Annotated in this window: 95 protein-coding genes and 1 riboswitch (2 of these 96 running past the window's edge); of the genes, 60 read left to right on the top strand and 35 right to left on the bottom strand. The window is 67.3% G+C overall.

What is annotated here, in order from left to right:
- Positions 1-494: the 3' end of an MFS transporter gene (locus LG299_RS09335; RefSeq protein ID WP_404429504.1), read on the top strand. The gene continues 1,018 nt to the left of window position 1, outside the view; only the last 494 of its 1,512 coding nucleotides appear in the window; the start codon falls outside the window, past its left edge; it ends in the stop codon at positions 492-494.
- 45 nt (positions 495-539) lie between these two features.
- Positions 540-2,135: a GMC oxidoreductase gene (locus tag LG299_RS09330; protein ID WP_404429502.1), complete on the top strand. Its 1,596-nt coding sequence runs from the start codon at positions 540-542 to the stop codon at positions 2,133-2,135.
- Between the two features lie 3 nt (positions 2,136-2,138).
- Here the strand turns inward: LG299_RS09330 and LG299_RS09325 are convergent, their stop codons facing one another.
- From LG299_RS09325 to LG299_RS09305, 5 genes are all read right to left on the bottom strand, one after another.
- Complete coding sequence (locus tag LG299_RS09325) at positions 2,139-2,906, bottom strand: SDR family NAD(P)-dependent oxidoreductase (RefSeq protein WP_404429500.1); 768 nt, start codon at positions 2,904-2,906, stop codon at positions 2,139-2,141.
- A 147-nt stretch (positions 2,907-3,053) separates the two neighbouring features.
- Complete coding sequence (locus LG299_RS09320) at positions 3,054-3,515, bottom strand: HNH endonuclease (protein ID WP_404429498.1); 462 nt, start codon at positions 3,513-3,515, stop codon at positions 3,054-3,056.
- Positions 3,516-3,539: 24 nt separating this feature from the next.
- Positions 3,540-3,896 carry a DUF202 domain-containing protein gene (locus tag LG299_RS09315; RefSeq protein WP_404429496.1) on the bottom strand — a complete coding sequence of 119 codons (357 nt, stop codon included), beginning with the start codon at positions 3,894-3,896 and terminating at the stop codon, positions 3,540-3,542.
- Positions 3,893-4,249 (bottom strand): YidH family protein, encoded by a 357-nt coding sequence (locus LG299_RS09310; RefSeq protein ID WP_404429494.1) that lies wholly within the window; start codon positions 4,247-4,249, stop codon positions 3,893-3,895. The genes LG299_RS09315 and LG299_RS09310 overlap by 4 nt, the downstream gene beginning before the upstream one ends.
- Positions 4,250-4,271: 22 nt before the next feature.
- On the bottom strand, positions 4,272-5,513 hold the full coding sequence (locus tag LG299_RS09305) for a glycoside hydrolase family 1 protein (RefSeq protein ID WP_404429492.1): 1,242 nt from the start codon (positions 5,511-5,513) through the stop codon (positions 4,272-4,274).
- Between the two features lie 235 nt (positions 5,514-5,748).
- On the opposite strand from LG299_RS09305, the gene LG299_RS09300 reads away from it, so the two are divergent.
- From LG299_RS09300 to LG299_RS09285, 4 genes are read left to right on the top strand one after another with little or no spacing between them, the layout of a single operon-like run.
- A complete protein-coding gene (locus LG299_RS09300) occupies positions 5,749-7,323 on the top strand; it encodes an ABC transporter substrate-binding protein (protein ID WP_404429490.1) in 1,575 nt (524 codons plus the stop codon).
- A gap of 57 nt (positions 7,324-7,380) precedes the next feature.
- Positions 7,381-8,322, top strand: coding sequence for an ABC transporter permease (locus LG299_RS09295; RefSeq protein WP_404429488.1), 942 nt, complete (start codon positions 7,381-7,383; stop codon positions 8,320-8,322).
- On the top strand, positions 8,319-10,340 hold the full coding sequence (locus tag LG299_RS09290) for a dipeptide/oligopeptide/nickel ABC transporter permease/ATP-binding protein (protein WP_404429486.1): 2,022 nt from the start codon (positions 8,319-8,321) through the stop codon (positions 10,338-10,340). The genes LG299_RS09295 and LG299_RS09290 overlap by 4 nt, the downstream gene beginning before the upstream one ends.
- Positions 10,337-11,203, top strand: a complete 867-nt coding sequence (locus LG299_RS09285) for an ATP-binding cassette domain-containing protein (RefSeq protein ID WP_404429484.1) — start codon at positions 10,337-10,339, stop codon at positions 11,201-11,203. Before LG299_RS09290 ends, LG299_RS09285 begins: the two co-directional genes overlap by 4 nt.
- Before the next feature lie 12 nt (positions 11,204-11,215).
- Here the strand turns inward: LG299_RS09285 and LG299_RS09280 are convergent, their stop codons facing one another.
- The gene (locus LG299_RS09280) at positions 11,216-12,127 is read right to left on the bottom strand and encodes a LysR family transcriptional regulator (RefSeq protein ID WP_404429482.1); all 912 of its coding nucleotides are present in this window, start codon (positions 12,125-12,127) and stop codon (positions 11,216-11,218) included.
- Positions 12,128-12,281: 154 nt separating this feature from the next.
- On the opposite strand from LG299_RS09280, the gene LG299_RS09275 reads away from it, so the two are divergent.
- From LG299_RS09275 to LG299_RS09260, 4 genes are read left to right on the top strand one after another with little or no spacing between them, the layout of a single operon-like run.
- Positions 12,282-12,827: a quercetin 2,3-dioxygenase gene (locus tag LG299_RS09275; RefSeq protein ID WP_404429480.1), complete on the top strand. Its 546-nt coding sequence runs from the start codon at positions 12,282-12,284 to the stop codon at positions 12,825-12,827.
- Position 12,828: 1 nt separating this feature from the next.
- Complete coding sequence (locus LG299_RS09270) at positions 12,829-13,620, top strand: alpha/beta hydrolase fold domain-containing protein (protein WP_404429478.1); 792 nt, start codon at positions 12,829-12,831, stop codon at positions 13,618-13,620.
- Positions 13,617-15,887: a family 78 glycoside hydrolase catalytic domain gene (locus tag LG299_RS09265; RefSeq protein WP_404429476.1), complete on the top strand. Its 2,271-nt coding sequence runs from the start codon at positions 13,617-13,619 to the stop codon at positions 15,885-15,887. The genes LG299_RS09270 and LG299_RS09265 overlap by 4 nt, the downstream gene beginning before the upstream one ends.
- A complete protein-coding gene (locus LG299_RS09260; RefSeq protein WP_404429474.1) occupies positions 15,880-16,767 on the top strand; it encodes an alpha/beta hydrolase in 888 nt (295 codons plus the stop codon). Before LG299_RS09265 ends, LG299_RS09260 begins: the two co-directional genes overlap by 8 nt.
- Positions 16,768-16,847: 80 nt before the next feature.
- On the opposite strand, the gene LG299_RS09255 is transcribed toward LG299_RS09260, so the two are convergent.
- Positions 16,848-17,675: an IclR family transcriptional regulator gene (locus tag LG299_RS09255; protein WP_404429472.1), complete on the bottom strand. Its 828-nt coding sequence runs from the start codon at positions 17,673-17,675 to the stop codon at positions 16,848-16,850.
- A gap of 17 nt (positions 17,676-17,692) precedes the next feature.
- Entirely contained in the window at positions 17,693-18,247 is a 555-nt protein-coding gene (locus tag LG299_RS09250) for a carboxymuconolactone decarboxylase family protein (protein ID WP_404429470.1), read from the bottom strand.
- Positions 18,248-18,359: 112 nt separating this feature from the next.
- Between LG299_RS09250 and LG299_RS09245 the strand changes: the two genes are divergently transcribed.
- The 8 genes from LG299_RS09245 to LG299_RS09210 all read left to right on the top strand — a co-directional run bounded on the left by LG299_RS09245 (position 18,360) and on the right by LG299_RS09210 (position 27,735).
- Positions 18,360-19,139 carry an SDR family NAD(P)-dependent oxidoreductase gene (locus tag LG299_RS09245; protein WP_404429468.1) on the top strand — a complete coding sequence of 260 codons (780 nt, stop codon included), beginning with the start codon at positions 18,360-18,362 and terminating at the stop codon, positions 19,137-19,139.
- Positions 19,140-19,167: 28 nt separating this feature from the next.
- Positions 19,168-19,959, top strand: a complete 792-nt coding sequence (locus LG299_RS09240; RefSeq protein ID WP_404429466.1) for an SDR family NAD(P)-dependent oxidoreductase — start codon at positions 19,168-19,170, stop codon at positions 19,957-19,959.
- Positions 19,960-20,002: 43 nt separating this feature from the next.
- Complete coding sequence (locus tag LG299_RS09235; protein ID WP_404429464.1) at positions 20,003-20,878, top strand: fumarylacetoacetate hydrolase family protein; 876 nt, start codon at positions 20,003-20,005, stop codon at positions 20,876-20,878.
- A gap of 9 nt (positions 20,879-20,887) precedes the next feature.
- On the top strand, positions 20,888-21,733 hold the full coding sequence (locus LG299_RS09230) for a fumarylacetoacetate hydrolase family protein (protein ID WP_404429462.1): 846 nt from the start codon (positions 20,888-20,890) through the stop codon (positions 21,731-21,733).
- Between the two features lie 33 nt (positions 21,734-21,766).
- A complete protein-coding gene (locus LG299_RS09225; protein ID WP_404429460.1) occupies positions 21,767-24,454 on the top strand; it encodes a family 78 glycoside hydrolase catalytic domain in 2,688 nt (895 codons plus the stop codon).
- A gap of 127 nt (positions 24,455-24,581) precedes the next feature.
- On the top strand, positions 24,582-25,490 hold the full coding sequence (locus tag LG299_RS09220; protein ID WP_404429458.1) for a cupin domain-containing protein: 909 nt from the start codon (positions 24,582-24,584) through the stop codon (positions 25,488-25,490).
- Positions 25,487-26,191: an SDR family NAD(P)-dependent oxidoreductase gene (locus LG299_RS09215; RefSeq protein ID WP_404429456.1), complete on the top strand. Its 705-nt coding sequence runs from the start codon at positions 25,487-25,489 to the stop codon at positions 26,189-26,191. Before LG299_RS09220 ends, LG299_RS09215 begins: the two co-directional genes overlap by 4 nt.
- A gap of 101 nt (positions 26,192-26,292) precedes the next feature.
- Complete coding sequence (locus LG299_RS09210) at positions 26,293-27,735, top strand: amidohydrolase family protein (protein ID WP_404429454.1); 1,443 nt, start codon at positions 26,293-26,295, stop codon at positions 27,733-27,735.
- Between the two features lie 32 nt (positions 27,736-27,767).
- On the opposite strand, the gene LG299_RS09205 is transcribed toward LG299_RS09210, so the two are convergent.
- The gene (locus tag LG299_RS09205) at positions 27,768-28,445 is read right to left on the bottom strand and encodes a helix-turn-helix domain-containing protein (protein ID WP_404429452.1); all 678 of its coding nucleotides are present in this window, start codon (positions 28,443-28,445) and stop codon (positions 27,768-27,770) included.
- A 147-nt stretch (positions 28,446-28,592) separates the two neighbouring features.
- On the opposite strand from LG299_RS09205, the gene LG299_RS09200 reads away from it, so the two are divergent.
- Entirely contained in the window at positions 28,593-29,972 is a 1,380-nt protein-coding gene (locus LG299_RS09200; RefSeq protein ID WP_404429450.1) for a M24 family metallopeptidase, read from the top strand.
- A gap of 7 nt (positions 29,973-29,979) precedes the next feature.
- On the opposite strand, the gene LG299_RS09195 is transcribed toward LG299_RS09200, so the two are convergent.
- The 3 genes from LG299_RS09195 to LG299_RS09185 are packed head-to-tail and all read right to left on the bottom strand — an operon-like array spanning position 29,980 to position 32,092.
- Complete coding sequence (locus LG299_RS09195; protein ID WP_404429448.1) at positions 29,980-30,858, bottom strand: NAD(P)-dependent oxidoreductase; 879 nt, start codon at positions 30,856-30,858, stop codon at positions 29,980-29,982.
- Complete coding sequence (locus LG299_RS09190; RefSeq protein WP_404429446.1) at positions 30,855-31,571, bottom strand: GntR family transcriptional regulator; 717 nt, start codon at positions 31,569-31,571, stop codon at positions 30,855-30,857. The genes LG299_RS09195 and LG299_RS09190 overlap by 4 nt, the downstream gene beginning before the upstream one ends.
- Positions 31,568-32,092, bottom strand: a complete 525-nt coding sequence (locus tag LG299_RS09185) for a VOC family protein (protein ID WP_404429444.1) — start codon at positions 32,090-32,092, stop codon at positions 31,568-31,570. The genes LG299_RS09190 and LG299_RS09185 overlap by 4 nt, the downstream gene beginning before the upstream one ends.
- Positions 32,093-32,281: 189 nt before the next feature.
- Between LG299_RS09185 and LG299_RS09180 the strand changes: the two genes are divergently transcribed.
- Together LG299_RS09180 and LG299_RS09175 are read left to right on the top strand one after the other, a co-directional pair.
- Positions 32,282-34,468 carry a thiamine pyrophosphate-dependent enzyme gene (locus LG299_RS09180; protein ID WP_404429442.1) on the top strand — a complete coding sequence of 729 codons (2,187 nt, stop codon included), beginning with the start codon at positions 32,282-32,284 and terminating at the stop codon, positions 34,466-34,468.
- Entirely contained in the window at positions 34,468-35,775 is a 1,308-nt protein-coding gene (locus LG299_RS09175) for a dihydrolipoamide acetyltransferase family protein (protein WP_404429440.1), read from the top strand. Before LG299_RS09180 ends, LG299_RS09175 begins: the two co-directional genes overlap by 1 nt.
- 35 nt (positions 35,776-35,810) lie before the next feature.
- Here LG299_RS09175 and LG299_RS09170 read toward each other — a convergent pair whose 3' ends face one another.
- Positions 35,811-36,134: a hypothetical protein gene (locus LG299_RS09170; protein WP_404429438.1), complete on the bottom strand. Its 324-nt coding sequence runs from the start codon at positions 36,132-36,134 to the stop codon at positions 35,811-35,813.
- A gap of 513 nt (positions 36,135-36,647) precedes the next feature.
- On the opposite strand from LG299_RS09170, the gene LG299_RS09165 reads away from it, so the two are divergent.
- The gene (locus LG299_RS09165; RefSeq protein WP_404434851.1) at positions 36,648-37,715 is read left to right on the top strand and encodes a DUF222 domain-containing protein; all 1,068 of its coding nucleotides are present in this window, start codon (positions 36,648-36,650) and stop codon (positions 37,713-37,715) included.
- Between the two features lie 264 nt (positions 37,716-37,979).
- Here the strand turns inward: LG299_RS09165 and LG299_RS09160 are convergent, their stop codons facing one another.
- Together LG299_RS09160 and LG299_RS09155 are read right to left on the bottom strand one after the other, a co-directional pair.
- Positions 37,980-39,458 (bottom strand): peptide MFS transporter, encoded by a 1,479-nt coding sequence (locus LG299_RS09160; RefSeq protein ID WP_404429436.1) that lies wholly within the window; start codon positions 39,456-39,458, stop codon positions 37,980-37,982.
- Between the two features lie 19 nt (positions 39,459-39,477).
- Positions 39,478-40,878 (bottom strand): MFS transporter, encoded by a 1,401-nt coding sequence (locus LG299_RS09155; RefSeq protein ID WP_404434850.1) that lies wholly within the window; start codon positions 40,876-40,878, stop codon positions 39,478-39,480.
- Positions 40,879-41,000: 122 nt separating this feature from the next.
- On the opposite strand from LG299_RS09155, the gene LG299_RS09150 reads away from it, so the two are divergent.
- The 6 genes from LG299_RS09150 to LG299_RS09125 all read left to right on the top strand — a co-directional run bounded on the left by LG299_RS09150 (position 41,001) and on the right by LG299_RS09125 (position 45,385).
- Complete coding sequence (locus LG299_RS09150) at positions 41,001-41,768, top strand: GNAT family N-acetyltransferase (protein ID WP_404429434.1); 768 nt, start codon at positions 41,001-41,003, stop codon at positions 41,766-41,768.
- 122 nt (positions 41,769-41,890) lie between these two features.
- On the top strand, positions 41,891-42,562 hold the full coding sequence (locus tag LG299_RS09145; protein WP_404429432.1) for a cyclase family protein: 672 nt from the start codon (positions 41,891-41,893) through the stop codon (positions 42,560-42,562).
- Positions 42,563-42,603: 41 nt separating this feature from the next.
- Positions 42,604-42,999: a hypothetical protein gene (locus LG299_RS09140; RefSeq protein ID WP_404429430.1), complete on the top strand. Its 396-nt coding sequence runs from the start codon at positions 42,604-42,606 to the stop codon at positions 42,997-42,999.
- A gap of 126 nt (positions 43,000-43,125) precedes the next feature.
- Entirely contained in the window at positions 43,126-43,296 is a 171-nt protein-coding gene (locus tag LG299_RS09135) for a hypothetical protein (protein WP_404429428.1), read from the top strand.
- A gap of 35 nt (positions 43,297-43,331) precedes the next feature.
- Positions 43,332-44,465: an o-succinylbenzoate synthase gene (menC, locus tag LG299_RS09130; RefSeq protein ID WP_404429426.1), complete on the top strand. Its 1,134-nt coding sequence runs from the start codon at positions 43,332-43,334 to the stop codon at positions 44,463-44,465.
- Between the two features lie 110 nt (positions 44,466-44,575).
- The gene (locus LG299_RS09125) at positions 44,576-45,385 is read left to right on the top strand and encodes a hypothetical protein (RefSeq protein ID WP_404429424.1); all 810 of its coding nucleotides are present in this window, start codon (positions 44,576-44,578) and stop codon (positions 45,383-45,385) included.
- 31 nt (positions 45,386-45,416) lie between these two features.
- Here LG299_RS09125 and LG299_RS09120 read toward each other — a convergent pair whose 3' ends face one another.
- Entirely contained in the window at positions 45,417-46,487 is a 1,071-nt protein-coding gene (locus LG299_RS09120; RefSeq protein WP_404429422.1) for a class I SAM-dependent methyltransferase, read from the bottom strand.
- 98 nt (positions 46,488-46,585) lie between these two features.
- Positions 46,586-52,915, bottom strand: a complete 6,330-nt coding sequence (locus LG299_RS09115) for a fibronectin type III domain-containing protein (protein WP_404429420.1) — start codon at positions 52,913-52,915, stop codon at positions 46,586-46,588.
- Positions 52,916-53,314: 399 nt separating this feature from the next.
- Between LG299_RS09115 and LG299_RS09110 the strand changes: the two genes are divergently transcribed.
- From LG299_RS09110 to LG299_RS09080, 7 genes are all read left to right on the top strand, one after another.
- Positions 53,315-54,664: an alpha-hydroxy-acid oxidizing protein gene (locus LG299_RS09110; protein WP_404429418.1), complete on the top strand. Its 1,350-nt coding sequence runs from the start codon at positions 53,315-53,317 to the stop codon at positions 54,662-54,664.
- A 55-nt stretch (positions 54,665-54,719) separates the two neighbouring features.
- Positions 54,720-55,220, top strand: a complete 501-nt coding sequence (locus LG299_RS09105) for a DUF4870 domain-containing protein (RefSeq protein ID WP_404429416.1) — start codon at positions 54,720-54,722, stop codon at positions 55,218-55,220.
- A gap of 397 nt (positions 55,221-55,617) precedes the next feature.
- On the top strand, positions 55,618-57,006 hold the full coding sequence (locus LG299_RS09100; protein ID WP_404429414.1) for a glycine--tRNA ligase: 1,389 nt from the start codon (positions 55,618-55,620) through the stop codon (positions 57,004-57,006).
- A gap of 77 nt (positions 57,007-57,083) precedes the next feature.
- The gene (locus LG299_RS09095) at positions 57,084-59,714 is read left to right on the top strand and encodes a hypothetical protein (RefSeq protein WP_404429412.1); all 2,631 of its coding nucleotides are present in this window, start codon (positions 57,084-57,086) and stop codon (positions 59,712-59,714) included.
- 26 nt (positions 59,715-59,740) lie between these two features.
- Entirely contained in the window at positions 59,741-62,473 is a 2,733-nt protein-coding gene (locus tag LG299_RS09090; protein ID WP_404429410.1) for an FtsX-like permease family protein, read from the top strand.
- 4 nt (positions 62,474-62,477) lie between these two features.
- Positions 62,478-63,455: an ABC transporter ATP-binding protein gene (locus LG299_RS09085; protein WP_404429408.1), complete on the top strand. Its 978-nt coding sequence runs from the start codon at positions 62,478-62,480 to the stop codon at positions 63,453-63,455.
- Positions 63,452-64,204 carry an ABC transporter ATP-binding protein gene (locus tag LG299_RS09080; RefSeq protein WP_404429406.1) on the top strand — a complete coding sequence of 251 codons (753 nt, stop codon included), beginning with the start codon at positions 63,452-63,454 and terminating at the stop codon, positions 64,202-64,204. Before LG299_RS09085 ends, LG299_RS09080 begins: the two co-directional genes overlap by 4 nt.
- Before the next feature lie 4 nt (positions 64,205-64,208).
- Here LG299_RS09080 and LG299_RS09075 read toward each other — a convergent pair whose 3' ends face one another.
- On the bottom strand, positions 64,209-64,790 hold the full coding sequence (locus LG299_RS09075) for an HhH-GPD-type base excision DNA repair protein (RefSeq protein WP_404429404.1): 582 nt from the start codon (positions 64,788-64,790) through the stop codon (positions 64,209-64,211).
- 76 nt (positions 64,791-64,866) lie between these two features.
- On the opposite strand from LG299_RS09075, the gene LG299_RS09070 reads away from it, so the two are divergent.
- The 6 genes from LG299_RS09070 to cofD all read left to right on the top strand — a co-directional run bounded on the left by LG299_RS09070 (position 64,867) and on the right by cofD (position 69,551).
- Positions 64,867-66,375, top strand: coding sequence for a protoporphyrinogen/coproporphyrinogen oxidase (locus LG299_RS09070; protein ID WP_404429402.1), 1,509 nt, complete (start codon positions 64,867-64,869; stop codon positions 66,373-66,375).
- 122 nt (positions 66,376-66,497) lie between these two features.
- Positions 66,498-66,887: a hypothetical protein gene (locus tag LG299_RS09065; protein ID WP_404429400.1), complete on the top strand. Its 390-nt coding sequence runs from the start codon at positions 66,498-66,500 to the stop codon at positions 66,885-66,887.
- 1 nt (position 66,888) lies between these two features.
- Positions 66,889-67,290, top strand: coding sequence for a phage holin family protein (locus tag LG299_RS09060; protein ID WP_404429398.1), 402 nt, complete (start codon positions 66,889-66,891; stop codon positions 67,288-67,290).
- The gene (locus tag LG299_RS09055) at positions 67,280-67,558 is read left to right on the top strand and encodes a hypothetical protein (protein ID WP_404429396.1); all 279 of its coding nucleotides are present in this window, start codon (positions 67,280-67,282) and stop codon (positions 67,556-67,558) included. The genes LG299_RS09060 and LG299_RS09055 overlap by 11 nt, the downstream gene beginning before the upstream one ends.
- 179 nt (positions 67,559-67,737) lie before the next feature.
- Positions 67,738-68,568 (top strand): uroporphyrinogen-III synthase, encoded by an 831-nt coding sequence (locus LG299_RS09050; RefSeq protein WP_404429394.1) that lies wholly within the window; start codon positions 67,738-67,740, stop codon positions 68,566-68,568.
- Between the two features lie 8 nt (positions 68,569-68,576).
- Positions 68,577-69,551, top strand: coding sequence for a 2-phospho-L-lactate transferase (cofD, locus tag LG299_RS09045; protein WP_404429392.1), 975 nt, complete (start codon positions 68,577-68,579; stop codon positions 69,549-69,551).
- A 20-nt stretch (positions 69,552-69,571) separates the two neighbouring features.
- Here cofD and cofC read toward each other — a convergent pair whose 3' ends face one another.
- The 3 genes from cofC to cofG are packed head-to-tail and all read right to left on the bottom strand — an operon-like array spanning position 69,572 to position 74,087.
- The gene (cofC, locus tag LG299_RS09040; protein WP_404429390.1) at positions 69,572-70,192 is read right to left on the bottom strand and encodes a 2-phospho-L-lactate guanylyltransferase; all 621 of its coding nucleotides are present in this window, start codon (positions 70,190-70,192) and stop codon (positions 69,572-69,574) included.
- Positions 70,189-71,649 carry a flavin-containing monooxygenase gene (locus tag LG299_RS09035; RefSeq protein WP_404429388.1) on the bottom strand — a complete coding sequence of 487 codons (1,461 nt, stop codon included), beginning with the start codon at positions 71,647-71,649 and terminating at the stop codon, positions 70,189-70,191. The genes cofC and LG299_RS09035 overlap by 4 nt, the downstream gene beginning before the upstream one ends.
- Positions 71,646-74,087 carry a 7,8-didemethyl-8-hydroxy-5-deazariboflavin synthase CofG gene (cofG, locus tag LG299_RS09030; protein ID WP_404429386.1) on the bottom strand — a complete coding sequence of 814 codons (2,442 nt, stop codon included), beginning with the start codon at positions 74,085-74,087 and terminating at the stop codon, positions 71,646-71,648. Before cofG ends, LG299_RS09035 begins: the two co-directional genes overlap by 4 nt.
- Positions 74,088-74,191: 104 nt before the next feature.
- Here cofG and LG299_RS09025 point away from each other — a divergent pair, with 104 nt between their 5' ends.
- A complete protein-coding gene (locus LG299_RS09025; protein WP_404429384.1) occupies positions 74,192-74,668 on the top strand; it encodes a hypothetical protein in 477 nt (158 codons plus the stop codon).
- Between the two features lie 37 nt (positions 74,669-74,705).
- On the opposite strand, the gene LG299_RS09020 is transcribed toward LG299_RS09025, so the two are convergent.
- A complete protein-coding gene (locus tag LG299_RS09020; protein ID WP_404429382.1) occupies positions 74,706-75,533 on the bottom strand; it encodes an ABC transporter permease in 828 nt (275 codons plus the stop codon).
- A complete protein-coding gene (locus LG299_RS09015; RefSeq protein WP_404429380.1) occupies positions 75,530-77,131 on the bottom strand; it encodes an ABC transporter ATP-binding protein in 1,602 nt (533 codons plus the stop codon). Before LG299_RS09015 ends, LG299_RS09020 begins: the two co-directional genes overlap by 4 nt.
- Positions 77,132-77,232: 101 nt before the next feature.
- Between LG299_RS09015 and LG299_RS09010 the strand changes: the two genes are divergently transcribed.
- From LG299_RS09010 to LG299_RS08995, 4 genes are read left to right on the top strand one after another with little or no spacing between them, the layout of a single operon-like run.
- Positions 77,233-78,309 carry an enoyl-CoA hydratase/isomerase family protein gene (locus tag LG299_RS09010; protein WP_404429378.1) on the top strand — a complete coding sequence of 359 codons (1,077 nt, stop codon included), beginning with the start codon at positions 77,233-77,235 and terminating at the stop codon, positions 78,307-78,309.
- Entirely contained in the window at positions 78,306-79,169 is an 864-nt protein-coding gene (locus tag LG299_RS09005; protein WP_404429376.1) for an LssY C-terminal domain-containing protein, read from the top strand. Before LG299_RS09010 ends, LG299_RS09005 begins: the two co-directional genes overlap by 4 nt.
- Positions 79,166-79,672 carry a hypothetical protein gene (locus LG299_RS09000; RefSeq protein WP_404429374.1) on the top strand — a complete coding sequence of 169 codons (507 nt, stop codon included), beginning with the start codon at positions 79,166-79,168 and terminating at the stop codon, positions 79,670-79,672. The genes LG299_RS09005 and LG299_RS09000 overlap by 4 nt, the downstream gene beginning before the upstream one ends.
- A 6-nt stretch (positions 79,673-79,678) precedes the next feature.
- The gene (locus LG299_RS08995) at positions 79,679-80,626 is read left to right on the top strand and encodes a DnaJ domain-containing protein (RefSeq protein ID WP_404429372.1); all 948 of its coding nucleotides are present in this window, start codon (positions 79,679-79,681) and stop codon (positions 80,624-80,626) included.
- Positions 80,627-80,658: 32 nt separating this feature from the next.
- On the opposite strand, the gene LG299_RS08990 is transcribed toward LG299_RS08995, so the two are convergent.
- The gene (locus LG299_RS08990) at positions 80,659-82,188 is read right to left on the bottom strand and encodes a D-alanyl-D-alanine carboxypeptidase family protein (protein WP_404429370.1); all 1,530 of its coding nucleotides are present in this window, start codon (positions 82,186-82,188) and stop codon (positions 80,659-80,661) included.
- A 38-nt stretch (positions 82,189-82,226) separates the two neighbouring features.
- Positions 82,227-82,336, top strand: a riboswitch (TPP riboswitch).
- Between LG299_RS08990 and LG299_RS08985 the strand changes: the two genes are divergently transcribed.
- The 3 genes from LG299_RS08985 to LG299_RS08975 all read left to right on the top strand — a co-directional run bounded on the left by LG299_RS08985 (position 82,330) and on the right by LG299_RS08975 (position 85,216).
- Positions 82,330-82,980 carry an ECF transporter S component gene (locus LG299_RS08985; RefSeq protein ID WP_404429368.1) on the top strand — a complete coding sequence of 217 codons (651 nt, stop codon included), beginning with the start codon at positions 82,330-82,332 and terminating at the stop codon, positions 82,978-82,980. Its footprint overlaps the riboswitch before it by 7 nt.
- Positions 82,977-84,434, top strand: coding sequence for an ABC transporter ATP-binding protein (locus tag LG299_RS08980; RefSeq protein ID WP_404429366.1), 1,458 nt, complete (start codon positions 82,977-82,979; stop codon positions 84,432-84,434). The genes LG299_RS08985 and LG299_RS08980 overlap by 4 nt, the downstream gene beginning before the upstream one ends.
- Positions 84,431-85,216, top strand: coding sequence for an energy-coupling factor transporter transmembrane component T family protein (locus tag LG299_RS08975; RefSeq protein WP_404429364.1), 786 nt, complete (start codon positions 84,431-84,433; stop codon positions 85,214-85,216). The genes LG299_RS08980 and LG299_RS08975 overlap by 4 nt, the downstream gene beginning before the upstream one ends.
- Before the next feature lie 95 nt (positions 85,217-85,311).
- Here LG299_RS08975 and LG299_RS08970 read toward each other — a convergent pair whose 3' ends face one another.
- Both LG299_RS08970 and LG299_RS08965 read right to left on the bottom strand, forming a co-directional pair.
- Entirely contained in the window at positions 85,312-85,707 is a 396-nt protein-coding gene (locus LG299_RS08970; RefSeq protein WP_404429362.1) for an MmcQ/YjbR family DNA-binding protein, read from the bottom strand.
- The gene (locus LG299_RS08965) at positions 85,704-86,429 is read right to left on the bottom strand and encodes a phosphotransferase (protein ID WP_404434848.1); all 726 of its coding nucleotides are present in this window, start codon (positions 86,427-86,429) and stop codon (positions 85,704-85,706) included. Before LG299_RS08965 ends, LG299_RS08970 begins: the two co-directional genes overlap by 4 nt.
- 297 nt (positions 86,430-86,726) lie before the next feature.
- On the opposite strand from LG299_RS08965, the gene LG299_RS08960 reads away from it, so the two are divergent.
- The 3 genes from LG299_RS08960 (at position 86,727) to LG299_RS08950 (ending at position 89,244) form a co-directional block, all read left to right on the top strand.
- Complete coding sequence (locus tag LG299_RS08960) at positions 86,727-87,488, top strand: SDR family NAD(P)-dependent oxidoreductase (protein WP_404429360.1); 762 nt, start codon at positions 86,727-86,729, stop codon at positions 87,486-87,488.
- A 129-nt stretch (positions 87,489-87,617) separates the two neighbouring features.
- Positions 87,618-88,406 carry an enoyl-CoA hydratase/isomerase family protein gene (locus LG299_RS08955; protein ID WP_404429358.1) on the top strand — a complete coding sequence of 263 codons (789 nt, stop codon included), beginning with the start codon at positions 87,618-87,620 and terminating at the stop codon, positions 88,404-88,406.
- A 10-nt stretch (positions 88,407-88,416) separates the two neighbouring features.
- Positions 88,417-89,244, top strand: a complete 828-nt coding sequence (locus LG299_RS08950; protein WP_404429356.1) for an SDR family oxidoreductase — start codon at positions 88,417-88,419, stop codon at positions 89,242-89,244.
- A 13-nt stretch (positions 89,245-89,257) separates the two neighbouring features.
- Here LG299_RS08950 and LG299_RS08945 read toward each other — a convergent pair whose 3' ends face one another.
- From LG299_RS08945 to LG299_RS08920, 6 genes are all read right to left on the bottom strand, one after another.
- Entirely contained in the window at positions 89,258-89,899 is a 642-nt protein-coding gene (locus tag LG299_RS08945; RefSeq protein WP_404429354.1) for a LysE family translocator, read from the bottom strand.
- Positions 89,900-89,925: 26 nt separating this feature from the next.
- Positions 89,926-90,789 carry a hypothetical protein gene (locus LG299_RS08940; RefSeq protein WP_404429352.1) on the bottom strand — a complete coding sequence of 288 codons (864 nt, stop codon included), beginning with the start codon at positions 90,787-90,789 and terminating at the stop codon, positions 89,926-89,928.
- Positions 90,790-90,862: 73 nt separating this feature from the next.
- The gene (locus LG299_RS08935; protein ID WP_404429350.1) at positions 90,863-91,681 is read right to left on the bottom strand and encodes a hypothetical protein; all 819 of its coding nucleotides are present in this window, start codon (positions 91,679-91,681) and stop codon (positions 90,863-90,865) included.
- 109 nt (positions 91,682-91,790) lie between these two features.
- On the bottom strand, positions 91,791-92,309 hold the full coding sequence (locus LG299_RS08930) for a Pycsar system effector family protein (RefSeq protein ID WP_404429348.1): 519 nt from the start codon (positions 92,307-92,309) through the stop codon (positions 91,791-91,793).
- Positions 92,309-99,784 carry a hypothetical protein gene (locus tag LG299_RS08925; RefSeq protein ID WP_404429346.1) on the bottom strand — a complete coding sequence of 2,492 codons (7,476 nt, stop codon included), beginning with the start codon at positions 99,782-99,784 and terminating at the stop codon, positions 92,309-92,311. The genes LG299_RS08930 and LG299_RS08925 overlap by 1 nt, the downstream gene beginning before the upstream one ends.
- The gene (locus LG299_RS08920) at positions 99,781-103,536 is read right to left on the bottom strand and encodes an AAA family ATPase (RefSeq protein WP_404429344.1); all 3,756 of its coding nucleotides are present in this window, start codon (positions 103,534-103,536) and stop codon (positions 99,781-99,783) included. The genes LG299_RS08925 and LG299_RS08920 overlap by 4 nt, the downstream gene beginning before the upstream one ends.
- 176 nt (positions 103,537-103,712) lie before the next feature.
- On the opposite strand from LG299_RS08920, the gene rlmN reads away from it, so the two are divergent.
- From rlmN to LG299_RS08890, 6 genes are all read left to right on the top strand, one after another.
- Positions 103,713-104,951 carry a 23S rRNA (adenine(2503)-C(2))-methyltransferase RlmN gene (rlmN, locus tag LG299_RS08915; RefSeq protein WP_404429342.1) on the top strand — a complete coding sequence of 413 codons (1,239 nt, stop codon included), beginning with the start codon at positions 103,713-103,715 and terminating at the stop codon, positions 104,949-104,951.
- A 71-nt stretch (positions 104,952-105,022) separates the two neighbouring features.
- Positions 105,023-105,955: an ABC transporter ATP-binding protein gene (locus LG299_RS08910; protein WP_404429340.1), complete on the top strand. Its 933-nt coding sequence runs from the start codon at positions 105,023-105,025 to the stop codon at positions 105,953-105,955.
- Positions 105,952-106,725, top strand: coding sequence for an ABC transporter permease (locus tag LG299_RS08905; RefSeq protein ID WP_404429338.1), 774 nt, complete (start codon positions 105,952-105,954; stop codon positions 106,723-106,725). The genes LG299_RS08910 and LG299_RS08905 overlap by 4 nt, the downstream gene beginning before the upstream one ends.
- A gap of 101 nt (positions 106,726-106,826) precedes the next feature.
- Positions 106,827-109,106, top strand: coding sequence for a VWA domain-containing protein (locus LG299_RS08900; protein WP_404429336.1), 2,280 nt, complete (start codon positions 106,827-106,829; stop codon positions 109,104-109,106).
- A gap of 34 nt (positions 109,107-109,140) precedes the next feature.
- Positions 109,141-110,154, top strand: a complete 1,014-nt coding sequence (locus tag LG299_RS08895) for an aldo/keto reductase family protein (protein WP_404429334.1) — start codon at positions 109,141-109,143, stop codon at positions 110,152-110,154.
- Positions 110,155-110,160: 6 nt separating this feature from the next.
- The gene (locus tag LG299_RS08890) at positions 110,161-110,637 is read left to right on the top strand and encodes an NUDIX domain-containing protein (protein ID WP_404429332.1); all 477 of its coding nucleotides are present in this window, start codon (positions 110,161-110,163) and stop codon (positions 110,635-110,637) included.
- A 14-nt stretch (positions 110,638-110,651) separates the two neighbouring features.
- On the opposite strand, the gene LG299_RS08885 is transcribed toward LG299_RS08890, so the two are convergent.
- The 3 genes from LG299_RS08885 to LG299_RS08875 are packed head-to-tail and all read right to left on the bottom strand — an operon-like array spanning position 110,652 to position 113,683.
- Positions 110,652-111,113: a GbsR/MarR family transcriptional regulator gene (locus tag LG299_RS08885; protein WP_404429330.1), complete on the bottom strand. Its 462-nt coding sequence runs from the start codon at positions 111,111-111,113 to the stop codon at positions 110,652-110,654.
- An 18-nt stretch (positions 111,114-111,131) separates the two neighbouring features.
- The gene (locus tag LG299_RS08880; protein WP_404429328.1) at positions 111,132-112,775 is read right to left on the bottom strand and encodes an ABC transporter permease; all 1,644 of its coding nucleotides are present in this window, start codon (positions 112,773-112,775) and stop codon (positions 111,132-111,134) included.
- Positions 112,772-113,683 carry an ATP-binding cassette domain-containing protein gene (locus LG299_RS08875; protein ID WP_404429326.1) on the bottom strand — a complete coding sequence of 304 codons (912 nt, stop codon included), beginning with the start codon at positions 113,681-113,683 and terminating at the stop codon, positions 112,772-112,774. The genes LG299_RS08880 and LG299_RS08875 overlap by 4 nt, the downstream gene beginning before the upstream one ends.
- A gap of 154 nt (positions 113,684-113,837) precedes the next feature.
- Here LG299_RS08875 and LG299_RS08870 point away from each other — a divergent pair, with 154 nt between their 5' ends.
- Together LG299_RS08870 and LG299_RS08865 are read left to right on the top strand one after the other, a co-directional pair.
- Positions 113,838-114,473: a GntR family transcriptional regulator gene (locus LG299_RS08870; RefSeq protein WP_404434847.1), complete on the top strand. Its 636-nt coding sequence runs from the start codon at positions 113,838-113,840 to the stop codon at positions 114,471-114,473.
- Positions 114,470-115,343: the 5' portion of an MmgE/PrpD family protein gene (locus LG299_RS08865; RefSeq protein ID WP_404429324.1), read on the top strand. The gene runs 653 nt beyond the window's last position; 874 of the gene's 1,527 nt are visible here — the first part of the coding sequence; it begins with the start codon at positions 114,470-114,472; its stop codon lies beyond the right edge, outside the window. The genes LG299_RS08870 and LG299_RS08865 overlap by 4 nt, the downstream gene beginning before the upstream one ends.

The raw sequence follows: 115,343 nt of genomic DNA, 5'->3' as shown, positions 1-115,343 counted from the left end.
CGGTCGGACTTCTCGTGATGGCACTCTTGCCGCCCGGAATGCCGCTGTGGGTGCCGATGGTCGCGATGGGTCTGGTCGGGATCGGCACGGGCTCGTTCATGAACATCATCGTCGCCGTAGCCCAGAGCGCTGCGCCGGTGAGCGACACCGGCAGCATCACCGCGACCGTGAGCCTGGTCCGTCAAATCGGTTCGACCACTGCAACGGCGATCGTCGGCGGACTGATCGGTGCGGGAGTGACCGCGGGTCTTCCGGCGGCGCTGGATGCTGCGACCCTCACACCGGCGGCGGTCCACGCCGCATCCGCCTCGGTGCAGGCGCAGGTCGCTGAGCTGTACTCCGATGTGATGACCCCGATCTTCCTCGGCCTTGCTGTCACCTATGCGATCGGCTTCGTCATCGCGCTGCTCTTGCCGAACGCGAAGCTCGCGGATCACCTCGAGCCGGAGCCCGCAGCCGAGCCGTCCACTGTCAGCGATCCTGCCGTCGCCTGAACGCGCACCCGACAATTCCCACTCGTACTCGAAGAGGAGACGCTCATGCCTGAGACTTCCGCACACCCCCGCATCGTCATCGTGGGCAGTGGCCCGATCGGTGCCACCTACGCGCGCACCCTGCTCGAGGGTCTGCCCGACGCTCGCGTGACGATGTTCGAGGCCGGCCCGCAGCTCACCGAGCGCCCGGGCCAGAGCGTTCGGAACATCGATGACCCCGATGAAAAGGCCCGCGCGCGCGAGATGTCGCAGGGACCCCAGGCGGGCGCCATGCGCGAATCACTCGGCATCCCCGCCGGTGTGGTCGTCGAGGGCATGTTCACTGCGCGCCAGGGAACGCACCTGTTCGACTTCGGCGGGGAAGGTTCGGCGCACGCGCCGACCTTTGCCGCCGCGGCCGGCGCGACCAACGTCGGAGGTCAGGGTTCGCACTGGACGTGTGCCATCCCGCGCCCGTCGTTCAGTGAACGCATCGCCTTCATCGACGACACCGAGTGGGATGAACTGATCGATCGTGCCGAACAGCTTCTGCACGCTCAGCACTCGGCTTTCGCGGACTCCGCCGTCGGTGGCGCGATCCGCTCGCTCCTGAGCGAAGAGTTCGGCCCGGATCTCCCGGAGGGCTACGGAGTGAGCACGCTCCCCGTCTCGGGTGAACCGCAGCCCGATGGATCGATGCAGTGGGGCGGCACCGATTTCGTGCTCGGGCCGCTCATCGAGGACGGCAATCCTCTCGCCGAGCGGTTCGAGTTGCGCGACCTGTCGTTGGTTCGCCGTGTCGAGCGTGAGGCTTCTGAAGAACGGGGCGACCGTGTGACCGGTGTCACCGTCGAAGACCTGCGCACCCGCGAAACCTCGTTCGTGCCGGCAGACCTCGTCGTTGTAGCCGCGGATGCCTTCCGCTCTCCGCAGCTCCTTTGGGCCTCCGGCATCCGTCCCGCAGCTCTCGGCCGCTACCTCACCGAGCACCCCGTCGTCATCACCACGGTAGCCCTCGATGCCGAGAAGATGAGTCGCTTCGCCACCGAAGAGCAGCTCGATGAAGAGCTCGCGCAGCGAGCGAAGCACGCGGCGGATCCGGTTGCCGCGGTCAACCGCATTCCGTTCTCCGAGCCGGATCACCCGTTCTCGCTGCAGGTCATGTACTCCGAGAACACGCCGTTCCCGTTGCCCGACGACAGCCCCTTCCGCGGCAACCGCTGGGGCTTCGTCAACATGGGCAACGGCCTCCGCAAGCGCCCGCGCGTTGAAGACGGTCTCACGTTCACCGATGACGAACTCGACTATCGCGGCTTTCCGAACTTCACCGTTGACTATGAACTGACGGATGCTGAACTCAGCGAGATCGACGCGGCCACGGCCGACCTGCGGCGCATCGGCGAGACGCTCGGCGTCTTCGTCGCCGAGCCGCGCCTGATGCCGAACGGGTCGAGCCTGCACTACATGGGCACGATGCGGATGGGCGAGACCGACGACGGCACGTCCGTCGCAGACCCGTACTCACGGGTGTGGGGCGTCGACGGGCTTGTCGTCGGCGGCAACGCGCTCATCCCCACGGCGAACACGATGAACCCGACGCTCACGAGCGTCGCGATCGCCGTGCGCGGCGCGCGGAAGGCGATCGAGGCGCTCTCCGCCTGAGACTCAGCCGCGGGCGATGCGGTCCGACATGACCTTCACGCCGGCCGATGACGTCGAGCCTCCGTCGATCGGGATCTCGGCGCCGGTGACATAGGCGGCAGCATCCGACAACAAGAACACCACGACGCGAGCGACCTCGTCAGCGTTCCCGACGCGCTCGAGCGGGGTGAGAGCGAGTTGCGCATCGCGCATTGCTTCGGGGGCGTTCACCGTCATCGGCGTCTCGATGAACCCGGGGTGGACGATGTTCACACGGATGCCGCGGGGCCCGAGTTCGGTGGCGGCGACGTGCGTCAGCCCCCGCAGCCCCCACTTGCTCGACGTGTAGGCGACCGGATAGTGGGCGTTCAACGCCGCGGACGAGCCGACGTTGACGATCGAGGATCCATCTCCCATGAGCGGAGCGAGGGCTTGAATTCCGAGCATCGGTCCGGTCAGATTCACGGCGAGCACACGGTCCCAGTCGGCGCGTTCGGTCTGGCCGAGACGGGTGCGATGGGTGATGCCGGCGTTGTTGACGAGCCCGCGGAGAGGCTCACCGGCGAGCCCGGTTTCGAGTTCGACGGCGAGGGTGTGCCAGTCGTCTTCGCTCGACACGTCGAGCCGGCGGTAGGTGATCTCGGTGTCTTCGAAGGCGGGGGATGCCTCGGCGATGTCGGTCGCGATCACTCGAGCGCCGGCTTCCGCCAGCAAGAGCGCGGCCGCGAGGCCCTGACCTCCTGCGGCGCCAGTGACGACGATCGTGCGGCCGGCGAGTCCTACGTGGGTCATAGCGTTCTCTCCCCATCTCTGGGCCGCTGCCTCGCCGCCCGCAGTTTCGACGCTAGCCGCGGCATCCACCCGAGGGAATCGACCGATGCTGATACCGCGCATCAGCCCTCTGCCTTTGCAACGCCTTGACGGTCTTCTTGGACATGCCTACGAGTGACGGCCGTGCAGATCGTCGCGCTCGACGAGTAGAGCGTCGACCGCGGGCACGTCCATCGCTTCGGCCTCCAAAATTGCGGATGCCGTCTGAGATCGCGATTCGGCCGCGGCGGTGGTCAGGTCGACAACGATCTCGCGCCATCGCAGGAGAAAGACCGGTTCGTCGAGGCGGCGGCGGCGCATCCAGGACGTCACCTCATCGTTCGACTTGCTCGCGTTGCACGAGCGGCACGCGGGAACGACGTTGTCGAGCGTGTAGCGACCCCCTCGTGAAATCGGCAGCACGCAGTCGCGTTGCAGGGCGACGCCCTCGGCTCCGCAATAGGCGCAGACACTCCACGCATCGAGGATCGCGAACCACTCAGCATCCGTCAGATCACTTCCCGACGCCGCCACGCGCTTCACGCGCCGACGTTGCGCACGCGCGCGTCGAGACCCGCCCGTATTGGCCATAACGCGAGCGTACCGAGTGCGTGCTCAGCCGACCGCGAGGCGCTGCGCGCCGACGCCGACAACGTAGGAGATCGCGCCCACACAGATGAGCAGAAGCGTGAGGGTCACCAGCGCGAGTGCCAGACCGTCGGGGGCAAGCTCTTCATCGTGGGCGATCGACCGATGGGCGGTGCTGTATCGGCGAGCGGAGACGATGTATGCCGAGGCCGCCGTCGCGATTCCGACGATCCCGAGCACGGCAGCGAACGCTCCGATGCTCTCGCTCCCGAAGCGCACGATGACGGCACTTGCGACGGCCAGGGCAAGACACGTCCGGCGCCAGGCAAGCAGAGTCCGTTCGGGCTGAAGACCCGGATCGGCCGGGGCGCCGGAGGAGCTCACCAGAAGTAGCCGAGGGTCAGGAGGATCACGGCGAGCACGACCCCGATGACGATGACGAGTCCGACACTCGGTGCGGGCAAGGCCGCGTTCCGCCGCATCGACCGCTCAACCCGGTACCACCCCACCCACGCCTGGATGGCGGCGAGCACGCCGAGCACGATGAACACCAGCGCTGAGGCCAGTCGAAACCCCGGCGAGATCGGCACCTGCAGCGCCTCGAGCGCGACCCCCGACGCGAGCAGCGCCAACGACGTGCGCACCCACGCGAGGAAGGTGCGCTCGTTCGCCAGGCTGAACCGAGGGTCGGGCTCCGCCCCTTCTGAGTAGAGCGAGCGCGGAAATCGTGAGCTCATTGCGACAGGTTACTGCCGCGGCCTACAACCCACGTGCCTCGCGCACGAGCTGCGCATACACCCCGGCGCTGGGCTTCGCGATTCGCTCGAAGGTCTCGAGATCGACGGAGTGCAGGCCGAGCTTGGGGCCGTAGCCGAAGATCCACTCGAAGTTGTCCATGAGCGTCCAGTGGCAATAGCCGAGCACCGGCACGCCGTCGACGATCGCCTGCGCGAGGCCGACGAGCGATGGTGCGATGAAGTCGGCACGGATGCTGTCATTCGGCGTACTCACCCCGTGTTCGCTGACAAGCACAGGCACACCGCTGACGTCATGCGCGTAGACGACGGCTCCGCGGAGCGAATCAGGGTCCACCGCGGTGCCCATGCCATTGACAACTGCGCCCTCCGGAGCCGGAAGGAGGCCGTCCGGACCGTAGTGCAGGCGCTCATAGTTCTGGACGCCGACGAAGTCGTCATCCGCCGCGAGGCTCAGCCAGTAGTCGTAAACCTCTGCGCGCTTGCGTGCGACCAGATCTTCGCCGCCGGGGACAGCGACGTCGTCGCACATCGCGAGCGAGAGTCCGACGGGCAGATCGGCCCGACGCTCCTTGATCGCGGCTTTGCCCATGATGTGAGCGGCGGTCATACCGGCGCGCATGCCGGCGAAGTCTTCGTGCAGCATGACGTTGCCCGCGCGGTAGCGCTCGACACCGGCCTCGCGCTCCGCCGCCTCGAGGGTTGCCCGCTCGAGGTCGGCCACGAAGTCAGGGAGCCCCGACCAGGTCAGCATCTCGGGCAGGTCGGGCTCGTTGAAGGTGACGGCGAGACGGATGCGGTCGCCGAAGCGGTCCATGATGACACCGCAGTACCGAGCGAAGAGCGCCGGGGCCTCGGCATCCAGCCAGGCCCCGCGCGAGGCGAACCAGTGCGGCGAGGTGAAGTGGTTGAACGTCACGATCGGAGCGAGGCCGCGGGCGAGGCATCCGTCAATCAACGCTTCGTAGTGCGCGAGCGCCTCATCGGAGAACTCCCCCTCGACCGGTTCGACGCGCGCCCACTCGACCGAGAAGCGGTAGGAGTTGAGGTTCATCCCTGCGACCAGGTCGAGGTCGGATTCCCACAGTTCCCAGCCGTTCGTCGCCTTGCCCGAGCGAGCCTGAAAGACGGTCGGCGTCACGTTCTCGAGAAACCAGGTGTCGCTCGTGACGTTGTCACCCTCGTTCTGGTGGCCGGCGGTGGCGACTCCCCACAGGAAGTCGGCGGGGAAGGATGCTGAAGGCATGAGTGGTCCTCTCTGAACTCCTCACTATCCTCTCACACTTGTTCATTCAGTGAAAGCGTGTTTCACTAGGAGCAGGCACCAGTGCGGGTATGTTAGGCCCTCGCTAACGAACGACCGAGTGGATCCGAATGGCCAAACGGCCCGATGCCCCCCACTCTGTAAACGAAGGGTCGCACCCGATTGCGATTCACTGACACCGAAGTCCGCAGCAGCAAACCGATCACAGGAGATCAGGATGTCTCGAAAAACCACCGCCCGCGGAGCCGCCGTCGTCGCGGCTTTCGCAGTTTCAGCGCTCACGCTCGCCGCGTGCAGCGGATCCGGCACCGACGGAGGCGGAAGCGGCGAACCCGCTGACGCCTCGGTGCTCGTCATCGGACTCGACTCCGACCAGGCAGCCCTCGGCTACGACCCACTGCGTTACGGATCCGGTCAGCGCATGTTCTTCGAGGGGATCTACGACTCCCTCTTCCTCCTCGACGCAGACGGTCAGGTTGTTCCCGACCTCGTCACCAACTTCGAGTACAACGAAGACCAGACCCAGCTCACCCTCGACCTCGACACATCGGCGACCTTCGCCGATGGCTCGACCGTCACCGCCGACCTGGTCAAAGAGAACCTCGACTTCCGCGGAGACCCCGACCTGTCGGCCTACAGCGGCTTCGCCGAGGGTGGCGAGCAGGAAATCTCCGACGTCGCCGTCGTGGATGAAGACACCGTCACGCTGACCTTCGCCGCTCCCCAGCCGGGGTTCGAGGCGAACCTCGTGCTGCCCGCCGGTGCGATCGTCGGCCCGGCAGGCGTCGCCGACCGCAGCAGCCTGGATGCCGCCGCCGACGGCTCCGGCCCCCTCGAGGTCGATGGTGAGGCCACGATCAAGGGCAACTCTTACCTCCTCGTGAAGAAGGCCGACCACCCCGACGTGGACGGCTACCCCTTCGAGTCGTACGAGTTCCGCCCGATCCTTGACCCGGTTGCCCGTGTCAACGCGGCGATTTCCGGTGAGGTCGACACGGCCTTCATCACCTCCGCCACCCAGGCGCAGGCCGAGTCCGGCGGGGTCGGTGTGGTCGCCAACGGCGGGGTCATCCAGAACCTGCTGCCGTTCGACAAGAACGGATCGCTGGCGCCCCAGTGGGGCGACCCCCGCGTCTGGAACGCGCTGTCCATCGCCATCGACCGGGAGACGTATGTCGCCGCCATCCACCCGGGTGACATCCCGACCGCGAACGTGCTTCCCGCGGACAGCCCCGGCTACATCCCTGAACTCGAGGAAGAATTCGCATACGACCCCGAGGCCGCAAAAGAACTGCTGGCCGAGGCCGGCTACCCCGACGGGTTCTCCTTCGAGGTCGTGATCACAGCCGGGAGTCAGCGGGACTGGGAGGCGATCCAGCCGTACTTCGCCGAAATCGGCGTCGACGTCGCCCTGAAGAATGCGTCGTCCACAGAGGAAGCGTTCGCCTCCGTCCAGACCACACCCATGGGTGGCCCGATCGCTCTCACCTGGACCAACCCTCCGGGGAACGTGTTCGGGGTGCTGTTCGGCTTCGCGAACTTCCACGGTGCGGAAAACCCCGCGATCCAGGGCGCCGCAGGCGCTTACGGTGCCGCATCGGGTGCTGGTGATGAGGACGCGCAGGCGGCTGCCCTCACCGACCTCAACCGCGCGATCGCCGAGTCCGGCTGGCTGATCCCGCTGTTCGAGCAGCTCTCGCCGTGGGCCTACAACCAGTCGGTGATCGACGAGCCGACCTTCCCCGGTACGGATTCGTTCCCGATCCTCTCGACGTTCACACCGGCGTCCTGATCACAGTGGTCCCGGTGCCGACAGGGTAACGTCGGCACCGGGACACCGGGAGTAATGATGCTCACCTTCATCGTGAAGAGGGTCGCGTTCGCGATCCTCACCTTGTTCGTCGCCACCTTTCTTGCGTTCGTTCTCGTCCACTTGTCAGGCTCCACGCCCGGTGGTGTCGCACTTGGCCAAGCCGGTACACCCGAGCAGATCTACGAGTACAACGTGAGCGTGGGCTGGTTCGACCCCTGGGTCATCCAGTACGGCAACTGGGTCGCTCAGGTTCTGCAGGGCAACCTGGGCGTCTCCCTGATCGACGGCCGCGACATCGCCGACGACATCTCCAAGCGCCTTCCGGTGACGGCGGCACTCGCCGTCTTCGGAACCTTGCTCAGTGCAATCCTCGGCATCGTCATGGGCGTCACCGCCGCTGTCCGCGGCGGCGCGGTTGACCGCTTCATCACGGTGCTCTCCGGCATCCTTCTTTCGCTGCCCGCCTTCTGGGTGGGCGTGCTGCTCGTCTATGTCTTCGCGGTCCAGCTGCGGCTACTCCCCGCGACCGGCTTCGTTCCCTTCGACGTGAATCCCGAGGCGTGGGCGCGGTCGCTGGTTCTGCCGGTCATCACCATCGCGCTGACGTCGATGGCCGGTATCGCCCGGCAAACGAGAGCATCGATGGCAGAGACCCTCACTCAAGAGCACATGCGCACGTTGCGCGCCGTCGGAACTCCGACGCAGCGCATCATCTACGTTCACGCGTTGCGCGGAGCCAGCCTGCCGATCCTCGCGAGCGTCGCGATTCAGTTCATCATCCTGTTCGGCGGCTCGGTCATCATCGAGGTGCTCTTCGCGCTTCCCGGGATCGGCCAGGCAATGCAGGTGGCTACCGGATCGGCCGATCTGCCGTTCGTGCAGGCCCTCGTCCTCGTGGCGACGTTCGTCGTCGTCCTCGTGAATCTGGCGCTGGAGTTCCTCACCCGCACCCTCGACCCGAAACTGCGTGCGTCATGACCGTCTCGACCACCTCTATCCTTCAGCAGCGATCTCGTCCCCCACGGCGCATCCGCGGCCGCGTCTTCCGCTCACCCACCGCGATCATCGCGCTCGTGTGGCTGGTGGGACTGGTCATCGCTTCGCTCACGGGACCGCTCTGGCTGCGCTACGGCCCGCTTGAGCAAGACCTCTCGGCAGTGTTGCAAGGCCCATCCGCGGCCCACATTCTCGGCACCGACGAACTCGGCCGAGACATGCTCTCGCGCATCATCACCGCGGCCGCACCGACCCTGCTCATCGCGCTGATCACCCCGATCGTGGCGATCCTGATCACGGTGCCCATCACCCTCTGGGCCGCACGGCGCGAGCGTGCCGAGACCGTCGTCAACCGCATAAGCGAGATCGTGCTGTCGCTCCCCGGAACCGTCATCATCCTGGCGTTCATCGCGGCCGTGGGAACCAACATGCCACTCGTGATGGCCGCGTTCGGTGTTCTCGTCTTCGGCGCGATGTACAAGGTCTTCTTCGGTCAGGCCAAGTCTCTCCACAAGCAGCTCTACGTCGAGGCGGCGGCCGTCGACGGTGTCCGCCCGATGGTGGCCAGCATCCGTCACGTTTTGCCGAACATGTCCACAACCGTCATCGTGCAGTTCGTGCTGCTGTTCGGCGCGGCGATCGGGTTGCAGGCCGGCCTTGCCTTCATCGGCCTCGGTGCACAGCCGCCCGAGCCGACGTGGGGTGGCATGATCCAGACCGCGTCGAGCTTCATCTTCCAGCAGCCGTGGCTGATGATCCCGACCGGTGCGGTGCTGGCGCTGACGATCATCGCGGCCAACTCACTGGCGGACGTCCTCGCCGGCGGAACGGCCATGCCCCCACCGCTCGTGTCGATCCGCCGCAAGAAGAAGCCGACGGATGCCGAGGTCCCGGCGGCCTCGAATGTTTCGACGGGCGCGGCGGCAGCATCCGTTGCCCTCGCTTCTGATGCCCCTGCCTCTGATGCCGCACTGACGGCGCCCGGCGAGTTGGTCATCCGGGATCTCGTGATCGGCGTCGATGACGGACCGGCCCTCGTGACCGGCGTGTCGATGCGCGTGCGTCCGGGCACCGTGATGGGCCTGGTCGGTGAGTCCGGCTGTGGCAAGAGCGTCACCTCCTACTCCCTCCTCGGCCTGCTCTCACCGGGACTCTCGGTCCGCTCCGGAGTCATCAGCTGGGGCGGTGTCGACCTCGCCCGAGCCGACGAGAAGACGCTCGCGAAGGTCCGCGGCCACGAGATCGCCTACATCTCGCAAGAGCCCACGCGCGCCCTCGACCCGATGTTCACGATCAGCTGGCAGCTCGCTGCCGCGGTGAAGAGGTTGCGCGGTGTGCGCGGATCCGAGGCGAAGCGCATCGCGGGAGAGCTTCTCACCGACGTGGGCATCATCGACGTACCGCGTGTGCTGAAGAGCTACCCGCACCAGATCTCGGGCGGAATGGCACAGCGCGTCGCGATCGCTCTCGCGCTCGCAGGTACCCCGAAGCTGCTGATCGCCGACGAGCCCACGACGGCGCTGGATGTCACGGTGCAGGCCGAGATTCTCGGGCTGCTTCGCGGGCTCATCGCCGACCGGGGAATGTCGATCATCCTCGTCACTCACGACCTCGGCGTTGTGGCCGATCTCTGCGATGAGGTGTCGGTGATGTACGCCGGCCAGATCGTCGAGACCGGGTCGGTGCGCGATGTCCTTGTCCGACCCGAGCACCCGTACACGATGGCGCTGCTCGCGGCTGACCCGCACGCGATCCTCGACTTCGAGGGCACGACCCGGCTCGCATCGATCCCCGGTCAGGTTCCGCTCCCGGGTTCAATGACGAGCGGATGCCGCTTCGCAGACCGCTGCCGGTTCGCGCGCGACGAATGCCTGGGTGAAGTGCCGCTCATGCCCCGTATAGCCGGCGATGGCGGTGTTCGCTGTGTTCGACGTGACGAGGTACAGGGGCGTCAAGACGAATGGCGTCTGCCCGTGACCACGCTGGGGGAGGAACGATGACCGAGACATCGGCATCCGCGACAACGGAGGCGACTCCACTGCTCGAGGTCCGCAACCTCGTCGTTCGGTTCGCCAAGGCAGGCGCTCCGGCCGTCGACGACGTGTCATTCACCATCTCGCGCGGCGAAACGATGGGTCTGGTCGGCGAGTCAGGTTCAGGCAAGACCACCATCGGCCGTGCGATCCTGGGCTTGCAGCCCGTGACGAGCGGGCAGATCCTGTTCGAGGGTCGCGACATCACGCGCGCTGGCGCGAAAGAACGTCGGGGGCTTCAGGGCGATCTGAGGGCCGTGTTCCAAGACCCGTTCTCGTCGCTGAACCCGCGGAGGCCGATCGCTGACGCCCTCACCGAGCCGCTCCGGGTCGCGGGGGTGTCGAAGGCCGAGCGCGATCGCCGCGCGACGAAGGTGCTTCAGGCCGTGGGTCTTCCGTCGAACTCGGGGGAGCGGTATCCGCGTCAGTTCTCGGGCGGTCAGCGTCAGCGCATCGCGATTGCACGTGCGCTCGTGACCGATCCGCGGCTGGTGGTCTGTGACGAAGCGGTCAGCGCCCTTGACCTCTCAACCCAGGCGCAGGTGCTCAACCTGCTCGCCGACCTGCGGGCGGGGAGAGACCTCGGCTACCTTTTCATTGCGCACGACATGGCGGTCGTGGAGTTCCTCGCCCAGCGCGTGATCGTCCTCAATCGGGGTCGCATCATGGAGCAGGGGCTCACGACCGAGGTCATGAACAACCCCCAGCATCAGTACACGCGGGTGCTCATGGCGGCGTCCCCGGTGCCCGACCCCGATGAGCAGGCTCGACGCCGCGACATTTGGAAGGCACTGCGTGCCGAGGCGAAGGCTCAAGCCCCCGCAGCGTGAACTCCGCGCGGCTCAGTGGAAAGTCGCGTTCACGAGCGGCGACAGGTTCTGCGCCGTCTCGCGGAATCGCGTGACCATCGGATTCTGTGAGTCACTGAGGCTGCACAGCACGATCGTGGCTGGTTCGATGTCGGTGATCGGGACGTAGGCGAGCTCGTCGCGACGGTAGTGCTGGCTCGCCGACTGGCCCGCAATGTTAACTCCAGCCCCTGCAGCGACCAACTCGAGCAGGCCCTCTACGGAGTCGGCGGTCGGTCCGCGTTTGGGTCGTGAGCCGTCGGGACGAGGGTCGACGATCCACCAATTCACGACCTCGACGGGGCCGTTCGCCACCGACACGAACATCTGCTCGGCCGTCTCGAGGATCGAGATCTCGTCACGTGTCGCGAGCGGGTGGTCTGCGCGCACCACCAGCACGCGCGGCTCACGCCAGAGCGGTTCAGCGCGCACGCGCGGGGGCAGTTGCATCGGCCACGGCGCGAAGACCACGTCGACTCGCCCGGCCTCGAGCTCGTCGGCGACGTCGAAGAAGCCGAGCCGGCGCATCTCAATGCGTGCCTGGGGGATCGCCTGCATAGTGGCGGCGATGGCAGCAGTCGTCAGGCTTCCGGCCCCGGCCGCGACGACCCCCACTCGCAGCATCGGTGCGTCGCGCTCACGGCGGATCGATCTGCCCCAACTCAACAGCTGATCATGGTCGTCCTGCACGCGGCGGGCGAAGGGCAACAGGTCACGCCCGTACGCAGTGAGCTCAACCTTGCGCGGGCTTCGGTCGAAGAGCTTCACATCGAGCTGCTGCTCGAGCCGGCTGATCTGCTGGCTCAGCGACGGAGGCGTGATCGAGAGCCGTTCGGCGGCGCGACCGAAGTGCAGCTCTTCGGCGAGCACGCAGAAATACCGGATCACGTGGATAGGAACATCCATGCCCGAATCTTAGCTTGAGGCTAACGCCGGGTAGGTAGCTCGAACTGGTTTAGCCCGCCCGGCGCGCACAGACTTGACACATCAGGAGTGAAACCCGGAATGACCCGACACTCCTCGTGCCTCACGGCACCCGCACACTTACAAGGAGGTAAGCATGACTACTTTTCCCGCTTCTGACCCCGACAAGGTTCCGTTCGCCGGCATCCTTCCCGCCGCTCCCAAGCCGTTCCTGCTCGCTAACGGTGAGGGCGAGAAGTCCCTCGTCTTCGACCAGCTGTTCTCGATCCTGTTGTCGGCTGACGAGACCGACGACCAGTACGGTGCGTTCACGATGGTCGGCCCTAAGGGTGACCGCATCCCGGCGCACAAGCACTTCAAGACGCATGAGATCTTTTACGTCGTCGACGGTGAGATCAGCATCTGGATGGATGACGAGGCTGACTACCACACCAAGTCCACGTTGACCACGGGCGACTTCGCGTTCATCCCGGCCAACATCGTGCACGCGTTCCAGATCCACAACACGACGAAGGTGTTCGGCGTGGGCACGGCAGGTTTCGAGCGGTTCTTCCACGCGATGGGTCAGCAGACCGACATGACCTCACCGCAGGGCGTCTACGTTCCCGACTACCCGACGATGCGCGCCGCGGGTGAGAAGTACTGGACGCAGTTCATGCCCGAGTTCCAGTTCCGCGACTGAGGTGCCCTCGCTCCTCGAGATCGATGTCGTCCAGCCGGCCGGATTCCGGCCGCTCTCACTCGATCTGCGTACGCCCGAAGCTGCGGGTGCACCCCTCGTCGTGTTCCTCCACGGCGGGGGGTGGCTGCGCGGAAGCCGCAAGGTGTTCACCCCCGGCATCAGCGACGAGCAGTCGTTCGACCGCATCGTGGCCGCGGGGTTCGCGGTCGCCTCGTGCGAGTACCGACTGAGTGGTGAAGCGCACTTTCCGGCGCAGCTGGACGACGTGGATGCCGCGATCGACTGGCTGCAGCGGCACGGCGGTGAGCATGGGGTGGATGCTTCACGCCTCGTGCTCTGGGGTGTTTCCGCGGGTGCGACCCTCGCTGCATTGACCGGCCTTCGCCGCACGGATGTGCGCGGTGTCGTCGATTGGTTCGGTCCGGCCGACCTGTTCACCATGGCTGAGCACAACATGGGGGAGGTCCCCGCAGATACACGGGAGGCCCGTTGGCTGGGCGCCCCTGCGGCAGACCTGCAGGGTGCCGCGCGTCTGGCTTCGCCCGCACTTCAGGTCCACTCCGGAGCGCCGCCGTTCCACATCTCGCACGGCACCGCCGACGAGCATGTGCCGTTCGCCCAGAGCGAGGCGCTCGCCGCTGCGTTGAGCGCAGCCGGAGTCGACGTCGAGCTCCACCCCGTCGAGGGTGGCAAACACTTCTGGCAAGGCCTGGAGAACACCGACCCGGTCTTTGACCGCGCGATTGACTTCGTCTCGCGCGTGACCCGCGAACCCGCACACCTGATTGGATGACCATCATCGACGCAAGAATGATCGCCCCGCAGCATCCGACCGAATCGGCACCGCTCCTGCGGCGCGAGTTCGCCCTCGACGCCGGACACGGCTTCGTCGAACGCGCCACCTTGCGCACCAGTGCGCTGGGCCTGGTCGAGGCGTGGGTGAACGGCATCCCGTCGTCTGACGAGCTGCTCGCACCGGGCTGGACGAGCTACGAATGGCGCGTGCGCCTCGTCGAGCATGATGTGACGGATGCTGTCGCCGAACGCACCGTGATCGCGCTGCGTCTCGGCAATGGGTGGTACCGCGGCTGGCTCGGGTTCACCGGTGAGCGTGCGGTCTACGGTGACGAACGCGCGGGCTACGCCGAGCTCGAGATCACCTTCGCCGACGGCCATGTCCAGATCGTCGTCACGGACGATAGCTGGCGGGCGAGCACAGGTGAGGTGCTGGCCGACGATCTCTACAACGGGCAGACGATCGACGCGCGCCTGCGCGGCACCGGGTGGCAGCATCCTGACTTCGACGACTCGACATGGGATGCCGTGCGCGCCGTCGAACTCGACGCCGGGCGCCTGGCTCCCAATGTCGCTCCACCGGTGCGTCGCCTCGGCGAGTTCGCCGTGCAGAAGCACTGGACCTCTCCCTCGGGCAAGACCCTTGTCGACTTCGGGCAGAATCTCGTGGGGTTCGTCCGTGTGCACGTCGCGGGTCCCGCCGGCACCGAGGTCGTGCTCCGTCACGCCGAAGTGCTCGAGCATGATGAGCTCGGTACGCGGCCGCTGCGCCGGGCAGAGGCCACCGACCGTCTCATCCTCAGTGGAGGGGATGACGTCTTCGAGCCGACTCTGACGTTCCACGGCTTCCGCTACGCGGAGGTCACCGGCTGGCCGGGTGAGTTCGACCCGTCCGCATTGGCCGCGGTCGTCGTGGGTTCCGAGATTCGTACGATCGGGTCGTTCGAGTGTTCGAACCCCGAGCTCAATCAGCTGCACAGCAACGTTCTCTGGGGCATGCGCGGCAACTTTCTGAGCGTGCCGACGGACTGCCCGCAGCGCGACGAGCGCCTTGGCTGGACGGGTGATCTGGCGGTCTTTGCGCCGACGGCGGCTTTCCTCGGCGATGTCGAGTCGTTCCTCGCCGACTGGCTCGTCGATGTCGAGCTCGAACGACGGGCCTCTCCTACCGGCGCGGTCTCGGTTGTCGTCCCGGACGCACTGAAGTACCTCGACACCGGCTTCCCCACACCGGGGGCGACGGCCGTCTGGGGCGATGCCGCGGTGTGGGTGCCCTGGGCGCTGTGGACCGCGTACGGCAACGAGCAGACTCTCCGCGACGCGTACCCGCTCATGTCCGCGCACACCCGCTCGGTCGCCGGTGCGCTCTCACCGAGTGGCCTCTGGGACACCGGCTTCCAGTTCGGCGACTGGCTCGACCCGGATGCTCCGGCCGATGACCCCGGCAAATCCAAGGCGCCGTCCGGCGTTGTCGCAACAGCGTGCGCCTTCCGCACCGCATCGCTCATGGTGCAGACCGCAGAGCTTCTCGGCGAGCAGGCGGATGCGACGGAGTTTGCCGTGCTCCGTGACCGGGTGGGCGGGGCGTTCCGTGAGCACTATGTGCATGACGGCCTTGTCGAGAGCGACAGCGCCACCGCCTACGCGCTCGCAATCGTCTTCGGGTTGCTTGACGACGCCGATCGCCAGAAGGCCGGTGACCGGCTCGCCGAGCTCGTCCGCGCCGCGGGCCACCGCATCAGCACAGGCTTCGCCGGGACACCCTTCGTGAACGATGCGCTCGCCACCACCGGCCACCTCGACGATGCCTACGCGCTGCTCCTCCAGCGCGACGCCCCGTCGTGGTTGTACGCGGTGACCATGGGCGCCACGACGATCTGGGAGCGGTGGGACTCGATGCTTCCCGACGGCTCGATCAACCCCGGCGAGATGACCTCGTTCAACCACTACGCCTTCGGCGCTGTGGCCGACTGGATGCATCGCTCCGTCGCGGGTATCGCTCCACTCGAGGCTGGTTACCGCCGCATCCTGGTGGCGCCGCAGCCGGGCGGAGGCCTGACCTGGGCGCAGGCGAACCTCGACACTCCGCACGGTCTTGCTGCCGTGCGCTGGGACATCGAGGGTGCGGAACTGCGCGTCGAGGTCACCGTGCCCGAGGGCTCTGAGGCGGTGCTGCGGCTGCCCGGCCGCGACGACGAGACCGTGGCGCCCGGCATCCATGTACGCACCCTCGCGATCAACCCCGATGGAGAATCCCTTGTCTGACACCTATGACGTCACGCTTGAAGCGGGCGGCTTCGACTTCCGCGTGCGGGTGTACCCCGCCGACACTCCGAACGGCTCCGCTCTCGTCTGGCTGCACGGCGGTGCGTTCATGTTCGGGACCCTCGACATGCCCGAGGCCGATCAGGTCGGACGCCGACTCAGCGCGCTGGGCACCACCGTGATCTCGGTCGACTACACGCTCGCGCCGTTGGACGGGCTGTCCGCGCTCGGGCCGCCTCCGGAGGGCGCCGACGCGCCCTCGCCCGAGCAGATGCGCGCCGAGATCGAGGCGGCCGGTCCGCGCTCGCGCTTTCCCGTCGCCTCGCTGCAGACGGTCGCCGCGTTCGACTGGGCCGTCGAAAACGCCGCGCAGCTTGGCGCTCTCCCGACCCGCATCGCGCTCGGTGGCGCCAGTGCCGGAGGCAATCTCTCGACCGGGGCGACCATGCGGCTGCGCGATCGCGGTACGTCCATGCCGAGCGTGCTCGCGCTGGTGTACCCGTCGCTCCACGATGGAATCGTTCCGGCCAACGCCGAGCTGACCGAGCTGCTCAAGGGTGTTCCCGCCTTGCGGATCTTCACTCCCGACTCTCGCGACGGGATCAACCGCAACTACCTGCCCGACGGCGACGACCCTCACGGCTATGCGTTCCCCGGCGGTCATGACGTGGCGGGATTCCCGCCCGTGCTCATGGTCAACGCCGAGCTCGACAGCCTGCGAGCCTCGGGCGAGGCCTTCGCTTCGGAAATGGCCCTGGCCAGTGTCGACGTACACGTCGTTCGCCAGCGCGGAGCGATGCACGGCTACCTCAACGAGATCGGGCATCCGGCCTCGGAGCGCACACTGACGCTCATCGGCAACGCGGTTGCGGGACGTTGAGCGGCAGCATCCGTTCACGAAGTCCGCAGGTTCGTGCAGATCTGCGAATTCCGGAGGCTGCGACCCGGCGGAAAAGCGCGTCAGGTCGAGCGCAGCAACCGCGAGATGTCGTCGGCGGTCGCGCGCAGGCGCGTGAGCAGCGGCCCACGCAGGGCTTCGACATCATGGCGGGACGACGCGACGGCGATGTTGATCGCGGCCGCGGGTTTACGCGCATCACGTCCGAACACCGGCACAGAGACCGACCTCAGGCCGGCGGCGACCTCTTGATCCTGCAGCGAGTACCCCTGCTCGCGAATCACCGCAAGGCGTTCGCGCAGCTCGTCGAGCGAAGAGGCGGCGTTGGGTCCGGCATCCGCCCCGAAGTCATGGTTCGAGAGCGCCGTCGCCAGCTCCGAGTCGCTGAGGTACGCGAGCAGCAACTTGCCCATAGACGTATAGGCGGCGGGCAGCGTCGAGCCGACCTGGATGTTCGCGGTCACGAGGTCGGAGTTGCGCAGCCGCGCGAGGTAGAGCACTTGGTCGCCCACGAGCACGCCGAGGTTGACCGTCTCGCCCGACTCTTCGGCAAGGTGTCGCAGCGGCTGTTCGCTCAGCTGCACGATGCTCGAACCACGGAGCGCGGCAGACCCGAGCAGCAGCACCGAGACGCCGGGGCGGATGCTTCCGTCCGGAAGTCGTTCGAGATACCCGCCCTCTTCGAGGGTAGCCACGACGCGAAAGGCCGTCGGCATCGGGATGCCGGTGCGATCGCAGATCTCGCGAAGCTTCAGTGAGGTCGTCGACTCGTCGAAGAGCCGCAGGACGTCGAGCCCCTTCGCGAGGGCCTCGATGCGGTAGCGGCTCCCCGTCTTGGGCACGGCGGCATCGGTCTGGTCCTCACCGTCGGCAGTGGTATCGGCTTTCATCGTGTGAAACCTACCACTCACTCCACGCGGAACACACGCAGCTGCAGGGCGAGCGTCGCGTAGTATCCGACGAGGGTGGTCAGTTCGAAGATCACCTCGGTGCCGAGGGCGACGGATGCCTCCGCCCACACCGCATCGTCCAGATCGCCGTTCAGCAATTGGATCGTTACCGCGGCGACCACCGCCTCGTCGCCATCGAAAGCGGACGAGTCGCCGCCCCGGAGCGTTGCGAGTTCGCTCTCGGTGAGCCCAGCCGCGGCCCCCACTGCTTCGTGCGCTTCCCGCTCGAACGCGCTGTCCCAGTGCGCGGAGACGAGCAGGATCGCGATCTCGCGCGCACGATCGCTCAACGCTCCGCTGTACCTGATCGCGGAGCCGACACTCTGGAGCACTCCGCCCAGTTCGGGGGCGAGCAGGAAGGCATTGAATGGCCCACGCAAGGAGCCGTCAGCGCGAGTGAGCGCAAAGTGTTGCGGGCCTTGCGCGCGCCGTCCACCCGCAATCGCGTCATAAAGCTCGCGCTTCACGCCCGTGAGTTCGTCCGGCGGGAACGGACGCAGTCGATCGCTCATGAGGGTTCTTTCCGGTGAATCTGCGACGGGCATTTGACGTTTGGTTGGATTCAGCATACATTCAATAGACGAAACACGCTTTCATTCAATGAACAGATTCGGAAGAAGTGTCATGGCAGACACCCCTCGCACCACCGCCGACTGGCTGGGCCTCGATGGCGCTCGCGTCCTCATCGCCGGAGCTGGCGGAATCGGGGGTGCCTGTGCCCTCGCATATGCCCGGGCCGGAGCATCCGTCACCGTCGTCGACCGCGATCAGAGCGCCCTCGACGCGATCGCCGCAGAGTTCGACGCGATCGGCGCTCGCTACGAGCTGATCCAGGCTGACCTCACGGTGCACGGCGAGGGCGCACGCGTGGTTACTGAGGCGATCGAGAAGCTCGGCGGACTCGAAGTGCTGCTTCACGCGGTCGGCATCAACGACCGTCGTCCGATCCTCGAGTTCACCGAAGACGAGTGGGACCACATCCTGCAGGTCAACCTGTCGTCGGTCTTCGGGCTCGCGCAGGCCGCGGGCCGCCACATGGTCGCCCAGGGCCACGGTCGGGTACTCGCGCTCTCGAGCGTCTCGGGCCTGCTCGCTCATCACTCGCACGGGCCGTACGCGGCATCGAAGGGCGGCATCAACCAGCTGCTTCGCGTGATGGCGCGCGAGTGGGCGTCGTCGGGTGTGACGGTGAACGCTCTTGCTCCCGGTTACATCGAGACCCCGCTCACGGCGGGCGAACTCGCCAAGCCCGGCAAACGAGCCGACCTCGAGAGCCTGGTTCCGGCCGGGCGACTCGGTACCCCCGACGAGCTGACCGGACCCGCGCTGTTTCTGTCATCACGCCACGCCGGCTTCATCACCGGCCACGTGATGTACATCGACGGCGGACGCACGCTGGTCTAAAGACTGAACTGACGAAGGAGACGCCCGCATGAGCGACAACAACCCCCAGATCTTCCCCCGGTTCGCCGGCAAGACCGTGCTCGTCACCGGTGCCGGCACCGGCTTCGGTGCCGAGATCGCCGTCCGTGCCGCGCAGGAAGGCGCCAAGGTCGCCGTCCACTACCGGTCGTCGAAGGCGGGTGCGGAGGCAACCCTCGAGCGCATCCGCGAGGCCGGCAGCGACGGCATCCTCGTGCAGGCCGACATCGGCTCGTGGGATCAGATCAAGAACATGGCCGACGAGGTGTGGGCCGCGCTCGGCACGCTCGACGTGCTCGTCAACAACGTCGGCGATGTCTCGAGCGAGCAGATGAACTGGGACGAACTGACCCAGGAGGCCCTCGACGCGGTCATCGACATCGACGTCAAGGGCACGCTGCTCATGACCCACGAATTCGGCGAGCGCATGCTGCAGCAGGGCCATGGCAATATCGTCCAGGTCGGATCGACCGTGATCGTTCGCGGCTCGGCCCGCGCGCCCCAGTACGCCGCGGCGAAGTACGCGATCCTCGGCATCACGAAGTCCTACGCCAAGGCGTTCGCGCCGTCGGTGCGCGTCAACACCTTCGCACCGGGCTTCATGGAAACCGAGCGTCTGCTGAACCGTGAGGACTGGAAGGGTGGGCGCCGCGAAATGCTCATCTCGCAGACGCCGATGGGCGTCATCCCGCCGCCCGAGTTCGTCGCCGGAGCCTGCCTATGGCTCGCGACCGATGAAGCAGCACACCTCACGGGTGGGTACATGCTCGCCGATGGCGGATTCAACATGGTCGGCGCGTAAGCGCCCGGCCCCTCATAACGACACACACCAGGAGAGAAGAACAATGAAGCTCATCACTTTCGACGACGCTCGCGTCGGTCGCCTCGAACTCGAGGAGAACCTCGTCATCGAACTCGACGTGCCCTCGACCCGCGAATACTTCGAACTCGAGGGCAAGGTCGCCGAGACGGGCGAGCGCCTCGCGTACAGCGACGTTCGTCTGCGCGCCCCCATCGTGCCCAAGAAGTTCTTCCACACCGCCGGAAACTTCGCGGCTCACCACGAAGAGCTCGAAGCCGTCGACTGGTCGCACCCGGTGCACAAGGGCATCGTGTTCTTCCAGAACATCGACGCGATCATCGGCCCGGACGACGAGATCGTCTACCCCGACCAGCTCACCCGAGAGATGGACTACGAACTCGAGATGCTCGCCGTCATCGGCAAGCCCGGCAAGTTCTTCAGCCCCGAGGATGCGGTCGAGCACATCGCCGGCTTCACCATCTTCAACGACATCTCGGCACGCGACATCCAGCGCAAGGAGATGGAATCCGGGGTGTTCTCGTTCTCGAAGGCGATCGACACGTTCTGCCCGATCGGCCCCTACATCGTGACGATCGACGAAGTGCCCGACTACCAGAACCTCGCGATGGAGCTGCGCGTCAACGGGGATGTTCGTCAGAAGGGCAACACGAACGAGATGATCGTCACGCTGCCCCACCTCATCTCGTACCACTCGCCGCAGATCTTCAGCGCGGGTGACCTGATCAGCACCGGCACGATTCGCGGAGTCGCGGCGATCCAGCCGAACCCGTTCGACTTCTACCTCAAGCCGGGCGACGTCGTCGAGGCAGAGATCCAAGGCCTCGGAGTCCTTCGCAACAAGGTCATCAGCTGGGAAGAGCGCTACGGCGAGCCCGCTCCGCAGCGCGTGGACTGGTAGGCCTGACCTGTGAAGATCGCGAACCTTGCGGGGCGTGCGGTGCTGGTGACCGAGGCCGGTGCGCTCGATGTGGCCGAGGCGTCGGGTGGCCGGTTCGGGTTTGACCCGCAGGCGTTGTTCGAAGACTGGGCTGCGTTCGCGCAGTGGGCATCGAGTGAGGGGGCGGATGCTGCGGCTGAAGCATCCGTCGGCTTCGAAGCTTCTGCGCTCCGCGCACCCGTCCCGCGCCCGCGTCAGGTGTTCGCGATCGGCCTGAATTATGCCGAGCACGCGGCCGAGGCCGGCTACCCGCCGGATTCGATGCCTGTGACGTTCACGAAGTTTCCGTCGTCGATCGTCGGCCCCGATGTCGTCGTCAAACTGCCCGAGGGCAATGTCGACTGGGAGGTCGAGCTCGTCGTCGTCATCGGGCGCGAAGCTTTTCAGGTCGACCGAGGGGATGCCTGGGACTATGTCGCAGGCCTCACGATCGGGCAGGACCTGTCGGAGCGCATCACGCAGATGCAGGGGTCTGCCCCACAGTTCAGCCTCGGCAAGTCGTTTCCGGGTTTCGGTCCGACCGGTCCGTGGCTCGTCACGCCCGATGAATTTGGCGACAAGGACGACCTCGCGATCGCGTGTTCGCTCTCGGACGAGAGTATGCAGTCTTCCCGCACGTCGATGATGCTGTACGACGTGCCGGAACTGCTCATGCGACTCTCAGCTGTTTGCCCGCTTCTGCCGGGCGACATCGTCTTCTCAGGCACTCCGTCGGGCATCGGCAACCGCCGTACCCCCCAGCGGTTCATCGGTCCCGACGATGTGCTGGTCAGCGAGATCGAGGGCATCGGCGTGCTCACGACCCGGTTCCGCTAGACCGATGCGCCGTGAAAGATCCGAGAGATCGACATGACGCCCCGCGACCTGCGCGTTGAGTACCTGGAAGCCCCGATCGGGATCGGGACGCGGCATCCGCGATTCTCGTGGATCGTCGATCACGCGCAGGATGCGCACCAGCTCGAAGTGAAGAGTGCCGGTGTCCCAGGCTGGGACACCGGAGTCGTCGAGAGCGCCGAAACATCGCTGATCGAGTACGCGGGCGAGGCGCTCACCTCGAACACGGCGTACTCCTGGCGGGCGCGCAGTCGCTCTGGCGACGGGTGGACGGCCTGGGCTGAGTCGACGTTCGAGACGGCGCTGATGGATGCTTCCGACTGGGTCGCCGCGTGGGTCGAGCCGTCTCAGCAGGACGCCGTGATCGAGCGGTGGAGCATGCTCGATTGGATCCGCGGTCTCGGCCCCGACACCCCTCCCGAAGATCGACTGCGGCCACCGCAGCTCCTGCGACAGTCCTTCGAGGTGCGTGGCGGACTGACGCGAGCCCGCCTGTACGCGACTGCCCGAGGGGTGTACTCCGCGTTCGTGAACGGCGAGCGTGCGGACGACCAGGTGCTCGCGCCCGGATCTGACTCCTACGAGCACCGCATCTCGGTGCAGTCCTACGATCTGACCGCTGCGCTCGCCGAAGGCGAGAACGTGCTGGGCATCGCACTCGCCGATGGGTGGTGGGCAGGACGCCTCGGGCTCACCGGCTCGAGTGCCCAGTTCGGCACGCGGACCTCCGCGATCTGGCAGCTACACCTCGACTACGCCGACGGGTCGACCGAGGTGGTCGCCTCAGGCGCCGACGTCCGCAGCACAGTCGGCCCCTGGGTCTACGCTGACCTCTTCGTCGGCGAGAACTACGACGCGCGCACGGTGCAGAGCGGGTGGGACAGGCCCGGTTTCGACGACGGCGATTGGATGGCGGTCGCCGAAGTCAGCTATGACCACAGCGTGCTCCGGCCCTTCGCGGGTGAGCCGATTCGGCGCGTGCGGGAACTGCCTGCGCTCTCGGTGACCGAGACAGGCAACGGCGTGATCGTCGACTTCGGCCAGGTGATCGCGGGTCGCGTGCGTCTGCGCCTGCGCGACACGGTTCCCGGTCAGCGCGTGGTGATCGAGCACACCGAGACGCTCGCCGCGGACGGCACGTGGTTCGACAACATCGTCGGCATCAACAAGGAGCAGACCGACGTGTTCGTGAGCGCTGGGCAAGACTCCGAGTGGGAGCCCGAGTTCACGTTTCACGGCTTCCGCTACGCACGAGTCGCCGGGCTCTCGCGGTCGCTGACGGCCGACGACATCGTCGCCGTGGTGATCGCGAGCGATCTCGAGCAGACCGGGGGGTTCGAAGCATCCGACCCCCGCCTTGACCGCCTGCATCAGAACGTGGTCTGGAGCCAGCGCGGCAACTTCCTCTCGGTGCCGACCGACTGCCCGCAGCGCGAAAAGGTGGGCTGGACCGGCGACATCCAGGCGTTCGTCGGAGCCGCCGCGAACAACGCCCAGGTCGTGCCGTTCCTTTCGCGCTGGCTCGAGAACCTCCGCGCCGATCAGCTGCCCGACGGGCGCATTCCGATCTTCTCGCCGCGCTCGCCCTTCGATGCTGCGGCCGCCGCGAACGCGCACGGCATCGGATCGATCGTCGCCGCTGCGGGGTGGAGCGACGCGATCGCGACGGTGCCGTGGGTGCTCTACGAGCGCTCCGGCGATCGCCGCGTGCTGGAGGACAACTACGAAGCGATGATCCGCTGGATCGAGTACCAAGCGACGGCGGCCGCCGAATTGCCGTCGTCGCTCGTCGACGTCGAGCTGTCGGATGAGCGAAAAGCCGCGCAGGCGCTGCTCTACAACTCAGGTCTCCACTTCGGCGATTGGTTGACCCCGAGCACGATGGAGCAGGGACCCCTGCACGAGGCGATCATGATCGCGCCGGCCCTTACGGGCGAGCTCATTGCGCCGATGTTCCAGGCCCAAACACTGACGATCGCCGCGCGCATCGCTACGGCTCTGAAAAGAGAAGCGGATGCTGCGGCCCTCGCCGCTCGCGCCGCCCAGGTGCGCGAAGCATTCACCTCGGAGTATGTCGGTGCGGACGGCGATCTGCCGGTGCGCCTCCAGGGTGTCTACGTACTCGCGCTCGCGTTCGACATGGTGCCTGTCGATCTGCGACCGACGACCGCGGCGCGGCTCGTCGACCTCGTCCAGAAGCGCGGTGACCGCCTCGACACGGGGTTTCTCTCGACGCCGTACCTGCTTGATGTTCTCTGCGACAACGGTTACCCCGAGGTCGCGCGCGGGTTGCTTTGGCAGTCCGAGATGCCGTCCTGGCTGTACGAAGTCGATCACGGTGCGACGACGATGTGGGAGGCCTGGGACTCCATCGCGCCGGACGGCACCATCCGCCCGATGTCACTCAACCACTACGCGCCGGGCAGTGTCGATGACTGGCTGTATCGCCGCGTCGCGGGCATCCGCTCCACCTCGGCCGGGTATCGCACTGCGGTGATCGAGCCCGACTTCGACATCGGCGTAGACCGGGTGAGTGCGCATGTGGGCACTCCGCATGGCCGGTTGGCCGTGGAGTGGGAGAAGACGGTGGATGCAGCATCCGTCACGGTTACGGTGCCCTTCGGTGTGACCGCGACTCTTCGCGCCGGGGCGCACGAGGTCGCTCTCGATCCCGGAGTGAGCACCCACACGCTGGCTGTGTGAGCAGGGAAGTACCGCGTTCGCGTGAGCAACCGAGCCGAAGTCTTGACAGGATCGGCCCTCGGGGTTTTACTGGGCGTTAAGTTCTACTGAACACGGTTGTTCAGTAACGCGCTCCTGGAGGCCATCGGTGTCTGCCCGCCATGTCGTACGCAGAGCTTCTGCCGCGCAGTTTCTTCCGCCTGGCGATTTGGCTCCGGATGCCGTGGGCCTGAGCCGCTGGCGTGCGGTCGGCTACGAGGACGGAGCCTCGCACACCGACTTCGGCATCTCGCGCCTCGAGCCGCACGGACTGGTGCCAACCCATGTCCATTCGTTCGAGGAGTCTTTCCACATCACCGAGGGCGAGGTCGTGCTCGTCACCCCCGAGGCCACGGTGCGCCTCGTCGCCGGCGACTACGGCGTCATCCCGATCGGCACGCCGCACTCGTGGCACGCGGGCGACGAGCCCGCTGTCTGGGCGGACGTCCTCTCCCCACCGCCGCGGCCTGCCCACGGTTCTGACACGTACCGCGTGCCCGACATCGCGCCGGGAACCCCGACGACGGTTGACCCCCGCGACCCGCGCACGCGGTCGTTCGGCAACATCACCGCCGACCACATGAACCCCGGCCGCCAATCGCAGGAGCTTCTCGCCGTCTCGGCGAGCATGCGCACCGCGCTGCTGGTCTACAGCGGGATCACGCTGAAGATGATGGTCGACTCCGACCTTGGCGCGGTCCTGCACACGATGTTCATGGTGCAGTACGAGCCCGATGGCGTGGCCGGACCGCACGATCACCCGCTCGAAGAGGCATACCTCATCACCGACGGCGAAGTGGATGCCACGTTCGACGGCGAACAGTACCGCCTCCAGCCCGGCGATATCGCGTGGGCGGGCGTCGGCTGCGTGCACTCGTTCCGCGCGACCGGCGCCCCGGTGCGCTGGGTCGAGACGCAGTCACCGCAGATGCCACCTCGGCACGCGTACCGCTTCGCCCGCGATTGGGAGTACCTGCAGACAGCCCTGACCGACAACGCCGCCGGAGGAAATCCATGACTGACCGCACCGTCGTCGTCGTCGGCGGAACCTCCGGCATCGGGCGCAAACTGGCCGTCTCGCTCGTGGCGCGCGGCGACCGCGTCATCCTTTCGGGCCGCGATGCAGGCCGGGCCGCCGCCGTGGCCGCCGAGATCGGCGATCGCGCCACCGGGATCGCGCTCGACATCTCTGAGCCCGAGGGGATCGCAGGCCAGCTCGCCGAGGTCGGCGACGTGCACGGCCTCGTCCTCGCCGCCGTCGAGCGCGACGCGAACACCGCGCGAAACTACGACATCGCCCGGGCACGACGCCTGGTGACTCTCAAGCTCATCGGCTACACCGAGACCGTGCACGCGCTGGTCGGCCGGTTGGTCGAGACGCGCGACACCGGAATCGTCCTGTTTGGCGGACGAGCGAAGGATGCTCCTTATCCGGGTTCTACGACGGTGTCGACGATCAACGCCGGCGTAGACGGACTCACCCGCACGCTGGCGCTCGAGCTCGCGCCCATGCGCGTGAACGCGATCCACCCCGGAATCATCGGCGACAGCCCGTTCTGGGCCGAGAAAGATGCCGCGCTGAGTGCCTACAGCTCACGCACCCCGGGTGGTGAGTTGGCGACGATGCGCGACATCGTCGACGCGACGACCTTCCTGCTCGACAACCGCGGCGTCTCGGGCACGAGCCTCGACGTCGATCGCGGCTGGCGACTCACATAAGCCCTGACGGGTACCCCCGAGTACGACAACGCACAACCGAACATCGCAGGCGGATCACGCATCCCGCTGATCCGGACGAGACACTCAACGAGGAGGACCTCATGACCACCCCCGACTCACCGCGTGCGGAGGACTTCGACGGCGACCGACCGGTCGTCTTTCGAAACGGCACGGTGATCACCGTCGACACCCCCGGAGTGCTCGAGGGTGCCGATGTGCTGATCATCGGCGACACGATCCGCGCGGTCGGCCATTCCCTCGAGGTTCCCGAGGGCACCCTCGAGATCGATGCCACTGGCGGAATCGTGATGCCCGGCATGATCGACACCCACCGGCACATGTGGCAGACCGCTCTCCGCGGCTACGGCGGCGACTGGGCACTGAGCCAGTACTTCGTCTTCTACTACCTGACGTGGGGCCATGTCTTCCGCCCCGAAGACATCTACGCCGGCAACCTGCTCAGCGCTCTGGAGTCGGTCGATCAGGGCATCACGACGACGCTCGACTGGTCGCATGCGCTCCGCACTCCCGAATACGGCGAAGCGGCGCTTCAGGCGATGCGCGAGATCCCCGGTCGTTTCGTCCTGGCGTACGGCAACTACCTCGGCGCGCCGTGGGAGTGGTCGAACACCCCCGAGTTCCGCGACTTCGTCGTCCGCAACTTCAACGCCCCCGACGACATGATGGGCCTCCAGCTGGCCTTCGACGTGCCCGATGACCCCGAGTTCCAGGCGGCCGGCGCATTCCAGGCCGCGCGCGACCTCGACTTGCGGGTCACCACCCACGCCGGTGTCTTCGGGGTGACGACCGATATGGCCATCGGGCAGATGTACGACGGCGGATGGATGACCGACAAGCTCACCTACGTGCACGCCGCCTCGCTCAGCGACGACAGCTACCAGAAGATCGCTGCGACAGGCGGGACGGTGTCGGTCTCGACCGAGAGCGAGCAGAGCGCCGGTCAGGGGTATCCGTCCACGTGGCGGGTGCGAAAGTTCGGCATCCCGACGTCACTCTCCATGGACACCAGTGTGTGGTGGAGCGCCGACTTCTTCTCGGCCATGCGCTCGACGTTGAGTGCTTTCCGTTCGCGCGATCACCTGGAATCTCAGGCGCTCGGCGAAGCGGTCAACGTCAACCGCCTTCGCGCCGAAGACGTGGTGTACCAGGCGACGATGGGCGGAGCGCACACACTCGGAATGGCCGACAGGCTGGGTTCGCTGACTCCCGGCAAGAAGGCCGACGTCGTGTTGCTGAAGAACGACGAGTCACCCGCGATGACGCCGATCCTCAACCCGTACGCGCACGTCGTCTACCAGGTCGGCACGGCCGATGTGCACACGGTCGTCGTCAACGGGAAGGTCGTCAAGTACGACGGAAAGCGCATCGGGATGCCTCTGGCCCCCGTGCGTGACAAGGTCGCGGCATCCGTCGAATACGTGCGCAGCGAACTCGGTGAGGCGGCGTGGGAGGAGTGGATGCACCCGCAGATTCCGCTCGATGAAGAGATTCCGAACCCGTACACCTACCAAGACGAGGACTGAGCGCCCGACTCGGGCAGCCGGCGTGCTGCGCGCTAGATCTGATCCATTGCGCGCAGCACGTCGACCGCACTGTTCATCGCGCCCGTGCTCGCATCGTCAGTCGAAGAACCAGCCTGCCGGCGGCCGACCACGAACCACACCCCGCGCGCGGGAACGGTGCCGTTGTTGACGTAGAGGTGCGGGCGAGCCGAGTCGAAGTGCAACGAATCGCCCGGCCCCAGCACCTGGGTGTCGAACTCGAGCTGCAGTGTGAGCTCGCCCTCGATGATGTAGCCGTACTCGATCCCGGCGTGGCGCATGAGCTTACCCTCGACCGAACTCGAGGCCGATGGCTCGTAGGTTGCCAAGAACGCGTCGGCCATGCCATCCGCGCCGATAGCGAGCCGCTCCCAGCGCACGCCGTTCTCCATCTCGAGCGTGGGGCCTTTGCCCGCGCGCTGTACGGATGGCGGATAGGGGAGCATCGGCCCGGGTGCGTCCTTCGTCGGCGGAGAAGTCCACGGTTCGTGCCCCATAAGTTCGTCGAGCGAGATTCCGAGCTGGTTCACGAGCGCGTACAGCGTCGAGACGGACGGCTGCGTCTTTCCGGTCTCGACCTGCGAGATCAGGCTCGGCGACACCCCGACCGCTTGGGCGATCGCGCGCAGGCTGATCCCCTGGCGGGTGCGCGCATCGCGCAACCTCTGCCCGATCTCGACGTTCGCGGTCATCGCTGAACTGTACTACGTGGCTGTCGGCGACACCGGCGATTGTTCAGTCTGACCCTCGCATTCCGCGTTTATGTATAGCTACACTGAACACCACAGCTTGTGAACACGAGGGCGTCGCGACGGGGCGGCGCGGATCGGAGGTTTCCGATGAAGAGCACCGGTACCACGGGGACGAACGCGGTCGATTGGGAGGCGCGGGTCGACTTCGACCGTCTGCGTGATGATCGCCTCGCGAAGCTGAAAGCGAAGCTCGAAGCATCCGAAATGGGCGCAATCCTCGCGTTCGACTTCGCGAACATTCGCTTTATGACTTCGACCCATATCGGCACGTGGGCGATCGACAAGCTCATTCGCTTCAGCCTGCTCACCCGCAACACCGACCCGATCTCGTGGGACTTCGGCTCGGCGGCGAAACACCACGCGCTGTACAACCCGTGGCTGGATGTCACGACATCCGAGATGGACGCCGACCCGCACGCCGCGCACGAGGGCGCGAAGCGGCCGCGTCTCGAATCGGGAGCCCGGGCGGGCATCTCGACGCTCCGCGGTGCGTTTCCTCCGGGTGCGGGCATCGCCGAAGAGGTCGCGCGCAAGATCAAGCGCGAACTCGAGAAGTTCGGTGTCGCCGATGAGCCGCTCGGTGTTGACGTCATCGAGCTGCCGATCCTCTTCGCCCTGCAGAACGAGGGCATTCGCGTCGTCGACGGACAGCAGGTCTTCATGGAGGCGCGCCGCATCAAGACGCACGATGAGATCCGGTTGCTCACTCAGGCGGCGTCGATGGTGGATGCTGCGTACGAAGAGCTGTACCGGTTCCTGCGGCCGGGAGTGCGCGAGAACGAAGCGGTGGGGCTGGTCGCCAAGACTCTGTACGACCTGGGCTCGGAGTATGTAGAGGGCGTCAATGCGATTTCGGGCGAGAGGTGCTCGCCGCATCCACACGTCTTCAGCGACCGGTTGATCCGCCCGGGCGACCCGGCGTTCTTCGACATCCTGCATTCGTTCAACGGCTACCGCACGTGCTACTACCGCACGTTCGCGGTGGGCTCCGCGTCATCAGCCCAACGCGACGCGTACACGCGGGCGCGGGAGTACATGGACCGCGCGATCGCGCTCGTGCGCCCAGGGGCGACCACCGCCGACATCTGTGCGGTGTGGCCGGCAGCCAATGAGTTCGGATTCCCCGATGAAGAAGCTGCGTTCGCGCTGCAATACGGGCACGGTGTCGGGCTCTCGATCTGGGAGAAGCCGATCTTCTCGCGCCTGACCTCTTTCGATCACCCCGAGCCCCTGGAAGAGGGAATGGTATTCGCTCTCGAGACCTACTGGCCTTCAGCCGACGGGTGGGGCGCGGCCCGCATCGAAGAAGAGGTCGTCGTGACCGCGACGGGGTGCGAGGTCATCACGAAGTTCCCGGCGGAAGAACTGCTCATCGCAGGGCCGCGCTACATCGCGGTCGGCGGACCGCTCAACAACCAGCGCGACTCGCAGTCGCACCTCAACACCACGTGGGGGCGCGGGGAGTAGCCGCGGTTCAAGCCTTGCCTGCGCTGCGCCGGCTGACCTCGGCGACCGCTGACCAGTCGAGGTCCGCGAGGTCGGCACTGGCGAGCGCGGTCTCGAACCGATCACGAAGCACGGGTGCCATGGGGGCATCCACTCCGCCCTCGCGGGCCAGTTCTTCGGCGAGCCCCAGGTCTTTCAGGCCCAGCGCCATCGTGAAGCCGGGCGGGGAGTAGCGGCGCTCGGCCACGATCGAGCCGTAGCCGGTGTGCACGACACCGCCGAAGAGGCTCGACCCGATGAGATCGACGAACTGCACCGCATCGACGTCTTGGGCCTCGACGAGAGCGATCGACTCACCCAGAGACTCGAGCGACTGCAGAATCATGAAGTTGACCGCGATCTTCACCGCGTTGGCCTGCCGGGGACGCTCGCCGAACCGCCACCTCCGCACGCTGCAGTGGGCGAGCAGCGGGTCGACCCGGTCGAGCGCGCCGGACTGGCCGGCGGTCAGCACATTGAGCTTGCCTGCCGCCGCGACCTCGGGGCGTCCCAAGACAGGAGCCGAGATGTAGTCGATGCCGGCCGCGGCGAAGCGCTCCGACAGAGTGTCGGCCATGGCGGTGCTGATCGACGCCATGTTGACGTGGATGCGGCGCACCCCGCTCTCGCCCAGGTTCTGAAGGCTGAGCACAGCATCGGCGGCCCGGTCGTCAGCCAGCATCGAGAACGACACCGGTGCGGCAAGTGCTTTCACCGCTGCATCGGCGCGCGTGGCCCCGGCGGCGACCAGGTCATCCCCTGCCGAAGCGCTGCGGTTCCAGACGATCAGAGGCACCTCGGCGGCGGCGAGCCGCCCCGCGATCGCCGCGCCCATCCTGCCGAGGCCGAGGAATCCGACGACGGTCATGGTGCGCTCCTTGGTGTTGTCGAGGTGCTGGTGGGGGAGAAGACTTCGGGGTGACTGGCAAGCTGGCGCCGCGTGCGCCGGATGTGCCCGGCGAGCAGGCTCTCGGCGCTGTCGAGGTCGCGATCGCGGATCGCGGCGACGATGAGCCCGTGCTCGTCGTGCACGGTCTTGCGTGCGCGTTCGTCCATCAACCCGGTGTACACCCGCCGATAGGCCTGGGTGCGGTTCCACAGGCGGTGGACGAGGTCGGTGAGCACCACGGTCTCGACGCCGCTGTAGGTGGTGAGGTGAAAGTCACGGTCGAGGGCGAGAAACTCTTCAGGGTCAGCGGCGTGCTGCATCCGCTCCGCCAGCGTGGCGAGATGATCGAGGGTCTTCGCATCCAGCCCTGTCGCACTCATCCGCAGGAGTAGCGGCTCGACGCGCTCGCGCACGCGGTAGATCTCTTCGCACTCCGGCAGGCTCAGCGACGACACCCGCGCACCGCTGTTGGCGACGAGCGTCACGAGTCCCTCGGCGGCGAGCATGCGCAGCGCTTCGCGCACAGGGGCGCGGCTTGCTCCCGTGAGGTCGGCGATCTGCTCTTGCCTGACACGAGCCCCGGGCGCGAAGTCACCCCTGACGATGGCTTCGCGCAGGACCTCGGCGATGTGCGCAGTCGCAGTGCCATGCTCAGGAACGAGGCCGTGTTCGGGCAGGGTGGTTGCGCTCATTCGGCGGGCCTTGCCGGATGCCACAGCACCGTCTCGCTCGTGCGCTCATAAGCCTTGCCGCCGGGGTAGCTCACGAGCTCGAGTTGCATGCCCCACGGGCTGAGGAAGTACACCCAGCGCTGGCCTTCGCTCGCGTTGCGGCTCGCTGTGGGGCCGCCGAGCACGCGCACACCGCGCTCGCGCAGGTACTCCACCGCCGCGTCGATGTCATCGACGTAGAAGGCGAGGTGATGTCCACCGATGTCGCTGTTGCGAGGTTGGCGGTTCTGGCCGTCGGCGGCATCCCACTGGAAGATCTCGAAGTTCGGGCCGAACGCGCAGCGATAGAACCGCAGTTCGCGCATCACGCTGCGAGGGTCCACCGCCAAGTGCTCCCGCATCCAGTCGTCCTCCGCCTGGAACGGCCCGAGCGTATAGACGTGCGTGCACCCGATGACCTCAACGAAGAACCGGTGAGCTGCGTCGAGGTCGGGCACCGTGAACCCGATGTGCTCCGTGCCCCGGAGTCCGGGAAGTCCCATTCGCGCCCCTTGTGATCGGCGGTGATCGCTGCGCTGACTCCATGTGGTGAGTACGTCCGCGTGGATCCAATATAACGACGAAGGGTGAGCGAAGGGGAGATGCTGCGGCACTTCTCTTGATATTGGATCCAATCGGTCGTACGCTGTGCGTGGATGCCGCAACGCTGCGCCGCCGAAGGGAGTTTCGCGATGCCTGATCTGCGCTCGCTCGAAACGGGAACGCCCTGGGTTGAGCTGAAGACCACGCCCGAGGACTGGGAGAACGCCGCCCCCGCCCTACTGGCAGGCATGCTCGCGCAACTGCATCTGATCCGGGCTTTCGAAGAGAGCGTGCTCGAACTCGCTGGGGAAGGACTCGTGCACGGCCCCGCGCACTCGAGCATCGGTCAAGAGGGCGGCGCGGTCGGCTCGATCATCGGACTCCGCTCGACCGACGCAATAAACGGATCGCACCGAGGTCACCACCAATTCTTGGCGAAGGCGCTGACGCACGTCGGCGGCATCCGTTCCGACCTCTCGATGGTCGTCACGCCCGAGATCCAAGGGGTTCTGCAACGCACTCTCGCCGAGATCCTCGGGCTCGCCCAGGGGTACTGCCGGGGCCGAGGGGGGTCGATGCATCTGCAGTGGTTCGCGGCCGGAGCGCTGGGCACGAACGCGATCGTCGGCGGGGGCGCTCCGATGGCGACCGGCAATGCATGGGCGCAGAAGCACTCCGACACGACCGACCTCACGATCAACTACTTCGGCGACGGAGCGAGCCAGATCGGTTCGGTGCTCGAGAGCATGAACCTCGCGGCCACGTGGAAGCTCCCGGTCGCCTTCTTCATCGAGAACAACCTCTACGGAGTCTCCACGCATGTCTCCGAAGTCACGGCCGACACGCGTCTGTCGGTCCGCGGCCAGGGCTTCGGCATCCCTTCCTGGCGTGTTGACGGGATGGACCCGCTCGCGGTGCACCTGGCGATGACCCAGGCCGCTGAGCACATGCGCTCTGGAGAAGGACCTGCCGTCGTCGAGGCCGAGGTGTATCGGTTCTTCCACCAGAACGGCCCGTACCCGGGGAGCGCCTTCGGGTATCGCACGAAAGAAGAAGAGACGTCGTGGCGCGCGCGCGACTCTCTCCTGCGCGTGGCTGCCGAGATGCAGCGGCTGGGCCTGGTCACCGCCGACGAGGTCGCCGGCGTGCGCGCGCAGGCACAAGAAGCGATGCGCGCGGCGATGGGCGAGCTGCTCGAGTCTGATCCCGAAAACGAAAGCAAGCGGCGCATCAGGCCGGCCCTGTGGCCTGAGCCCGAGTTCGTCGACGTGGGGCTGCGCGGCGATGCGAGCGAGCTTGCGGGTGCGCGCACATTCGATCCGGCGACGGATGCTGTGCCCATGACCCCCTCCAAATTCGTCGACGCCGTGGCCGCCGTGATGGGTCGACGCATGGAAGAGGACGACCGCATCATCGTGCTCGGCGAAGACGTGCACCGTCTGGCGGGCGGGACGAACGGCGCAACCAAGGGCCTTGCGGCGCGCTTCGGTGACCGCGTGCTCGGAACCCCGATCAGCGAGAACGCATTCGCCGGGCTCGCCGGCGGAATGGCGCTGGACGGCCGCTTCCGCCCGGTGGTGGAGTTCATGTACCCCGATTTCATGTGGGTCGCCGCCGACCAGGTCTTCAACCAGATCGGCAAAGCCCGCCACATGTTCGGCGGGGTGAACCCCGTGCCGCTCGTGCTGCGCACGAAGGTCGCCCTGGGTTCGGGGTATGGCTCTCAACACCTGATGGACCCGGCGGGCATCTTCGCCACGAGCCCCGGCTGGCGGATCGTCGCCCCCTCGACGGCAGCCGACTACATCGGGCTGATGAACACCGCCCTCGCGCTGGATGACCCGGTGCTCGTGATCGAGCACGTCGACTTGTACGGTCGGGCCGATGAGATTCCCGAGGGTGACCTCGACTACCAGTTGCCGTTCGGCAAAGCGGCACTCCGGAGAGAGGGCTCGGACGCGACGATCATCAGCTACCTGTCGATGGTGCACCATTGCGTCGAGGCCGTAGATCAGACGGGCTTCGACGCCGACGTCATCGATCTGCGCTGGCTCGATCGCGCCTCGCTGGATTGGCAGACGATCGAGGCCTCGATCAAGAAGACCGGCGCCGTGCTGATCGTCGAGCAGGGAGCGCAGGGCACCTCGTACGGTGGCTGGCTCGCCGATGAGATTCAGCGCCGCTACTTCGACTGGCTGGATCAGCCCGTGCAGCGGGTGACCGGGAGCGAGGCGAGCCCCAGCATCTCGAAGGTGCTCGAACGTGCCGCGATCGCCCGCACCGAAGAAGTCGTCGCCGGCATCGAACTCCTCCGCGCAGGCATGGGTGGTGCGTGATGGCGACGACGATCCGCATGCCCGAAGTGCTGACGGGTGTCACCGAGGCCGCGATCGCGAGCTGGCTCGTGGACGTGGGCGACAGCGTCGAGGTCGGCACTCCGCTGGCCGAGATCGAGACCGAGAAGGCCGTCGTCGAGTACGCCTCCGAGGTCGAAGGTACGGTGCTCGAGCTGCTCGCGGCAGAAGGTGCGGGGGTCGCGATCGGCGACCCGATCATCGTCGTCGGAGCTCGGGGCGAGGTCGTCGATACTCCGGAAGCCCTGCACGCACCGCAGGCTGGGCATTCCGCAACGCCAGCGAGCGCCGATCGGTCAAACGCCCCCGAACCGGTCGCCGCAGAGTCATCGGCGCAGCCCGAGCCCGTCCTCGCGGCGCCGGGGCTCAGCAAACCGTCCGCCGAGCGTCGGTTCGTGAGCCCTCTGGTGCGCCGACTCGCGCGCGAGCGCGGCCTCGACCTTTCGAAGATCGCAGGCTCGGGCCCGAACGGACGGATCGTTCGACGCGACATCGAGGGGCTGGATGCTTCGACCACCGGTCTCGCCGAGCGGGAGCCGCTGGCCTTGCCCGTCCCCGAGCGCACATCATCCGCCGCAACGTCACACGCCACCGCAGCCGGGGCAGAGGCATCCGTCGACGAAGTCCCGGTCACGCCGATGCGCCGCGCGATCGCCCGACGCCTGACCGAGAGCAAGACGACCGTTCCGCACTTCTATCTCGTCGCCGACTGTCGGGTGGACCGGCTCATGGAGCTCCGCCGCGAGGTCAACGAAAGCGGATCGGTGCGGGTGTCGGTGAACGACTTCGTGCTCAAGGCCGTCGCCGGGGCGCTCGCGGCCGTGCCCGAGGCGAACGCGACCTGGGGTGACACGGTCATCCGTCGACACCACGAGGTCGACATCGCCGTTGCCGTGGCGATCGACGGCGGTCTTGTGACCCCGGTCGTGCGCGGGGCCGACCGCATGAGTCTCACCGGGCTCGCGGCATCCGTCGCCGACCTCGCCGACCGCGCGCGCTCTCGCAAGCTGGCCCAACACGAGCTCGAGGGCGGATCGTTCGCGGTCTCGAACCTCGGGATGTACGGCACGCAGGAGTTCTCGGCCATCATCAATCCGCCGCACGCGGGCATCCTGGCCGTGGGCGCGGCGCGCAAGGCGCCGGTCGTCGACGGTGACCAGATCGTCGTCGGCACGCTGATGACCGTGACACTCTCGGCCGACCATCGCGTGCTGGACGGTGCGGTGGCCGCTGAACTGCTCGCGGCGATCGTCGAGCGGATCGAGAAGCCGCTCCAGATGCTCGTGTAGTTGGTGGCTGAGATCGCGGCGCAGGCACGCGCACGTCAGATCAAGCCGAGAAGACATGCCCGCTCTTCGAATGCATCGCCGACCCTGTCCATGAGCAACATCATCGCGTCGTAGCCGCGTTGGTCCTCGGTCCGTCTGTTCGGCTTCTGCCCCGCGAGGAAGCTGCGCATATCCGCAGCTTGGAGCTCAGCGGTGACCCGACCGAGCGCGTGGATGAACGCTGCACCTGAGTCACCACTGAGCTGGCCACGACACTCCAGCATTCCGTCTTTCGATTTGCCGTTGGCGATGATGCCGTTGAATGCCTCGAGGATCAGCCACGCAGATTCGCCCTCGACAATGATTTCGTTGTTCGTCATGACGGCACCGTAGAAGGAGCGGCGGACATTGGCGGTGGCCGCATCCTCTCCTCCACAAGACCTCAACGTTTCGACTCTTCCACAGGCTAGATACTCGCGCTGATCTGGGATTTTCAATGTCGGAGGCCCTCGGCAGAATTGAGCCATGACGAACTTCGCCGATGCTCTGAAGCAGCTCGGTGATGCGCTTGCCGAGGTGGTCGCAAGGGGATTCGACACGCACGGTCTGCGCGCGTGCGGTGATGAAGAACTGCTCTCCGCGCTGGCGGCGGCTGGCAGGGTGCAGCGCAGTGTCGAGTCTCTGATGAGCGAAGCCGTAGCGCAGGTGCTCGAGCGCGAAGACTCGCGTGCACACCCAGACCGGCTGACGACGCGATATGGCTGCCGATCTGTCAGCGAGTTGATTCAGCGCGCCACCCGGGGGTCCGGGCGCACTGCGTCGGCAATGATCACGACTGCCCGCGCGGTGGGGCAAAGCGTGACGGTCACAACGGGAGAGCTGCTTCCGGCTGAATTCCCGCACCTGCGCGAAGCGATGCGTGCGGGGCATGTCGGCATCGACGGCATGGCCGGTGTCGTCGGCGCGTTCGTGGGTGCCTCGCCGGTCGAGTCGAACTTCTCGCGGCTGACGAAGAGCTGGCTGCGGCTGCATGTGGTGAGGGGACGGATGCCGGGCCACCAGCTTCAGCCGACGAGCTCCGCGCGTACGCCCAGGTGTGGGCCGCGTACCTCGATCAAGACGGTGCCGAACCCTCTGAGTCGCGAGCTCTGCGCAAGCGCGGAATCACCCTCGGGCGACCAGCGCACGACGGTCTCGTCCCGGTCCGAGGTGCTCTTTTGCCCGAGGTTGCCGCGCAGCTGCGGCTCGCGTTCGACAGCGTCCTCAACCCGCGGGTCAGCGGCGCCAACGGACCGTGCTTCATCGAGAGTGAGCGGACGGAGTCGGAAGGCCCGAATGAAGAGAAGGCCGACGACCGTACGCACTCTCAGAAGCAACACGACGCCTTCGCAGTCCTACTGGCTGCGGCGGTAGCATCCGGCGCACTTCCGACCCTCGGCGGCGCTTCACCGACGCTCGTGGTGTCGGTTCGAGAAGAAGACCTCGCCACCGGTCGCGGATACGCGCACCTCCCGGGCGAAGACGATCCCATCTCTCTGGCCGCCGCGCGGCATATCGGGTGCCGCGGAGTAGTGCAAAGGGTCGTGATGAGCGCGGCAGGGCGAGTCGTGTCGATCACCACCCTAGACAGGGTTTTCAACCACCACCAACGTCGTGCGATCACGCTCCGCGACGGCGGGTGTCTGATCCCGGGCTGCCGAGTCCCGCCCCAGTGGTGTGAGGTGCACCACGTGGAGGAGCATTCTCGGGGTGGTCCGACTCACATAGATAATGGGGTCCTCCTGTGCTGGTTTCACCACCGAACTATCGACACCGGTGGGTGGCGCATCCGGATGATTGGCGGGGTTCCGCACGTTCGCGGACCGGAATGGTGGGACGCGAGTCACGCCTGGCGGCAAGCGACGAAGTCTCCGACTCGCATGCGAGATGCAATCGGGCGGGTCACATCGGGTGGCCCGTGAGGGTCGGTATTCAGCACCGTGGGACGAGCGTTGCAGGAAGTGCCGCGCTCGCGGGAATTGCCGCGCTCGCGAGAACAGCCCTACCGCACTGTGCTTTCCCGGGGCTCCGCCCCGGGCCCCCGAGTGCTACCGCACTGTGCTTTCCCGGGGCTCCGCCCCGGACCCCCGAGTGCTACCGCACTGTGCTTTCCCGGGGCTCCGCCCCGGACCCCCGAGTGCTACCGCACTGTGCTTTCCCGGGGCTCCGCCCCGGACCCCCGAGTGCTACCGCACACCCCGCATCAACGCCAACACCGGCTTGAACGCGAGCAGCAGCCCCGCGCCGAGCGCGATCGCGATGAAGCCGAGCACCGTGAAGTACGGCACTTCGTTCTCGGGGTCGTAGAACTGCGCGGCCCAGCCGGCGATCGCAGTGCCGAGCGCGACCGAGAGGAAGAACAGCGCCACCATCTGAGTCTTGAACGCCTTCGGCGCGAGCTTCGTCGTCACCGACAGCCCCACCGGCGAGATCAGCAGTTCGGCGACGGTGAACACGAACAGGATTCCGACCACTGCGAGCAGGGGCGTCGTGTTCGCGCCGCCGTTAGCCCACGGCAAGAAGAGCAGGAAGGCCGCGCCCATCACCATGGCTCCGAGCGCGAACTTCACCGGAGTCGGGGGCTGGCGAGTGCCCATCTTCGTCCAGATCGCGGCGAAGACACCCGAAAGGATGATGATGAAGATCGGGTTGATCGACTGCACCCACGCGACGGGCATCTCCCAGCCGAAGAGGTCGCGGTTCATGCGCTTGTCGCTGTAGATCGTCAGCACCGTGAACTGCTGCTGGTACAGCGACCAGAAGCCGACGCTCACGATGAACAGCGGAATGAAGCCGAACACGCGCGAGCGCTCCACCTCGTTTACGAGGCGGCTCGTAAGGATCACGATGAAGTACGCGATGGTTGCGCCGATCGTGGCGATGATCACGATCGCCGCGAGGTTGTCGGCGCGGATCACTCCAACGAGCACGAGCACGACGACGACCGCGATCGCCGCGATCGCGATACCGATGATGAGCGGGTAGCGGCTCCGGGGAAGGGGGTTGGGAACGACGCGGGATGCTGCGGGCAACCCCTTGCGCCCGAACGAATACTGGATCAGCCCCAACGCCATCCCGACGGCGGCGAGAGCGAAGCCCCAGTGGAAGCCCAACGTGCTCTGCAGCAGTCCGGTGAGCAACGGACCAAAGAATGCACCCAGGTTGATGCCGAGGTAGAAGAGTGAGAAGCCGGCGTCGCGGCGCGGATCCTCGTCGGTGTAGAGCGTCCCGACGACCGAGGTCGCGTTGGCTTTCAGCCCGCCAGAGCCGATCGCGACGAGCACGAGGCCCACGCCGAGTCCCCAGAACCCCGGGATCGCGGCGAGGGCGATATGCCCGATCATGATGACGATCGCGCTCGCGAACAGCACCCGCTCCGAACCGAAGAGCCGGTCGGCCAGCCACGCTCCGAGGATGGTCGAGAGGTAGACCGCGCCGCCGTACGCGCCGACGATGCCGGTGGCGACGGCTTCGTCCATGCCCAATCCGCCTTCGGCGACGGAGTAGTACATGTAGATGAGCAGGATGCCCTGCATGCCGTAGAAGCTGAACCGCTCCCACATCTCGACGCCGAAGATGTGCGCCAATTCCCACGGCTGTCCGAAGAAACGCGTGTCTTTGTCTCCGACCGTGGCGGGCTGAGAGACAGTGTCCTTCTCGCTCATGACCGTCAGGCTAGCGGCATCAGGGCATCGACGGATGCTTCTCCGCGGGCGAGCGTTGAGTCGGAATGAACAGGGCCACAACGAGCGCGATGATCGCTGCGCCTCCGCCGAGGATGAGCGACAGTGTGAATCCCTGCGGGGTCGGTACCGGCATCCCTTCGAATTCCACCGTGTAGCTCGCCAAGACGGCGCCGATCACGGCGGCTGCGGTCGACGTGCCGAGAGAGCGGAACAGAGCGTTGAGCCCGTTCGACGCGCCCGTCTCGCTCTGCGGCACCGAGCGCATGATGAGCATCGGCATCGACGCATAGCCGAAGCCGATGCCCGCGCCGATCAGGATGTTCGCGACGAGAATGTGCCACACCTCGGAAGCGAACAGCAGGCTGAAGCCGTAGGCGGCGATGAGCGAGATCGCGCCGAGCAGGAGGAGAAGTTTGGGCCCGGTGCGCTTCGCAATCCGACCGGCGACCGGCGAGAGCACCATCATCACCAGGCCCGACGGCATGACGACCAGGCTCGCGGCGAGGAGTGACAGGCCGAAGCCCGCACCGCTTGCGACCGGCAGCTCGAGGAGCTGCGGATACACGACGTTCGACGCGAACAGCGAGAACCCCATCGCGATCGAGGCGATGTTGGTGAGGAGCACTGCAGGCCGCGCGGCCACGCGGAGGTCGAGCAGCGGCTCGGCGATGCGGAGCTCGTACCAGCCCCAGATCAGCAGGACGGCGAGCCCGCCGAGTCCGAGGCCGAGGATGAGCGGAGAGCCCCAGCCCCACTCGTTGCCGCGCGAGATCGCGAGCAGGATGCCGATGAGTCCGATCGCCAACCCCACCGCGCCGACGTAATCGAAGCGACCGGCGGTGCGCAGCACGCTTACCGGGACGATCCAGATCACCAGCGCGAAGACGACGACGCCGAGGCCTGCGGCCATCCAGAACAGGACGTGCCAGTCGCTGCGCTCGGTGACGAGCGCGCTGATCGGCAGCCCGAGCGCTCCGCCGACACCGAGGGTCGCGCTCATGAAGGCGATCGCCGAATCCACGCGGTCTTCGTGCAACACGTCGCGCATGATCGAGATGCCCAGGGGCACCACCCCCACGATGGCACCCTGCAGAGTGCGACCGACGATCACGCCGATGATTCCGGGCGAGAGGGCAGCGATGATCGAGCCCACCACCATGACTGCGGTGAGTACGAGCACGATCCGTCGTTTGCCGTACATGTCACCCAGGCGCCCCGAGATCGGTGTGATCACGGCGGCCGCGAGCAGGGTCGAGGTCACGACCCAGGCGGTGTCTTCGCGGCTCGCGTCGAGCAGTTCGGGCAGCTTCGACTGGATCGGCACCATGAGCGTGAACATGAACGACGAACAGAGCCCTGCCGTAGCGAGCACGGCGATGATCGCGCCCTGGCTGGGCATCCGGGTGAGGCGTCGGCGTGCGTCGTCATCCCGGGATCCCATCCCTCGAGGCTATCCCCGCTGGAGTGCGAGCCGGACTGCGAGCCGGACTAAGAACTTGTCGACGGTGCCAGACTGAGCGCATGGCCGAGTCATCCGCTTCCGACATCGTCATCCGCGACCTCGCTACGGTCGAAGAGGTCCACACGGCCTCCGCCGTGCTCGCCGACGTGTGGGGAGGTGACCGCTCGGGCATGCCGCCGAACCTTCTGCGCGCGCTCGCGCACTCGGGCAATTACGCCGTCGGGTTGTGGGACGGGGAGCGAATGGTCGGAGCATCCGTCGCCTTCTTCGCGGCTCCCGCGGCTCGCTCGATGCACAGCCACATCACCGGAGTGCTCCCGGGACTGCAGAGCCAAGGGCTCGGGCGTTTGCTCAAGCAGCACCAGCGCGAGTGGGCGCTGGCGCGCGAGGTCGGTCACATCACCTGGACCTTCGATCCGCTCGTCGCCCGCAACGCGCACTTCAACCTTCGCGTGCTCGGGGCCCGGGTGACTGAGTACCTTGTCGATCATTACGGGCCGATGGATGACGGTGTCAACCGTGGCGACGAGACTGACCGGATCATGGTGTCGTGGGCGCTCGCGGCGCCGCCGGTGCCGACGCCCGACCTCTCACGCGTGGTCGCGTCGGTCGCGGTTCCGCGCGACATCGAGGCGATACGCCGGGACTCGGCTCCGGTCCCCACGGCCTCTCCGCTCGCCGCTGACGCGTCGGGCGGAGCCTCTGGCCGCGTGGGCCCAGCCGCCGCCTGGCGCCGACGCGTACGCGAGGGCCTGCTGGCCGGGCTCGGCGACGGCCTGAGAATCGGCGGATTCGACGACGAACTCGGCTACCTGCTCGTGCGCTGAGCCGCTGATCCGCAGGGAGCGGAGGGGATTCAGCGAGGGGAGGGCCGAAACGGCAGGAATCCACCTCCGTTCGGCACACCTCCTCCCTCCGCTGCGTACGGCGCACACTTAGGCTGGCGGGCATGCCTGCTTCTCGTATCGTCGATCTCTCGCACCCGATCCGGGCGGGGCTTGTGACCTACCCGGGCCTGCCAGCGCCGACCATCACCCCGCACCTCACGCGCGAAGACTCGCGAGCGAACTACGCACCGGGCACCGAATTCGCGATGGACATCATCCACATGATCGGCAACACCGGCACCTACATCGACTCGCCGTTCCACCGCTACCCCGAAGGCCCCGACCTCGCCGGGCTCGATCTCTCGACGCTCGTCGGGTTGCGCGCCGAGATCTTTGATGTGACGGATGCCTCGGCCCGAGGCATCCGCCCCCGAGACTTCGCCGACCGTGATGTGCGTGGCGCAGCGGTGCTGCTGCACACCGGGTGGGACCAGCACTTCGGCACACCCGAGTACGGGCGCGGAGCGCCGTTCCTCACCGAAGAGGGTGCGCAGTGGCTCATCGATGCCGGAGCCGTGCTGGTCGGAATCGACTCGGTGAACATCGACGACACCGAGTCGGGCGGCGAGCGTCCCGCGCACTCGCTCCTGCTCGGAGCAGGAGTGCACGTCGTTGAGCACCTGACCAACCTCGGAGCAGTGCCGCGAAGCGGAGCACGATTCACCGCCGCACCACCGGCCGTCGAGGGGTTCGGCACTTTCCCGGTGCGGGCCTTCGCCGAAATGGCCGGGTAATGCTCAACCGCGAGATCTTCCGGCCGGGTACGGTGGGCCGGATGATCACCGACGACTGGACACCTCATCGGCGGGACGACCGCGAGTTGCTCGGCTGGATTCGTGCTGAAGCCGAAGGCTGGGTCGCGGTCGACCTGCTCGGGCGCGAGGTCACCGAGGCGATCGACTGGCTCGACGCCGAAGACGTGCTCGAGGAGCGCGGACTCGCATGGCTGGCGGAAGTGTGGATGCTCGAGACCGACGACGGCGCCATTCGCGTCCGCATCGCTGAGGTGTCGCCGCCACTGACCTCGGGCGACCGTGGACGTGTGGTTGTGCACACCGACGACTTCGGAGCCGTCGACGTCGCGTTCACCCGCATCGAGCTGCCGTGGCCGGTGCCGCCGGCGCTCCGACCGAAGCTGCCGGGCGAGGCATCCGAGTTTCCGGCGTCCTGAGTTCTTCGCTCGCCACTCGTATCAGGACCAATCCGATTCACTCCTTTCCTCCGAAGACGCGTTATAGAACGCGCATCGCGCGGTCTCTTGATCGACGCGAAGGGAGAAGCGGTGAAGGAGTCCACCATGCGACAAGCAGTGGAAGAACTGGTGCAGATGTTCAGCGCTGTCTGGTCACGCGATCGGTCACGCACACACCGAGAGGGACGCGTTCCCCGTCGCATGCGTCCACACCACCCGCGATCGACCTTTCAGCCCGCCACGGACGGCAAGGTTTCGCGACGCCTCGCGGTCTGAGGTACCTCAGACTTCGGCGGGGCTAGCCTGAGGGCATGCCCATTGCCTCAGCCGCGGCATCCGTCGCCCTCGAAGGATTCGAGCTGCGCGTCCTGCACCTGCCGCTCGTGTCGCCGTTCACCACGTCGTTCGGCACCGATACCGTCCGCGAAGTCATCATCGTTCGGGCGTTGACGGCCGACGGCGACGGCTGGGGGGAGATCGTCACAGGCGAGGCGCCCCTGTACTCGAGCGAGTACACGCAGGGCGCGTGGGACATGGCGCTGCGGTTCATGGTTCCGGCGTTGCTCGATCAGGGTGCGATCGCCCCGCACGAGGTGGCCGGAGTCCTGCGGCCGTTCGTCGGGCACCGCATGGCCAAGGCGGGGCTCGAACTCGCCGTGCTCGACGCCGCACTGCGGGCGGAGGGCAGGCCACTGGGGGAGTATCTCGGTGCCGTGCATGACCGGGTTCCGTCCGGAGTGTCGGTCGGAATCCAGCGCGACCCGGCCGCCCTGGTCGACGTCGTCGGCGGATACCTCGACGAGGGCTACGTCCGCATCAAGATCAAGATCAAACCCGGCCGCGATATCGCCGAGACCGCCGCGGTGCGGGATGCCTTCGGCGGGATTCCGCTGCAGGTCGATGCGAACTCGGCCTACACGCTCGCCGATATCGACACTCTCGCCGAGCTCGACCGCTACGACCTGCTGCTCATCGAGCAACCGCTCGAAGAGGACGACATCGTCGACCACGCGACCCTCGCTCGGCAGCTCAGAACGCCGATCTGCCTCGACGAGTCCATCGTGTCGGCCAAAGCAGCGCGCGACGCGCTCGCGCTGGGCTCGGCATCCATCATCAACATCAAAGCGGGCCGCATCGGCGGCTACCTCGAAGCGGTCGACATTCACGACCTCTGCGTCGCCGCGGGCGTGCCGGTGTGGTGCGGAGGAATGCTCGAAACCGGCATCGGCCGCGCGGCAAACGCCGCGCTCGCCGCGCTCCCCGGCTTCACCCTGCCGGGAGACGTGTCGGCGTCCAGTCGGTTCTACACGCGCGACATCGTGACCGAGCCCGCGGTGCTCGAAGACGGACACGTCCGTGTTCCGACCGGACACGGGCTCGGGGTCGAGATCGATCCAGTCGCCATGGAAGATTTCACCGTCGCCCTCGAGGTTCTGCGGAGGTAGCGATGCGCGGTGCCTGCAAAACTCCGCGGATCCTCGTCCCACAGGCGGATTCGGCTTCTGCTCGCGGCCGGCGCGGACGGTTTCTGTGGAGTTTTGCCGCGTCCGCCGCGATGACCGCCGCCCTGACAGCGTGCGTGGCCGCCGCACCCGAGCCAGCGGCGCTGCCGCCAGGGGTCGAGGTCGAGCTGTTTCAGCTCAGGTCGGATGTCGCCGATCGCTCCGCGCAGATGCGCGTGATCAACGGTTCGGACGAAGACGTGATCGTCGAGAGTCTGAGGTTCGACGACGACTGGTTCGACGGCGAAGCCGTGCGGGAGCGGACGAGCACCATCCCGGCGGGCCGAACGGTCGATCTACGGTTCACCCTGCCCGAATCCGCCTGCGACGAGGAGCCGACCGCGGACGAGCGCACGAGTTCGGTGATCTTCGAGCTCGAGGGCGGTGATGTTGTCACACTTCCCGTGACGGACACTCTCGGGTTCACCACGCTCATGCATGAGAAAGAATGCCTCCGCCACGATCTCGCGCAGGTCGCGACGCTCGCCTGGACGTCGTTCACCGCCTCCGAGTCCGCGCAACCGGCGGCGCTCGAGCTCACTGTCACCCCCACGGGTGGCGATGGCATCGCCGAACTGGTCGAGGTGCAGACCACGAATCTGCTGCAGTTCGACACCGTCCCCGCTCCGTTCCCGCTGGTGCAGCAGGTAGCGGGGACGGATGCTGCCACCACCGTGAGCCTGCCGATTCTGCCGCTGCGTTGCGACCCGCACGCCGTGATGGAAGACAAGCGCGGCACCGTCTTCAACGTCGCGGTCAAGGCCGGCGGCCTGCAGGGAGTGGTTGAGGTCGCGGCATCCGAAGAGATGCGCGGGGCCATCCTGCGCTGGGTGTCGGACTGGTGTGACTTCGGCGCTGGCTAGCGGCCGACGGCACCGCGCGGCGTGACATGCGTCAGGGCGTGAGCCGGTAGAACCGGAATGCCGCGAATCCTTCGATCGGCAGTACCTCCACGCCCGAGAAGCCCGCGTCTCGGGCGTAGCCCTCGAGGGTCGAGGCGCGCATCACCGTGCCAGTAGCCACGGACCCGGGCGTCGACATGCTGTCGGGCAGGCAGAGAAAGAGGCTGTAGGCGTACATGATGCGCTCGACCTCGTCGCCGTCCGCGGCGAACGCGTCGGCGATGGCTTCGTCGACGACGATGACCGCGCCTTCCGGGCGCAACGCCTGGCGCATGGCGCTGAGCACCTCGACCGGGCGAGGCATGTCGTGCAGTGCTTCGAATACGAAACACGCGTCGAAGAGTTCCTCACCCGCTGTCAGAGCTGCACCGTCAGAGAGGTGGAACGACACCGAATCGATCCCCGCCGCGTGCTCGCGCGCGGCCACGAGCGAGGGCTCGTCGACGTCGATTCCCTGAACGGTCGCCGACGGATACGCGCGGGCCAGAGCAATCGTCGACCATCCGTGGCCGCACCCCACGTCGGCGAGGCGCGCCCCGGGCCGCGAGATCATCTCGTGAACAGACGGGACGCTCGCCAGCGCCGGGCCGAGCTCCCGCTCGAACCACGGCCGGTTCGCGTCACCCTGGGCGTCGCGCGCGTCGGCGCCGAACTCCGACCACCCGACGCCGCCGCCCTCGCGGTAGGAACGCAGCAGATCGGGCATGCGGGATGCCGAGGCCATCAGCATCCGCGCAAATGGAGTCGTGTACGCCAAAGACTGGGGATCCGTGAGAACTTCGGCGTACGCTGGCGGGAGTGCGAAGCGCCGCTCTGCGTCGGAGTCATCGACCGTGAGGACTCCGCTCACGGCCTGCTGCTCAAGCCACTCCCGCGCGTACCGCGGATGCATTCCCGTCTGCGCGGAGAGCTCATCTACCGTCAGCGGCGAGTCCGCAAGCGCGCGGTACAGCCCGAGGCGATCGCCAACGTAGACGGCGAGGGTCTCCATTCCGCCGAGCACCTGCAGGAAAAGTCGCTCCGCGAATGCGGCTCCCGCCTCAGAAACGGTGTGCTCACTCATGGCGTCTCCTGACTTCACCGCAGAGGCTACCCCTGCGAGCCCGCGCACGCGAGAGGCCGGCCACCCGAAGGTGACCGGCCTCTTTCGCGCGCTCAGCCTCAGCGCACCTGCACCTTGATCTCTTTCGAGGTGGTGGCGCCGGCGGCGTTGGAGAACTCGGCGACGTACCTGTACGTTCCGGGTGCTCGCGCCGCGACCGCGGTCGATGCGCTCTGCGCGTTCGGCGATGCCGCGACCAGCTCTTGAGAGTCGATCAGCACACCGTTCTCGTACAGCTTGTAGGCGGTGCCGTTCGTGCCCCACCACAGATTGGCGGTGAGGGTGTAGTTGCCGTCCTTGTCCCAATTGTCGTGTGAGAGCACCGGTGCCGCGGGCGCGGCATCCTTCACCTTCACCGTCGTCGAGGTGGTCGCTGTGACTCCTGCGGCGTTGACCAGCTCGCCCGTGTACACATACGTGCCGTTGGGCTTGCCGGTGACATCGACCGTCGTGAGCTGTGCCTGCGGCGAGTTCGGTGTGAGGAGCTTGGTAGAGATCAGCTCACCGTTCTCGTACAGGTGGAACACCGATCCGCCTACCCCGTGCCACAGGTTCATCGAGATCGTGAACGTGCCGTCGTGCAGCCCGCTCGTCCAGCCGCTGTTCGCCGACAAGACACCACGACCGGGCTTGGCGGTGGCTCCCTCGTCGTCGTAGACCAGCAGCTGCACCGACTGTGCCGTCATCAGACCCGCGTGGTTGACCGCGCGCACCGTGAGGGTGTGCGTGCCGGCCAGACCGTCGAGGTCGATCACCTGACCGGGTGCGACGGGATCGCCGTCGAACGCGATGTCGAGGTTGCGGACTCCGGACTCCGGGTCTTCGGCGGTGATTTCCACCGTGAAGGTGCCCGAGTCGGCCAGCAGCGTGCCGTCGGCCGGAACTCCGGTGACCACCGGAGCGGTCGTGTCGGACGAACCGGCAGGTGCTCCCGTCACCGCAATGTGCGGTGCCGCTGGCGCCTCCATGCCCTCGCCGATGAAGAAGCTCGGATGCGGCGGCTGGTTGTAGGCGGTGTTCTGCCACGCGACCGCGACACGGTACTGCGTGTCGTGCATCAGCGTGCGGATGCGTAGGTCGGTCTCGTCCGTGGTCGAGTAGATCCTCATCTCTGTCGAGTCGGCGCTGCGGAACGCGAGCTCTTCGCGCCAGTCTCCGAAGAGGTCGGCCTGAAGGTTGGGTGTGCCCTTGGTGCTGTTGTTGGTCTGGGCGCCCTCCGCCATAAGGATGACATCCTCCGATTCGGTCTCCCAGTTCCACTTCGACACCGTCGGCACGCCGACGCCCGTCGCATCCGTCCAGTTGTGATCGACGATCTCACGCAGGGGGTCGCCGTCGAACCACGCCAGGAAGTTTGCCGCCGGAATCGACTCCGAGATGAGTTCGCCCGTGGACGACTTCAGCTGACCGACGGGGGAGTTCCATGCGGCGTCGCCGCCGATGGCCCAGCCCTCGGCACCTGCGTAGCGCGGGTCGATGTCGCCCGACGCTGCGCGACCTGTGTCACGTGCCGCCGGGATGTCCCAGAGGATCTCGCCCGTACGCGCGTCGCGCATGGTGGCACCGAGGTTGCCCGACGACCCCATGTCTTCGTGCGCAGAGAAGACCTCGAGGCCGGGGCGGTCGGGGATGAGGTCCGACACATGCTGCGCATCTCCGTGGCCGAGGCCGGTGGAGTACAGCAGGTCGCCGTCGTCATCGATCGTCGCCGATCCGAAGATCACCTCGTCCTTTGCGTCGCCGTCGACATCTGCGATCGACAGGGAGTGGTTTCCCTGGCCGTACGCGTCGTAGCTGCCCTCGTCGTCTGTGTCGAACACCCAGCGCTCGCTGAGGTTTTCGCCGTCGAAGTCGTAGGCGGCGACAACCGCGCGGGTGTAGTACCCGCGGCTGAACAGCACGCTCGGCTTCTCGCCGTCGAGGTAGGCAACGCCGGCAAGGAACCGGTCGACCCGGTTGCCGTAGGCGTCTCCCCACGACCCGACGTCTCCGCGCGGCGGCGTGTAGTCGATCGTGTCGATGGCAGCTCCCGTCGCGCCGTTGAAGACGGTGAGGTACTCCGGGCCGGTGAGCACGTAGCCCGAGCTGTTGCGGTAGTCGGCGCTCGCGTTGCCGATCGGCTGTCCGAGGGCGTCGATCGTGCCATCGGCGGTCTTCATGACCACCTCGGCCGCACCGTCACCGTCAAGGTCGTAGACCATGAAGTGCGTGTAGTGCGCACCCGCGCGGATGTTCACGCCGAGGTCGATACGCCACAACCGCGTGCCGTCGAGCCGATATGCGTCGATGTACACGTTGCCGGTGTAACCGGCCTGCGAGTTGTCCTTCGAGTTGGACGGATCCCACTTCACGAACAACTCGTACGTGCCGTCTCCGTCCACGTCGCCGACGCTCGCGTCGTTCGCGCGGTAAGAGTACGGCTGGCCGTCCTTGGTGTACGCGTCGGCCGGCTTGTCCAGCGGCACCGACAGGTACTCGGCGCTCTGCACGCCGAACGGCTCGGTCTCGGTCGTTTCGACATCATCGAGCACTTTGGTGACGAAGTACTGGGATGCCTCGGAACCGTCTTCGTCGAGGAGGTTCGTCGAGTCCGTGATCGGCGTCTGCGTGATGCGTGCACCGTCGCGGTAGACGTGGAACGAGACGCTGTCGGGGTCGGTGCCGAGCATGCGCCACGACACGAGCACGCCGTCGGCGGTGTGCACCGCCGCCGGAGCCCGATCGAGGTACTCAGCCTGACGCTGCAGGACGGTCACCGCCTCGGTCTCGAGCTGAGCGGATGCCGCACCCGCACCGCCGGCGTTGACCGCGATCACCGTGTAGAAGTACGGGATCGTGGTCAGCACCGAAGAGTCGGTGAAGCGGTTTGTCTCGGCAACACCGAGCAGCGTGCCCTGTTCGCCCTCTACTTCGGAGCGGAAGACGAGCGAGTACAGAGACCCGACGGGCTGGGCCCACGAGATCTCGAGTTCACGCTTGTCGATGCGCTCCACCGTGAGGCCGGTCGGTGCGCTGGGGACGGTCACGTCGGGATCGACGAGCGACACCTCGACCGTCTGCGACGCCACCGATTCAAGTCCGGTCTGGTCGACAGCCGTCACGTAGTAGTCGTAGTCGAGTCCGACGCGTGCACTGGTGTCGGTGAACGTGGGCTCACCCACGGCGCCCACGAGCTGCGGCGCGGCATCGAAGGGTGAGGTGCGATAGACGTTCCAGGTGAGGTCGGGCTCGGCATCCCACGCCAGCGTCACCGTCGGTGCCGACGGATCGGCGACGACGTCGGTGACCTCGAGCCCCACCGGCCCGAGAAGGATCGGCGTGATCTCCAGACCGTTCAGGCGCGTACCTGCCGCCGCACCGTGCACCCGCACGGTCAGCTGACCGTCGGTGACGAGCACCGGGCCGCGCACCGACTCGTTGACGCTTCCGCTGCCGGCGTTGCCCGTGCCGAACGAGCGACCTTCGAGATCGAAGTTCGTTCGTGTCGACCCGATCCAGTCGCCCGAGTACGTCTTCACTGAGTAGGTGCCGTTGGGCACGTCGAGCACGAACGTCGAGCTGTCACCGGGAAGCACGAAGTCGCGCTGCAGGTCGTTCGCCCCACCCGCGTTGCCGCGGTCGCGTCCGGCGTTCGCCGCGATCGGCACCTCGAAGCCGTAGCCGACCTCGGCCGAATAGCCGTCGTCGGGGTTCACCTCGGTGTAGCCGGGCATGAGCGGATTGCCGGCCAACTGGAAGTCGAACTTCCACCTGGCCTGCTTGGTGGTGAAGGTCACGACCTCACTGGCGGCGGAGTCGCCCCGGCCGTTGGTCGCCACGACCTGGTAGCGGTAGGCGGCGCCTTCGACCAGTCCCTGCACGATGACGCTTGTCTGCGTCGTGTAGGTCACGAGCGACCAGGTCGGCTCGGGGTCGGCGACGGCCTGTCGGTAGACCTTGTAGACGTCGGCTGTGGCCGAGGCATCCCACTGCAACTGTGCTCCGGCATTCGAGATCGACCCGGCGACGAGGTTCGCGGGAGCCGGCGGCACGGCAGCGGGAGGAGCGATGTCGACAACCTCTTCGGCGAGCGGGTCGCCGAGTTCGGCGATGTCCTGCGCGATGAGGCGCGCCATCTGGATGGCGCCGTAGTCCTGGAAGTGCGTGTCATCGACGGTGCCCGCAGGACGACCCGGGAACACACCCGGATCTACATGCAGGAACACGGCCTTGGCCGCCTCCGGCCCGATCTCGTTGAGGTACTCGCGGCTGGAGGCCGACAGGTCGATCAGCAGCACACCCTCTTCGGTGGCGAGTTCGGTCGCCTTGGCGACGTACTCGGGGAAGCTGACGTTGAACACACCCGTGGCAGCGTCGAAGCTGCGACGCGAGACAGGGGTAACGATCACCGGTGTCGCGCCGCGCTGGCGTGCACCCTCGACGTAGACCCGCAGGTATTCCTTGTAGTCCGCAGGTGAGGCGTAGCGGTCATCGACACCCTGGGTGGCGTCGTTGTGCCCGAACTGCATGAACAGGTAGTCGCCGGGACGGATGCTGCGGAGCACATCGTCGAGGCGGCCCTGGGTGATGAAGTTCTTCGACGAACGTCCGCCGATGGCCTGGTTGTTGACGACGACCTCGGGGGCGAGGAAGCGTCCGATCATCTGACCCCAGCCGGCCTGCGGCGCGAAAGCAGGGTCATAGGTCTGCACCGTCGAGTCACCGGTGAGGTAGGCGGTGGTGAGCGTTCCCGGCAGACGGTCGGGCTGACGCGTGATGGTCAGCGCGTTCAGCGCGGTCGCGGTGCCGGCGATCTGCAGGGTGAGTGTGCCGTCGACCAGGGCGATCGGGAACGACATCTCGAGGAACTCGCCCGCGACTCGCGTCGTCGGCTGAACCTTGGCGATCGACTCCGCGGTGATCGCGATGTCGCTGGCGGCGTCGGCGTCACCGGCAACAAGCGAGACGACGTAATCGCCGGCGCCGAGATCGACCTCGAAGGTCGATCCGGCTGCGGCAACGAAATCGTCGCGCAGCGCGTCGTCGCCGGCGCGGTCGACATCGGCGACAGTCGCTGTCGGGGCGGTGGAGAATCCATAGCCCCATTCGCCGTTGTAGGCGGTGGCGCTGGTGACCGGCAGTGCACCGGCGGCGACCGCGCCCGGGCCGAAGTCGAAGGTCACGACGTCAGATTCGGGCAGGGGCGCGGGAGCGGTGTACACCGGCGAGGTCACGACCGCGGATGCGGTCGAAGAGCCGGCGAGGTTGCGTGCCGTGACGCGGTAATCCCACTCCACGGTGGTGTCGACGCTCGCGTCGGTGTAGCCCGGGGTGGGTGTCGTCGCCAGTTCGGCGAAGACACCGTCGGTGCCGGCGCGCTCGATGACGTATTCGTCGCCGTTCGAGACGGCCGACCACGTCAGCACCACGCTGTCGCGGGTGACCTGAGCGACGGCGAGGTCGGAAGGAGCGTCGGGTGCGACGAGTTCGGGGATGGTTCCGCTGAGCACCGACGACGTCTGAGGTGACGTGCGGTCGTATGCGCTCACGGCGACGATCGCGTAGGCGTAGGAGGCGCCTTCGACGACGGATGCATCGCTGTAGGTGGCATCGGCCACTGTGGCGATCTCGGCGAACTCGCCGACCGTCTCACCTGACACGTCGGCACGCAGGACGGTGTAGCTCGCGGCGCCGTCAGCGGCCGACCACGTGAGGTCTACGCCGTTCCACGCGAGGCGGGCGACGGCGAGGTCGGCGGGTGCTTCCGGGACGACAGGGGCGACGACGAGCCCGTTGATGTAGGCGCCGAGTCCGCTGCCGGTGAAGCCGACGGTGAGCTGCCCGTCAGTGACGGTGGTGCGGAACGTCGCGGTAGTGCTGGCGTTTCGGCCGTTGGTGAGTCTGGTCTGGTCGATGCCCTCGAGGCTCATCGTGGCGTTCGTACCCGACGCGCTCGGAAGCGCATCGCCGATGGTGACCGTGACGTCGTACTCGCCCTCGGGAACCTCGTCCAGGAGGAAGCCCCATTCGAGGCCCGCGACGAAGTCTTCGGCGACGGGTTCGGCCGGTGTGCGGGAGCCGGTGCGGTCGCGGTCGAAGAGTGTGACGCCTTCGGGAAGGGTGATGCCGTAGCCGGATGCCTCGGTGTACAGCGACGAGGTGAGCACCTGCTGGTACCCCTCGGCGACAGGGCTGGATGCCGTGCCGAAGTCGAAGCGCCACGCGCCGTCCTCAGCGGGGGCGAGGGCAGCGGCCGCCGGCGTGGCGGTGATCAGCGCTGCCACGAGTGCGGCGGCGGTTCCGATCCCGGCAGCGCGAAGCGTGCGGGATCGACGAGTGCGGGGGGTGGCGGGTGCCACATGGTCTGGTCTGTCAGCACCGGATGCGGTGCGCGATGACGCGTAGTGCACGGTTCCTCCTTGTGTCAGCGTCGGCAAAGGATGACGTCGTCTCCCGCAACCTCGCGGGTGATCGTCGTCGGTGAACCGGCCTCGTACGGACTCGAGCCCTGTCCTCTTCAGTTGTGTGCGGCTGGTGCCGCTCAGGATGGAATTGTTGTCCATCCAGCGGAAAGCGTTTCCCCGATCCGTCGTTCGGGCAGTCTCGCACGATGGCACCGATGGTCGCAAGGGAACTTGAAACGTTTTTGCAAAATTGCACAATCCCTTGCCAAGACACCCGGTGATGATCTATCGTCGCCGGAGAGCGCTTTCCCGATCTGACGGACCGCTCCCACGATCCTCGCCGCCGGTGTGCGTACGGACCGCGCCGGCGGCGAGCCCCTTTTCGTCACCGCTTAGGCTTTCGGCATGTCCCCCCAGAGCATCGACGCTCCGAATGACCCCGCAGCCGCACGTGGCATCGGCCGCAGAACCCAATCCGAGATCTATCGAGCCGGCATCAGCGGCACGAAGCCGCTGGTTCCGATCGACAGCGCTGCGCTTGAGGCTGCGGCGCAGAAGGTGCTGAGCGCCGAGGCGTTCGCCTATATCGCCGGCGGCGCCGGTGCTGAGCGCACGATGGCGGCCAACCGCGCAGTGTTTGACCAGTGGCAGGTGTGGCCACGACCGCTTCGCGATGTCTCTGTCCGCGACCTGTCGATCGACTTCCTGGGTCGGGCGCGCCCGACGCCCTTCCTCCTCGCTCCGCTCGGGGTCATGGAGATGGCGCACACCGACGCCGACCTCGCTGTCGCCCGGGCTGCGGCGTCGCTGGGTGTGCCGTACACGCTGAGCAATCAGGCATCTTTCCCGATGGAAGAGATAGCGGATGCCGCCCCCGACGCCCCGCGCCTGTTTCAGTTGTACTGGTCAGCGTCGGACGACCTCAACGCGTCGCTGTTGCGGCGGGCCGAGGCATCCGGCTGCGAAGCCATCGTCGTGACGCTCGACACGCACCTGCTGGGGTGGCGGACGCGCGATCTCGACCTGGCCTATCTGCCGTTCACCCGTGGAATGGGCATCGCCCAATACACGAGCGACCCCGTCTTCCAACAGCTCGTGCGCGAGCGCGTGCGGGCGGCTGAGGCTTCAGAAGTTCCGGATGCCGCTCCCGCGGTGAAGATCACTCCTCAGGCGATCGCCGCCGGAGTGAAGATCGCCCGCAAGGGCAAGACGCTGACCGGCGCGGGGCTACGCGAAAGCCTGCGCTCGCCGCTCCCGCGCGCGGCGGTCGAGACTTTTCTCGACGTGTTCTCGACGCCGGCGCTGACCTGGGAGGACCTCGCGAAGGCCCGCGAATGGACGAGCCTGCCCATTGTTCTCAAGGGCATCGTGCACCCTGACGACGCCGCCCGCGCGCTGGATGCCGGCGCCGACGGCGTCTGGGTCTCAAACCACGGCGGTCGGCAGATCGACCAGTCGGTGCCGACGCTCGCAGCATTGCCGGGTGTGGTTGCCCGCGTGGCAGGCCAGGTTCCGGTCGTCTTCGACTCGGGAGTGCGGCAGGGGTCCGATGCCTTCATCGCGCTGGCGCTCGGCGCGACTGCGGTCGCGATCGGGAGGCCCTACGCTTACGGTCTCGGCATCGCCGGAGAGGCCGGAATTCGTGAGGTCGTGCGCAATCTGCTCGCCGAACTCGACATCACGCTCGGGCTCTCGGGTCACACGTCGCTCGCCGAGCTCAGCCCCGACGCTCTCAGGGCATGCGTGCAGGGCTGAGAAATCGGGGGCCATCCCCCGTGAATGACGCGCGGTCTCGCTCTACACTGAGCGTGTGACCAACCCGCCTGCACCCCCGACTCCGCCCAACTTCGGCGGCGCGACGCCGCCGAACGATCCGCAGAACGACGGACAGACTCCGCCGTACGCTGCGCCCCCGCAGTACTCCGCCCCGCAGAATTACGCGCCCCCGCAGAACTACGCTGCCCCGTCGAACGTGTCCCAGGCCCCGATGAGCCAGCCCGACGAGAAGATGTGGTCGACGCTCATCCACCTCGGTGGACTGTTCTTCGGTTTCCTCGCGCCCCTCATCGGCTACCTGCTGTTCAAGGACCGCGGACCGTTCGTTCGCGCACACTCCGCGACGGCATTGAACTTCCAGCTCACGCTGATCATCGCCTACATCGTGGGCGCGATCCTCTTCGTGTTCGTCATCGGCATCTTCATCATGCTCGCCGCGTACGTGCTGAACATCGTGTTCTGCATCATTGCCGCCATCAAGGCGAACAGGGGCGAGTGGTACCAGTACCCCCTGACCATCAAGTTCCTGAGCTGAGCTCACACCACCTCGTAAGCGCGGCCGAGCACGTCGTACACGCGACGTGCTCGGTTGTCTTTTGTGAGCAGCGTCAGCTCGCTGGGGGAGAAGGTCGGCGTCGAGTCGCCTCGAGCGTCGCCCGGACGTCGTCATCATCAAGTGGCGGTGCGTTGGTCAAGCGGATCGCTGCGTCGTTCAGACGAGCCGCCTCGGGGTCGCTGTTCTCGTTGTACTCCGCGAGCGGATGGAGCCGTGGATCGACGTCCCGACTGTTCGGCAACTCGGTGGACGCGCTGCATATTCGTCGGATGCCGTGACACCAGGGGTGGGGATCCCTCACGACTAGACTTGGCCGATGCCGTGAACGCGCGGCAATCGCGATCATCCGCACCAAATAACGACCATTGGAGCCACCGTGGCCGAGCAGTCCCGCCTCGATAAAGTCATCGCCCTCGCCCGCCACCGCGGGTTCGTGTTTCAGGCCGGTGAGATCTACGGCGGATCGCGCTCGGCCTGGGATTACGGTCCACTCGGTACGGAGCTCAAAGAGAACATCCGCCGCCAGTGGTGGCAGACCTTCGTCCGCGGACGCGGTGACATGGTGGGCCTGGACTCGTCGGTGATTCTGCCGAAGCGGGTGTGGGAAGCATCCGGTCACGTCGCCACGTTCTCGGACCCGCTCGTGGAGTGCCTGCAGTGCCACAAGCGCTTCCGCGCCGACACGCTCGTCGAAGACTTCGAGGCGCGCAAGGGCCGCAAGGCCGAGAACGGCCTCGCCGACGTGCCGTGTCCGAACTGCGGCAACAAAGGCCAGTACACCGAGCCGAAGGCGTTCTCAGGTCTGATGAAGACCTACCTCGGTGTGGTGGACGACGAGTCGGGCGTGCACTACCTGCGCCCCGAGACCGCGCAGGGCATCTTCATCAACTTCAGCAACGTGCTGACCGCGGCACGCAAGAAGCCGCCGTTCGGTGTCGGCCAGATCGGCAAGGCGTTCCGCAACGAGATCACGCCCGGAAACTTCATCTTCCGCACCCGCGAGTTCGAGCAGATGGAGATCGAGTTCTTCACCCCGCCGGAAGAAGCGGGCGAGTGGTTCGACCACTGGGTACAGGCGTGCTGGAATTGGTTCATCGACCTCGGTATCGACCCCGAGAACCTCCGCCAGTTCGACGTGCCCGAAGACGACCGCGCGCACTACTCGGCAGGCACGATCGATGTCGAGTACCGCTTCGGCTTCACCGGCAAAGAGTGGGGCGAGCTCATGGGTATCGCCAACCGCACCGACTTCGACCTGAACAGCCACACCGAGGCCTCGGGCCAGAGCCTGACGTACTTCGATCAGGCCTCGGGCGAGCGCTACACCCCGTATGTGATCGAGCCTTCGTTCGGTCTCACCCGCGCGATGATGGCGTTCCTCGTCGACTCGTACCGCGAAGAAGAGGTACCCAACGCCAAAGGTGGCACCGACACGCGTACGGTTCTCAAGCTTGACCCGCGCCTGTCGCCGATCAAGGTTGCGGTGCTGCCGCTCTCGCGCAACGAGCGGCTCTCTCCGCTTGCGCGCGAGCTTGCCGAGACCCTGCGTAGGCAGGGCTGGAACACCGACTTCGACGATGCGGGTGCCATCGGGCGTCGCTACCGTCGTCAGGACGAGGTGGGTACGCCCTTCTGCGTCACGGTCGATTTCGACTCGCTCGATGACAACGCCGTGACTGTGCGTGACCGCGACACGATGGCTCAAGAGCGTGTGCCGCTCGAGGGCTTGGTGACTTACCTGGCAGAGCGGCTCACCGCTTTGTGAGCCTGGGTCTGGCGCTTGCCAGAGCCCGCGCGCGATGGGGGTTGCTGGCCGCCATAGCAGCGACCGTCGCGGTAGTGGTGTTGGGCCTTTCTGGCGTGCTCGGAACCCTGGGTTCTGCGGTGCGGGCGGCAGTGGTGGATGCTGTGGCCCAAGCGCCGGAGCAGGAGCGTGCAGCGATCTTCACTCTGCCGGCGGCCACCGACTCGCAGGCTCAGGCGGTCGCTGCCGAGGCGCTGTTCGCGCGGCTGTTCGGTGAATCACTCCGCGTGACCGAGCTCACACCGACTGACGGGGGAGCGCTGCGCTGGGAGTTCGTCGTCGACCCCGAGCGGCTCGACCCGTGGGGCATCCCGCCGCTCGCTGACGACCTCGACAACCTCGACCGCGAGGCGCGTGACGTAGACGGGCTTGCGCCGCAGGGCTCGTCGGTCGACGGTGGACTCGCACAGACCCTCGAGACCTCGGCCGAAGGTGTGCGCGCGGTGCAGGCCGTCGTGCCGGTTCCGCTTGCGCTCATCGCCATCGGTGGACTCATCGCCGCGCTGCAGCTCGCTCGGTTGTTGGGCGACTCGCGCATTGGTGAAGCGGCTCTGCTGCGTGCTCGCGGCCTGCGCCCGACCACGGCGCGGTGGTCGGCGATCGGCGAAGTCTCGATCATCGCGACCGTGGGCGCTGGGGTGGGGTGGCTCCTCGCGGCGGGCGCGGTCGGGGTGTTCGCCGGTGGCGGCCTCAGCGCCCTACGAGCGACGGGGGTTGTGCCGGTTGTCGTCGCGGCCGCCCTCGGCCTCGGCGCGGGCCTCGCAGCCTGGCACGCCTCCGAGCCCAAAGCGACAGAATCGGCCGGGCGCTCGCGTACGGCGGTCACCGGTCTGAGCGCGGCGCTGCTGACGCTCGCCGCGGCCGTGGCCCTCTGGCAGTTGCGGGGGGTCGCCGAAGCCGGGTCGGCGCCCGCCGATGTCTGGAGCTTTTCGGTGACGGCTGTGGCTCCAGCGCTCGCGCTGGCGGCGGCATCCGTCCTCGTCCTTGCGTTCTTCGGCCTCGCCGCAGAGCTCGCCTCGCGTGTGGCGGCACGACGACCGGCGCTTGCTCCGGCTCTGCCCGCCCGCATGGTCGCGCGGTACCTTCCCGCATACGGAGTCGTCGTGGCTCTCATCGCGCTCGCCGCCGGCGGGGCGGTCGTCGCCGGCGCCTCTGTGGCGACCTGGTCGCGGGTGGGAGAAGAGAACGCCGCACTGCGCGCCGGCGCCGAAGGCCGCGCGGTGGTGGGCGCCGAGCAGGTGACCGCCGCGCAGGTCTCTGAGGTGACTGACGCGACAGACGTCGACGCGGCCGCGGCGGTCGTCACGCGGCCCGGGGTCGTCAGCGACGTCGAGGTGTCGATGATCGCGATTGCGGATTCTGCGGTCGCACAGGTGGTTTCGTCCCTGCCCGACCTCGGGATCGACCCGGACCAGATCGCGGCGCAACTTGCGCACGACCCTGCGGGCAAGGAACTGCCCGAGGGTGCCGGCCGACTCGAGGCGACGTTCGCCGTCCAGGGCAATCTGGTGGGCACATGGGTCTTCGAGGACGAGAACGGGACCGAACCACCGGTGCGGGTCGAGTCGATGGCGCTCCCGACGGCCGATCAGCTCGAAGCCACGGCCTGGCTTGTCGATGACCTGGGTACCCCGGCGCGGGTGCCGTTGGCGCTCGAGGTCGAGGTTCTTGACGGTTTTGCCGGCACAGCCGTGCTCCGCGCGGATGCCGCGCTTCCCGCGGGGCGCTCGCCCTGGGTTCTCGTGGGCATGCAGGTCGGGTTCGGCAACGCCCCGGGTACCCTCGCCCCCTCGCTCACTCCGACCACGCTTACCGTGGGCGACGGTTCGGAGCTGGAGTGGCCTTCTACCGCGCCACTGCCGCTCGGCGGTCAGGGCGGCTCGCAGACGACCGAGATCACCTTCGCGCCGGTGCCTGCGGCACTGCCCGCCGTGGTGTCGACGACTCTCGCCGACGCCTTCGGGATGGAGATCGGCGACAGCTACGACCTGCGTCTCGAACGCTCGAGCCGGGTGATCCCGCTCACGGTGACCGGCATCGTCGCTGCCGTGCCCGGAGCATCGCGCGACGCCGCACTCATGGTTCCGCTCGGGGCGTTCACCCAGAGTCAGGTCGCCGCCTCGGGGAGCGCTCTCAGCGCCGATCAAGTGTGGGCCGACGGGGCCGGTGCCGTCTCGGCCCTGGGCGAGGCGTTCACGCCGGCCGCCGTCGACACCGCTGCACCCAACACCGCGCTCACGGCGTCACTGGCCGCGACGTGGTGGGTCGCCACCTCGATCGGCGGGGTGCTGGCTGCCGTCGCCATCGCCGCCGCCGCCGTAGCGCTCGCGCGTCGCCGATCGACTGACGTCTTCGTGCTGCGCGCGCTCGGCCGCACAGCGGCCGCGCAGTCCCGCGCTCGCCTCGGCGAACTTGCCGCGGTCGCGCTGTTCGCCGTCTTCCTCGGTGCACTCCTGGGTGCCGCGATCGCGTGGTTGACGCTTCCGGCGCTGACCTTGGCCGCCGTTCCCGGAGTGTCGCTGGCGCTGACGAACACCCTTGTCTGGGGGTGGGCACCTCCGGTCGTGCTCGTCATCATCATCGCGCTGGCGGTGGGGGCAGCATCCGTCATCGTCACCCGCCTGATGCGCGTGCAGTCGCGTGCGGGCCGCGTGCGGGAGGCATCGTGAACTCTCGTGGGAGTCTGAACGGGCGGATGCTTCGTGACCGCCCTGATGGATCCTTCCTGCTGGCGTTGCTGTGCTTCGTGCTCGCACTGGTGTGCGCCGTCGTGCCATTCGCCCTCGCGGCTCTGAGCAACCAGACCGTCAGTGTGGCCGCCGATGCCCTCGCTCCGGGCGCGCGGGACATCGAGGCGAACGCCTCCGGTTTTCCGCAGACCGGATCAGCCGGCGCCGACTTGCCCGATGAGATCGCCGAGGTCTGGGGAGCGTTCGACGCTCGGCTGGAGAACATCCGTGCCGATACCGGTGCCCCGCTCGAACCTCTGATGGGGGCCGCCCAGTACGTGGCGCGCACCGAGCCGATGTTCGCCGTCGAAGGCGCCGACAACCTCAACCTCGTCGGCTTCGCCGTCGATCCCCGCTACCTCGATCGCGCGATGCTGGTCGAGGGTGCGTGGCCCGTCGTTCCGCAAAGTCTTGCTCCGGGCATCGCCGAGGGTGCCGCTGAGGGTGGTGCTGACCCCATCGAGATCGCCCTGTCGGTGCGGACTGCGGCCGAGCTCGAATGGGCCATCGGTGAGGTGCGCGGAGCACCATTTGCGATGCGACTCAGTGGCACGTTCGAGGCCGCCGAGGGGTCAGAGGACTACTGGTATCACGTGCCCTCGGTGCTGACCCCGCGTATGTGGGTCGATAACGCCGGTCGCCATATCAACGCCACGGCGTTCCTTGACCCGAGAGCGCTGGAGTTGCTGCAAGGGTGGCAGGGCGCAACCGCGGTCTGGTACCCGTTCGACGCTGATGAGCTGCACGCGGCAGACGCACCCGAGCTCGCGCAGCAGTTGCGCACATTCACTGCCAACTCTTTCTCGGTGGGCTCACAAGCCGCCGGCCTCGGCGGAGTGCTCTCGCTCACCTTCAACACCGAGACGATCGCGGCGATCGACGCGGCACTGGCAACGTCACGGGCGATGGTCGCCGTGGTCGCGCTGACGGCTTCGGCGCCGATCGGTGTTGCCGTCGCCGTCGTGCTGCTGGCGTGCCGCATCGTCTCGCGCGGCAAACGCGGCGCTCTCGCGCTGCTCGCCGCGCGTGGGGCATCACCGACCGACGCGCGGCTCACCCTGGCACTTCACGGCGCCGTGTTCGGGGTGGTGCCCGCGTTGCTCGGTGCGGCCGTCGCGATCGTGCTGGCGCTGGGTCTCGGCGTGCCGTTCACACCGGCTGCGCTCGTCGGGCCTGCGCTCGTTGCGGTCCTGCCCGTCCTCATCTTCTGGTTCACCCCACCACCGCCCGCCGGGGTGCGCGAAGAGTCGATCGGCGAAGCCGCACCCAGCCGGTCTCAGCGACGGCTGGCCGCTGCCCGCGACGGCGTGCTGATCGTCCTGACCCTGCTTGCCACGGCGGCGCTGGTCGCGCAGACACTCACTGGGTCGGGGGTTGGTTCTGCAGGCACGCGTGCCGCCGGTGCAGGTGCCGATCTGCTGGTGGCCGCCGTTCCGCTGCTGTGGGCGCTCGTCGGCTGCGTGATCGCCCTGCGGCTCTACCCGCTGCCGCTCCGGGCACTCTTCGCGAAGTACTCGCGGGGGCCCGACCTCGTCGGCTTCCTCGGCACGGCACGCTCGCTTCGCGACCAGGCCGTGGGCGTAGCGCCGGTACTGGCGCTGGTGATCGGAATGTCGTCGGCCGTGACGTCGGGGGTGATGCTGGGCTCGATCCAGAACGGCATCGACGCCACCGCGCGCAGCGAGGTCGGCGCCGACTTGCAGATCTCACGTGCGGACCTTTCGCCCGCGATGATCGACGAACTGGGTGCCGTCGCCGGGGTCGACGGGGTCGCGCCGATCTCATCGGCGATCGGCGCGTATGTCCGTTCCGGGCGAGACCTTGCCGTCATGACGGTGTTGTTCGCCGACCCCGAGTTGGTCCAGTCCGTGCAAGACCAGGGGTACCCGTTGATCGCGTCGGGCATCGATCTCGGCGCCGACGGTGCGACGATCCCCGTGGTGATCTCGGCGCGGGGCGCCGGAGCGATCGAGCTGAGCTCGGGGGATGTTCCGGTGGAGGTGACACTGGAGGGTGCGCCCGCGCGCATCGAGGGCATATCGGCAGCTCTCGCGCCCGCCGGAATCGCGCCGAACTGGGTGCTCGCTGATCCCCGGCATGAAGAGCGGCTGCTGGGCGAGCGCACGGCGCCGACGACCGCGGCGCTGGTCTCGCTGGCACCCGGAGTTGACAGCGACACCGTCACCGCGGCTGTTCGCGACGTCGTCGGAGAAGACGCCGGCATCACAACTCCGGCAGCGCGTGCGGCCGAACTCTCTTCGGGCCCGGGAGCATCGGCGATCCGGGTGGCTCTCATCGCCAGCACGGTCGGTGTTGCGCTTCTCGTTGCCCTCACGGTCATGCTCACCCTCGCTCTCGGCTCGCGCGGCCGAGATCGGACGATCGCACTTCTCCGAGTGCTGGGTGCTTCTCCCCGCACGGGGCGCGCGCTCGTCGGGTGGGAGCTGTGGCCCGGAGTCATCGCGGCCCTCATCGTCGGCACAGCCGTGGGCCTCGCGCTCCCTGTCCTGCTGCTCTGGGCGGTCGACCTGCGGGCGTTCACCGGGTCCACCACCCTCGGGTATCACCTCGATCCGCTCCTGCTGGGGGCGGCAACCCTCGGATTCGTCGCGCTCGTCGCACTGTTCACCGCGATCGCTCTCGCGTTGTCGCGCCGGGTGCGCGCCGTTTCGCTGCTCCGGGCCGGTCAGGAAGGATGACACCGTGACCACCACTACCGCTCAGATTCAGGATGCCGCGACCTCGGCGATCCCCACGATTCTTTGCGCCGATCTGGTCCGCATCTTCACCGCCAAGGGCATCGAAGTGCAGGCGTTGCAGGGCCTCAACCTGCGGGTCGAGCGCGGAGAACTCGTCGCGGTGGTGGGAGCATCCGGATCAGGAAAATCCACTCTGCTTTCGATCCTTTCCAGCCTCGACACACCCTCGGCGGGTACCGCGCAGGTCGCTGGCCGAGACCTGCTCACGATGACGCCGAAGAGCCGCGTCGAGTTTCGGCGCAAGGTCGTCGGATTCGTGTGGCAGCAGACGTCGCGCAACCTCCTGCCGTATCTGACCGCCGCGGAGAATATCGGTGCGGCACTCGCCGTCGCCGATGTGATCCCGCGCGCTGAGCGCGCCGGTCGGGTGGCCGACATGCTCGAGTTGCTCGAGATCTCGCACGGTGCGACCCGCAGGCCCGCCGAGCTCTCGGGCGGCGAACAACAGCGCGTCGCGATCGCGATCGCTCTGGCGAACAATCCCGAAGTACTGTTGGCCGACGAGCCGACCGGTGAGCTCGACGACGAGACCTCGGTGCACGTGCTCGAAGCCATGCGCGCGGCCAACCGCGAGCTGGGCGTGACAACCCTGATCGTGACGCACGACCCGTCGGTGTCGTCGTACGTGGCCCGCACGGTGCAGATCCGCGACGGTCGCACATCGACCGAAGTGCTGCGCACGACGGAGGTCGACGAGCAGGGCGCAGAGCGCCACGTTGCCGCGGAATACGCGGTGCTCGACCGTGTGGGACGGATGCAGCTGCCCGAGGACTACATGAAGGCCCTCGACTTGCGCGACCGGGTGCGGCTCGACCTGGAGGACGACTTCGTGAGCGTGCGGCCCGGTCAGCCGCACGGTCCGACGACGGCTGAGGCCCCGCCACAGGCCGCAGAGCCGACTGATGAAGGAGAAGACGTATGAGCGGCGAGGCGATTCTGCGGGCCGAGGGTGCGTCGCGCGTGTTTGCGGCTGCGGGCGGTGACGTGCACGCGTGCAACGACATCGACCTCGCGGTACACGCCGGCGAACTCGTCGTCGTGCGCGGCGCATCGGGTGCGGGCAAGACAACCCTGTTGAATCTGCTCAGCGGGCTAGACGAGCCGACGTCGGGGCGCGTGCTGCTCGACGGCACCGATCTCGCCTCGTTGTCGGAGGCCCAGCTCGCCGACGTGCGGCACCGCGCGTTGGGCATCGTCTTCCAGTCCTTCGGGCTGATTTCGGTGCTTTCGGCCGCCGAGAACGTGGAGGTCCCGTTGCGGATCGCCCGCACCGAGCCCCGCGAACGTGACGATCGCGTGGCGACTGCGCTCGCCGAGGTCGGTCTCTCGGGTCAGGCGGCTCAGCGGCCCGACGAGCTCTCGGGAGGTCAGCAGCAACGCGTCGGAATCGCGCGGGCCATCGTGACGCGCCCGCGTGTGCTGATCGCCGACGAGCCCACGGGCCAACTCGACAGCCGTACCGCGGCCGGAATCATGGACCTCATCGCCGCGCTCACGCACGAACGGGGGATTGCCGCGATCGTGGCCACCCACGACCCCCTGCTGGTCGCCCGCGCCGACCGCGTGATCGAGCTGCACGACGGTCGCATCACCGAGAGTCAGCCCGTGGCGGCCGAGTTCACCTCCCGCGCCGCGTGGCGGGCGGCGCAGAGCGGCACGCAAGAACCGTGAGGCGTCAGACCCCGCTGCCGCCCGACTTCGCGGCGGCCTTCATGGCCTGCTTGTGCGCGCGGACTTTCGTGAGCGATTCCGGCGAGACGATGTCGGCGACGCTGCGGTAGCTTCCCTCTTCGCCGTAGGGGGCGGATGCTTCGCGCCACCCGTCACCGGTGTATCCGTACTGCTTGCCCAGCAGGGCGAGAAAGATCTTCGCCTTCTGCTCACCGAAACCCGGAAGCGCCTTGAGTCGCTTGAGCACCTCGGCTCCGGAGGGCGACTGTTGTGTCCAGATGGCAGCGGCGTCGCCGCCCCACTCCGAGACGATCGCCTCGCACAGAGACTGCACGCGGCTCGCCATCGAACCGGGATAGCGGTGGACGGCCGGAGTCGTCTTGAACACCTCGACGAGCGCCTCGGGGTCGTAGCTCGCGAGGGTCGCGGCATCCACCCCTCCCACACGCTGCTGAATCTTCAACGGTCCCGCGAACGCTGTCTCCATCGGCACCTGCTGGTCGAGCAACATGCCGACCAGCAAAGCCAGCGGATCGTCGGTGAGCAGGGTGTCGGCAGCGTCGTCGCCGGTGATGCGGAGGGTCATGGTCCCAGTTTCGCACCGCGCGGGGCGCGCTGTCTGCCCCGGCGAGTGCCCCGGTGGCGGGTGGGAGGATAGGGAGGTGAACGATGCTTCTGAACCCCTCATCGATCTCGTCGAGGCTGCCCGCCACGAGCGGGTTGTCGTCGTCGGCGGGGGGATCGCGGGGTTGGTGGCGGCTCTCGAGTTCGCGAAGGTCGGCATCCTCGTGACGGTGCTCGAGGCGTCCGACCGACTTGGGGGCGTCGCGCAGGGCGCCGAGGTCGGCGGAGTCCACGTCGATCTCGGCCCGGAGGGCTACTCCACCAAGGGCGGCGCGGTCCGCGCTCTCGTCGACGAACTCGGGCTGGGCAATGCCGTCGCATCGCCCGATGCCGACGCCGTGTGGCTGGCAGGCCCCGCGGGAGTCGTCCGCCAGCCCGCCGAGAACGTCCTCGGCATTCCCGAGAACCCCTGGGATGAGAGCGTGCGGCGCATCATCGGCTGGAGCGGCACGTGGCGCGCCTACCTCGATCGGGTGCGCCCGCCGCTCACGATCGGTCAGCAGCGCAGCCTCGGACACCTCGTGCGCACCCGCATGGGCGACCGCGTGCTCGACCGCCTCGTCGCCCCCGCAAGCCTCGGGGCTTTCGCGATCCACCCCGACGACGTCGATGTCTCGGTGGTCGCGCCGGGACTCAGTGCCGCCCTCACCCGCACGGGGTCGCTCTCCGGAGCAGTCGCTCAGGTGCGGGGCGCGCGTGCGGCCGAGCGTTCGGGCGCTCCCTTCGAAGGCATCGAAGGGGGGATGCCGCGACTCGTCGCCGCCCTCGCACAGCGGTTGCGCGAGCTGGGCGCGCGCATCGAGACGGGATCGCCCGTCACGAGCCTCGAACGGCTCCCGGATGGGCGGTGGGAGGTGCAGGTCGATTCGTCGGACGACGAGCGCGTCGTTGATGCCGCCGATCTCGCGGCCGCTGACATCGTGGTCGTCGCGACTCCCGAGGCGGATGCCCGACGCCTCCTTGCGCCGCACGCGTCGGGCATCGCCCTCGATTCCGAGCGGCAGACGCTGCTCGAGACGATCACCCTTGTTCTCGCGAGCCCCGAACTGGCGGACGCACCCCGCCGCACCGTGGTCTACCCGCTGCCGGGGGCGTCCCGGGCCGCGATCGTGACTGACCTCACCGCGAAATGGGCGTGGCTCCGCGCAGCGGCCGGAGACGGTGTCCAGGTGGTGCGGCTGAGCTTCGGTGGCCCGGGCGGGATGCCCGCAACCGCAGCGCTTGATGACAGCGAAGCCGCCGAGCTCGCGGTGGCCGAGGCATCCACTCTTCTCGGTGTTGCGCTCAGCCCTGCCGATCTCCGCGGATTTCGTCGCGATCGCTACAGTCAGCCCCGGCCCGGGTCGGCGCTCGGGCAGCCCGAAGACGCCGCGGCAGTGCGTGCCGACATCGCCGCCGTCAACGGCCTGGTGGCAGTCGGCGCCTGGCTGGCGGGCACGGGGCTCGCTCAGGTCGTTCCCGACGCGACAGCCGAAGCCGACAGGGTGCGGCGCTCTGCGCTCTGGGGTCAGGCGACCAGCGCCGCAGATCAACTCCGAGACGAATAGATCGTCGCGCGCGCTATCACACGAGGCCTCGCGATACCACCGGATGCCGGAATCGGCATACGGGGCTAACCTAGAGGACAGATCTCGCAAGACTCCCTAGTCATCGATCGTGAGGAGACCCCATGAGGGGCAAGGTAGGACTCATCGTAGGAATCGCCGCGGGTTACGTGCTCGGCTCGCGCGCAGGCCGCGAACGCTACGACCAGATCAAGACGCAGTGGCTGAAGGTGTGGAACACCGACCCCGTGCAGAAGCAGGTCGGCAAGGTCAAAGAGGCGACGAAGACCGCTGCGATGGCGCTTCCGAGCACTGTGTGGGACTCGGCTGTGAAGGTCACCAAGGCCGCGACCTCGAAGGGATCGCCAGGCCAGAAGCTCGATTCGGCGATCGCCGAGAGCAAGAAGTCGGCCGACAAGTTGAGCAAGGCGGCCGAGACCTCGGCGCGCGCCGTACAGGACGCGGCCGAAGGTGCTCTCGATGACATCGCCGACGCCACCAAGGGTCGCAGCTGACATGACCACCCCGCGCGGTTTTCGCGACAGGTCGGAAGACAGCCTCCTCACTCTGCTGGGTGATATCCCCGAGCTCATCCGAAACCTCGTCATCGCCGAGGTCGATGCAGGCAAGGCCTGGGTGCGCCGCGCATCGAAGGATTCCGGCATCGGAGCGGGCTGGTTCGCGGTCGCGATCTTCTTCCTCTTCTGGGCGGTGGGAGTGATGGTGGCATTCGCGATCATCGGCCTCGGGAGCTGGATGCCCTACTGGCTTTCCGCGCTCCTGGTGCTCGTCGTCCTTCTCGCCGCGACAGCGCTGTTCGTGCTGTTGGGAGTGCGCCGATTCCAAAAGGTCATGAAGGCCCAGAACCCGGCCCAGTCGATCATCCGAGATGTCCGAGAGGTGCGAGATGAGTTCTAACGCCCCCGTCCCCGTTCCGCGCACGGCTGTCCCCTTCGGCATCGTCGATCCGGTCGAGCAGGCTCGCGCCGAATTGAAGGCGGCCATGGCAGCGATCGAGATCAAGGCGAACGTGCCGCGCCGCGTGTCGAAGGCGGTCGATACGACGGTCACGCAAGCGCGCAAGTTCTCACAGCAGAATCCGGCGATCAGCGCGGCGGCCGTGGTCGCCGGTGCTGCCGCGGTCGGTCTCATCGTGTGGAGCTTGGTGCGCGCCTACACGCGCTGAGGTCGCCATGCATCGCTCGCCGCGCACCCCATCCCCACACCGCGGCGCTGGGCGGGGTATGCTCGGAAGTCAGGCAGTGCAATGATGCGGATGCTGCCGACCGCGCGAGCCCGATTCGAACCGCGCGTCGGCTGCTCGACGTGCGGGTGGCCGACTGAGCCCCACGAGAGTCGACCCCAATGAATTCATCCCCACGGCAGGCAGCAGACAAGCCCCTTGCGGGCTGGCGCGTGCTCGTGCCCCGCGGAGGGCCCTGGGGTGACGGTGTCGCCGCTTCGCTGCGGCACCAGGGCGCCGTGCCGGTGATCGCTCCGCTGATAAATTTCGCGCCGACCAACGACCCCGCGGCACTCGATGAAGCGCTGGCAGACCTCGCCGCCGGCAGGTTCGATTGGCTCACAGTCACCAGCGCCACGACGGTCGACGTGCTGTACGCGTATCGCGCCCAGATTCCGGCCGAGACGAAGGTCGCCGCCGTAGGCGAGACCACGGCTGCGGCGCTCCTCGCCGTCGGCTACCGGGTCGACCTCGTCCCCGAGCAAGACAACTCCGCCGCAGGCATGGCCGAGCAGATGATTGCGCTTGAGCCCGAACCGCGCGACATTCTGACTCTCCGCAGCGAGATCGCCAAGCCGGTGCTCACGCGCATGCTGTCCGAAGCCGGCCACCGGGTTCGCAGCGTGGTCGCCTACCGGACGGTGGGAGTGCCGGTCACCGAGCGCATCGCCGAGGACGTGCGATCAGGTCGAATCAACGCGATCTTGGTCACCAGCGGCTCGGTCGCCGAACAGGTGCGCACGCAGTTCACCGATCTTCCCGACGGCACCCTGATCGCCGCGATCGGCCCGCGCACCGCAAAAGACGCGCGCAAGATCGGACTCGGCGTCGACGTGGTCGCTGACACACAGACGGTGGATGCCCTCATCGACGCCGTCGGTCGCTTTGCGCTTCCGCATGCGATCGATGAGTTCGCGCCGAAGACCGGCGCGATCCCGCGCATCGAATCGTAGGTCAGCCGATGGGGTCATCGCCTCCACGGGTCGTTGTGCTCGCCGGCGGAGTGGGCGGTTCCCGCTTCGCGCTGGGTGTGCGAGCAGCATTGCAGCGGCGTTCCGCGCCCGAACCGACGCTCGTCGTGAACACCGGTGACGACGTCTGGCTGTCGGGTGTTCGTCTGCAGCCTGACATCGACTCGATCCTCTACGCGCTCGCCGGCGTGAATGACACCGCTCGCGGCTGGGGCCGCGAAGGTGATACCGAGCGCGTCAACCATGAACTCCAGGCCTGGGGTGCCGGATGGCCGTGGTTCACCCTCGGGGACCTCGACCTCGGCACGCATCTCGCGCGCACCGGGTGGCTCCGCGACGGACTCACACCGACGCGCGTGGCGGCGAAACTCTCAGAGCGGTGGCCGCTGGGTGCCCGTATCCTGCCGATGACCGACGCCGAGGTCGACACCTGGGTGGTGCTCGCCGACGGTTCACGCATGCACTTCCAGGAGTGGTGGACGCGCCATCGTGCCCACCTCGAGCCGGTGGCGTTCGAGAATCCCGGCATCGATGCCGCGAGCCCAGCAACCGGAGTGCTGGAGGCCATCGCCGAGTCTGATGTCGTGCTGCTCGCTCCATCGAACCCTGTGGTTTCGATCGGGCCGATCCTCGACGTGCCGGGCATTCGCGACGCGCTGCGCGCAGCGCCCGGCGCCGTCGTCGGAGTCTCGCCGATCATCGGGGGCAAGGTCGTGCGCGGAATGGCCGACGTCTGCCTCTCCGCAATCGGGGTCGATACCTCGGCCGCGGCGGTCGCCGGACTCTACGGGGCGCGGGCGGGCAGCGGCATCCTGGATTCCTGGCTCATCGCCGAGGAAGACGCCGACCTCGCCTCTGCCGTCGACGCGGTCGGCGTGCGTGCCGTTGTCGCTCCGCTGTGGATGACGGATGCTGCAGCCTCGGCAGCGCTCGCGAACGCAGCGCTGGCCGCCGCGGGGTTCTAGCTCGGGTTTTCGCGCCGGGATCAGACGTCGAACGCTGACCCGATCACCTGCCGGGTGCGCGGCCCGAGCCCGAGCTCGGCAGCCGCGCGCAGCTGCGCGGCCGTGTCGACATCGCGGCGGAGTGTCGAGGCATCCGGTACCGCCAGCGGCGTGCATCCGAGCGAGACGTGTCGCGCGAACGACCCCTCACCGAACGCCGACGCCCATTCGAGTCCGGCGGAGGCTGTCACGAGCGTCGATCCGGCACCCTCGGCATCGGCGACGACACCTCGATCGACCGCGCCGGCCGCGGTGAGGGCGGCCTCGAGGTCGTCGGCGCGCAGGGCGGGAAGGTCGCCGAGCAGGGCAGCGCGCGGGCGGCCCTCGAACCCGGCGAATCCCGATGAAACTGCGGCGTTGAGTCCGCGCGGCTCGGTCTCGGGCACGAAGCGCAGGCCAGGAATGTCGAGGGCGGCGAGCACGAGGTCGCCGTCGTCGCTGACCACCACGACCTGTTCGACGAGCGCGCAGGCGTGAGCTGCGGCGATCGTGTCCAACGCGATCGCGCGCACGAGTTCCGTGCGTACGACCCCCGGCACATCGAGGCGTGACTTACCGCGCGCGGCCGGCTTCACCGGCACCACCACGATCCATCCGGTCACAGAGAGCCTCGGGCTACCGGCGTGGGCAGAAACTCCGAGCCGTCGGCCGCCGACAACCGTGCACGGAATGCCGACACCGTCGCCGGCCACAGCAGGGTGAGCCTGCCCGATCGGTCATCGACGTACCAGTTGTTGCAGCCCCCGGTCATCCAGGGGGTGGATGCCGCGGCCGTGTCGATCTCGGCCGTGTATGCCGCCTCGGCCGCAGGGTCGACCCGCAGCACGCCGGTCCGTGTGGCGAGCGCCTGAGCGACATAGGTCGCTTGCTCTTCGATCATCAGCACCGACGAGGTGTGCCCGAGAGAGGCGTTGGGGCCGTTCAACACGAACATGTTGGGGAAGCCGCTCACCGCCGTCGACCCGAACGAGGTCATGCCGGCAGACCAGTGCTCGTCGAGCGTCTCGGTCTCACCGCGCACCAGTTCGGCATACGGCTGTCGGCTCGCCGCGAACCCGGTCGCCAGCACGAGTGCGTCGACGGTGTGCCGAGTCCCGTTCGCGGCGATCAGCGTCGACCCCTCGACCGATGCGAGGGCCGATGCCTCGAGCGTCACAGCTCCCGACCCGATCGCGGGGTAGAACTCGTCCGAGAGCAACACGCGCTTGCACCCGAAGGCGTAATCGGGGGTGAGCGCTGCGCGCAGGGTGGGGTTTCTCACATGGGTATGGAGATGGTCCAGGGCGATCGCGCGGGCTGCGGCCGCGGCATCCTGATCTCCCGAACGCGACGCGAAACGCGCCTCGCCCTCGGCATCGAGAGTGGCGCGCAAGCGCGCGAGCGCGGCAGGATCAGCCGCGAAGCCGGCGCGGTCGCTGTCGGAGTAGTCGTGCGCGTCGCGCGGGACGATCCACGCGGGCGTGCGCTGAAAGAGCGTGACTTCGGCGAAGCGGGCGATCTCGGGGACGAGCTGCACGGCGGAAGCGCCCGTACCGACGACGCCGATGCGAAGCCCGGTGAGGTCGACGTCGTGGTCCCAGCGGGATGAGTGGAACATCGGCCCGGGGAAGGACTCGAGCCCCGGGATCTCGGGAATGGCCGGCTCGGTGAGCCTGCCGCATGCGAGCACGAGGGCGGATGCCTCGATCACCTCGGGGTGCGAACCGCCGGTGTGCAGGCGCCAGATCTCGTAGGAACCGTCCCACACGGCGCTCAACAAGGGAGCGTCGAAGGTGGGATCGATTCCTTCGAGCTCGGCGACCCGTTCGAGATACGCGCGGATCTCGTCGCCCTCGGCGTACAGCCCCGACCACTCGGGGTTGGGGTGATTCGCGAAGCCGTACAGGTGGCTCGGCACATCGCACGCGACGCCCGGGTAGGTGTTGTCGCGCCACGTTCCGCCGACCGATTTCGCTCGCTCAATGAGGGTGAACGACTCCACACCGGCTTGGCGCAACGCCATCGCCATGGCGAGACCGGCGAAGCCCGCCCCGACGATCGCGACTTCCACGCGGGTCACCGGGTGTCTCCGTCCCGGTCCGCGCGCGGCGTGCGGTAGTCGGTCGTGCGCAGGCGGAACGGCCGGAAGAGGCGCGCGGCGAGGGCCGAGGCATCCTGAACCGGCAACTCTAGACCGTGCTCGGCACCCGCGAGCGGCTTGACCCGGCCGTCGAAGAGCGTGCCGCCCAGATCGTCACCGCCCGAACGCAACAGCACGGCGGTGGACTCGAGGCCGAGCCTGGTCCACGGAATCTGGATGTGCGGGATCGACCCCGACAGCATCAGCCGCGACACCGCGACCATGGCGCGGTGTTCGTCCTTCGTTGCGCGGCCCGGTACGACCGGCACGCCGCCGGACGGGCCGGGCAACGGAATCGGCACGAACTCGGTGAAGCCGCCGGTGGTCGACTGAACCTCGCGGAGCGTGCGCAGATGCGCGATGCGCTCGGCGGCCGTCTCGACGTGTCCGTAGAACAGCACGCTCGTTGAACGGAACCCGGCGCGGTGGGCGGCGGTGATCGTCTCGAGCCAGGCATCGATCTCGAGATCGCCGGGAGCGACGAGGGCACGCACGCGCTCGCTGAGGATCTTGACACCGGTGCCCGGGACGGTGTCGACGCCCGCCTCGCGCAACGCTGCGAGCGCGCTGTCGACGCCGAGCCCGCCGCGGACGGCGAGGTCGTGAACGTCTTGCGGGCGATAGGCGTGCAGATGGATGCCGGGCGCCGCGCTCTTGGCCGCCCGGGCGATCTCGAGGTAGGCGGTTGGGTCTTCAGCGGCCGGGAGTAGACCCTGAATGCAGAGTTCGGTCGCGCCGAGCTCGACGGCATCGGCGGCGATCGCCCGCACATCGCCGAGGTCGAACTCGCGCGGTGCATTGGCCCCGGCAGCGCGGAACCCGCTCGAGGTCAGGTTGCGGTTGACCACGAGGGTCACGGCTTCGCCGACGGTGTACCGCCGCACGTCGTCGGCCGTGGCGGTCAGGGCGTCGAGGCCTTCGCCGGTCGCCTCGAGGAGGCGAACCCACTCAGCGTCGTCGAGGCTCAGCGGGTCTGCCGCTGCGGTTTCAGCCAGCCGTGCGACCGTCTCGACAGTTGGGCGTGAACTCGGAGGCAGATTCGTCGTCGACTCCGTGGCCGAAGCTGATCCTGCCGCGGAATCTCGGGTTGGATCGGATTCCCGGCTGTGCAGATCTGCGTCCGGGTACACGCGCTCGCGCGCTGCCAGCCCGGTCTCGAGGTCGGCGAAGGCCTGCATGGCGCCGTGCAAGGCCGGATCGATCCACTTGTCCGCGGCGCGGACGTACTCCGGGTGCGCGGTGAGGCGTTCCTGAAGGTCGAACCCGAGTTCGGCTGTACGGGCGGCGAGCTCTTCGATCTGCGGCCATGGCCGTTCGGGGTTCACATGGTCGGCGGTGAGGGGCGAGACTCCGCCCCAGTCGTCCGCGCCGGCCCGCACGAGCAGGGCGAATTCGGCGGGGTCGGACAGGTTTGGTGGCACCTGGATCCGCATGTGCGGGCCCATCACGAGCCGCGCCACCGCGACGGCTGCGATGTACTCGAACACAGAGGCATCCGGAACCGCCTGCATCGCTGTCCGCGGCTTGGCCCGGAAGTTCTGCACGATGACCTCTTGCACATGACCGTGCCTGTCGTGCGCATCGCGCAGGGCGACCAACGACTCGGCGCGGTCCTGCAGCGTCTCGCCGATACCGACGAGAATTCCGGTCGTGAACGGCACTCGGGCGCGACCTGCGTCGGAGATCACCTTCAGCCGGAGGTCGGGGTCTTTGTCGGGCGACCCGAAGTGCACCTGCCCGGGCTCTTCGAACAGCCGCCGTGAGGTGGTCTCGAGCATCATCCCCATCGATGGTGCCGCCGGCCGCAGCGTGACGAGTTCGTCGTAGGTCATCACCCCGGGGTTCAGGTGTGCGAGCAGCCCCGTCTCGACTGTGATCAGCCGAGCCATCGCCCCGACGTAGTCGAGGGTCGACGTGTAGCCGTGCTCGTCGAGCCACGCCCGAGCTTCGGGCCAACGGTCTTCGGGGCGATCCCCGAGCGTCAGCAGGGCCTCTTTGCATCCGAGCGCCGCACCCTGACGGGCGACGGTCAGCACCTGCTCGGGAGACATGTACGTCGGCTTGTGCAGTTTGAGCAGTTGGGCCGGGGTGTCGACGAAGACGCAGTAGTGGCAGCGATCGCGGCACAGGGTGGTCAGGGGGATGAACACTTTGCGCGAGTAGGTCATCACGTGAGGGCGACCGGATGCCTCAGCCCCGGCATCCCGAATCTCACACGCGATCTGCAAGAGGCGCTCGAACTCCGCACCCGTCGCGCCCAGCAGTGCCTCGGCCTCGCGGGCGGTGAGGCGATCCCCGCGCGCGGCGCGCTCGAGCGCGGAATCCACCGAGTAATCCACCGCGGGGGTGGACCCGGTCGCGGGCTCGAGCAGGGTCACCGAACCAGTCTCGCACTCGCTGGCGGCGGTCCGCGTCGGGGATTGTTGCTTCTCCGTGAGCAAATCGCCCGGCACGGCGACCGTGTCGCTGGCAGACTGGGGTGATGGTCACGATGCTTCTGGACTCGACGCAGCTGGAGATCGTGCTGTCGGGAGCCGAGCGGGCCATGGCTCTGCATCGAGGGAATGTGGTCATCGACCGTTCCCACATCGCCAAGGTCCAACTCACGCAGGACGCCTGGACATGGCTGCGAGGGGTGCGGAGCCCCGGTACTCACATCCCCGGTGTGGTCGCGATGGGTACGTTCCGATTGGTCGGTGACGGCACATCGGACTTCGTGATCATTCGCCGAGGCCGTCCGAGCGTGGTCATCGACCTCGAGGGTGACGAACACTTTCAGCGGGTGATTCTCAGCACTCGCCACGGGCTCGAACTCGTCCAAGCACTGCAAGCTGACGTCGCGGCCGAGCCGGCCGACGTGGTCGAGATCGCCGCTGAGACCGGGACGATTCCCACGGTGGCACCGAAGAAGCGGGCCCCGAAGGCATCACCGGCGCCGAAGCCCGCCCCTGCGGTCTGAACCGCCTAGCTCACGTCCGGTACTGCATGCGTGTCAGCTAGCTGACGTCGCGGCGCCAGGTGGTCAGGTATCCGAAGACGAGCAGGACGACCGCGTAGCCCAGGAGCAGCAGCGCGCCGATCCACCATTCGAGGGGCGTCTCGGCGGTCATGCCGCCGGGAGTCGCGCCCGAGAAGATGCTCGCGCCGACGAGTGCATCGCTCGCCGCGCCCGGCAGGTACCGCGTGACCTCGGTGAGCCCGTCCACGAAGGCCCCGGCGGTGCGGGCGATGGGCTCGATGAACTGGGTGAACACGAGCACACCGACGATGGCGCCGACCTGGTTGCGCACCAGCGCACCCACTCCGATGCCCACGAACACCCAGAGCACGTACGCCAGAATCATTCGTCCGAACATGGCCCAGGTGTCCGCTGATGCCAGGCCGGTGTCGATTCCGTTCGCGGCGAGGAATGCTGCCGAGGGAGCGACCGAGGCGATGACGCCGACCACGCCCAACATGACGCCCATCATCACGCCGACCGCGAGCTTCGCCCACAGCACCATTCCGCGCCGGGGTGTGGCCAAGAACGTCGGGGTGAGCGTCTTGTGGCGGAACTCTCCAGTCACCATGAGCGTGCCGACCAGCAGCGGGAAGACATACGCGATGGCGGTGGCAGTGCTGTACAGAGTCGCAGTCAGTCCCTCTTCGGGAATCTGCGGCGCGTTCGATCCCGGCAACGATCCGCTCGCGGAGGCGGAGAAGACGAAACCGAGCACGGCCGCGGTGAACGCGACGTAGACGAAGAGGATGAGCGCCAGCACCCACCAGCCGGAGGTGGTGAGTTGTTTGGCCGTCTCAGAGCGTGTGGCGGAGGCGAAGCTCATCGCAGCTCACCGCCCTCGTGGTCGTGGTTCTCGGCGCCTGACTGTTCCGCAGGCGGTGGATCATCGCCGCCGTCGCTTTCCTCGCCGTCCTCGGTCGAATCTTCGGACTCGGCGGCCCGAGCCTCTTCGGCAGCCTGGGCTTCGGCGTCGAACGCCGCGAAGAACGCGTCTGCCTGGAGGTCTGACTCGGTCTTCGGATACTCGTCGAACGGGCGCTCCGGCAGGTTCTGCTCGCCGTCCAGGCCGTCGTCGGGGTCACTGTCCGTGGCCTTGGCGATGTCGCTGGAGATATCACTGTCGAGCTCATCGTCGATGGGACCGACGGGTTCCCCTTCGTATCCATCCGCGTCGCCGGTGGCTTCGGCTTCGGCTTCGGCCTCGGGCTCGGAGCCGGAGGCAGCATAGGCTGCGGCTTCTTCGGGGGTGATGATGTCGATCACGCCGGTGCTGGCGACCACGAAGCCCGCGGTCGTGGGGGCGGAAGCATCCGGCGCCTCTTCCGTCGCCGTTTCGACAACGGCGACGGATTCGCGCTCGGCGATGTTGACGGCGGCGGATGCTTCGTCCCGCGCGTCTTCGATCAGCACAGGCGCGACAACCGCCGCCGCAGCGACGGCCTCAGGAGCCGAGTCGACCGGCGCGGTGCCACCCGCGCTCGCGTGCACGCGCTGACCGCTGACGAGTTCGAGGAAGACCTCTTCGAGTGCGGGTCCCTTGCGCTGCAACGACGACAGCGCGATTCCGGCGCCAGCTGCGAGCTGGCCGACGCCCGCCGGATCGGTGCCGCGCACGGTGAGTCCCGAACGCAGAAGTTCGTACGAGACCCCCGAGGAATCCAATGCCGAGGTGAGAGCCGCACGATCGGGGGCATCCACGACGGTCGCGTACTCGGACGGGTCGACGAGGTCTTCGAGGCCGCCCTGGAACACCAGCCGTCCGCCAGAGATCACCAGCAGAGCATCGACGGTCTGCTGCACCTCGGTGAGCATGTGCGACGAGACGAGCACGGTGCGGCCTTCGCGCGCGAGTTGGCGGAGGAATCCGCGCATCCACTTGATGCCTTCGGGGTCGAGACCGTTCGACGGCTCGTCGAGCACGAGCACTCCCGGGTCGCCGAGCAGGGCGTAAGCCAGACCGAGGCGTTGGCGCATACCGAGCGAGAATCCGCCGACCTTGCGGCCCGCAGCATCCGACAGCCCCACCTGGCCGAGCACTTCGTCGACGCGCGCGCCTCCGATTCCGCCCGCCCGCGCATACACGCGCAGGTGGTTCGCGGCCGTTCGTCCGGGATGGAAGCTGGATGCTTCGAGCACAGCGCCGACGGTCTGCAGGGGGTTCGCCAGCTTGGCGTAGGCAACTCCACCGACGGTCGCCGTTCCAGAGGTCGCGCGCACGAGCCCCAGCAGGATGCGGAGAGTCGTCGTCTTGCCAGCGCCGTTGGGTCCGAGGAACCCCGTGACCTGGCCCGGCTCGACACGGGCGCTGAATCCCGACACCGCGGTGATCCCACCGAATCGCTTGGTCACCTCAGAGAATTCGAGCACCTGACCTTCGGGCATACCGAACCTCTCGTTGTCGTGGACAGTTCCTCTCTTCATCTTTGCGGAAAATCCCTGCCAACCTGGTCAACCCCGCTCCCGGCGTGGCCCCGCACCCCTTCCCGGCCGCGGGATCGCTTGCTCGCGATACTCTTGCGATCGTGACGAACGCCTCCGAGTCCACGATTCCCGAGCCGAAGGTATTGGCCCGGCCGTCCGGCAGTCTCGGCCGCCTGACGCTCAATCGCCCGCGTGCGCTGAATGCTCTCGACCTCGACATGATCGGCGAAGTGTCGGTCGCGCTTGATGCGTGGCAGGGCGACAGCGACATCGACATCGTGCTGCTCGACGGCGCAGGCGACCGGGGATTCTGCGCGGGCGGCGACGTCCGTGGTCTTGCCGAGCAGATCGTGCGCAGCGGCATCGAAGAGGCGGGGGTGTTCTTCCGTGCCGAATACGCGCTGAACGCCCGCATCGCCGAGTACCCGAAGCCCGTCGTCGCCTTCGCCGATGGAATCACCATGGGTGGCGGCATCGGCCTCGCCGGGCACGCGGCGATCCGCATCGTGACCGAACGTTCGAAACTCGCGATGCCCGAGACCCGGATCGGTTTCACCCCCGATGTCGGCGGCACCTGGTTGCTGGCGCACGCGCCCGGACGCACGGGCGAGTACCTGGGGCTGACGGGCGGGACGATGGATGCTGCGGATGCGATCTACGCCGGGTTCGCCGACTACCTCGTGCCGAGCGAGCACCTCCCCGCGGTGCGAGAAGCGCTCGAGACTCGCGCCGACCCCGCCACCCCGACCGAGATCATTTTGTTGTTCGACGAGACCCCCGGCCCGTCGGCGCTGGAGGCGGCCCGGCCATGGATCGATGAGACATTCTCGGCCGACACCGTGGCAGAGATCATCGACCGGTTGCGTTCGCGGCCGGAGGCCGAGGCATCCGCCACCGCCACCGTGCTCGAAGAACTCTCGCCCACGGGGCTTGCCGTCACCCTCGACGCCGTGCGCCGTGCGCGTGAGCTCTCTGGCCTGCGCGACGCTCTCGCCCAGGAGTACGGGCTGGTGCTGTGGTTCGCAGAGACCCAGCCGGATCTGATCGAGGGCATCCGGGCACAGCTCATCGACAAAGATCGCTCACCTCGGTGGAATCCGGCGACGATCGCCGAGCTGCCGTCCGACCTCGGCGCCACCGCGCTCGGACACGCTCCACGGAAGCCGCTCTGGTCATGAGCGAGCCCGCCAGGCCGGTCGAGGCCGATGAGCCGCCGCCGCGGAGGGCGTACTCGATCGGAATCGCGCTGGACTGGTTCTTCTTCGTGTTCGCTGGGGTGGCGGCAATCTGGCTCGCCTACCTGAGCGCGAGCGAGACCTTCCGCGTCGGATGGTGGGGTGTCCCGTTCGCGCTCGCGTTCTGGGTATTGCTGGCTTACCTCGTGCTGCCCCGCCTTCACCGGATTCTCACGACGATCTACGTGCCGGACTACTTCATCGGCCGGGCGCGCACGAGTGACGGATTGCTCGGCGATCCGGTGAACCTCGCGTTCATCGGCGCAGGGGATCAGATCGAGCAGGCGATGCGCGCAGCGCAGTGGACCAAGGCCGATCCGGTGACGATGGCGACGTCATGGAGAATCGTCACCTCCACGGTCACCCGCAAGAGCTACCACGAGGCACCGGTGAGCCCGCTGTTCCTCTTCGGCCGCCAGCAGAATTTCGCGTACCAGCAAGAGGTCGACGGCAACCCGGCACAGCGTCACCATGTGCGGTTCTGGAAGTGTCCCGACGGCTGGCTCCTCCCCGGCGGACGCCGAGTCGATTGGCTCGCGGCCGGCACGTTCGACACGAGTGTCGGCCTGTCGCTCTTCACTCTCCAGGTCACCCACCGCATCGACGCCAACACGGATGTCGAGCGCGATCACATCGTGCGGACGGTGACGGATGCTGATGACCGAGTGAGCGTGGATGTCATCGAAGACTTCGCCGCCGGCTATCACGCGCGCAACGGGGGAGGCGACACGATCCGCACCGACGGCGACCTGCCGATCGTCGATGTTCGCGGTGTCGAGCTCTCTTCGGCGGTGAGCGCATGACCGATCAGCCGAACAAGCGCCCTGCCTTCGAACCCGCGCAGCGTCTGCTGCGGCCCACGGGCTACGACCCCGAAATGAAGCGTCCGGCCTCCACGGTGACCGGCTTCGTGCTTGTTCTGCTTCGCGTTGTTGCCGGAATCATCGTGCTCAGCGCCGCCGCCGCCGGTTGGGGCGACGCCACCATCGACATCGCCCTGGACGACATCGACCTGGTGGACCCCGAGACGACCGTGCTGTGGATCGTGCTCATCACCGGCGCCGTCGTCCTCTTGATCGATGCCGTGCTGGCGATCTTCATCTTCCGGGGCCACAACTGGGCACGGGTGCTGATCATGTTCGTCGCTGTCATTTCGATCAGCACTACTTTCATTGCGTGGGCCGCCCACGAACAGGCCGTCACTCTCGAGGGCACTTTTCTCTCGATCGGCTTGGACGTCCTCCTCCTGCTCGCTCTTTCCAGCCGTAGTGCGGCCGCGTACGCCCGTCGCAATGAGCGGCGGTAGGCCCAAGTGTTCGATAGTCCGCTTTCGGCGTCTGCCTACGAGATTCTCGGGGTGGCAGCATCCGTCGATGAAGAAACTCTCCGCAAGGCGTACCGCCTGCGATTGCGCCAGACCCACCCCGACACCGGCGGCGACTCGGCGCTGTTCGTGCAGGTGCAACGCGCCTGGGCGCTCGTCGGCGAACCCACGGCACGCGCCGCGTACGACCGCGGGCACGGATTCGGTGCGGCGTCTGCGCCCTCGTTCGCGCCGGAGGCGACGGATGCTCCGACCTGGCGTCCACCGAGGGCTACGGCCGACACGCGCCCACGGGCGCGCTCGTACGGGCAACCCGGCGGTTGGCGGCGCGAGCGGTACCTCGACCTCATCCGCGAGTGGGTGGGCCGGGGTGTTGCCCTGGACGACCCATACGACCCCGCACTCGTGCGTTCGGCGCCGCACCACGTGCGCCGGCTATTGGCCGACGCGCTCGCCGAAGAGGCAACGGCCCGGATCGTCGCCGACCTCGGCATGGGGTACACCGTGTGGCACGACGTCTCCGCGGTCGGACGCGGAGCCGACCCGAACGCGAAGATCGACCACGTCGTGCTCGGCCCGAGCGGCCTCTACGGCATCCTGTCGGAGGACTTCGGCGGGCCGGTGCGTGTGCGCCGGGGCGAGCTCATCGGGGATGGGGTCACGGACGCGCCGATCGCCGGGCTCGTCGCGCGGATGCGCGTGATCGCTCGTGCCGCAGGTGTGCGCTTCGGAGGGGCGATCGTCGTCCTGCCCGACGACGATGTCGAGCAGCCCATCGACGAGATCGGCAAGGTGCGGGGTGCACCGGTCGCGATCGTGTCGCGCAGCGCGCTGTCGACGGTGCTGCGCCGGGGCGTCACGGGTGTGCGCGCGGTGGGCGGCAACGAAGTGTTCGACGTGCGCACTCGCCTTCAGCAGTCGGTGCGCTTCGCCTGATCTCTCACGCTCTCCGGGGGCTTCCGTCGGTGTCAGTCGGTGAGGCCGAAGAGTTCGAGCGGATGCGTGAGACGCCACCACGCCGTCGGCTCTTCGATGTCGGCGCCCAACTGCAGATCGACGCTGACCGCGTCGAGCGGGCCGGTGACCTTCAGGGTGCCCACGCTGTCGCCCGCGGCTCGTGAATCGCCGAGCGAGTATGAGGTCTCGACGGTCGCTGCGCCACCGTTCCATAGCACCACGTCGGCATCAGAGGTGACGGTGATCGGCACGCTCTCACCCCAGACCGTGGAGACGATGCCGGTCTGCGTGCCGGCGGCGACGGACGGCTCGGGCTGCAGCTCGGCTTCGAGCTGGGCGAACAGCGCGCGCGCTGCCGCCAGCCGGGTGTCGTCGTCGGGCTGGCCGAGGATCGAGGCATACAGTCGGACGCTGGTGTCATCGACGACGACATCTTTCGCGGTGAGCAGGTTCCACGAATCGAGCGTGCCGGTCTTCACGCCGATCACACCGGGGTCGACCAGCAGTTCGTTCGTGTTCTCGACGAGGCCAGCACCGGGAAGCTCGACCGAGGTCTTCGCGACGATCTCGGCGACTACCGGGTTCGTGAGGGCTTTCTGCGCCAGGGTGATCAGGGCGCCGGGGCTCGCCGAATTGCTTGGATCGATTCCGGTCGGTTCGGTGATCCGGATGCCGGGAACGCCGTGGACCGAAAGCCACTCGGTCGCAGCATCCGCAAAGACCGCGTCCGACGGCCACAGGTTGCTGGCGAGCCGGTCGGCGTAGTTGTTGGCCGAACCGATCAGCATGCCCTCGAGAAGTTGGTACTGCGTGAGCGTGCCGCCGACGGGCACATCCAGTGCCGACTCGCCGCGGGCGCGGTAGGCCCAGTAGGCCTGATTGTCGGCGCTTGTGAAGCGATACTCCGGTCCTTGGTCGCCGAGCGAGAGCGGCATTTCGTCGAGTACGACGAGTGCGGTGACGACCTTCGTGATGCTCGCGATCGGCACGACCTCTTCGGCCGAGGCGAGGGTGCCCGTGATTCCTCGGACCGACACAGCGGCGCTGCCCTGTGCGGGCCAGGCCGGTGTCGCGGCGGCCGCAGCGATCGGCTGAACATCTGCGGCTTCGATCGTCGGGGTGACCGCGTGCAACGGCCACAGCAGTGTGGTCGCGGCGTAGGCGCCGGCGAGAGCCATGACCAGAGCGATCGGCACGAGTACCCCCGCCCGAAAGGGCGAGCGCCGCGGCGGCTTGCCCAGAAGATCCGGCGCCGCGGGCAGGTAGCCGCCCGTGGCGCCTGAGAGATCAGTGACGGGGGGTCTCGGGGTCGCGATGGTCGCGGCATCCACCCACGGAAGCACCCAGGGCGAAATCTCTCTCGGCGCGCTGATCGTCGCGGCGGTGAGCGTCGTGGTCGTGGCATCGGTCGCGCCGACTGCCGGTTCGGTGGCAGATCCGAACACGCTCGCGGTGTCGCCAGAATCGGGTGACGCGGTCCCCGGTTCGCGCCCCGCGCGCAAGGCGCGGCGGCTCGAGGTGGGGGAGTCGTGCGAAACCATTCGCTTAAGGTACCGCGCCGCGAGCAGGTCTATAATCGAGACACAACCACGGGAGTCCGGTGAGCCGGGCTGAGAGGAAGCGATCCACGCTTCGACCGTCGAACCTGATCTGGGTCATGCCAGCGCAGGGAGGAGCATCCGATGCATTCGTCAGCGTCCATTTCACCGTCCGTTCCGTCTGTGAGCCGATTCCGTTGGCGGGTGGTCGACATCATCGTCGCCAGTGTCATCGGTACTGCTGCCGGCGTGATCTTCTGGCTGTGGGGGCTCGCGTGGCCCGGGCTCGACACCGCGTTGGCGTTCACTCCGGGCCTGTCGGGACTGCTCGCCGGAGGCTGGCTGTTCGCCGGCGTCCTCGGCGGTCTCATCATCCGCAAGCCCGGCGCGGCGCTGTACACCGAGGTCGTCGCGGCCGTGGTCTCGATGGCGCTCGGCACGCAGTGGGCGTTTCTCACGCTCGTCTGGGGTGTCGTGCAGGGGCTCGCGGCAGAGATCGGCTTTGCGATCTTCCTGTACGCCAACTGGCGTCTCGTCGCCGCGGTGACTTCCGGTGCGTTCGCCGGCATCGCGGTCGCGGTGCTCGACACGAACTTCTCTTCCGTCGCCGCGCTCTCGGATGAGGCCCGGCTCGTCTACTTCGTCTCGGCCGTGGTCTCGGGCATCCTGATCGCCGGTGTGCTGTCGTGGGTGATCGCGCGGGCACTGGCAGCCACCGGAGCCCTCGACCGCTTCGCCGCAGGGCGTGAAGCCCGCGCGCGCGAGGCGGAACCCGCATCCGTCGACGCAGCGTGAGTGGCGCCCGCGTCCAGGCCCAGGGGTGGGGGTGGCGTCACGCCGGCCGCCGCCGCTGGGCGGTCGCGGGCCTCGATCTCGACCTTGCCCCGGGCGAGCGGGTACTGCTGCTCGGCGCGAGCGGGTCGGGCAAGTCCACACTTCTCCGCGGGCTTGCCGGCGTGCTCGGCGATGCCGAGGACGGCGAACAGGCCGGGTCGCTCCTCATCGATGGCACTCCGCCCGCTGGCGCGCGTGGCCGGTCGGGGCTCGTGCTGCAGGATCCCGATGCGCAGGTGATTCTCGCCCGGGTAGGCGATGACATCGCTTTTGCGGGCGAGAACCTCGGTATCGCTCGCGAAGAGATCTGGCGACGAGTGGATGCTGCGATCGACGCCGTCGGGTTGCCCTTCGGCCGCGATCACTCGACCGCGAAACTCTCGGGTGGTCAGCAGCAGCGCCTGGCGCTCGCGGGCGTGCTCGCCATGCAGCCCGGCCTGCTCTTGCTGGATGAACCCACGGCGAATCTCGACCCCGAGGGTGCTGTTTCGGTGCGTGATGCCGTGCTGCGGGCGACAGCGTCGACCGGCGCGACGTTGGTGGTCGTCGAGCATCGGGTGTCGCTCTGGGCAGACCACGTTGACCGCGTCATCGTGCTGGGCTCGGAGGGGTTGCTGGCTGAGGGGTCGCCGGATGCCGTCTTCCGCGACCACGGCGCGGCGCTGACCGCGGCGGGCGTGTGGGTGCCGGGAGCGTCGACCGGGTTCTCCCCGGCCGCGCGCGGTGGTCAGGGATCCGTCCTGTTGGAAGCGCGTGATCTCGCGGTGGGGCGTAAGCCGTTTGGTGAGAAGACTGCTCGGGTCGCGGCGTCCGGAATCTCGTTCGACGTGACAGGTGCTCGCGCGCTCGCGATCACGGGGGCGAATGGCACGGGCAAGTCGACGCTCGCGATGACCGCCGCGGGGCTCTTGGCGCCGGTCGAGGGCTCGCTGGCCGCCACCGAAGCGTTGCGGGCGGGGCTCGGCGCGGAGCCTCTCGCATGGCGCTCGCGAGATCTGCTGACCCGCGTCGGGACGGTGTTTCAGGCTCCCGAGCACCAGTTGTTGACGACACGGGTGCGGGACGAACTCGAGGTCGGGCCGAAGGCCCTGCGGCTCTCTGACGCCGAGAGGGTGGTGCGCGTCGACGAGCTTCTCGAGCGGTTGCGACTGACACACCTCGCGGCCGTCAACCCCTTCACTCTCTCGGGCGGGGAGAAGCGTCGACTCACGGTGGCGGCGACGCTCGCGACCCGACCGCGAGTGATCGTGCTCGACGAGCCGACGTACGGTCAGGATGCCCGCACCTGGCGTGAACTCGCGGGTTTGATCGACGAGGTGCGCGCTGCGGGGACAGCCGTGGCGTTCGTCTCGCACGACCGCGCTCTCGTGGATGCGCTCGCCGACGACGAACTCGTGCTCGGGGGCGTGGCGTGAGCCTGATCGTCGCCGATCTTCGACACACCCGTTTGGCATCGGTGAACCCTGTCGCCAAGCTCGCGGCCGCGATGGTGCTGTCGGTGACGCTGCTGCTGTCGATCGACCCGGTGTCGGCCGGCGTGACACTCGTGCTCACCCTCGCCCTGCTTCCGTGGACCGGCCTCACAGCACGAGCCATCTGGGTGCGGATGTGGCCGATCACTGTCGGAGCCGGCATCGCGGCCGTCGCCACCGTGCTCTACGGCCGCCCGTCCGGGCAGATGTACCTCGAGTGGGGCATCCTCCGCATCAGTGACGGCTCCATCGATCTCGCACTGTCGATCTTCCTCCGCGTGCTCGCCATCGCCCTGCCCTCGGTCATCCTGTTCGCCACGACCGACCCCACTGACTTGGCCGACGGTCTTGCGCAGATCGTTCGCCTTCCGGCGCGGTTCGTGATCGGCGCGCTCGCCGGTCTTCGACTCGTAGGTCTTCTGATCGAGGACTGGCGCGAGCTCTCGCTCGCGCGTCGAGCGCGCGGGGTCGCCGACACCGGCAGGGTCCGCCGTTTCGCGGGCCAGGCCTTCGCGCTGTTCGTGTTGGCCATCCGACGCGGGACCAAGCTCGCGACCGCGATGGAGGCCCGGGGTTTCGGCGCCGGAGTCGAGCGCACGTGGGCGCGACCGTCGGTGCTGCGGTGGCGGGATGCTGGACTCGTAGCGATCGCGATCGGAATTGCCGCAGCATCCGTCATCGCCGCCATCGCCGCGGGGACCTGGCGGTTCATCCTGGGGCTGTGACCCTGATGCACCAGGTTGACTCTGCGAGACAGTAACAGCAGCGGCAGTTGCGCGGGAGCGAGCGTGGACTTTGTCGTGAGCCGCTGAGCTTTGTGTCAGTCGGCAGCGCGGGCGTCGAGCTCGCGCACCAGCCGCGTGGGCGCTGTGCGGCGGTACGAGGCGTCGAGCAGCTCAGCGACCTCGTCCCAATCGGTGTCGTCGAGGTCGAGACCCAGCCACCCCGACGGGCCGAGGTAGGCCGGGATCCAGAACCGCGGGTCTTGCCTGAGCGCGGGTTCATCGTCGCGGTCGGGCAATACGATGATCGCCCGGTCGTGCCGCTGGTGGATGTCAACCTTCGGTGACCCGCCGTAGTAGCAGAACACCTTCGTGGTGAAGTAGGTCGGCCGGCCGTGGCTGACCTTCTCGGCGGCGCCCGGAAGATCCAGCGCCAGCGCGCGCAACCGTGCGAGATCGGGGTCGTTCCGATCGAACATGAGCGGGTGGGTCATGTGGCGTTCCACAGGTCTTGGTAGTAGGCCATGCGGGCGGCGTCGGGCGCGAGTCCGTAGGCCTCGACGAGTTCGTTCTCCCACCCGGGACCATAGTTCCACCCGGTGGACATCGCCGCTACGGCAATGTCTGCCCAGCGGTCTGCGACGCCGAGGGCGCCCAGGTCGACGTGCCCGCTCCAGGTGCCGTCTGCTCCGATCAGGGTATTGGGTGCGCACGCATCACCGTGGCATACGACGAGGCGGTCGATTTCGGGCGGGGTGCGCAGGGGATCGGGGATCCGGATGCCTCGGGCCGCAGCATCCGTCATTCGCTGTTGCACACCCCAGTCGAAGGGACAGTCCGCCACCGGCAACGCGTCGTGGAGCGCGCGAAGGCCTTCACCGATGGCCCGGACGGCGACCGCCGGTTCTGCGATCCACCGCGGGTCGACCGCCGAGAGCCCCGGCAGGGCCGCTGTGACGCACCACTCGTGGGTCTCGTCGCCGCCGAGTTCTTCCACGCGCGGCACCGGAGTGAAGGGTGCCGCCCACTCGATGCGCTCGGCCTCGGCGGCGAAGGACGTCTCGAGGTGGCGCGGACCCCAGCGGATGTAGCGACCATCGTCGGTGCGGAACGTCAGACCGCCGTGTCCATTGCGCCACACCGGCACGAGGGTCGCGCCGGCCGCGAGGCGCGTGACCATGGCGGGCACCGCGACGGTCTCGACGGGAATCGACATGGGTGCCATCCAACACCCTCATCGGCAGTCCTTCGGCCCGACGAGTGTCTATGTGTCGCATGTGGTCGCCTTGTCCGCGCTGAAGCGACCGGTTGCGACACCTTGGCGGACGCTTCGGCCCGGCCCGCGACTTCGTGTGTCACAAGTCGTCGTGTCCGGCGCTTCGAGGCGACCACATGTGACACCTCAACTCGGCGGTCTCACCGGCTAGCCTGGTTGGTGCGCGCCGACTCGGATTCCGGGTGAGACTGAGTCCCGCGTAGGGTGGGATGCAATGTCGCTTCGAAGGAGAACGCAATGGACATCACCGGCGCCTCAGCCCTCGTCACCGGGGGTGCGAGCGGACTCGGACTCGCCACAGCCCGACGCCTGACCGAAGCTGGAGCGATCGTCACGATCATCGACCTGCCTGGTTCGGCCGGGGCCGACATCGCTGCAGAGCTCGGTGGAGCGTTCGCCGCCGCCGACGTCACGGACCCCGCGGGCGTCGCGGCCGCAGTCGAGACCGCGAGCGCAGCGGGTCCGCTGAGGGTCGTCGTCAACTGCGCAGGCATTGCTCCGCCCGCCAAGGTGCTCGACCGCGAGGGCAACCCGTCGTCGCTCGAGGCGTTCGAAAAGGTCGTACGGATCAACCTCGTGGGTTCGTACAACGTGATCGCTCAAGCATCCGCCGCCATCGCCAAAACTGAGCCGACAGCAGACGGTGACCGCGGAGTCATCGTGAACACCGCCAGCGTCGCCGCCTTCGATGGCCAGATCGGACAGCCTGCGTACTCCGCGAGCAAGGGCGGAGTGCACGCCATGACCTTGCCGATCGCTCGCGAGCTCGCCCGCTATGGAATCCGCGTACTGACGATCGCGCCGGGCATCATGGAGACCCCGATGCTGGTGGGCCTGCCGCAGGCCGCACAGGACTCGCTGGGGCAGCAAGTGCCGCACCCTGCACGCCTCGGACGACCCGACGAGTACGCCCGCATGGTCATGGCGATCATCGACAACGGCTACCTCAACGGCGAGACGATCCGCCTCGATGGCGCAATCCGCATGGCACCAAAGTGACTCGCCTACGAAAGCCACGGCGTACGGGGCTGAAAAACACCGCATGGCACCAAAGTGACTTCGCCTACGAAAGCCACGGCGTACGGGGCTGAAAAAACACCGCATGGCACCAAAATGATTGGCACCGAAATGACAGAATCGATCCTCCTCACCATCGACGCAGGGCTCGCCCGCGTCACGTTCAACCGCCCCGCCTCGCTGAACGCGATGGACTTCGAGATGGGCAGGCGCTGGCGTGATGTCGCGCACCAGGTCACCTCGGATTCCTCCGTCGGAGCAGTGATTCTGGATGCTGCAGGCCCGGCCTTCTGCGCCGGCGGCGACGTCATCTCGATGGGGACTTCCGACGCCACCGGGTCAGATGTCACCGAAGCGGCGCATGTCATCCACGACGGCATCCGGACCTTCGTGGAGTCCGACAAGCCGATCGTTGCGGCCGTGCAGGGCGCGGTCGCCGGTGGAGGACTCGGCCTGATGCTGACCGCTGACTACATCGTCGCGTCCGAGAGGGCCCGCTTCGTCAGCCGGTACGCGAACATCGGCCTCACCCCCGACCTCGGCGTGACGACTCTGCTTCCCGCCGCGATCGGCCGACGCCGCGCGCTGCAGTTGCTGCTGCAAGACATCACGATCGACGCCGCGACCGCGCTCGCCTGGGGCCTCGTCGCCGAAGTGCACGCGGCCGACGAGGTCGCCGCACGCGCCGAGGCGATCGCGGCGTTCTGGTTGTCGAACTCGACCGCGGCCTTCGGGCAGGCCAAGCGCCTCATCCACTCCGCCGCCGAGCGCTCGTTCGAAGGCAACCTCGCCGAAGAGGCCCGGTCGATCGGCGCCCGCTTCGACACCGACGATGCCAAGGCGCGCATCGCGGGCTTTGCGGCCGCGTCATCCCGTTCGCGCTCGCAATCCCAAAACTGAGGAGAACCCCATGTCACTCGCCGGAAAAACCATCCTCATGTCGGGCGGCAGCCGCGGCATCGGCCTCGCCATCGCCCTGCGCGCCGCGCGCGATGGCGCGAACGTCGCTGTGTTCGCCAAGACTGACACCCCGCACCCGAAGCTCGAGGGCACCGTTCACTCGGCCGCCGACGCGATCCGCGAGGCCGGCGGCAATGCCCTCGCGATCGTCGGCGATGTTCGCAACGACGACGACGTGACCGAAGCGGTGCTCAAGACCCAGGGCGAGTTCGGCGGCATCGACATCGTCGTCAACAACGCTTCAGTCATCGACCTCTCGCGCTCGCTCGACCTCGCGGCAAAGAAATACGATCTGATGCAAGACGTCAACGTGCGCGGGACATTCATGCTCAGCCGCGCCGCAGCTCCGATGCTGAGGGATGCTGAGAACCCCCACATCCTCTCGCTCTCGCCGCCGCTCAACCTCGACCCCAAGTGGCTCGGCGCACACACCGCCTACACGATGGCCAAGTACGGCATGTCGATGGCGACCCTCGGCATGGCGGCGGAGTTCGCGGCGTTCGGCGTCGCCGCCAACACCCTGTGGCCGCGCACGACCATCGCGACGGCCGCCGTGCAGTTCGCCCTGGGCGGGGACCGGATGATGAAGGTCAGCCGCACCCCCGAGATCTACGCCGATGCCGCGTACGAAGTCTTCTTGAAGCCCGCTGCCGAGTACACCGGCCAGAGTCTCATCGTCGAAGATGTGCTCGAGGCATCCGGAATCACGGACTTCTCGGGCTACGCAGCCGTTCCGGGCACGCCCGACGACCAGCTCTTCCCCGATATCTTCCTGTAGCCGCAAGGTCGGCTCAGTGCTTGCTGTTGCCGGTGAACAGCAGCACGCCGCCGAGCCCGATCATGAGCCCACCGCCGGTCGCAGAAAGCGCCTCGATGCGCCGGGGTGAGGTGGCGAACCACTGGCGTGCGCCGGCAGCCGCGAGCGCCCAGGCGCCATCAGAGATCAGGGCGAGCACGAAGAAGATCAACCCGAGCTCGATCATCTGCAGCGGCACCGCGCCCGCTGACAGGTCGACGAACTGGGGGAGGACCGCCACGAAGAAGGCGATCGTCTTGGGGTTCGTGATTCCCACGACGAACCCTTCGCCGAGTTGACGCCAGTGTGAGCGAGGCAGGGCGCCCTCGGCGACGGCGCGCGAGGCATCCTTCCGGTGACGAATGGCCTGGATGCCGAGATACGCCAGGTACAGGGCTCCGGCGATCTTCAGCGCAGTGAACAGCACGACCGACTGCGCCACGATTCCGCCCACGCCGAGCGCGACCAGCGCGATGATCGGCAGGAGTCCGAGGGCGTTGCCCAGCACAGAGAGCAGTCCGCCGACCCGGCCGAGCGCGAGCGCGCGGCCGATCGTGAACAGCACCGACGGCCCCGGGATCACGATCAATACGATCGCGGCCAGGGTGAAGGCGAAGAGATTCTCGATCGGGACCACGAAGCAAAGATAGTCCCGTGCGGTGATCAGTCCAGTCGTCCGAGCATGACGCGAAGCTTGCCCTCGGATGTCCACCAGAATCCGAGCGACTGGTCGGCGGTCATGTGGGGCGGTCGCTCGGCTTCGTCCAATTCGGCGTACGGAACAGCCAGCAGCATCGCGCCGCTGTCCCACGCCTCACGCTCCATGCAGCGTGATCGGTTGGTCGCGGGCTGCATGAGCACCAGGCACAGGGTCTGCGGTCCGGGCTCGATCGCCTCACCGAGGCGGATGCTGCCACCGATCCAGAGGTCGAATCCGAAGTACTCGCCCAACGACGACATCCACCGGGGCTCGGGGATCGGAAAGCCGGGAATCTCGGTATCCTGCGGCACATCGACGTACGTACCGAAGGCCCCGTCGAGTCCGAGCGTCATGAGCACCTCAGCGTCGAGCGCGAACTCGAGCACATCGGCGATCTCAGCCTCGAGAACGGGATCCATGAGGGACACTGCGGGCGGCGACGTCGCGGTCGGGACCGGTGCCGACGTGCCGAGGCTGGCGATGCCCGCGTTCATCCCGCCGAGTGTGCCCAGGATGAGCGCCGCGACGCCGACCACCCCGACGAGCGCCGTGTGTGCCCGCGGGCGGGAGCGCCCGACCGGGTCGGACGTGACCACGGCTGGTGCCGGCACGGTCTCCGGCATCGGGACGCCGGCTCGCGCGCCCGTGGGCTCGGAAGTGACGTCGGGTGGCGCCTCGACGATGGCTTGTTCAGCCCGAGCGCGGAGTGCTTCGTCTTCGAGTGCCGTCAATCGTTCGAGCGCTTCGGGGTCGGTGTCGATATCAGCGTCGGGCCCGTAGGTGCGGCGGCGCAGGGCTTCGAGCTCAGCTTCGGCTTCAGCATCCATTCACGCCACAACCCACCACGTCGCAACGCGCACATCGCCGGGTCGGGCCATAGGGTTCACCATATCTCTTGTGTTACTCACCCCACCTGCGCGGTTCGGGACCGACCAGCAGAGTCACTTCTGAGTTGTCCCGCCACCAGAATCCGATCCGTTCCCCGTCGGCGAGCACACCCGCGCGTTCATCCGAAGGGATGTCTCGGTACGACACAGGTGCCAGCAGCGCGCTCTGTGACCGCAAGCTCGCCACCACGCACCGTGCTCGCGTCACACCGTTCCGCTCGATCAAGAGACAGTGCTCTTCTTGAATCGCTCCGGCGGCGCTTGCGACCCAGAGATTCCAGCCGAAGAACTCGCCCAAAGGCTCAACCCAGGTAATGGTGCCGCTGGTAGGAAAGCTCGACGCCGGCAACCGCGAAGACAGTGCCCCGTCGCTTCCGACGACGTCGTCGATCATGATCCGCATCAGAACGTCCGAATCGAGATCATTCACGAACCAGTACGCCTCACGGACGTCGACGAAGTCCGCGCGCAGCACAGTAGCGGGCGCGGTGTCGACCGGCGGCGTGACCTGAAGTACAGCGACCGTCGCGACGACGGCGACAGCCGCGGATGCGAAGACGGCGAGGACTGTTCGCTCCCACCCTCGGCGTGAGGGAGCGTCGACGACTTCCGACATCGACGGGGGCCCGACATCAATCACGGGGCCCGCGTGCGACGACGGCGGGTCCAACATCTGTGCGTCGGTAGGGACGTCCGCTCCTCGTTCGAAACGCACGGTCTCTTCGAGGTCGGACAGCCGTGAAAGTGCGGTCGGGTCGGCGTCGATGTCGGCGTCGGGCCCGTACGCCCTGATCCTCAGCGAATCGAGCTCGGCGCGAACGGAGGCATCCATGTCACAGCCGCCCTGCCCGCATGTTTAGGGGCCGCGCGACCACGACCGACTTCAGCGTCGACTCGCTCACACCCTCACGGTAGTCCTCCGATTGCTCGCGCGGGAGGGGTCAGGCCACGAACAGGAATGCCACCACGATGAGGGTCACGCCGACCCCCGCCAGCACCATCGACCAACGGATCGAGCGGTACTTGCGCTGCACGACCGCCGAGAGCACGAGCAGCTGCTGATATGTGCGCTCGGGGGCGTGCAGTCCGCGCTCAGCGAGCGCCTGGGCGACGGCGGCGGGAGACGACAGCCCGCGCACCTGCCCCCAGTACGTGATCGCCCCGGGACCGGGCCCTTTGCTGAGCCGCGGCCACACTGCGAGCGCCGCGGCGACTACCGATGCACCGGCGCCGAGCGCCCCGACCACCCACAGCACGAGTCCGACAGGGCTGAGCGACATCGGACTCCAGTCGCCGCCGATCACGGCGCTCAGCACGATGCTGAACGCGATACCGAGGCTTCCGATCAAGAGCGACGCCTTCTGGTCGGCGCGATCGATCTCGGTCGTCACTTCGCTGAGCATGTCGGAGGCCAGTGCCGCCGTTCGGTCGTCCGGTACCGCCTCGTCGGGCGTACTCATCACCGCACCCCGAACGTCACGAGAAACGACGTGCCGTCCGCGAGCGAGACCCGGTAGGTGTACTTCTTGCCCTCGATCAGCGAGGACGTGGCTAGCGTGCTGATCCACGTTCTGGTCACCGTCGAGTAGGCCATGCCGGTGATCGGAGGGAACCACAGTTCATTGACCTTGGCAGAACGCGGGAGAGACCTCGTCTCGACCAAGTCGACGCCCGTGACGAATCCCTCCGTACCGATCGCCTGACCCTGCGCATCGCACGCCCGGAACACCAGCGGAACACCCGAAGTCGCCCGGAAGACGCTGGATCCGTCGGCGTTTATCGGCGCGAGGGCGGCGCGATCTAGCACGCCCGAGCACCGAGCCGGAGGTGCTGGCGGTCCAGGCTTGGTGACGGTGTAGGTCGCTTTCGCGGTTGAAGTGTTGCCCGCGGCATCCGTCGCCGTGCAGAAGAGTGTCTTCTTGCCTGCGGTGCTGGTGTCGACCGCGCCACACGTCTGCGATGCGATGCCGGATGCCGCGTCCGTCGCTCGAGGGAGCGCCAGTGCCGTCCCACCGACCGCGACAGTGGAGGGCGACACAGACACCGACAGCTTCGGTGGGGTCTTGTCGATCTTGACCGTGATCGCTACCGATGCGGTCTCACCATTGGCGTCGCGCATCGTTGCCGTGACGACCTGTCCGGAACTCGATGTCTCGCGTGCGACAGTCCTCGGTCTCGGGCACGAAGTCACGTTCACCTCGGACGTGCAGGTGTAGGTGAGCCGCACCGGCAGCCGGCTCCACGTGCCTTCGACGTAGGTCGACGAGCCCGCCGTCGCCGTCACCGTGATCGTTGGAGTTGCAGGTCCTGACGACAGCACGGTGTAGTTGGCGACACCCGTTGCGGAGTTGCCGGCCACATCGGTCGCGGTGCACGTGAGTGTCTTCGAACCGGCAGTCGCGGTGTCGGGCGCCTCGCACGATACGGATGCGGGGTCGATTCCGGATGCCGCGTCACTCGCGTTCGCCACGGCTTCAGGGGCGGGGTCGCCCACGGTGACGGAGGCGGGGGTCACGGTCGGTGCGAGGGTCGGTGCTTCCGTGTCGACGAAGACATGGACCGGGGTCTCAAGCGCGACGGTGCGCCCGTTGATGTCCGTCACGAAGCCCGACACGCGCGTTCCCTCGACGGTTGTCGACTCCACCGTCTGGCGCCCCGTGCACATGGTGACCTCTACCGGTGACGCGCAGGCGAACGTGACTGTGACGGGTGAACGACTCCAGGTGCCCGCAGTGTAGACGCCGTCTGCGTTCGTCGCAGTCGCGGTGATCGTGGGGAGCGGCGGGGCGGGGAGGACGCTCACTTCGGCGGTCGCTCCGTGGCCATCGGTCGTGCCATCGTTGGGCACGGCTCTCACCGAAACCACGTCGCCGGCCGCGACGTATCCGTTCATGGGGAACTTCTCGCCGTAGGCCGTGGCCACACCGTTGACCGACCACGTGTAGCCGACCGAGACGATGTCGCCCTCGTCTGCGTCAGCAGTCTCGGCAGTCGCCGTCAGCACCGATGTGGGCCACACGGCGGTGGGAGAGCTCGAGATCGACACCGTCGCGGACGGCGCACTATTGGGCACGGGCACGTTCAGGTCGATGTAACCCGATGTGCACGCTGTGCCACGACAGACTTTGAGGACCACGGTGAACGGCCCGGGACTGAGGATCGGCTGGTCGATCGTGAGGCGAGTCTTGCCGTCGGGGCCGGTGACGACGGGCGCGACGCCGCTCGCCTCTTCATTGCCGAGTGAGTCTTCGCTGCGAGCGCCTCGGTGCAGGGTGTACGTGGCGGTGAGCTTCTCGTCGAGCGAAGCATCCGTCACTTCGATCGTCCGGACAAAACGACTGCCGACTTCGGCGGTGGCTTCGCCCCCGGTTGTGTACTCGGGGTACGTGGGGTCAGAGGTGACGGCCAGCTTGCCGCGCGCGGTCTCGGTCGTGACGTTGCCCGCGGTGTCGACGACCTGCAGAATCCACCGGAACGGGCCGTTGGGCACCTCCGCCGTCCATTCGTCGCCGGTGTCGGTGCCGCCGGGGCGGGTGACCCCGACGTTCGACCAGGTCAGCGAGCCCTCGGGCTGCACGAGCAGCACCATTCCGGCGATCGTGTCGGGTGGGCCACTCATGTCCGTCGCCCGGATGGACATGGTCGTGTTGCCGGGTGTGGGGAGCTGGATGGACTGAATCACGGGGGCGGTGTTGTCGGTGCTGGCGGCGTCGCCATACGTCGCCTCGAGTGTCATACTGGTGAACTTTTCGACGACACCACGACCGTTCTGATTGATCGTCACCCGCGCCGGTGTGACGATCAACAGATCGATCGGCCCGTCTGCGGTCTGCTGTCGCGAGACGGTCGCGTAGCTCGAGGGGAATGCGACATCGGTCTTGGTCGCCGCGGCCTGGTCGATTCCTACTCCGGGCTGGGTGACGGCAGGCTCGGTGATGTCTTCCTCGATGATCGACGTGAGTCCGGTGATCAGCGCTCCGCGCGCGGTAAGGCCCGGGGGTGCAGCATCCAGTCTCGACACGATCCTCGGTAGGACGGGCTGGCCCGGGACGACGGCGGGAGCTTGCCCGGGTACCGTCAGGTAGCCGAGCGAGTTGCCCTGCGCATCGGTGGGGATTGTGAACTGGGGGCTGAGGGTCAGTGCGGCAGACATGACGCCGAGCGTTCCTTCTCCCACCGGTTGCAATCCGCCCGGACCCTGGGGCACCGTCGGCAGCGGCGCGAACTTTGTCGCGGTTTGAGAAACGGTGTACATCGGCAACCCGTAGTAGACCGCCTGCATGAGAATCTTCTCGTCATAGCCGCTGTAGAGCCCGAGCTGTCCGAGGTAGGCCTGCTTGGCGAGCGTGAGCGCTCCGGCGGTCGAGACGGCCTTCCCTCCTGCGGTGACGCCGACCCAGTCCGCGTAGAGCGCGAGCAGTCGCTCGCTCAGCGCGGTCGTCACGTTGTTGGCGAGACCGAATCCGGTGTTGCCGACGTAGCCCCCCGCGGCGGAGAAGACATCGGTCCAGTCGGCCGCGTCGGTGCCGTAGTAAGAACCCGGCAGGTTGTTGCCCGCGTGGCATCCGATCAAGAAGACCAAAGCGTTCGAGAGCTCGGGGGCATCCACCCAGTCCGCGGCCTGCAACAGAGAGTTGTCGCTGAACACGCCGTCCTCGGCGCCGTCGATACCCGGAAGCATCCGGCGCTCATCCGCGTGCGTGTTGATCGACACGACGCGCGCGCTGTTTCCCGTCGGGAAGAGTGCTGATTCAGTGTCGTCCACGTCCCAGATGCCTTCAGGATCATCCGCGCCGAGCTCTTGATCAGCATCCGATCGCCAATCCAGCGCCGACGTGACAAGGTCGGGCAGCTCGCTCCACGCACCGTACCCGGCAGTAAGTGTCGAGTCCGCCTCGAGCACACCGTTGGTGGTGACGAAGCGCTGCAGAGCAGCAGTGATCTGCGCGGGAGAGTCGACGAGTCGGCCCACGGCCACGGTCGGCAAGTAGAGGTGTCCGCCGAGCGTCTCGTAGGCGTCGGCGAGCCCGTACGGGTCGTCCGTCAGGATGTGGTTCGTCGCTGCGGCCGCTGACAGGGGTGTGGCGCAGGGGTCGACCGTGCCTTCGGGAACCGTCTCTGGGCAGGTGCCCCCGGTGAGCGGCGCCGCGAGTCGCAGGTTCGCGGAGTGGCTCGCCTCATTGAACTGCGATGTGTTCTGCGTCACCGGTGCGAACGGCACGATGTCGTCGCCGCCGACGACGACCACCGAAGTGATCTGGTCTTCGTGGCCAGCGATGACGGATGCGACGTACTGGTTGATCTCGGTGACCAGGTTTGCGCGCTTGCGCATCGAGCAGGGGTAGGCGTCGGCGCCCTCGGCGCCGCTGCGCGCGGCGTTGACCTCGGGCGAGGCGTCGACCGAAATCACGGCACCGCGCACTTGTGAACCGATTGCACCCTTGCCCTCGAGTTGCGCGATGGCGGCGAGCACGTCGTTCGTTGCGGTCGCCCCGTGGGTCGAGGCGAATCGCTGCGTGTCGATGATGAACAGGGTGTTCGTGTCGTCACCGATCGGGCTGGTCTGGCCAGGCATCAGGTCGGCCGTCTGGGGAGCCCACGGTGTGCAGGCAACCTCGGCCGGCTCGTCGAGGTAGCGCACGCGCACCGAGTACAGCGACGAGCTGGGTTGTCCGTTGCCGCTCGAGACACGCAGCAGCATGTTTCCGGTCGAGGCGTCAGACGAAGCCGCCTCGATCTGGGCGATTCCGTCGCCGCCGACGGAGACCTGATCTACCAGCGTCTTGCCGTCAAACTCGGGGGCGACATCGGCGCCGGATGCAGCCTGCACAGCGGCGGGCGTGGACTGTTCGGTGACCGGAGTAGCCGGAACCATCCCGGCGTCGGTCGTCCCGAGGGGAGCAGTAGGCGCCCCGTCCCGGTAGAGAGCCATCGCGATCTGACCGTCTGTGGCGTTCGTAGAGACGATCAGGCGCTGGCCGGGCTGGGGGGGTGTGATGATGAACCAGTCCTCGTCGGCCGCCGGCCCGATCTGCGGTCCTCCTTCGCCGTACGACTTGTACAGCGGCGAGATCCACTCGTAGTAGACGTTGCCCGGCACCAGTTCGCGTCCGGGACGGAAAGGATCCAACCACTGACCGTTCCTGCGCTCGTTGGTCGGGTCATCCATCGACGCAACCGCCCGCGTCCCGTACACGCCGGCCGATGCGGTCAGGTCGCCACTGGTCAATGTCGCGGTCGACTCGCCGTCCAGGAGCGTGGTGGTGACGGGATAGCCGATGTTGAACGAATACATCGACCCGGCGCTGGTGTCGTCTAGCGGGAAGCGCAGCACGGTGCCATCCGCCTGCACAGGACCGGTGTAATCCCAGAAGTCTGACAACGAGACCAGACCGGGTCCGGTCGCCGCGACGCTCGTCCCGCCGGGAACTGTCTGCGGTGGAAGCGTGACGGTTGCGGTCGGTGCGGAGAAGTGAGTCGCTTCGCCCGGGCCCGCATCGAAGGTGAAGCGGAAGTTCACGGTCTGCGAGCAACGGAACAGCTCGGTGCACTCGCCCGGAGACGGGCCCAGGGACGCGCCGATCATGTCGTACGGGTCGACCTGCTCCCACGGGTAGCTCTCGACGTCGAAAAGCGAAAACAGCAGGTCGCCGAAGGTGACATCGCCCGGGACACTCGACGCCAGATCGGCCGCCGTGAGGTCCGGCAGCAGGGTGCTCTTATTCGCGGCCAGCGTGCCGGTTCGCGGTCCGTCGAAGAGCGCGCCCAATGACGACGCGTCGAGGGCGCCGATCGGGGTTCCATCGAGAAAGAGACCAGGTCCCGCGTCCGTGTTCGTCATCTGCAGCTCGTCGAAGAGCGTTTCGGCAATCGGGATGCTGTTCAGAGCCACGGCGTCGACCCCGGATCGACCGATGTCGAGTCCGGCGGACTCGAGTTCGGCGAGCAACGTCTGACCATTGACGTCGAGGGGGCTGCCTTGGGCGTCCACGATGCCCTGGGCGTTCACGAGGGCCTGCCACCGCTCTTCGTTGTTCTGGCCAGGTCCGGGGATGGCGAGTTCGACTACAGGTGCGGAACCGAGCACGATCGATGCCATCGACAACGAGTCGAGCCCGCTGTCATCGAGGTTCATGTCGTCGAGAGACAGCGACTGGATGCGTTCGGCTGCACGCCGCAGTGGCTCATCGTCAGAGGTGATGTTCGCGGCCGCCCACGCCAGCACTTCGTCGAGTGTGACGCTTTGGATCAGGTCGCCGCTGAAAGGAGTCTCGGCCAAGAGCTCAGCCCAGCCGCCGGGAACATCGAGGCGATATATGGGGAGTCGGTAGATCGGGAGTCGGTAGATCGGCAGTCGGTAGATCGGCGCGTCGTCAATGAGCAGTCGGTAGATCGGGAGGCGGTAGATGGGGAGTCGGTAGATCGGCAACCGGTAGATGGGGAGACGGTAGATCGGGGCATCTGCCAGTGCAGAGGCATACTTGCCCAGCTGGGTGAGCGGAACGTTGCTGGTGTCGGCGCCGATCATGAAACCGGCTTCGACGATCGAGTCGTTGACCGTCGTAACGGAAAGTCCGTCGTGCGAGTGAAGGTCGACGGCGCGCATCGCGGTGCCGTCGGCGTATGAGATCGTGCGACCGGATGCGGACAGCGACGGCCATTCGCCCGCTCCGGCATCGACCTGCCGTCGTGGCGCATCTCCGTCGCAGTCGATGGAGGACGAGGCATTGGCCCAGGAGGGCGCCTCCATCCGGATCACGGGGGTCGCGAGCGGCTGCGGGTCAGGGCCGCTGAAGGATGCGGGTTGAGTTGTCGACCACGCGACCATGTTTCCGTCGGCCGAGATCGTCGGCGCCGAGACGTCTCCGACGGTCCGCTCCACCAACCACCATCCGACGGCGACGGTGAAGAACCCGTTGTCCCACGCGGAGACCGCAATCGACGGGTCGCCGCCACAGAAGTCGGTAGCGAAGGCGACGACCTGGCCGCTGGCGTCGACAGACGGGACAGGGACGGTCGCTGTGGCACTCTGCACGCCACCCCAGACGAGCTCTCCGCCAGCGATTCCGCGCTCGACCCGGTAGAGATTGTTCACGTACGGAGTGGGGATGGAGAAACTCTCGGACCAGATGCCGTTGATGCTGGAGAGAAAGTAGATGTAGCGACCGTTGCCGCTGATTCGCGGCGACGCGTTCTCGGCATCCAGTTGAATCTCGCCGCTCACGCGGCTGAAGGCCATGTCACCGAGTGTGCCGTCTGAATCGGCATCGAGGTCCGCGACGAAATTGTCGGGGCGACCGAACGGACCGGTCGGGGCAAAATTGGTGGCGGTGCTGGTGAAGACGAGGTAGCGACCGTCATCGGTGAGGTCGGGATCGTACGAATCTCCGTCAGGCATCTCGGCGCCGCGCACGAGGAACGTGCGGTCGGCAACGAGGTCACGGACATAGACGTAGCTACGCCCCGCCACCGTCGGATCTTCCGTGAGGTTGGTGGCTGTACTCGTGAAGGCGACGAACCGCCCGTTCGCACTGGCGACCGCATCGGTGCTGGCTCCGTAGGCGCGGGTGTCTCCGACCGGCCCATCAGGCGCCGACACAAGGACCTCTGCGCCCGAGAACGGGTCGTCCGAACCGGGCGCTGCGACCGACACGAAGATATCTGATTCGCCGTTGTCGTCGCCCCCGACGAGATCGGTGGCGGTGGAGGTGTAGAAGACGCGCTGTCCGTCCGAGGTCATGAACGTCTCGCTCATCTCGCCCGCTGAACTCTGCGCCACCACGAACGACTCCGCCTCCGTCGGCAACTCTTCGGCCACCGCCGGTCCGACCGCGCTCAGGGTCGCGAGCCCGGTGATGATCAGCGCCGGAATAGATGCCACGGCCACCATGCGCAGACCTCGGCGAGGTGAGGCGGGGGAGCGGTCTGTGTTCATCGACGGTTCGATTCGATCAGGGAGAGAGGGAGTGGCGGTGCAGTCACGATGTCCGAGACGTTTACGATGCCGAGACCGACAAGAAGCGACTCGGCCTCGGCCCTGATGGTGTTAGATTCCTCCAGCACGGCGACGAGCGCAAGAGAGAGTCCGCGCTCGAGCGGGGTGGCTGCGGGGTCTTCGGCTGCGGCCTTGGCCCAATCGGCCGCTTCGGCCGGCGATCCATCCGCCAGCGCGAGCCGTGCGCGTTGGCGCAGCAGCCGCGCTCCGCGCTCATCGGGGGCCATCTCGCTCAGCAACTGGCGCGCACCCTGGACGTCGCCGGCATCGAGGAGGGCTTCCACCCACCGCACTCGGGCGTCGTGCGCGGATCCGGGGTCGCCCTGCGCGTCGAACCCGGCGGAGGCTTTTGCGAACGCTGTTTGCGCGGCGACCGGATCGCCCGCCTGCTGCGCCACTCGCCCGGCGAACCCGGTGACGAACGCGACGAGGTACGGATTCTCGGATGCTTCGAAAACTCGCAGCGCACTGCGAATGAGCGGCCGAGCCTCGTCGATGCGCCCCTGGTCGGTGAGCACCTCGGCCGTGTTGGCGGCCTCGATCGCTCCGCCCACGACATCGCCCGCAGCATCCGCCGCCGTCCGTGCCTGCGCGTACAGCATCGCTGCCATGTCCCACGCGCCGCGGAAGTATGCGCGAGCGCCCATGAGGCTCAGCACCTTCGACTTTGAGAGTTCGTCGCCGGTCTCGTCGTAGAGCGTGAGCGCCGACTGCAGATGGACCATCGCGGCATCGCCCTCGAGCTCGCCCAGGGCGGTGTCGTGATAGCGATAGGCATCCGCGAGTACGCGCTTGACGGTGTCATCGGTCGGGGGGTGCGTGCGCAGAAGCTCCATGGCCTCGCCGGTGAGGTCGCGGACGTCGGCCCACCTGCCCTGGCGTAGCCGCACGCCGGCCTCGGTGACGGCGATCGCCGCAACGAGCCCGTGGCCGCTCTCGCCCTCGGCGGCTGCCGCGCGGCGCGCGGCGCGCAGCGCCCGCACCGCCTCCTCGTGTCGGCCGAGAATGTTGAGGGCGTAGGCGCGCTGTTGGTCGATGCGTCCGCGCGAGAGGGCATCGTTCATGAGCTTGCGTGAGGCCGAGAACGCCTCGAGGCCTTCTGCGGCCCACCCGCCCGCCACGCTCACGCGACCGAGCGATTCGAGCAGCCGCGAGACATCCTCCGCAGACCCCGCCGAGCGGCGGGCGGCCTCGATGGCAACGCGGTAGGCGCGGACCGATTCTTCCAGCGCGAACGACCGCTCCGCCGACCGTGCGGCGCGCTCGGCTGCTGCGCGCGCCGACGCCCAGTCGCCGGCGGCTTCGTAGTGCGTGGCGAGCATCGTGTCACGCGCTGCTCCACCCAGCGAGATGTCAGCGGCGATTGCCGCCGCCGCCGCGCCATGCAGTTCTCGGCGCGACTGGAAGGTGAGCTGGTCGTAGGCCACGTCGCGGAACAGCTCGCTGCGGAACGAGATGGCATCGATGCCTAGTTCGAGAAAGCTCGACAGGGAACTCGAGAGCAGGGGCATCCCGACGCACTTCATAAAGAGACCGAGCGGAATGTGCGTACCGAGCACCGACGCCCGTCGTACCAACGTGCGGTCCGCTTCGCTGAGGGCATCGATGCGCTCGCCGACGAGCTGCTCGATTCCGAGCGCATCGGTATCGGTGCCCAGGCCCGAGGCGAGCTCGATCAGGTACAGCGGGTTGCCCTCGGCGCGTTCGAGCAGGGGAGCGAGGTCGGCGGGAAGCATCCGTCGTCCTGCGACCGCTTCAATGAGATCGGATGCTTCATCGCGGGTGAGTCCGCTCACGGCGAGGTGTTCGCCCTCGGGCTCGAACCCGCCCGGTTCGGTGCGCCGGACCACAATGAACGCGTGCCGCTCGTCTGCCGCGGCAAGTGCCGTGAGCACGGCGGCGGACGCCGGGTCGACCCACTGCGCGTCCTCGATGACGAGGCATCCGTTCCTATCCGTGAGGGCGACGAGCAGTTCTTGCAACACCGATGCCGTGCGCTCGCCGCGGAATGCGTCATCCAGCGCGTCGACGTCGGCGCTGGCGGATGCCTCGGCCCGCACCGCGGGGGCGATCAGCGCGAGCCACGGCTCGAGGTCAGGAATACGCTCGACGACCACGTCACGTAGCCGGGCACCCGCCTCTGCGGGCGTTGACTGCGGAGGAATCCCGAGAAGTGGCCGCAACAGCGACTGCAGGGTGCGATACGGGGTGGAAGCGGCGTAGCGATCCCCGTGGCATCGCAGCACCGTGAGTGCCGTCTCGTCCAGCGATCGCGCGACGAGCCGGGACTTGCCGATCCCGGCAGGCCCGGTGACCACCAGTGTCGAGCCCACACCCTCGGACGCCTGCGCCACGACCTCGCGCAGGTGCGTGAGTTCGGGATCCCGCCCCACGAACTCGGCTCGGGTCTGCAGACCCTCACCCTGGCCAACACCGTCGTGCGTGACGATCGCCACCGGTATCGGCTGAGCTTTGCCCTTCACGGTGATCGTGCCGCCGTCGGCGGTTTCGAAGGCGCGGGTTGTGCGCTCGAGCACGCTCCGCGCGACGAGCACTGTGCCGGGCTCGGCGCGCGAGGTCAGTCGTGCGGCGAGATTGGTGGGGTCGCCCATGACGGTATAGGTCTGACGGAAGTGCGCACCGACGAAGCCCGAGAACACCCGGCCCGAAGTCACTCCCGCCCGCAGCGAATAGGCGGTCTCGAGCGACACGATTCTCAAGGCCGCGCTCAGCATCCTGCCCTCGGGGTCTTCGACCGATGTCGGGGCGCCCGCGGTGAGGAAGTACCGGTACCCGCCCTGCGCCGGGTCGACGTCGAGGAGGGTCACGCCGGTCTCGGCCGCAATCGCTTCGACGGCAAGCGTCAGGGAGCTCATGTGCTCGAGATCGTCCTCGCCCGGTCTCTCGCTGACTCCCGAGACCTGAACGAAGGCAATGGCTGCCCAGCGGTGATCGGGTTCAGAGCCAAGCAGGTCAGGGCGTTCGGCGAATGTCCGCGGCATGAATCGATCGGCGGCCTGCGTGCGCCCGGCCGACAGGGCCATCAGTGACGCGGTCGCCACCGAACCCGCCCGTAACAGACGATGCGCGTCGTGCACACCCTCCGCTGGGCACACCTGTTTCTCGGGGAGGTACGCCGCTGTCGCGTGACTCACGAGGATCTTGCCGGCCTCGGCGGCGTCCTGCAGTGCCAGCACGCGCGACGTCGCAGCCCCGGTGAGGATCGCGCTGAGATAGTCGTCGCCGGCGAGGATGACCTCGTACGTGCCGGAGTGCACGCCCACCGACATTCGGAGCTTCGCACGCGCCGCGGGAAGGTGAATGTCGCCGATCGCGGTGAGGACGCGGTTCATGTTCCACGCTGCGTGCACGGCGTGCTTCGCGTGGTCGGGGCCGGTGAACAGGATGAAGAGCGCATCACCGGCGAACTTCAGCACGTCGCCGCCGTCGTCGGTCACTGGGAGCAGCACCGTAAAGATACGCGAAAGGGTCGCGATCAACTGTTCGGTGCCCTCGCGCCCAGCGGCGGCGAGTTGCTCAGAAAGCGTGGTGAACCCCGAGATGTCGACCACCACGGCCGTCCCGTCGATGCGGAGATGGCGTTGGGGTACGTCGGCGATGCCGTGGAGAAGGCGCGGGCTCAGTGCCGAGGCCGCGACGAGCGCGTTCAGCGTGGCCCTCCTTTGAGGCATCGACGACATCGGCGGCCGGCGAATGGGGGAGAGCGGTACAACGTTGGCCGCCACGCGGCGAGCCGGGTGTATGAGAAATATCTCATGAACGCAGTCCGCTCCGCTATGTCTTTGCGTGCGGGAGCCAACCCCTCGTTCACCAGGCATCCTGCAGGTGCGTCCCCTACTCTGAAGGCATGACGGACCTATCTGAAAGCAAGCGCGTCCGGCAGGTGCGTCCGGCGACCGAAGGATGGTCGCAGAAGCTCGACGCCGACGGCAAACCTCTTCTGCAGTTCGCCAGCCCCAAGCGCGGTAAACCGCCGGTCCACCTGGCCGATCTGACTCCTGACCAGCGTGTCGAGAAGGTCAAAGAACTGGGTCTTCCGGGTTTTCGCGCCAAGCAGCTCGAGACCCACTACTTCACGCACTACACACACGACCCCGCCGACATGACCGACCTTCCGGCGGAGGGTCGCGAAGAGTTCGTGCACGGGATGCTGCCACCGCTGTTGACCGAGGTCAAGCGCCTCGAGACCGACAAGGGCGACACGATCAAGTTCCTCTGGAAGCTGCACGACGGCGCCCTCGTGGAGTCCGTCCTGATGCGCTACCCCGGACGCATCACGCTCTGCGTCTCGTCGCAGGCCGGCTGCGGAATGAACTGCCCTTTCTGCGCGACCGGCCAAGCCGGCCTGACCCGCAACATGTCAGCGGCTGAGATCGTCGAGCAGGTTGTGCGCGCCAACCGTCTGATCGCAGACGGCGGTCTCGGCGGCAAGAAGAAGGACGATCACTCGGCCGACCGGGTTTCGAACATCGTCTTCATGGGGATGGGCGAGCCCCTCGCCAACTACGCCCGTGTCATGCAGGCCGTGCGCGTGATGGCCGATAAGAAGCACGGTCTCGGCATGAGTGCCCGCGGAATCACCGTCTCGACGGTCGGGCTTGTACCCGCGATCACCAAGCTCGCGAACGAAGACATCCCCGTCACCTTCGCCCTCTCGCTGCACGCTCCCGACGACAAGCTCCGCGACGAACTCATTCCTGTGAACTCGCGCTGGAAGGTCGATGAGGCACTGGATGCCGCCCGCAACTACTTCGACCGGACCGGGCGTCGCGTGTCGATCGAGTACGCGCTCATCAAAGACATGAACGACCACGGATGGCGCGCCGATCTGCTCGGCGACAAGTTGAACGACCGCGGCCGCGGCTGGGTGCACGTGAACCCGATTCCACTGAACCCGACACCGGGTTCGATCTGGACGGCTTCCGACGTCAGCGTGCAGAACGAGTTCGTCCGTCGACTTGAAGCCAAAGGCATCCCGACCACCCTTCGCGACACCCGCGGCAAAGAGATCGACGGCGCGTGCGGTCAGTTGGCTACCACCGAGGATGACGAACGGGTTGCCGCGGGCACGCCGCTTGAGGTCTGAGCTGAGGTTTCGGCGAAGGCGATAGCGTCGTAGGCATCCCTGCCGAGCCCGCCGTCCACGTCTGGAGCCCCATGATCGAGGTCGAGAACCTGCGTCAAGTCTTCGGCGAGAAGGTCGCCGTCGACGACATCAGCTTCACGGTGCAGCCGGGGAGTGTCACCGGTCTGCTGGGGCCGAACGGTGCGGGCAAGTCCACGACGATGCGGATGATCGTCGGTTTGGATCGCCCCCTCTCGGGGTCGGTGCGCGTGAACGAGCGAAGCTTCCCCGAGTCGGATGCTCCGCTCCGGGATCTCGGCGCCCTGCTCGATCCCGCCGCGATTCACCCCGGTCGTTCGGGAAGAATGCACCTGCGGGCGATCGCGGCCACGAACGGGATTCCCGTGTCGCGCGTCGATGAAGTGCTTCGCGTGACCGGAATGACGGATGCCGCGACCCTCCGCGTCGGCACGTACTCGCTGGGTATGCGCCAGCGCATCGGGATCGCGGCCGCGTTGCTCGGCGATCCACAGACGCTCGTCCTTGACGAGCCGGTCAACGGCCTGGACCCTGATGGCGTGCACTGGGTGCGCGAGTTGTTGAAGAGCCTCGCCGCCGCCGGGCGCACTGTGCTCGTCTCGAGCCATCTCATGTCAGAGATGGCGCTCACGGCCGACCACCTCATCGTGATGGGGCGGGGCCGCCTCATCACCCAGGGGGCGGTGGACGACGTGGTCGCACAGGCGACCCGATCGGATGTCTTGGTGCGTTCGCCCCAACCCGACGCTCTCTTGGCGGCGCTCGCCGACATCGGCGCCTCGGCGCGTCTCGCACCTGACGGGACGCTCGTGGTCGTGGGCGCGACCGCTCCCGAAGTGGGTGCTCTCGCCTTCGCTCGATCGATCGAGTTGCACGAACTCACGCCTCAGCAGGGATCGCTCGAAGAGGCGTTCCTCGAACTCACGAAGGGCGACCAGGAGTACGCCTCCGGGTCGTCGGGTACAGCGAACGGAGGCCTCGCATGACCTCGACAGCGGCGGTTGACGCAGAGCCCCGAGCGACGTTCGGCGGCGCGTTCGCGTCGGAATGGCTCAAGGCTGGTTCTCTTCGTTCGACGTGGTGGCTGGTGTCGTCCGCGATCGCCTCGACGGTGATCTTGACGATGTTTTGGACCGTGTCTGATTCGAGTCCGACCGAAGCGAGCGTCCTCGATTCCGTCTCGGCCGGATTCTTCGGCTGTGCGATCGTGCTCGTCCTGCTGGGAACCATCCTTGCGACGGCCGACTATGAGAACCGCGCCATCGCGGTCTACCTCGCCGCGCTCCCGCGCCGAACCCCCCTTGTGCTGGCGAAAGTATTGCTGGCAGCGGCGTTGGGCTTCACAGTCAGCACCGTCTCGATGCTGCTGACTCTCTTTGTCTCGGTCGCCCTTCGAGGTGCTGCCGCCTCGCTCGGTGCGTCCGAAGTGGTGCGGGTCCTCGCCGACATCATCCTTTACGGAGCGTGCCTCACGATCATCGCGACCTCAGTCGGGCTGGTGTTTCGTTCCACCATTGCAGGAGTCGGAGCGACGCTCGGGTTCGTCTACATCGTGCCGGTGATCATCGGACTCGTCCCCCTCGACGTGTTCGTGCTCTTCAGCGACACCTTTCCTGGCAATGCCGCCACGAACTTCTTCACCGTCGCATCGGATCCGTCACGGTTGGATCCGGTAGCTGGAGTTATCGCGACGGTGCTCTGGACTGCTGCGTGGGTCGCGTTCGCAGCGTTCTGGGTCAAGCGCCGCAATGTGTGACACACCGCTCGAGGCCTAATCCCGAAGTATCATCACCTCCCCACCGCCCCTCTTCGCGGTGATGCTCCTGCAACCTGCGGGGGCGATGAGGAGGCAAGGTCATGGGCTTTTTCAATGGCGGCAGGTTCAATCTGACGGTCTCTCTGCGCTATCAGCCTCAGGTGGGCGAACTGGACTTCTTCTGCGAGGTCTTCAACGAGGCATCGCGGATCCTGCACGATGCCACCGACGGCACTCACTCGATCGGGACCGTGCTGTACGCGACCAACAGCTTCGGGGGTGCCGACGCGAGCGTGTTCGTCCATCCCGACAGTGACGTCTGGCCCAACTCGACGTCGGCGCGGCTCTGGTTCCCGACCGAGGCGATGGACATGTCGCAAGACTTCATGATGTGGCCGACGATCATGGCCCACGAGCTTGCTCACTATCTCTACGATCTCCGCGACGAGTACAACAACGGCTCGGTGTGTCAGGGGAGCATCGGCACCCAGGCCTCCATGATGGAGGGCTACAACTGGACCAACTACACCCGCTGGACAGATGGGGGCGGGGCGGACTACGACACGTTCGGCGACTTCATCGGCGACTACACCGGTGCCATCGCGACTCTGCAACAAGGGGAGCCCACCGAGTACTGCCACGCCGGCAACCACAACAGCACGGCCAACAACAACCAGAACAACATCAACGGCGCGCAATCCTGCTGGACCTACATGGCCGCTGACGCCAATCACAATGGCATCGTGTACGGACTGACCGCGCCGGGTGCGGGTGGGCCGGCGACTGCGGCACCGGGGGCGCTCGCCGCGATCACCTGCACGACGCTCATCCCGGTGCAGCGGTTCGAGCTCGTGCTCGACCGATCCGGAAGTATGGCGGGGGCGAAGTTTGATCAGCTGAAGATCGGCGCGAACTTCTGGGTTGACTACGTCAATCCTCTCGAGGAGTTGGGTTTGGTCACCTATTCGTCGAACGTCACCGAGGATGTTCTCCGCAGCGAGGTTCCCGCGGCGGCCGCGGCCCAAGTCGCCTGGCGCGACGACCGACACACGGCGATCGACCATCTGGTGGCCGGCGGTGCAACGGCGATCGGCGACGCACTGCGCCGGGGCCTTACCGCGATTGTCGCCGGCGGCCGTGCGGCGAGCCAGGTGATCGTGCTCTTCACCGACGGACTACAGAACGTCGGCGTCGAAACGGCCGAAGCCGTTCTGCCGGATCTGGTGGCCAATGGTGTTCGCGTCTACACGATCGGTCTCGGCGGAGATCAAGATGCCGCGCTCCTGCAGTCGATCAGCACCGTCACCGGCGCCAGCTACTTCCCCATCTCAGGTGACCTTTCCGCTGCGGCGGCCGAGGCGGCCATCACGGCGGCGCTGGTGCAGATCGCGGGGGAAAGTCGCGAGAACGGCGGCGTCATCTTCTTCGACTCGATCGACGGCGTCGGTGCGGTCATCGATCCGACCGCGCCGTTTTTCGGCGGCGACGAGCAAGGCGCGAACGGCGAGGAGGGAGGCCGCTCGCTGCGGTTCGGAGTCCCGATCAGCGAGGGAAGCAGCCATGCGTCACTCGGTGCGATGTGGCGGACCGGCAAGAAGGGTCTGCGCGTGCGCATCTACGACCCGGATGGCAACGCGGTGCCCGCCGGACCGCTGGTGCGGGCCGTGCGAGGACGCTACCCGTACTCGTTCTACGAGGTTGACCAGCCGCAGCCGGGCACCTGGCAGGTCGAAGTGCTCGGGTCCGGGCTCGGCTCGGCGGGCCTGCGCAGCCTCGGTTTCGAGGTGAATGATGCGATACGTCTCGAAGCGAGCATCGTGCCGCGGCATCCTGTCCGTGGCAAGTCGTTCCGCATCCGCGCGCGGCTGCTGAGCCCGCACCCGGTGCCGGGCGCTTCGGTCACCGCGCACGTGTATTCGCCGGTCGGCGCGTGGTCGCAGTTCGTTCTCTCCGAAGGGGCGATCGGCACCGCGGACGAGGGGCTATACGTCGCCGATGTGCTGACCGAAGAAGGAACACCGGGGCAGTACCTGGTGATCCTGGACGCCTTCCGAGCGGCTGGCACCTTCGATCAAGAGATCGACCACCTGTACACACTGCGCAGTGGGTTCGTTCCCGGCGAAGAGAAGAGGATCGTCGTGACTCCGGAGATCCGGCGACGCGCGACACTCAGTGCGGTCACCACGAAGGAAGAGCCTGATCCTGACGAGCCGAAGGCCGGCGAGAACAAGATCGATCCGATCATTCCCGAGGATCACGACAAGTGGCTCGCGCGCTGGCACCGTGCTCATCCCGCAAAGACGCCACCCAAGCCGAAGTGGTCGCTCCGCGACCTGAGGAAGCGTCCGCGGGGTGGTTCCGACTCGACTCTCGAGGGCTGATCCTCTGGCGGCGAATCGCGGCTAGCGTTGGGGGATGGTCAATTACAGATTCCTCGGCAACAGCGGACTCAAAGTCTCAGAGATCACCTACGGCAACTGGGTCACCCACGCCTCGCAGGTGGAGAACGACGCGGCGATCAAGACGGTGCATCGCGCCCTCGACCTCGGCATCTCGACCTTCGACACGGCTGACGCGTACGCCAATACGGCCGCGGAGGTCGTGCTCGGTGAGGCGCTGAAGGGTCAGCGCCGCGAGTCGATCGAGATCTTCACGAAGGTCTACTGGCCGACCGGCCCGAAGGGCCCGAACGACACCGGCCTGAGCCGCAAGCACATCCTCGAGTCGATCAACGGGTCGCTCCAGCGTCTCGACACCGACTACGTCGAGCTGTACCAGGCACACCGCTACGACTACGAAACCCCCCTCGAAGAGACGATGCAGGCGTTTGCCGACGTCGTCCGCCAGGGAAAGGCGCTCTACATCGGTGTCTCGGAGTGGACTGCCGAGCAGCTGCGCGAAGGCGCCGCGCTCGCAAAGGAGCTGAAGTTCCAGCTGATCTCGAACCAGCCGCAGTACTCCGCGCTCTGGAGAGTCATCGAAGACAAGGTGGTTCCGGCCTCTGAAGAGCTCGGCATTTCGCAGATCGTCTGGTCGCCGATGGCGCAGGGCGTCCTCAGCGGCAAGTACCTTCCGGGTCAGCCCGTGCCGGACGGCTCGCGCGCCACCGACCAGAAGGGCGGCGACAAGTTCATCCAGCGCTTCATGAACGACGACGTTCTCGCCGCCGTGCAGAAGCTGAAGCCGGTAGCTGAGCAGGCAGGGCTCACCATGCCGCAGCTCGCGATCGCGTGGGTGCTGCAGAACCCGAACGTTGCCGCTGCGTTGGTCGGAGCATCCCGCCCCGAACAGCTCGACGACAGCGTCAAGGCCTCGGGAGTAACCCTTGATGCCGACACCATGGCCGCCATCGACGCGGCACTCTCGCCGGTCGCCGTCACCGACGCCGAAGAGACCTACACGGTCTCGCCGAAGACCCGCGTGGTCTAAGCGCCCATGGTCGCCACCAGCGCCGGCATCCTGCTCTACCGACTCAGCCCTGACCTCGAGGTGCTTATCGCACACATGGGCGGGCCGTATTGGGCGAGCAAGGACGCCGGCGCGTGGTCGATCCCGAAAGGCGAGTTTGTCGAGGGTGAAGAAGCGGCTTTAGATGCGGCGATCCGCGAGTTTCACGAGGAGCTCGGTGTCGACCCTCCGGCCGGGCCGTTCGCCGAGCTCGGCACCTTCGCGTATTCATCGGGCAAGCGCATCACGGTGTTCGTCGCCGACGGCGCGGGCTTCTCGCTCGACGGGCTGGCTTTCGGCGAGTTCGAGATGGAATGGCCGCCGCGCTCCGGGCGCACTGCGTCGTTCGCCGAGATTGATCGGATGGAGTGGACGACCCCGGATGCTGCCACCGACCGTCTCGTGAAAGGTCAGCGCGCAGCGCTCGAGGCGTTGCAGAGCCACCTCGCCGAGAGCGGCGGCTAGCGCTCCGCCCGCGCTCAGGTGCCGCGACTGGTGCGCCACTCGTCAACGAGCCGAGGCATCCGTTCAGTGAGAAACCGCAGGAAGTCTGCTGTCTCGCGCGCGCGTGCGACAGAGATCGGAGCGTCGGCGTTCTCGTCGGCGATGCGATCCATGAGCTCGGCGAGCCGACCGTACAAGGGTGCTTTGCCGGTCGCGACACCTGCGAACGCATCGTCGGCGAGGTCGTAGCGATCACGACGATCGCCCGGACGCGACAGCCTCTGCACGATGTGCATCGTCTGCAGATACCGGACTGCTCCCGAAACCGCGGCTGCCGAGACCCCGAGCCGCTCGGCCAGTTCCGAAGCGGTGTAGCCGTCGTCGGGCGAACCCACGAGTGCCATCATGACGCGCGCGGGCATACGGGCCATGCCGGCTGCCATCATCATCGACGCGGCCTGCTCTGCCGGACCCACGCCCGGATGATCGTCTGCCATCGCCACCACCGTTCGAACTTATCCCGCCGCCGCGAGTTCGCGGCGACGCATGGCGCTGAGAGCCGCGACGACACCCACGACGGTGACGGCCACGAGCCACCAGAGTCCGCTCAGCTGCACCACGCCGCTCTCGACGTGCGGCGCGACGGCGACGGGCGAGAGGTTCGTGAGCCACTCCGGAAAGCCGAACAGTGGACCGAAAAGCCCCAGCACCATCGCGACCAGGACAAGCGCCCATCCGAGGGGGATGGTCAGCCGGGGCGCGATCACGAAGATGACGGCGGTGATGGCGAGAAAGACGGATGCCGCGACCGCTTGCCCGGCGGCGGTGACAACGACCGTCGGCATGAGGTCGGCGGCGGTCGCCGCATCGGTCGGGGATGCCGTGCTGCTTTGGCGCAGGACGCCCAGAGTCGCGCCGAGAACGGCGGCGCCCGTCACGGCAACGATCGCGATCGCGGCTACCACGAGGTAATCGATGAGCCACCGCACCCGAGCGATCGGTGTCGCCAATACCGGCTCTGCTGTTCCGTGCGCTTCTTCCTGTCGGGCGCGGGCGATCGTCTGCACTGCGGCGCATGCCGCAAGGACGCCGAGCATCGTGAAGAAGACGCTCACGGTGGCCTGTTCGATGTCGTTGCCGCCGAGCTGTGCCAGCATCGCCTCGATCGTGGGGTTGGTCGAGCCGATCTCGGCCACGATGCCGGCGAGCGATGTCGCGAGTGCTCCGACGATCAGGCCCCCGATCGCCCACCCCAGGATCGCGCCTCGGGCCAGACGCCAGACCAGGCCGAACGGGGTCGTCAGGAGCGCGGATGCCTCCGCGTGGCCGCGGCGTTCGGCGACGAAGCTCTCGCCGACATCTCGCACCGCCACAAGCGCGATCGACACGACGATGAGAATGACGCCGACGACGATGCACAACAGCGCGAGCCCCCAGGCGTTCTCGTCGAACGCCCGCGTGTTCTCGCCCCAGCCGAAGGGAGACAACCAGGCTAGCCACGAGCTCTCCATGCGGGTGAGGTCATCGCTAGGGGTGCCGATCGCATTGCCGAGGCCGGCGATCAGCAGCGAACCCACGGTGATCCACACCGCGAGCGAATTGGCGCCTCGCGACGTGCGCATCACCTGGGCGGCGACCAAGCCGACGCCGAGGAACGTGATCCCCAACCCGGCCGCTGCCAGCCCGACCACGAGCGCGCCGTTACTCCCGAGACCCGCGACAACGTAGGCCAGCGTCACGACCAGCGCGACGAGCGCGTTGGCGATCAGGCCGTGTGCGGCGGTCACGGCGACAGGGAGGACTCGACCTGCGGGGGTGGCGGCGACCAGTTCAGTGCGGCCCGCCTCTTCGTCTCCACGCGTGTGACGCACCGCCAGAAAGGTGCTCATGAGAGCGGCGAGAAGTCCCAGGAAGGGGAGGATGAGAAAGACAATGAACGCCCCTTCGTCGGCCCCCGAGGGGAGACCGCGAAAGAGCAGGATGACCGGGTTTGCGAGCGCGGCGGCCAAAAGTGAGCGCCGATCTTGCTCGCTGTCGAAGTTGCCGGACACCCCGATGACCGACATCAGGGCGAGCAGTCCGATGCCGATGATCCACAGGGCGAGTTGCACCCCGTCTCGGCGCAGGCGCTGGCCGAGGAGCGCCGCGAAACGGTTCATTCCTGTGCCTCGAGCTGGTCACCGTAGTGGCGCAGAAAGAGTTCCTCGAGCGACGCCGGCGCGATCCGCAACCCCGTGATCTCCCGCTGTCCGAGAGTGGGCAGGGCGGATGCCACGGCATCCGTGTCGATCGTGAACCGCACGCGCCCTTCTTCGACTGAGATGTCGTGCGCCCCCGGAACGCCGGCGGCGGCCCCAGCATCCGTCCCCTCGAACGACACTTCGGTACGCGTGAGGTGACGAAGATCGGCCAGGGTGCCCGACTCGACGATGCGCCCTGCGCGAATGATCGAGACGCGGTCGCAGAGGTGCTCGACCTCCGAGAGGATGTGGCTCGACAGCAGCACGGTAGCGCCCGTCTCCTTCAGTCGGGTGATCTCGTCACGGAAGAGCACCTCCATGAGCGGGTCGAGCCCGCTGGTCGGTTCGTCGAGGATGTACAGGTCGGCGGGTACTGCGAGCGCGGCGATGAGCGCGACCTTCTGCCGGTTGCCTTTCGAGTACGCACGGCCTTTTTTGCGCGGGTCGAACTGGAACGCCTCCGACAGGCGCTCCTTCTCGGCGCGGTACGCGGGGTCGTTGCGGCGTGCACCGCGCAGTCGCGCCATCAGGTCGATCGCTTCGCCGCCGGTGATGTTGGGCCACACGCTGACGTCGCCGGGGATGTAGGCGATGCGGCGGTGGAGATCGACCGCGTCGCGCCATGGGTCGGCTCCGAAGACGGATGCCTCGCCCCCGGTCTTGCGCGCGAGCCCGAGTAGGACTCTGATGGTCGTTGACTTGCCCGCGCCGTTCGGCCCGAGAAAGCCGTGGATCTGGCCGTGCTCGACGTGGAGATCGAGGCCGTCGAGAGCGTGGACGCGGCCGTAGTGCTTGGTCAGGCCGGCTGTGTGGATCACGGTGGTCATGGTGGGAACCTACATTGATTTCAGAACTTTGTGAATACTCAGAAGAGAAGACGATGTCCGCATGTCACTGATGTATACGAAAGTCAAGCCGAGACGGCTTGATTGGACGAGTTTCTCGCTTTATGTATACACTGGCGGCGTGGAGGGAGTGATGATGCGAGCAAGTGATCGCGCGTACGCGACTCTCCTCGATGAGATCCAGACCGGATCCCTCGCTCCCGGAGCCGTGCTCGGCGAGGTCGAGCAGGCCGCCCGGCTCGGCGTCAGTCGCACGCCTCTGCGCGAGGCGCTCAGCAGACTTGCCGCCGACGGGCTCGCCGTGCAGCAGTCGCCGCGAGTGACCGTCGTCGCCGCGATCGACCAGGACGATATCCACGAACTCTTCGAGGTGCGTCGCGCACTCGAAGAGACCGCCGCGAGGCTTGCTGCACTGCGGGGGGATGCCGCTGCCTTCGCCGCGCTCGCCGAAGAGTTCTCGCACGTGAGCCTCGGAGCCGAGCCCGAACGCGATGCGTACTACGCCCTCATCGCTCGTTTCGATGCCCTGCTCGACGCCGCGGTCGAGAACGACTACCTCACCGCAGCTCTGCGCAACGTGCGCACCCACCTCGTACGGGTGCGTCGCCTCGCGCGCGACAATCCCGCCCGGCTCGTAGCATCCGCCCGCGAACACCGACTCATCGCCGTCGCCATCTCGACCCGCAACGCCGACCTCGCCGCCCATGCGACGCACGTGCACCTGCACAACGCGCTCGACAGCATCCTCGAATCCCTGAAAGGCGCATCATGACCGTCACCCACCACCTCCGTGTCCACCGCAGTGACGAGGACCTCGCCCGCGAGGGTCAGCTCGCCTGGCGCATCGCCGAGATCGCCGCCGACCCGGTCGCCGTCGACGCCGATGTCGTCGACATGATCATCAACCGCGTGATCGACAACGCGGCGGTGGCGGCAGCATCCCTCACCCGTGCACCCGTGAGCGCCGCTCGCCAGCAGGCTCTCGACCACGCCGTCTCGGTCTCGGGCACGGGCGCCACGGTCTTCGGCTGCACGCTCGAACGGCGCACATCGCCCGAGTGGGCGGCATGGGCAAACGGCGTCGCGGTGCGTGAACTCGATTACCACGACACCTTCCTCGCGGCCGACTACTCGCACCCGGGCGACAACATTCCGCCGATCCTGGCGGTCGCCCAGCACACCGGGGCGGACGGCGCGGCGCTCGTGCGCGGACTTGCCACGGGCTACGAGATCCAGATCGATCTCGTGCGGGCGATCTGCCTGCATAAGCACAAGATCGATCACGTCGCCCACCTCGGCCCGTCGGCCGCCGCCGGAATCGGAACACTCCTCGGCCTCGACGTCGAGACGATCTACCAGGCCGTCGGCCAAGCACTGCACACCACGACCGCGACGCGTCAGTCTCGCAAGGGTGAGATCTCGACGTGGAAGGCGCACGCCCCGGCCTTCGCGGGCAAGATGGCGATCGAGGCCGTCGACCGCGCCATGCGCGGTGAGACCTCGCCGTCCCCGATCTACGAGGGTGAAGATGGCGTGATCGCATGGATGCTGGATGGTCCGGATGCCTCGTACGAGGTGCCGTTGCCTGGCGACGGTGAGTCCAAGCGCGGCATCCTCGACTCGTACACGAAAGAGCATTCGG

Origin of the sequence: Microbacterium lacus (assembly GCF_044794305.1) — a bacterium.
In the GTDB taxonomy this organism is placed as follows: Bacteria; Actinomycetota; Actinomycetes; order Actinomycetales; family Microbacteriaceae; genus Microbacterium; species Microbacterium lacus_B.
This window is presented reverse-complemented; position numbering and strand designations above follow the sequence as displayed.

Bases quoted from the DNA above. Each gene is read 5' to 3' on its own strand.
- LG299_RS08925 (WP_404429346.1), bottom strand. From the start codon at position 99,784: ATGAACACAGACCGCTCCCCCGCCTCACCTCGCCGAGGTCTGCGCATG.
- LG299_RS08890 (WP_404429332.1), top strand. From the start codon at position 110,161: ATGGTCGCCACCAGCGCCGGCATCCTGCTCTACCGACTCAGCCCTGAC.
- LG299_RS09050 (WP_404429394.1), top strand. From the start codon at position 67,738: ATGAATTCATCCCCACGGCAGGCAGCAGACAAGCCCCTTGCGGGCTGG.
- LG299_RS09240 (WP_404429466.1), top strand. From the start codon at position 19,168: ATGAGCGACAACAACCCCCAGATCTTCCCCCGGTTCGCCGGCAAGACC.
- LG299_RS09310 (WP_404429494.1), bottom strand. From the start codon at position 4,249: ATGAGCTCACGATTTCCGCGCTCGCTCTACTCAGAAGGGGCGGAGCCC.
- LG299_RS08885 (WP_404429330.1), bottom strand. From the start codon at position 111,113: ATGGCAGACGATCATCCGGGCGTGGGTCCGGCAGAGCAGGCCGCGTCG.
- LG299_RS09160 (WP_404429436.1), bottom strand. From the start codon at position 39,458: ATGAGCGAGAAGGACACTGTCTCTCAGCCCGCCACGGTCGGAGACAAA.
- LG299_RS09150 (WP_404429434.1), top strand. From the start codon at position 41,001: ATGGCCGAGTCATCCGCTTCCGACATCGTCATCCGCGACCTCGCTACG.
- LG299_RS09120 (WP_404429422.1), bottom strand. From the start codon at position 46,487: ATGAGTGAGCACACCGTTTCTGAGGCGGGAGCCGCATTCGCGGAGCGA.
- menC (WP_404429426.1), top strand. From the start codon at position 43,332: ATGCCCATTGCCTCAGCCGCGGCATCCGTCGCCCTCGAAGGATTCGAG.
- LG299_RS08870 (WP_404434847.1), top strand. From the start codon at position 113,838: ATGCGAGCAAGTGATCGCGCGTACGCGACTCTCCTCGATGAGATCCAG.
- LG299_RS08950 (WP_404429356.1), top strand. From the start codon at position 88,417: ATGTCACTCGCCGGAAAAACCATCCTCATGTCGGGCGGCAGCCGCGGC.
- LG299_RS08900 (WP_404429336.1), top strand. From the start codon at position 106,827: ATGGGCTTTTTCAATGGCGGCAGGTTCAATCTGACGGTCTCTCTGCGC.
- LG299_RS08990 (WP_404429370.1), bottom strand. From the start codon at position 82,188: ATGGTTTCGCACGACTCCCCCACCTCGAGCCGCCGCGCCTTGCGCGCG.
- LG299_RS08875 (WP_404429326.1), bottom strand. From the start codon at position 113,683: ATGACCACCGTGATCCACACAGCCGGCCTGACCAAGCACTACGGCCGC.
- LG299_RS09305 (WP_404429492.1), bottom strand. From the start codon at position 5,513: ATGCCTTCAGCATCCTTCCCCGCCGACTTCCTGTGGGGAGTCGCCACC.
- LG299_RS09185 (WP_404429444.1), bottom strand. From the start codon at position 32,092: ATGGGACTTCCCGGACTCCGGGGCACGGAGCACATCGGGTTCACGGTG.
- LG299_RS09000 (WP_404429374.1), top strand. From the start codon at position 79,166: ATGACCGATCAGCCGAACAAGCGCCCTGCCTTCGAACCCGCGCAGCGT.
- LG299_RS09250 (WP_404429470.1), bottom strand. From the start codon at position 18,247: ATGAGCGATCGACTGCGTCCGTTCCCGCCGGACGAACTCACGGGCGTG.
- LG299_RS09300 (WP_404429490.1), top strand. From the start codon at position 5,749: ATGTCTCGAAAAACCACCGCCCGCGGAGCCGCCGTCGTCGCGGCTTTC.
- LG299_RS09320 (WP_404429498.1), bottom strand. From the start codon at position 3,515: ATGGCCAATACGGGCGGGTCTCGACGCGCGCGTGCGCAACGTCGGCGC.
- LG299_RS09025 (WP_404429384.1), top strand. From the start codon at position 74,192: ATGGTCACGATGCTTCTGGACTCGACGCAGCTGGAGATCGTGCTGTCG.
- cofD (WP_404429392.1), top strand. From the start codon at position 68,577: ATGGGGTCATCGCCTCCACGGGTCGTTGTGCTCGCCGGCGGAGTGGGC.
- LG299_RS09075 (WP_404429404.1), bottom strand. From the start codon at position 64,790: ATGACCCTCCGCATCACCGGCGACGACGCTGCCGACACCCTGCTCACC.
- LG299_RS08910 (WP_404429340.1), top strand. From the start codon at position 105,023: ATGATCGAGGTCGAGAACCTGCGTCAAGTCTTCGGCGAGAAGGTCGCC.
- LG299_RS09225 (WP_404429460.1), top strand. From the start codon at position 21,767: ATGACGCCCCGCGACCTGCGCGTTGAGTACCTGGAAGCCCCGATCGGG.
- LG299_RS09215 (WP_404429456.1), top strand. From the start codon at position 25,487: ATGACTGACCGCACCGTCGTCGTCGTCGGCGGAACCTCCGGCATCGGG.
- LG299_RS09170 (WP_404429438.1), bottom strand. From the start codon at position 36,134: ATGACGAACAACGAAATCATTGTCGAGGGCGAATCTGCGTGGCTGATC.
- LG299_RS09180 (WP_404429442.1), top strand. From the start codon at position 32,282: ATGCCTGATCTGCGCTCGCTCGAAACGGGAACGCCCTGGGTTGAGCTG.
- LG299_RS08955 (WP_404429358.1), top strand. From the start codon at position 87,618: ATGACAGAATCGATCCTCCTCACCATCGACGCAGGGCTCGCCCGCGTC.
- LG299_RS09265 (WP_404429476.1), top strand. From the start codon at position 13,617: ATGACCATCATCGACGCAAGAATGATCGCCCCGCAGCATCCGACCGAA.
- LG299_RS09200 (WP_404429450.1), top strand. From the start codon at position 28,593: ATGAAGAGCACCGGTACCACGGGGACGAACGCGGTCGATTGGGAGGCG.
- LG299_RS08880 (WP_404429328.1), bottom strand. From the start codon at position 112,775: ATGAACCGTTTCGCGGCGCTCCTCGGCCAGCGCCTGCGCCGAGACGGG.
- LG299_RS09005 (WP_404429376.1), top strand. From the start codon at position 78,306: ATGAGCGAGCCCGCCAGGCCGGTCGAGGCCGATGAGCCGCCGCCGCGG.
- LG299_RS09175 (WP_404429440.1), top strand. From the start codon at position 34,468: ATGGCGACGACGATCCGCATGCCCGAAGTGCTGACGGGTGTCACCGAG.
- LG299_RS09065 (WP_404429400.1), top strand. From the start codon at position 66,498: ATGAGGGGCAAGGTAGGACTCATCGTAGGAATCGCCGCGGGTTACGTG.
- LG299_RS09190 (WP_404429446.1), bottom strand. From the start codon at position 31,571: ATGAGCGCAACCACCCTGCCCGAACACGGCCTCGTTCCTGAGCATGGC.
- LG299_RS09135 (WP_404429428.1), top strand. From the start codon at position 43,126: ATGCGACAAGCAGTGGAAGAACTGGTGCAGATGTTCAGCGCTGTCTGG.
- LG299_RS09255 (WP_404429472.1), bottom strand. From the start codon at position 17,675: ATGAAAGCCGATACCACTGCCGACGGTGAGGACCAGACCGATGCCGCC.
- LG299_RS09020 (WP_404429382.1), bottom strand. From the start codon at position 75,533: ATGAGCTTCGCCTCCGCCACACGCTCTGAGACGGCCAAACAACTCACC.
- LG299_RS09235 (WP_404429464.1), top strand. From the start codon at position 20,003: ATGAAGCTCATCACTTTCGACGACGCTCGCGTCGGTCGCCTCGAACTC.
- LG299_RS09060 (WP_404429398.1), top strand. From the start codon at position 66,889: ATGACCACCCCGCGCGGTTTTCGCGACAGGTCGGAAGACAGCCTCCTC.
- LG299_RS09210 (WP_404429454.1), top strand. From the start codon at position 26,293: ATGACCACCCCCGACTCACCGCGTGCGGAGGACTTCGACGGCGACCGA.
- LG299_RS08895 (WP_404429334.1), top strand. From the start codon at position 109,141: ATGGTCAATTACAGATTCCTCGGCAACAGCGGACTCAAAGTCTCAGAG.
- LG299_RS09205 (WP_404429452.1), bottom strand. From the start codon at position 28,445: ATGACCGCGAACGTCGAGATCGGGCAGAGGTTGCGCGATGCGCGCACC.
- LG299_RS09290 (WP_404429486.1), top strand. From the start codon at position 8,319: ATGACCGTCTCGACCACCTCTATCCTTCAGCAGCGATCTCGTCCCCCA.
- LG299_RS09125 (WP_404429424.1), top strand. From the start codon at position 44,576: ATGACCGCCGCCCTGACAGCGTGCGTGGCCGCCGCACCCGAGCCAGCG.
- LG299_RS08985 (WP_404429368.1), top strand. From the start codon at position 82,330: ATGCATTCGTCAGCGTCCATTTCACCGTCCGTTCCGTCTGTGAGCCGA.
- LG299_RS09275 (WP_404429480.1), top strand. From the start codon at position 12,282: ATGACTACTTTTCCCGCTTCTGACCCCGACAAGGTTCCGTTCGCCGGC.
- LG299_RS09140 (WP_404429430.1), top strand. From the start codon at position 42,604: ATGATCACCGACGACTGGACACCTCATCGGCGGGACGACCGCGAGTTG.
- LG299_RS09245 (WP_404429468.1), top strand. From the start codon at position 18,360: ATGGCAGACACCCCTCGCACCACCGCCGACTGGCTGGGCCTCGATGGC.
- LG299_RS08920 (WP_404429344.1), bottom strand. From the start codon at position 103,536: ATGCCTCAAAGGAGGGCCACGCTGAACGCGCTCGTCGCGGCCTCGGCA.
- LG299_RS09015 (WP_404429380.1), bottom strand. From the start codon at position 77,131: ATGAAGAGAGGAACTGTCCACGACAACGAGAGGTTCGGTATGCCCGAA.
- LG299_RS09090 (WP_404429410.1), top strand. From the start codon at position 59,741: ATGCTTCGTGACCGCCCTGATGGATCCTTCCTGCTGGCGTTGCTGTGC.
- rlmN (WP_404429342.1), top strand. From the start codon at position 103,713: ATGACGGACCTATCTGAAAGCAAGCGCGTCCGGCAGGTGCGTCCGGCG.
- LG299_RS09155 (WP_404434850.1), bottom strand. From the start codon at position 40,878: ATGCCCAGCCAGGGCGCGATCATCGCCGTGCTCGCTACGGCAGGGCTC.
- LG299_RS09295 (WP_404429488.1), top strand. From the start codon at position 7,381: ATGCTCACCTTCATCGTGAAGAGGGTCGCGTTCGCGATCCTCACCTTG.
- LG299_RS09280 (WP_404429482.1), bottom strand. From the start codon at position 12,127: ATGGATGTTCCTATCCACGTGATCCGGTATTTCTGCGTGCTCGCCGAA.
- LG299_RS08935 (WP_404429350.1), bottom strand. From the start codon at position 91,681: ATGGATGCCTCCGTTCGCGCCGAGCTCGATTCGCTGAGGATCAGGGCG.
- LG299_RS09110 (WP_404429418.1), top strand. From the start codon at position 53,315: ATGTCCCCCCAGAGCATCGACGCTCCGAATGACCCCGCAGCCGCACGT.
- LG299_RS08905 (WP_404429338.1), top strand. From the start codon at position 105,952: ATGACCTCGACAGCGGCGGTTGACGCAGAGCCCCGAGCGACGTTCGGC.
- LG299_RS09325 (WP_404429500.1), bottom strand. From the start codon at position 2,906: ATGACCCACGTAGGACTCGCCGGCCGCACGATCGTCGTCACTGGCGCC.
- LG299_RS08930 (WP_404429348.1), bottom strand. From the start codon at position 92,309: ATGAGTACGCCCGACGAGGCGGTACCGGACGACCGAACGGCGGCACTG.
- LG299_RS08965 (WP_404434848.1), bottom strand. From the start codon at position 86,429: ATGTCGATTCCCGTCGAGACCGTCGCGGTGCCCGCCATGGTCACGCGC.
- LG299_RS09285 (WP_404429484.1), top strand. From the start codon at position 10,337: ATGACCGAGACATCGGCATCCGCGACAACGGAGGCGACTCCACTGCTC.
- LG299_RS09080 (WP_404429406.1), top strand. From the start codon at position 63,452: ATGAGCGGCGAGGCGATTCTGCGGGCCGAGGGTGCGTCGCGCGTGTTT.
- LG299_RS09055 (WP_404429396.1), top strand. From the start codon at position 67,280: ATGAGTTCTAACGCCCCCGTCCCCGTTCCGCGCACGGCTGTCCCCTTC.
- LG299_RS08940 (WP_404429352.1), bottom strand. From the start codon at position 90,789: ATGGATGCTGAAGCCGAAGCTGAGCTCGAAGCCCTGCGCCGCCGCACC.
- LG299_RS09330 (WP_404429502.1), top strand. From the start codon at position 540: ATGCCTGAGACTTCCGCACACCCCCGCATCGTCATCGTGGGCAGTGGC.
- LG299_RS09145 (WP_404429432.1), top strand. From the start codon at position 41,891: ATGCCTGCTTCTCGTATCGTCGATCTCTCGCACCCGATCCGGGCGGGG.
- LG299_RS08970 (WP_404429362.1), bottom strand. From the start codon at position 85,707: ATGACCCACCCGCTCATGTTCGATCGGAACGACCCCGATCTCGCACGG.
- LG299_RS08960 (WP_404429360.1), top strand. From the start codon at position 86,727: ATGGACATCACCGGCGCCTCAGCCCTCGTCACCGGGGGTGCGAGCGGA.
- LG299_RS09195 (WP_404429448.1), bottom strand. From the start codon at position 30,858: ATGACCGTCGTCGGATTCCTCGGCCTCGGCAGGATGGGCGCGGCGATC.